The organism is Modestobacter sp. VKM Ac-2985 (genome assembly GCF_026967925.1).
Taxonomy (GTDB): Bacteria; Actinomycetota; Actinomycetes; order Mycobacteriales; family Geodermatophilaceae; genus Modestobacter.
In genome coordinates this window covers 1,499,678-1,613,022 of the sequence record NZ_JAPVBI010000001.1, presented here as the reverse complement: position 1 = coordinate 1,613,022, position 113,345 = coordinate 1,499,678, and the positions used below count along the sequence as shown (strand labels likewise).

Genomic DNA, 113,345 nt, shown 5'->3' with positions numbered 1-113,345 from the left:
TTCGGCAACCAGGTGCTGCGGCAGACCCCCGGGGCCGGCGAGGTCGTCGACCTGGGCTCGTCGGTGACCATCCTGGTGACGTTCGGGTGAGCGACGTCCGGGTGACCTGCACGCCGTGACCTCCTCTCCTGCCGTGCTGCCCGCGATCGGGGCGCACATCCAGATCAAGGGCGGCCTGGCCACGGGCGGGCTCGCCTACACCGATGCCGTGGGCGCCCGCGCCGTCCAGGTGTTCGTCGGGAACCCGCGCGGCTGGCGGCCCAGCGCCGGTGACCCGGCGCAGGACGCCGCGTTCACCACCGGGTGCGCCGAGCGCGGGGTGCCCTCCTTCGTGCACACGCCGTTCCTGGTGAACGTCGGGTCCCCGAACGAGGCGACGGTCGAGCAGTCGATCGCGACGATCCGGCACAACCTCGCCCGGGCCACCCGGCTCGGGTGTGCCGGGGTCGTGGTGCACGCCGGTTCGGCGGTCGACGCCGACCGGTACGAGGCCGCACTGGCCCAGCTGCACGAGCGGCTGCTGCCGGTGCTCGACGAGCTCGGAGAGGGCGCGCCCCGCCTGCTGATCGAACCGACCGCCGGCGGCGGCAGGTCCCTGGCGGCCACCGTCGAGGACCTGGGCCCCTACCTGGCCGCCCTGGACCACCACCCCGCCGTCGGCGTCTGCTTCGACACCTGCCACGCCTGGGCCGCCGGGCACGACCTGGCCACCCCGGGCGGGATGGCGGCCACACTGGACGCGCTGGAGGCCACCGTGGGCCCGGGCCGGCTGGGGCTCGTGCACGCCAACGACTCGCTCGACGGCTGCGGCTCCACCCGCGACCGGCACACCACCATCGGGGCCGGCTCGATCGGTGCCGCGCCGTTCGCCGAACTGCTCACCCACCCGACGATGGCCGGGGTCCCGGTGGTCGTGGAGACCCCCAGCGCCGACGACGGCCACGCCAAGGACATCGCGCTGCTCTGCGCCCTGCGCGACGGCGCCCTCGTCCCCGGCTGACCCGCCGCTGCCACGACTCGCCGAGTGGCAGGAAACGCCGGACGCAACCGATTCCCACGGCCGGGCACCTTCCGCTGGTACGACCCAACGGTTTCACTCTCCGTGTCGCAGTCGCAGCTCATTGCGATGACCTGGACCGAGGAGAACCGCCGTGCACATCCGCAGGACCCTGGCCACCACCGCCGTGGCCGCCCTCACCCTCACCGGCGTCGGCCTCACCACCGGGACCGCCGCCGCCGCCCCGGGCGATGCGGCCACCTACATCGTCAGCCTCACCCCGGGTTCGGTGCCGGCCTCCGTCGCCGCCCTGGCCACCTCCCGGCTGGGCGGCCACGTCGAGCACGTCTACACCGCGGCGCTGGAGGGCTTCGCGGTCACGCTGCGCCCCGAGGTCGCCGCCCGGCTCGCCACGCTCCCCGGGGTCGCCGCCGTCGAGCGGGACGCCCCGGTGCAGGTCGAGGCCACCCAGTCCAGCGCCCCCTGGGGCCTGGACCGCACCGACCAGCGCGACCTGCCGCTCGGCGGGTCCTACAGCTGGGACGCCACCGGCGCAGGCGTCACCGCCTACGTCATCGACACCGGCATCCGGCTCGCCCACCGCGACTTCGGTGGCCGTGCGGTCTCCGGCTACGACGCGGTGGACGGCGGGCGGGCCGACGACTGCAACGGGCACGGCACGCACGTCGCGGGCACCGTCGGCGGCGCGCGGTACGGGGTGGCCAAGGGAGTGCGGCTGGTCGCCGTCCGGGTGCTGGACTGTGCCGGCAGCGGCACCACCGCCGGCGTCATCGCCGGGATCGACTGGGTCACCGCCCACCACCGGGCGGGCGCCCCGGCGGTGGCCAACATGAGCCTGGGCGGCGGCGCCAGCAGCGCGCTGGACCTGGCCGTGCAGCGGTCCGTCGCCGACGGGGTCAGCTACGCCGTCGCGGCCGGGAACGGTGACGCCGCCGGGGTCCCGCAGGACGCCTGCACCGGCTCGCCGTCCCGGGTGGACGCCGCCCTCACCGTCGGCGCCACCGACCGTTCCGACGCACCGGCGTCGTTCAGCAACCACGGCCCCTGTGTCGACCTGTTCGCCCCGGGCGTGGGCATCACCAGCGCGTGGCACACCTCGACCACGGCCACCCGCACGATCAGCGGGACGTCGATGGCCACCCCGCACGTGGCCGGCGTCGCCGCGCTCTACCTGCAGGGCGACCCCGCAGCCTCCCCGGCCACGGTGGCCGGCGCGATCACCGCGGCGGCCACCAAGGACCGGGTGTCCACGACGCGCACCGCGGACAACGACCTGCTCTTCAGCCCCTGGTGAGCCCGGCTGGGCCGGGTCGTCCGCTCGCACGGGCGACCCGGCCCGGCCGCTGAGGCGCTAGAGGACGAAGCTCAGCGCCCAGGAGATGACGAAGCCGACCACCCCGATCAGCGTCACCATCACCGTCCAGGTGCGCAGGGTCGTCTTCACGTCCATCTCCAGGAACCGGCCGACCAGCCAGAACCCGGAGTCGTTGACGTGCGAGAGCACGGTGGCGCCACAGGCGATCGCGATGACCACCAGCGCGGTGTCCAGCCGGGAGAGGTCGTTCTCCGCCGCCGCCGGGGCGATCAGCGCGGCGGTGGTCAGCAACGAGACCGTCGCCGAGCCCTGGGCGACCCGCAGGCAGGTCGCGATCACGAAGGCCGCGACGATCACCGGCAGGCCGATCGTCTCCAGGCTGTCGGCCAGCGCCGTGCCGATGCCGCTGGCGCGCAGCACTCCCCCGAACATGCCACCGGCGCCGGTGATCAGGATGATCGCCGCGACCGGACCGATCGAGGAGTTGAGCAGGTCCTCGGTCTCCGCGCGGGAGAACCGCTCGCGGCTGAGCACCGTGGCGGCGACCAGCAACGTGATCAGCAGCGCCACCGGCGTCTGGCCGAGCAGGGTCACCCAGTCCAGCCAGCCGGCCTCGCCGTCGACCGCCCCGGCCGTGACCAGGGTGTTGAAGCCGGTGTTGAGCAGGATCAGCACCAGCGGCAGGAGCAGCAGGGCCAGCACGGTGCTGAACTTCGGCGGCCCGGTCCGGGTGTCCGTCGACGTCGCCGTGCCGGCGGCCACGGTGGCGCCGCCACCCGTGCCCGCCGCCCCACCCCGGCCACCGCCGTCCGGGCCGCCCGCGTCGTCGACGTCGGTGTCGACCCGGGGGTCGTCGGCCTCGGACTTGCGACCGGCCAGGGTGGACGGGATCGGGACCATGATCCGACCACCGATCCACCGGCTGAACAGGTAGCAGGAGATGAACCAGGTGGGCAGGCCGATGACCAGGCCGACGACGACCAGGAGCCCGATGTCGGCGCCCAGGATGTCGCCGGCGCCGACCGGGCCCGGGTGCGGCGGCACGAAGGCGTGCATGACCGCGAAGGCACCCGCCGACGGCAGCGCGTAGAGCAGCACCGACCCACCGAACCGGCGGGCGACGCTGAAGATGAGCGGCAGGAAGACGACGAAGCCGGCGTCGAAGAAGATCGGGAAGCCGAACAGCAGCGACGCGACGCCCAGGGCCAGCGGCGCCCGCTTCTCCCCGAACCGGTTGACCATCGAGTCGGCCAGCACGGTGGCGCCGCCGGTGACCTCCAGCAGCTTGCCGATCATCGCGCCCAGCCCGACCAGCAGCGCGACGGCCGCCAGGGTCGAGCCGAACCCGGCCAACAGGGTGTCGATGACGTCCCCGATGGGGATCCCGGTCGCCAGCGCGGTCAGCAGGCTGACCAGCACCAGCGCCACGAAGGCGTGCACCTTGAACTTCATGATCAGGACGAGCAGCACGGCGACGGCACCCACGGCGATCAGCAACAGCGGTGTGGTGCCCAGGGCGGGTTCGACTTCTGGCACGGGGGACCTCTTCGAGTCGACGGCGACGCGGACTCGACCGCGGGCGCGGACGAGGGGACCACTGTGACAGCGGTGATCACCTGCGCGCGAGTGCTCGCCGGGTGTCGGACGGGTCCGGCTGCGGCATCATCGGCCCGGCGGCCGGCGGCGCCGCGATGCGGGGGGCGCGGGATGTCCCGAGCCGGGCGACGGCTGCGCCGGGCGGTGAACCCGATCTCCACCGGGTTCTCCGGGTGGTGGTGTCACAGCGCGCTGCGCCGTGCGGTCCTCCGCCGGCAGGGGCGCCGCTGACCCCGTCGCCGGCTCAGCCGGCGAGGTCGCCGATCACCTGGGTGAGCACCTTGGCGGCCCGCTCCACGCCGTCCCGGTCGACGTCCAGGTGGGTGACCAGCCGGACCCGCCGGGCGCTGACCTGACCGACCAGCACTCCCTGGGCCTTGGCCGCCTCGGCCACGGCCGGGGCCGGGACGTCGTCGACGACCACCATGTTCGTCTCCACCGTCGCCGGGTCGACGCCGAGGCGCTCGGCGAGCAGGCGGGCGTGCTCGTGGTCGATGGCCAGCCGGTCGAGGTGGTGGTCCAGCGCGTAGGAGGCAGCCGCGGCGAGGACCCCGACCTGGCGCATCCCGCCGCCGAGCCGCTTGCGCCACAGCCGGGCCGCGGCGATCCGCTCGGCGCTGGCGACCAGCACCGACCCGACCGGCGCGCCGAGCCCCTTGGACAGGCACACCGAGGCGGTGTCGGCCAGCCGCCCGTAGGTGGCCAGCGGGACGCCGGAGGCCACGGCCGCGTTGAAGACCCGGGCGCCGTCCAGGTGCACGTTGACCCCGGCGGTGCGGGACCAGGTGAAGAGACGCTCCAGCTCGGCGAGCGGCTGCACCAGCCCGCCGCCGCGGTTGTGGGTGTTCTCCACGGCGATCGCGGCGGTGGCGGTGAGGTGCCAGTCGCCGTGCGGGCGCACCTGGGCGATCAGCTGGTCGGCCGACAGCCGGCCGCCGTCGGAGACGACCGTCCGGGACGAGAGCCCGAACAGCGCCGCCGCGGCGCCCATCTCGTAGGTGAGGACGTGCGCGTCGGCGTCCCCGAGCACCTCCTGGCCGGGCTCGCAGACCAGCCGCAGCCCGATCTGGTTGCCCATCGTCCCGGACGGCACGAACAGCGCGGCCTCGTGGCCGAACAGCTCGGCGACCCGCGCCTCCAGCGCGTTGACCGTCGGGTCCTCGCGGTAGACGTCGTCGCCCACCTCCGCCTCGGCCATCGCCCGGCGCATCGCCGGGGTCGGCCGGGTCAGGGTGTCCGAGCGCAGGTCGACGACGTCCCCGCGGGTGGCCGGGCCGTCGGTGTCGATGCCGTACATCAGCTGCGCAGCATCTCGGTGACCAGGAACGCCAGTTCCAGCGACTGACCGGTGTTCAGGCGCGGGTCGCAGGCCGTCTCGTACCGGCTGTTCAGGTCGGCGTCGCTGATCTCCATGGCCCCGCCCAGGCACTCGGTGACGTCCTCACCGGTGAGCTCGACGTGGATGCCCCCGGGCCAGGTGCCCAGGCCGCGGTGCACGTCGAAGAAGCCCAGCACCTCGTCGACCACCCGGTCGAAGTGCCGGGTCTTGTACCCGCTGGGCGACTCGTGGGTGTTCCCGTGCATCGGGTCGCACTGCCACACCACCTGGTGGCCGCTGGCGGTGACCTTCTCCACGATCCCGGGCAGGACGTCGCGGATCTTGCCGTTGCCCATCCGGCTGATCAGCGTGAGCCGGCCGGGGACGCCGTCGGGGTCCAGCCGCTCCACCAGCTCGGTGGCCTGCTCCGGGGTGGTGCCCGGGCCGATCTTCACGCCGATCGGGTTGGCCAGCTTGGAGACGAACTCGATGTGCGCGCCGTCCATCTGCCGGGTGCGCTCCCCGACCCAGACGAAGTGCGCGCTCAGCGCGTACGGGCGGCCCTCGTACATCCGCGTCAGCGCGCGCTCGTAGTCCAGGATCAGCGCCTCGTGGCTGCTGTAGAGCTCCACCCCGCGCAGCGCGGCGTCGTCGATGCCGCAGGCCTTCATGAACGCCAGCGCCCGGTCGATCTCCTGGGCGACGACCTCGTAGCGCACCCCGGCCGGCGAGCTGGCGACGAAGTCCTTGTTCCAGTCGTGCACGGCGTGCAGGTCGGCCAGCCCGCCCCGGGCGTAGGCGCGGATCATGTTCATCGCGGCCGCGGAGTTGGCGTAGGCGCGCACCAGCCGGTTCGGGTCGGGGATCCGCTCCTCGAGCACCGGGTTCAGCGAGTTGACCATGTCGCCGCGGTAGGACGGCAGGCCCAGGGCGTCGATGTTGGAGCTGCGCGGCTTGGCGTACTGCCCGGCCACCCGGCCCACCTTGACCACCGGCACGCTCGCGCCGTAGGTGAGCACGACGGCCATCTGCAGCAGCGTGCGCGTGGTCGCCTGCAGGTGCGGCTCGGTGTTCAGGTCGAACGTCTCGGCGCAGTCGCCGCCCTGCAGCAGGAAGGCCTTGCCCTGGGCGACGTCGGCCAGCTGCTGGCGCAGGGTGTCGACCTCGGCCGGCGCCACGATCGGCGGCACGCTCGACAGCGTCGACAGCACGGCGTCCACGGCGGCCCGGTCGGGCCACTCCGGCTGCTGGGCGGCGGGCAGTCCCCGCCACCGGTCCAGGTCCGGCAGGAGCTCGGCGGGTTCAGGGAGGCTCACCCCCTGAGGGTACGGCGCACGACTCCCCCTCCGGGCATCCCGTCCGGCTGGTGGGACGCCCCTGCTGTCCCACCGGTACCGGAGATCGACTCGACTGCCGATGAGCTGCGCGAGGCGGGGATCTCTCCCGCCCGGGGAAGCGGGCCAGGGGAGCACGACGTGCGCAAGGACATCAGGACGAAGGTGGTGGCGCTGGCTGTGGCCAGCGTCACCGTGACCGCAGCGGCCATGCTCGGGGTGAGCGCCTGGCAGAGCGGCGAGTTCGCCGCGGACGCCGAGGCCGACGTCCGCGAGATGGTGCAGCACAGCATCGAGCAGACCGCCGACGGCGTGTACGACGTCGTCTCCAGCCAGGGCGACTCCACGGCCGCGGCCGTCGACGGCGACCTGCAGGTGGCCGGCTACGTGCTGGAGCAGGCCGGCGGGTTCGGGCTCGGCTCGGCCACCCGCAACACCGTCCCCTGGGACGCGAAGAACCAGGTGACCAGCGAGGTCGTCCCCGTCGCGCTTCCCCGCGTCGAGGTCGGCGGGACCTGGCTGGGCAAGAACGCCGAGGTCGCGGTGCCCACCCCGGTCGTGGACCAGGTGCAGGAGCTGGTCGGCGGTACGGCGACGGTCTTCCAGCGGATGAACCCGGCCGGGGACATGCTCCGGGTGGCGACGAACGTGGTCGGCGCGACCGGCACCCGGGCGATCGGCACCTACATCCCCGCGGTCGGCGCGGGCGGAGTGGCCAACCCCGTCGTCTCGGCGGTGCTCAGCGGACAGACCTACCGCGGGACGGCGTTCGTCGTCGACTCCTGGTACGTCACCGCCTACGAGCCGCTGCTCGACGAGTCCGGTGCGGTGATCGGCATGCTGTACGTCGGCGTGAAGCAGGAGAACCTGCCTGCCCTGCGGGAGAGCCTGCAGACCACCACCGCCGGGGAGAACGGCACGGTCTGGGCACTCGGTGGCACCGGCGACCGCGCCGGCACGGTGCTGATCAGCAAGGACGGCCAGTCCGAGGGCACCTCCCTGCTGGAGGCGCAGGACGCCGATGGCAAGCCCTGGATCCAGGAGGTGGTCACGGCCGCCGTCGGCCTGGCGCCGGGCGAGCAGGCGACGGTCCGGTACCGCGATGCCGAGACCGGGTCGCACACGGTGCAGGTCAGCTACTACGCGCCCTGGGACTGGGTGCTGGTGGTCGACGCGCAAGACAGCGACTTCGCCGCCGCGGTCGACCGGCTCGACGAGGGCCGCTCCGAGATGTTCAGCGCCCTGGTGGTCTGTGCCGTGCTGGTCGGGCTCGCCGGGCTGGCGCTCGCCTGGTGGCTGGGCCGACGGCTCACCGCGCCGCTGGACGCACTGCGGCAGCGGATGGCCGAGATCGCCGACGGCGAGGGTGACCTGACCCAGCGGGTCGACGACTCCGCCCAGGACGAGGTCGGGGAGCTCGCCGGCGCCTTCAACCGGTTCGTCGACAAGGTGGCCGGCACGATCCGCGACATCGGCTCCGCCGCCGGGTCGCTCGCGGTCTCCGCCTCGGGCGTGTCCCAGGTGGCCGACGGGCTGAGCGAGCGGGCCGGCCGCAGCCGGGACCAGGCCCGGCACGCCCACCAGGCGGCCAGGGACATCAGCGCGGGCGTGACGTCCGCGGCGGCCGGGGCGGAACAGATGGGCTCGGCGATCCGGGAGATCGCCCGCAGCGCGAGCGACGCCAGCCACGTCGGTCAGGGTGCGGTCGAGCTGGCCGCCAGCACCGAGATCGCGATCGCGGCGCTGGGCACCAGCTCGCGGGAGATCAGCGACGTGGTCAAGGTCATCTCCGCCGTCGCCGAGCAGACCAACCTGCTGGCGCTCAACGCCACCATCGAGGCGGCGCGGGCCGGGGAGGCGGGCAAGGGCTTCGCCGTCGTCGCCACCGAGGTCAAGGAGCTGGCCCAGGAGTCCTCGCGGGCCAGTGAGGAGATCCACCAGCGGGTGCAGTCGATCCAGGCCGACACCACGGCCGCGGTCGGCTCGATCAGCCAGATCGTCGCGGTCATCCGGGAGATGAACGACCACCAGACCACCATCGCCAGCGCCGTGGAGGAGCAGACCGCGGTCACCAACGAGCTCTCCCGCAGCGTCAACTCGGTGGCCGACGGGGCCAGCTCGGTGACCGACACGATGAACGACGTCACCACCGACGCCGACCGCACCGCCGCCGACGTCGACTCCGCCCGCACCGCTGCCCGGGAGCTGGACCAGCTCTCCGGGGAGCTGAACCGGTTGATCGGCGTCTTCACGGTCTGAGCCACGAGGGTCGTCGGCGGCGATCTGCCGCCGGCGGCCCTCAGCCCGCCGGGCCCCGTTCCCGGCGCAGGTCCGGTCCGGGATCGGCCGGTCCGCCGTCCTCCAGCCACTGCACCATGGCGGCCGGGTCCCGCTGGACGAGCTCGTCGAGGATGAGGCCACGGACCCGGACCAGGGCGGCCCGCTCCTGCGGGTCGGTCGTCGCCTGCAGTGGCGGGCCCGTGGCCCGCCACTCCCGGATGAGCGCCTCGGTGGGCAGCACGCCGACGAAGTCGCGCAACACCGCCACCCGCCGCGGGTCCGACACCGACAGCGGGGCGGAGTCCCAGTCGGCGATCCACATCCCGGCCACCGTCGCGGCCAGCAGGATCATCCCGATCACCAGCCACGCGCCGGACGGACCCAGCAGCGCGACACCACTCGCGAAGGGCACGCTCAGCGCCGCGGCGGCGAAGGCCCCCAGCACCGCCCGCCGCGCGCGCGGCTGCACCGGGAAGCCCGGGTTGACCAGGCCGGCGACGACGGCGGCGAAGGCGCCGACCAGCGGCGCCAGCAGCAGCATCCGAGGAACGGGGGTCACCACGGATCCGGGCAGGGCGATCCCCACGTACAGGACCGCGAGCAGCAGTCGCAGCGCCCGGGCGACCCGGGTCCAGGTGGCGTCGCTGTCTCCCGGGTGCGTGGACACGGCAGCCTCCTCGGGCTCCGGGCGAGGTCCGCTCAGGCCCTTGCCACCTGCTGACGATGGCCCGTACTCGGGGGGGTCGCACCGGCTGGACCGGGCACCGTCCTCCCACCCCTGGTTGCCGGTTCCCGGCAACCAGCCTCAGTCAGCGACCAGGCGGCGCCGGGGCCAGCCGAGCATCCGGGCCCCGGTCACGGCGACCAGCAGCGGCAGGTGGTCGGCCGGGTCGGTGGCGTCGTGCCCGGTGAGCGTGTGCACCCGTTCGATCCGGTAGCTGACCGCCCGCACGCTCAGGTGCAGGTCGCGTGCGGTGGCCGCGGTGTTCCCGCCGGTGGCGAAGTAGGCGGCCAGCGTGCGCACCAGGGGCTCGGCCCCGCCGCGGGCGCCGACCAGCGGGCCGAGCACCGTCTGCACGAGGTCGGCCATCGCCGCCTCGTCGCGCAGCAGCACCCGGTAGACGAGCAGGTCGCGGGCGTGGACGACGGGCTGCGGCAGGTCCAGCCGGGCCGCGAGGTCCAGCGCGTCGAGGGCCTCCCGGTACGAGTGCAGCACCCCCCGCGGTCCGGCGTGCGGACGCCCGACCCCCACCCGCCACGAGGCCTGGTGCGTCAGCCGCGCGACGGCCCGGCCGACCACCTCGGCCAGCTCCGGTGGGCCGAGCGCGCCGGCCGCACTGCCGTCGTCGGCCGGCGAGGAGAGCATGCACACCAGCCGCCCGTCCTTGGCGGCGACGAGCAGGCCCCGCCCGGCCGTGCGGGCCCGGACCGCCGCCTCGACCGCACCGGCCACGTGCATGCCCGAGTCGATCGGTCGGCCCGTCCCGGCCACGAGGACCACGTGGGTCGCGGTGAGCGACAGGCCGAACGGCTCGGCGCGCTCGACCAGCGACCCGACGTCGGACCCGCCGCTGAAGAGGTCGTCGACGAACTCCCGCCGGTGGGCCTCCTCCCGGCGCACCACCTCGTGCTGGGCGTCCAGGTAGCCGCTGGCCAGGGCGGCCAGCGCGGTGTCCGCGGCGCGCCAGACGGCCTCACCGATGCCGACCAGTTCCGTGGGCCGGACCGGCCGTGACCGCACCCGGCCCAGCAGCGCGGGCAGCTCGGGCCACAGCCGCCGGGACGCCGTCATGTACAGGTCGACCAGGGCCGGCAGCGGCACCCCGGCCCGCGCGGCCTCCCCGCCCAACCGACAGCAGGAGTCCTCCTCGGCGGCGCTGAGCCGGCGGCCGGTCCGCGCCACGGCCAGGACCGCCGGCAGGTAGCCGTCCAGCAGCCCCGCCGGCGCACCGTGCTCACCCGCGGCCGCGCGGGCGATCCGGGCCAGCGCCTCGTCCGCTGTCGCTGCTGCCTCCACCCGGACCAGTGTCGCGCCCCGAGCAGGTCAGCGGGCCGCCGCGCGACCTCCGGCCGCGGCGATGACCTGCCAGCGGGTCAGGTTGTACCGGGCGTCCACCAGCGCGTCGTGGGTGCCGGTCGGCTTGGGAGGCAGCGTGGGCCGGCCGGCGTCGTCCCAGCGCTGGCGCAGCTCGCGGGTGAACCGCGGGATCGGTCGCGGCAGCGCCGGCATCGCACCCCACAGCTGGGCGAGCGCGACGTGGTCGTAGGCGGCGAACCAGGCCCACAGCTCGATCTCCTCACCGGGGGCGGTGAGGAAGGACAGCAGGTCCTCCCGGATCCGCTCCCGGCTGCGCCACGCCTTGTCCGCCGGGGAGGGCAGCTGGTCCAGGACGTTGCGGCGCACCCACGGGATCGCCCGGTCCGGGTCGAACTCGGTGCTGACGGCGTAGAACTCACGGCCGGTCTCGTCGACCACGCCGATCGACACCAGGTCGATGGTGGTGCCGTCCTCGATGAACTCGGTGTCGTAGAAGTACCGCCGCACACTCACCCGCACACCGTAGGCGCCGGCCTGCGGTGCCTCCTCAGACCGGGGTGACCGGGGCAGCGTCCTGCCGCCCGTGGGTCACCACGGCGGCGCCCCGCCGGCGGACGTCCAACCAGGCCATGGCCGGCGTGGCGGCCATCCCGTGCACCACGACCGAGACGAGGACGACGAGGACCGTCACCCGCCACAGCTGCTCGGCGCCGGCGAACTCGGCCTGGCTCAGGCCGTAGGCGAGGTAGTAGAGCGACCCGATGCCGCGGACCCCGAAGAAGGAGATGACGCTGCGCTCCCGCGGACCGGTCCGCCCGCGGAGCAGCCCCAGCCAGCCCGCCAGCGGCCGCACCACGAGCACCAGCACGACAGCCAGTCCCACCTCGGCCACCGTCAGGTCGGCCAGCGCGCCCCGGGCCACGGCCCCGCCCAGCAGCACCAGGACGACGACGGTCAGCAGCCGTTCGAGCTGCTCGACGTAGGTGTGCAGCACCTGGTGGTGACCGTGCGCCCGCTCCGCGGCCCGGATCGTGCAGGCGCAGACGAACACGGCGATGAAGCCGTAGCCCTGCACGAGCTCGGCGACACCGTAGGCGAGGAAGACGATGGCGAGCGCGACGAACCCCTCGGCCCGTTCGACGAGCCCGGCCCGTTCCCGCCCGGCCGAGAAGAAGGTCGCGCGCAGGACCCACCCCACCCCGATGCCCACGGCGACACCTGCGGCGATGCGCCAGCCGACGTCGAGCAGGAGCCACTCCCCCAGCCAGTTCGACGGCGCCGCGCCGAGGGTCGCCATGGCGATCGCGGCGTAGGTGAACGGGAAGGCCAACCCGTCGTTGAGGCCTGCCTCGGACGTCAGCGCGAAGCGCGCCTCGTCCTCGCTGTCCGCCTCACCGGTCGGCTCACCCACCTGCACCTCGGTGGCGAGCACCGGGTCGGTGGGGGCCAGTGCAGCGGCGAGCAGCACCGCGGCCGCCGCCCCCAGCCCCAGCAGCCAGCCGCCGAGCAGCGCCGTGGCCACGACGGTCAGCGGCATGGTGATGCCGAGCAGCCGCCAGGTGGTGGACCAGCGCTTCCAGCCCAGCGGCCGGTCCAGGGCCAGCCCGGCGCCCAGCAGCGAGACGATCACGCAGGCCTCGGTGAGGTGGACGGCGATGGTCTCGTGAGCCATCGGGTCGGGAGTGGGCAGCCCGTCGACGGCGGCGAAGGCGGCGATCCCGATGGCCACCACCACCATCGGCAACGAGATCGGCAGCCCGCGGAGCAACCGCGGCAGCAGTGCGGTCAGCAGGGCGGCGGCGCCGGCGAGGGCGTAGGCCAGCCCGGTGGGGTCCATGCCCGGTCAGCGGGCGGTCGGGCGCGGCAGCGCCGAGGCGTGGGAGCAGGAGCACATCGGATCCCACTTCCCGGATCGCAGTGCGGCGACACCAGCGATCCGTCGAGCGGAGCTCACGCGCCGCACGTCGGCCGGAGCCCCCGGTCTGCAGCGAAGCCGACCTGTGACCTGGGGGCGCGTGCTCAGCCGGCCAGTGAGCTCAGCCGGCGAGTGAGCTCGGCAGCCGGTCGGCGGCCTCGTGCGGCGGGGGCTGCAGTCGGGACACGGCCTCGACGGCGGTGATGCCGGTGGTGTCCATCGACTTCTTCACCTTGGCGCCGTAGAGGTCGACGTACTCCTGGCCGGAGAGCTCCATGATCTCGTACATGATCTCGTCGGTGATCGAACGCTCGACGAAGCGGTCACCCGAGAGCCCGTCGTAGCGGGAGAAGTCCAGCGGCTCCCCGAACCGCACGACGACCCGCAGCAGGTGCTTGCTGAGCCGGCGACCCAGCTTGCCCGGCAGGGGCACCGAGCGCGGCTCGTAGACCATCGCCACCGGGACCACGGGCGCGCCGGTCTCCAGGGTCATCCGGGCGATGCCGGTCTTCCCCCGGAACAGCCGGCCGTCGGGCGACCGGGTGCCCTCCGGGTAGATCCCGAGCAGCTTGCCCCGGCTGAGGATGCGGATGCCGGTGCGGATCGCGTCCTCGGCCGCGGAGGCGTTGGTCCGGTCGATCGGCACCTGGCCGCTGCCGCCGAAGAACAGCCGCTGCGCGGCCCCCTTGGGCCCGGTGCCGGTGAAGTACTCGGCCTTGGCCAGGAAGGTGACCCGCCGGCGCAGGGACAGCGGCATGAAGATCCAGTCCGCCGCGGACAGGTGGTTGCTGGCGATGATCGCCGCACCGGTCGCCGGCACGTGCTCGCCGCCTTCGACGCGGGGCCGGAACACGAGCTTGACGATCGGCCCGACGGCCACGAACTTGAGGAACCAGTAGAACAACGCGCCTCCCTCAGCGACTGTCAGACTAAGGAGGCGCACAACAGCGCGACAATCCCAGCCGACGCCGCACGGCCACTCACCGCTCCGGAGGACCGATGCCGCAGGTCGCACCGCAGGCCGGGCCGCTGATGCCCGGCGCCGACCCCTTCGACCTGCCGGGCGGGCAGGTCGGGGTGCTGCTGTGCCACGGGTTCACCAGCACCCCGCAGAGCCTGCGCCTCTGGGGCGAGCACCTGGCGGCCGCCGGCTTCACCGTGCGCTGCCCGCTGCTGCCCGGCCACGGCACCCGCTGGCAGGACGCGAACGCCAGCACCGAGGAGGACTGGTACCAGGAGCTGTCCGCGGCACTGGACGACCTGCACGCCCGGTGCGGCTCGGTGGTGGTGGCCGGCCTGTCGATGGGTGGCGCCCTGGCGCTGCGCCTGGCCCAGCGGCGTCCGGACGACGTCGCCGCGCTGGTGCTGGTCAACCCCTCGCTGCTCACCGAACGACGCGATGCCCGGCTGCTGCCGCTGCTGGCCCGGCTCACCCCGGCCTGGGCGCCGGTCGCCGGCGACATCAAGAAGCCGGGGTCGGTCGAACTGGCCTACCCGCGGCTGCCCACCCGGGCCGCGCTGGCCCTCCGCCGGCTGTGGACCGCCGTCCGCGCCGACCTGGGCGCCGTGCGGGCGCCGCTGCTGGTGTTCCGCAGCGTCACCGACCACGTCGTGGAGCCCGCCTCGACCCGGGTGCTGCTGGCCGGCGTCGGCAGCACCGACACCACCGAGGTGCTGCTGCACGACAGCTGGCACGTGGCGACCCTGGACAACGACGCGACGATGCTCTTCGCCCGGTCCGTCGAGTGGGTCCGGGAGCGCGTGCCCGCCGCCCGGGAGCGCAGCTCGTGACGCTCCCCCGCGGTCCGGGCCGCGGCCGGGGCCGCCGGGACAACGGGCTGGACGCGACGCTGTGGCACCCGCTGCGCGACGTCGACCCGCGGGTGGGTGAGCACCTGCTCGACCTGCTGGCCGCGGCGGGGATAGCCGCCTACCTCGAGCCGGCCACCGACGTGCAGCCCTACACCCGCAGCGTCTCCTTCCCCAGCCCGCCCTCGGACCGGTTGTTCGTCGACCGCGCCCGGCGCACCGAGGCCGCCGCCGTCGTCGACCCGCACACCGACGAGCCGGCCGCACCCCGCCCGATGCCGCCCCGGGCGGACCGGGCCACCGACGAGGACGCCGAGTTCGCCCGGATCGTCGCCGCGTTCGAGGCCGAGCACGGCCGCAACGTCGTGGCCGCCGAACCACGCGACGACCCGCCCCCGCCGCCGGCCGAGCGGTCGGTGCTGGAGGCCTTCGACGACCACTACGAGCCGCCCCCGCCCCCGCCCCTGCCGGTGCTCGCGCCGGCCTCGCTGTACGCGCTGCTGCTCATCGTCCTCGGCGCCGTGCTCCTCGTCGCCCCGACCCGGGTCGGCCTGTCGCTGGACCTGGGCCTGGTGCTCGGGGTGGCCGCGGTGGTCGGCGGCGTCGGGGTGCTGGTGTCCCGGATGCGCGACCGGGACGACCGTGACGGGGACGACGGCGCGGTCGTCTGACGAAGGACCCCGCTGCCCCCCACGCCTCCTGAGCTCGCGGCGGGGTCCTGCCCGGGGCTGTCGCTAGCCTGCGGAGATGACCTCCTCGACGCACTCCGCCGTCGTCACCCTGACCGGTCACCTGATGGACACCGGGATCCTCGCCCGGGTGCTCGACGACGTCCTCGAGTACGGCGGTGACTACCGGATCGACCGCCTGGACCTGGGTCGTCAGCACCAGGACGAGTCCCGGGCGCTGGTCGAGGTCAGCGCGAGCGAGCCCGAGCTGCTGGACCGGATCCTGATGCGGGTGCAGGTGCACGGGGCCAACGCCGTCGACCCCGGGACGGCGACGACCCGGCCCGCCCCCTCCGACGGCGTCTTCCCGGAGGACTTCTACTCGACCACCAACCTGGAGACCCTGGTCCGGCTGGACCGGGACTGGGTGCGGGTGGAGCGTCCGGAGATGGACTGCGGCCTGGTCGTCACCGACGGACCGGTCGTACGGACCGTGCCGGTCAGCGACGTCCGGGCCGGGGACGCCGTGGTCTGCGGCGCCCACGGCGTGCGGGTGGAGCTGCCGCCACAGGCCCCCCGCGGCGACGAGGACGACTTCGGGTTCATGTCCTCCTCGGTCTCCAGCGAGAAGCCCCAGGCGCTCCTGGTCCGCCAGATCGCCGAGCGGATGCGGGAGGTCAAGGCCGCCGGGAAGCGGGTGCTGTGGGTCGGCGGCCCGGCCGTGGTCCACACCGGTGCCGCGCCGGCGATGGTCCGGCTGGTGCAGGCCGGCTACGTCGACGTGCTCTTCGCCGGCAACGCGCTCGCGACCCACGACATCGAGTCCTCGCTCTTCGGCACCTCGCTCGGGGTCGACCTCGCCAAGGGATCCGGCGTGCCGCACGGCCACGAGCACCACATCCGGGCGATCAACACCATCCGGGCAGCCGGGTCGATCGCCGCGGCGGTGGGGAACGGCGTCCTCACCGGTGGGGTCATGCACGCGATGGTGCAGGCCGACAAGCCGTTCGTGCTGGTCGGCTCGGTACGCGACGACGGCCCGCTGCCCGACGTCATCACCGACGTCATCGACGGTCAGCGGGCGATGCGCGCCGAGCTGCCCGACGTCGGCTTCGCGATCATGGTGGCCACCATGCTGCACTCGATCGCCACCGGGAACATCCTCCCGGCGTCCGTGCCGCTGGTCTGCGTGGACATCAACCCGGCGACGGTGACCAAGCTGGCCGACCGGGGCAGTGCCCAGGCGATGGGCATCGTCACCGACATCGGCCTCTTCCTGGAGCAGCTGGCCCGCGAGCTCGCCCCCGAGTGAGGCACCCGGCAGCGGGGCCCGCCGGCCCCGCTGCCGTCCTCGCCGTCAGACCTGCTGCTGGTCCTCGCCGTCGGCGACGGCGCGGCGGACCAGGTCGGCGGCGCCGACCATCCCGGCCTGCGCGCCCAGCTCGGCGGCCACCACCCGCGGCCCGGGCCGGAACCCGCGACCGGGCAGGGCCCGCTCCAGGCGCTCCCGGGCCGGCGCGAGCACCGTCTCGCCCAGCACGCTCACCCCGCCGCCGATCACCACCACGTCCGGGTCGAGGATCGCCGAGAGGTCGGCGATCCCCTGGCCCAGCCAGGTGCCGACCTCGCACAGCAGCTCGATCGCCAGCGGGTCGCCGTCGGCGGCGGCCTGCGCCACCACCTCGCCGGTGATCCGCGCGGCGTTGCCGTCCACCCGGTCGAGCAGGTCGGCCGCGGCCGCCGGGGAGTTGTCGGCCACCTCCCGCGCGGTGTGGCCCAGCGCGTTCCCACTGGCGTACTGCTCCCAGCACCCACGGTTGCCGCAGGCGCACAGCCGGCCGTCGGGCACCACGCGCATGTGACCCCACTCGCCGGCCACGCCGTGCGAGCCGCGCTGCAGCCGGCCGTCGACGACGATGCCGCCGCCGATCCCGGTGCCCAGGGTGATCATCAGCATCAGGCTGCTGCCGCGGGCCGCGCCGTAGCGGTACTCGGCCCAGGCCGCCGCGTCGGCGTCGTTGCCCACCCAGAGCGGGCGTTGCAGCCGGTCGGCGAGGTCCTTGCGCAGCGCCTGGTTGCGCCAGGCCAGGTGCGGGCTGAACAGCACGGTGTCCCCGGTGCGGTCGAACCAGCCGGCCGCGCCGACGCCCACGCCGACCAGCGGGTCGCCGTGCCGCTGCGCGAGCTCCTCGACCACCGCCGTGATCGCGTCCTCGGTGGCGGTGACCGACTTCCCGGGGGTGGCTCGGCGGGCGGTGTCCAGGATCGTGCCGTCGGGGGCGACGACACCGCCGGCGACCTTGGTGCCGCCGATGTCGATGCCCAGCGCAGGCAGCTGCGCGGCCCGGCCGGTCGCGGTCGGGCCGTGGCGCTGCAGGTCGGAGACGGTCACGCGACGTCGATCCGCTGGACGGGGGCAGGGGCCGGGTGGGTCACGGTCTCCTCGGGAGGGGCTGGTGCGTCCGCGGCGCGGACGTCGGGAGCGGGGGCCTCGGGCGCGGCAGCGCTGCCGTCCGGATCAGGGTGGGTCGTCTGGGCACGCAACGCGGTGGCTGCGCTGGCGAGCACGTCGGCGAGCGCCTCGACCAGGTCGGGACGGCGTCCGCGCAGCGCTGCCAGACCGGCGCAGACCGGGCACCAGCGGCAGTCCTCCGCCGACGGGGGCGCGGCCGCACCGTCGTCCTCGGGTCGGGCCGGGTCAGGCCGCGCGGCGGGCGTGCCGAGCAGACCGCCCAGCGCGTCGGTCAGCCGCGCGCCGGCCGCGTGCTCGGCGGCCAGCCCGGCAGCCAGCCGGCGGGCCTGCTCGACCCAGTCGGGGCCGGGCGCGGTCACGCCCCGCTCCCCTCGGCCGGCGCACCGGCCGCGGCACCGGCGGCCAGCAGCCCGGCCGGCCACTGCTCCGGGTCGGGGGCGAAGCGGACCTCCAGGACGGCGCGGGCCGTGCCGGGCTCGGTCAGCGACCCGCCGGAGACCGTGCACCGGCGCAGCAGGGCGTCCAGCGCGAGGGACCGGCGCGCCCCGGCGGCGGTGACCACCAGGTCGTCGGCCCAGCGGGTGAGCTCGACCTCGCCACGGCGGGCGAAGGGCAGCGGCACGTCCAACAGCCACTCGCCGTCCACCCGACGGGGCGCGGCCTGCGTCCGCGGCTGCGGTGCGGTCTCGGGCACTGCGGCGTCCAGCGCGAGCAGCTCGGCGACGGTGGCCGGCGCGGCGGCGGCCTCGGCCACCTCGTGCACCGGGTCCAGGAGCGCGCGCACCGAGCGCAGCGCCTGCTCCTGCACCGCGGCCCGCTGCTGCCACCACTCCCCCGGGCCGGCCGGGAGGAGCCGGGCGACCGTGGCCGAGGCGATCCGCTGACCGAGGACGCCCAGCGCGGTCGCCGTGTGCTGCAGGTGGTCGGCGGCCGCTGCCTCGGGGCGCAGCACCAGGTGGACGGCGGTGTGCGCCGGGTCGGCCAGCGGCACGGCGTCCAGCAGCTCCTCCGTCGCCGCGGCGCCGGCGAGCAGCCCCGCGGTGACGCCGGCGCGGCCCGGGGTGGCGGCCGCACGCACCGTGGCGAGCACCCGCAGCCGGGTCGGCGCGGCCTGCGCCACCCACCAGCGCAGCGCCCCCGGGAGGCCGAGCAACGCCGTCGCCGCCGCCGTCGGGCCGGGGTCCAGCACGACGACGTCGACGTCCCCGGAGCGGAGGTGCCCGGCCAGGGCGGTGAGGAGCGTGAACTCGGCGACGCCCGGCAGCGCGACGACCGAGGTCGCCGGTGGCACGGTGAGCAGGGGCAGCGCGCCGGACAGCTGGCCGACGTGCCGGGCCCACAGCTCCTCCAACGCCGGCTGCGGCGTGGCGACATCGACGGTCAGCCGGTCGGGGAGGTCGGCGATCCCGGCCGGCTGACCGGTGAGCAGCACGCACCGGGAGCCGGCCGCGGCGAGCCGGACGGCGGTGGCCGCGGCCACGGTGGAGCTGCCGGCGCCACCGGGGCCGGTGACGAGGAGGACCTGCACGGCGCGCATCAGCCCTCGACGCGCTTCTTGAGCTCCTTGAGCGCGGTGTCGAGGATGACCTTCTCGGCCTTGCGCTTGATCATCCCGAGCATCGGGATCGACAGGTCGATGGTGATCGAGTACGTGACGGTGGTGCGACCACCCGACTCGGCCAGGGAGTAGGAGCCGTCCTGCTGCTTCTGCATCTGGCCCTGCACCAGGGTCCAGTCGACGCGGCGGTCGTCGTCCCAGGTGTAGTCCAGGACGTAGTCGTCCTGGACCGCGCCGGCGTCGAGCACGAAGTGCACCCGGCGGGCCCGCCCGTCGGCCCCGGTCTCCAGCACCTGCACCTGCTTGGCTGCCGACACCCACGACGGGTAGGCCGGGAAGTCGGCGATCACGGCCATGACCTCGGCCGCTCGCGCGTCGATGACGATCGACTGGGTGGACTGGTCAGCCATGGGGCGGAGGGTAGTCGCTGCCCCCCTCCGACCTGGCCTCCTCCCGGGCCACCTGCCTCCTCCGGGGTCGCTCGGCTACTGCGCGGGGGCTGCGCGGACTAGATTGGGTGCCGGACCCTGGTCCGGAGCGGCGGGGCGACGGAGCCCCCGGCCGGCCAGGACAGAGAGGACGGCGTGCGCGAACTGAGCGTTCCCCCCACCGCCAGCGTGGGGCCCGATGACGCCCTGACGGACATGGTCGCCACCAACGCGGCCGAGCACCCCGACGAGGTCGGGCTGCGCCGCCAACAGGCCGGTCAGTGGGCCGACGTCACCTACGCGGAGTTCGCCGCCGAGGTCTCCGGTGTCGCCAAGGGGCTGATCGCCGGTGGCGTGCAGGCCGGCGACCGGGTCGGGCTGATGGCCCGGACCCGCTACGAGTGGACCGTCCTGGACTATGCGATCTGGACCGCCGGCGCCGTCGTCGTCCCGATGTACGAGACCTCCAGCGCCGACCAGGTCGCCTGGATCCTCGCCGACTCCGGCGCTCGGGCGATCGTGGTGGAGAGCGCCGAGCACGCCGCGACCGTCGAGTCCGTGCGCTCCGAGGCCCCCGAGCTGGGACCGGTGTGGGTGATCGACGACGGCGGGCTGGCCACCCTGACCGCGGCGGGCACCGACGTGCCCGACAGCGAGCTGACCGCCCGCCGGGCCACCCTCTCCGCCGACAGCCTGGCGACGCTGATCTACACCAGCGGCACCACCGGCAGGCCCAAGGGCTGCGAGCTCACCCACGCCAACTTCCTGTTCGAGATCCGCAACGGCATGACCCTGCTGAGCCGGTTCATGAACGCCGACGGGTCGCTGCTGCTGTTCATCCCGCTGGCCCACGTGTTGGCCCGGGTCCTGCAGGTGGGCGCGCTCAACACCCGCACGGTCATCGGGCACACCCCCGACATCAAGGACCTCGTCGGCGACCTCGGGCGGTTCCAGCCCACGTTCGTGCTGGCCGTGCCCCGGGTCTTCGAGAAGGTGTTCAACGGAGCCAAGGCCAAGGCCGAGGCCGACGGCAAGGGCAAGATCTTCGACAAGGCCGCCCAGGTGGCCGTCGACTGGTCGCGGGCGCAGGACACCGGCGGCCCGGGGCTGGCACTGCGGCTGCAGCACGCGCTGTTCGACCGGCTGGTCTACGGCAAGCTGCGGGCGGCCCTCGGCGGACGCTGCGCCGGCGCCATCTCCGGCGGCGCACCGCTGGGCGAGCGGCTCGGCCACTTCTTCCGGGGCATCGGGGTGACGATCTTCGAGGGCTACGGCCTGACCGAGACCACGGCGGCTGCCGCGGTCAACCACGACGCGGCGCTGCGCATCGGCACCGTCGGACGCCCGTTGCCCGGGGTCGACACGGCGATCGCCGACGACGGCGAGGTGCTGCTGCGCGGCGGGATCGTCATGCGCGGGTACTGGAAGAACGAGAAGGCCACCACGGAGGCCATCGACGCCGACGGCTGGTTCCACACCGGCGACCTCGGTGAGCTCGACGCCCAGGGCTTCCTCACGATCACCGGGCGGAAGAAGGAGATCCTGGTGACCGCGGGCGGCAAGAACGTCGCCCCCGCCGTGCTGGAGGACAGGCTGCGGGCGCACAAGCTGGTCAGCCAGTGCATCGTCGTGGGCGATCAGCGGCCCTTCATCGCCGCCCTGGTCACGCTGGACGCCGAGGCGCTGCCGACGTGGCTGAAGGCCCAGGGCAAGGACGCCGCGCTGACCTCCGAGCAGCTGCGCGACGACCCCGACCTGCTGGCCGAGCTGGACGCTGCGGTCGCCGAGGCGAACAAGGCCGTCTCGCAGGCCGAGGCGATCAAGAAGTTCCGGGTGCTCGGCGACGACTTCACCGAGGACAACGGCACCCTCACCCCGAGCCTGAAGCTCAAGCGGGCAGTCGTGATGAAGGAGTTCGGCGCCGAGGTCGAAGCCCTCTACGCCCGGTAGCACCTGACCGCCGGCATGTTCGGCCCCGCGCTCACGGCGCGGGGTCGAGCACGTCGGCGAAGGCGGACGCGATCGTCGTCCAGGACCACCGCTGCTCCACCCACGCCCGGCCGGCCGCGCCCATCGCCCGCGCACGTTCCGGGTCGGCCAGCAGGTCGGCCAGCACGTCCGCGACTGCCGCGGCTGACCGCGGGTCCACGACGTGCCCGGTCACGCCGTCCTGGACGGTCTCCGGTGCACCGCCCGAGGTGCCGGCGACGACCGGCCGGCCACAGGCGGCCGCCTCCAGGAACACCATGCCCAGCCCCTCGACGTCCAGCCCACCGCGACGGGTACGGCAGGGCATGGCGAACACGTCCCCGGCCGCGTAGTGCGCCGGCAGGTCCGCCGGCGCCACTCCCCCGGTCAGGACGACGGAGCCGGCCAGTCCCCGGGCGGCGATCGTGCGCCGCAACGCCGGTTCCAAGGGGCCGCCGCCCACCAGCAGCAGCTTCGCCCGGGGGTGCCGGGCCAGCACCTGTGGCCAGCCCTCGACCAGCACGTCCTGCCCCTTGCGGTGCACCAGCCGGGACACGCAGACGACGACGGGGTCGGCCCCGAGGCCGTACCGGGCGCGGACCGCCGCCCCGTCGGCTCCCGGGGTGAACCGGTCGACGTCGACCCCCGGCGAGAGCTGGACCAGCTGGGTGCGGTCCCCCAGCGCCGGGGCCAGCCGGCCGTGGGTGTACTGGCTGATGTAAGTCAGCACGTCCAGGCCGGCGGCGATGCGCTGCAGCAGCTGCCGGGCCGCGGGCAGCGCCACCCAGCCGGTCTCGTGGCCGTGCGTGGCCCCGACCAGCCGCTCGACCCCGGCACGGCGCAGCGCGGGCGCCAGCAACCCCAGTGGTGCCGCGGCACCGAAGAACGCCGTCCGGCACCCGTGCTCGCGGGCCAGCCGGGCGGCCGTCCGGGCGATGCTCGGCGTGGGCAGCAGCATGCCCGTGGGCGCACGCACCACCGGGTAGGGCAGCGCGGCGTCGTACGCGGCCGAGCCGGGGTGGTCCGAGGCCAGCACGACCAGCGACTCCGGCGGCCGGGTGTCCAGCAGGGCCTCGACGAAGGTCTGGATGCCACCCTGCCGGGGCGGGAAGTCGTTGGTGACGACCAGCGTGCGACCCCCGCTCACCGGTCGCGCACCGCCACCCAGTCGGCGGCGAAGGCGATCCGCTGCGGCACCGTGGGGTGCGACCCGAACGCCCACTGCCAGATCGCGGGCGGGTCGGGGTCGTTGAGGTTGGCACCGCCCAGCGCCTGCTGCACCGCCACGAAGGAGTCCGGGTCCCCGGTCAGGTCGAGCGCGTGCAGGTCCGCCCGCGCCTCGATGTGCCGGGAGACCAGGTTCTGCACCGGCGTCGACGCCAGGGTGCCGAGGGAGAGCAGGAGGAGCAGCAGCCCCACCACCGCCCCGTCCCCCGGCCCCTCGGCGCCGGCCCGGCGGAGCAGCGGCGTCGAGCCGAGCAGCCAGCCCAGCAGCGCGACCCCCGCCCCGGCGCCCAGCGCCCCGATCAGCGTGCCGGTCAGGACGTCGTCGTTGGCCACGTGCCCGAGCTCGTGGGCCGTGATCGAGACGACCTCCTCGTCGGGCCGCTGGTCCAGCAGCGTGTCGTAGACGACGATCCGACGGGTCGAGCCGAAGCCGGAGACGTAGGCGTTCAGCGCGGTCGTGCGCCGGCTGGCGTCGGCGACCAGCACGTCCTCGACCGGGGTGCCGCTGCGCTCGGCGAGTGCGATCAGCTCCGTGCGCAGCGGGCCGGCCGGCATGGACTCGAAGCGGTTGAAGGCCGGCTCGAACACCAGCGGGTACAGGAACGACCCGACGACGACCAGCGCTGCGGCTGCTGCGCCCGCCCACGCCCACCACGTGCGGGGGGCCCGCCGGGCCAGCGCGACGAGCGCCAGCAGACCCAGGGCGGTCAACCCGGCGGAGATGGCGAAGGACGTGGCGACGTCACGCGCCCACAGGTCCCATCCCCGCGTGGACAGGCCGTAGCGGCGCCGCACCACCTCGCCGTAGGCGGTCAGCGGCAGGGTCACCAGCCGGCCGACGAGCAGGATCGCGATCGAGCCGAGCAGCACCTGCCATGCCCAGCCACCGCCCAGCGGCCGGGCGACGGCCCGCGCGGTCGCCGCGCCGGCCCGGGTGAGCCCGAAGACCGCCGAGACGAGCAGGCTCAGCACCAGGGCGGTCAACGAGGCCGGCCGCAGCGCTGCGGCGAAGGACTCCGCCCGGGTCACCTGCTCCGGGTCGAATGCGGCGCCCGGATCGACCGGGGTGCGGCCCCCCGGCGGCACCGGGAGCACGTCCCACGGAGTGGCCACCACGATCACGGCGACCAGGGCGGCACCGAGCACCGCGGCCACGAGCAGGGCCGCACGCCGGGAGCCGGCGGCTCGTCCTCGACTCATCCGCGGGCTGTCGAACGAGGCGGGAGGTGCACGACGCCGAGCTTAGGCAGGCTCCCTGTGACCCGGCAGGAAGGCCGGGGCCACCGGATCAGCCGAGGATGCGGCGTGCCCCGGCGTACCCGGCCATGTCGACGCTGGTGACCTGCACCGGGACGCCGAAGGTGGCCGCGTGCACCATCTGGCCGTTTCCGATGTACATGCCCACGTGGCTGATCGGGCTGCGGAAGAAGACCAGGTCGCCCGGCTGCAGTTCGCCCCGGGACACCGCGGTCCCCATCGTGGCCTGCAGGCGGCTGGAGTGCGGCAGGGTCACCCCGGCCGCCGCGTAGGCGTACTGGGTCAGGCCGGAGCAGTCGAAGGCGTCCGGCCCGCCGGCGGCCCACACGTAGGGGTCACCGAGCTGCGCCATGGCGGTGTCCACGGCGACCTGGGCCGAGGAGCTGGTGGCCACCACCTCGGCCGGCGGCTCGAGCACGGGGCCGGCGTGCTCCTCGACCACCTCCTCCTGCTGGACCACGCTCAGCGCGTCGTACTGCGCCTGGTACTCGTCGACCCGGGAGGTCAGGTCCCGCTGGCGGGCGGTGACGTCCTGCAGCGTCTGCGCCGCGGCCGCGGCGGCGGCCTCGGCCTGCGACTGGGCCTGCGCGGCAGCGGTCGCCGCTGCGGTGACCTGGGCGAGGACCTCGTCCGTGTGCCCGGCGATGGCGTCCAGGGTGGTCACCTGGGCGAGGAACTCGTCCGCCGACCCACTGCTCATGAGGGCGTTGAAGCGGGACAGGTGCTCGCCGGTGAAGGCGCTCCGGGCGACTCGGCGCACCTGCTCGTCGAGGGCGGCCAGCTGGGCCTGCGCCTCGGCGACCGTCCCGCCCGCAGCGGCCGCGGCTGCCTGCTGCTGGACCAGCGTCTCCTGCGCCTCGTTGAACTGCTCGGTGACGACCTCGAGTTCGTGGGTCGCGTCGGCGACCAGCTGGGTGGCCTGCTCCGGGCTCGTCGCCTCGGTGACCTGACCACCCGGCGCGGCAGCGGCGTCACCCGGCAGGACCGCCAGGGTCAGGCTCGCGGCGACGACGGCCACGACCCCGATGCCCAGCCGACCGGCGAGACGCCCGCAGGGCGCGGGCACCGGGGTGTCGACGGCGGGGGCCGTCGAGGCGGGCAGGGCGCGGGACTGAGGACTCGCCACGGGCGGCAGGACTCCGTTTCTCGACTCGGACCGCCTACCGGGTCACCGGACGCATCCGGGCTCTCCAGGAGCCCCGGTCGCTGGCACGGTGTCCCGCTGCCCGAGAGCTCACCTCAGCGCTGCGGCGGCCCCCCGGTGCACCACCCCGGCGCGGGTCGGTGGTTCGGCGGCGTCCGACCGAGGTCACCCTCTGTGGCGACTTCGTCTCGCTCAGACATGACGACCGTAGGTCCGTGACCAGACCGAGACCTAGCCCTGTCAAACCCGGAATCGACCCCAGGACCTGCCAAATCACAAGACTGCGATTTGTCAGCTCACGTGGCGGTCGCCGCGGAACGACGCATCCTGATGACGCAACGGCGGAACCAGCCCGAACTCTGCCAAGGCGCGGACGGCCCGCCGTTCCACGTCGTCCCACTCGACGACCGGGCGCGCGACCTCGGCACCACGCTCACCGGGCCCGCTCTGGCCGTCGGCGGTCGCCTCCCCCGGTGCGGTCCCGGCCGCCAGCACGCTCTCGCCGGTCGGGGCCCCGGCCGAGACGCCCGGCCGGCGTCGCGTGAGCGGCACGACGGTGGGTGCACTCCCCCGCCAGTCCGGTGGGGCGCCCAGCAGGACGGTCACGACGCAGTCGTCGCAGCCCTGACCGCGGACGGTGCAGGTGTCGCAGTCGATGAGCACAGCGGCTCTCCTTGTCTCCTGTGATCCAGACACCGCGGACCGTAGGAGCGACCACCGACAGTTCTGCCCAGCTCCCGGCCGGCCAGCGGCCTGCACGGCTCCGGCCAGCGGCCTGCACGGCTCCGGCCAGCGGCCTGCACGGCGTGGCCTCCCGGGGACTGTCGGACCCCCGACCTAGCGTCCGCGGCGTGCCGTCCGTACCTGCCCCGCACCCAGCACCACCTCCGGTCCCGGTCCCACCGACCACTGCGGCGCCCGCCCCCTCACCGTGGCGACAGGTGGCGCTCCCCGGCCGGCACGGGGCGCCGGACGAGCCGCGCTTCCAGCAGTCGACGATCGACGACCTGGGCACCCCGCTGGCCGGGGTCACCTTCGTGGTCGTCGACCTGGAGACCACCGGGGGCTCGCCGAAGAACAGCGCGATCACCGAGATCGGGGCGGTCAAGGTCCGCGGCGGCCAGGTGCTCGGCGAGTTCCAGACCCTGGTCGACCCCGGTCACGAGATCCCGCCCTACATCAGCGTGCTGACCGGGATCACCTCGATGATGGTGGCCGCGGCCCCCCGGATCGACGCGGTGCTGCCGGCCTTCCTGGAGTTCGCCCGCGGCGCCGTCCTCGTGGCCCACAACGCCCCGTTCGACCTCGGGTTCCTGCGGGCGGCCTGCGAGGCGAGCGGAGTGCCCTGCCCGGTGTTCGCGTCGGTCGACACCGCCGTCCTGGCCCGCCGGTTGCTCAGCCGCGACGAGGTGCCCAACTGCAAGCTGGCCACGCTGGCGCCGTACTTCTCCACCTCCACCCAGCCCTGCCACCGGGCACTGGACGACGCCCGGGCGACCGTCGACGTCCTGCACGGGCTCTTCGAGCGCCTCGGCCCCCTGGGCATCACCTCGCTCGAGGAGCTGACCGGGCTGACCCGCCAGGTCGACCCGCGCCGTCGCCGCAAGCGTCACCTCGCCGAGCACGTCCCCTCCGGTCCCGGGGTGTACGTCTTCCGCGGCCCGCGCGACGAACCGCTGTACGTCGGCACCTCGGGCGACCTCCGCAGCCGGGTGCGCAGCTACTTCTCCGCCGGCGAGCAGCGCAGCCGGATGACCGAGATGATCACCCTCGCCGAGCGGATCGAGGCGCTGCCGTGCGCGCACGACCTGGAGGCCGCCGTCCGGGAGCTGCGGCTGATCGCTGAGCACAAGCCCCGGTACAACCGGCGGTCCCGCTTCCCCGAGCGCGCGCTCTGGGTCCGGTTGACCGATGAGCCGTTCCCCCGGCTGTCCGTGGTGCGCCGGGTGCGGCCGGGGGCCGGTTCGTTCCTCGGGCCCTTCCCCGACCGGCGGGCGGCCGAGGCCGCCGTCGCCGCCGTGCACGAGTCCGTGCCGCTGCGCCAGTGCACCTCCCGCCTGTCGCTGACGGTGCTGGGCAGCGCCTGCGCTCTGGCCGGGATGGGCCGGTGCGGGGCCCCCTGCACCGGCGACCAGTCCCGCGAGGAGTACTCCGCGGTCGCCGCGGTGTTCCGTGCGGCCGTCCAGTCCGATCCGCGCGACCTGGTCGCCCCGTTGCTCCACCGGGTCGAGCAGCTGGCCGGGGAAGGCCGGTACGAGGAGGCGGCCGTGCTGCGCGACCGGGTGGCCGTGCTGGTCCGGGCGGTCCGGCGGCGACAGCGCCTGGAGTCGCTGGCCACCGTGGCCGAGCTCGTCCTCGCCCGCCCCGACGGCAGCGGGGGCTGGCAGCTGGCGGTCGTCCGTCGTGGCCGACTGGTCGCGGCCGGCGTCGCCGAGCATGGGCGGTCCGTCCGCGGCCACCTGGCCGACCTGCGCGCCACCGCCGAGACCCCGACCGGGCCGGACGACGAGCTGGCCGCCACCGTCGACGAGGCCGAACTGGTGCTGCGCTGGATGGAGAGACCCGGCACCCGCCTGGTCGACCTCACCGGCACCCTGGCCAGCCGCACCCCGGGCACAGGTGACTACAGCGGCTTCCTCGCCCAGGTGGACGCCGGCCTCGCCGAGCGAGACCCCTTCGCCGACACCCGGTCGCTCAGCACCCGCAGCCAGCCGGACCGGGTCACCGCAGGTGCCCCGGCGGCCGGTCGGCGCACCGCCGGACGGCGCGGCCGGGTCGCGACCGGGCTAACATCCCGGACGTGATCACCGCCATCGTGATGATCGATGCCGCCACCGACTCGATCGGCGAGGTGGCCGAGGCGGTCGCCGCGCTGCCTGGGGTCAGCGAGGTCTACTCCGTCGCTGGCGACGTCGACCTGGTCGCGCTCGTCCGCGTGCACGAGTTCGAGGAGATCGCCCAGGTCATCGCCGGGCGGATCAACAAGGTTCCCGGCGTCGTCGACACCGCCACCCACATCGCCTTCCGCGCCTACTCGCGCCACGACCTCGAGGCCGCGTTCTCGATCGGCTTCGAGTCGACGGACCAGTAGCTCACCCCGGGCGTCGGGCGCTCTCGTCCCGCGTCCACCCGGGTGTGTCCCGGGGCCGGGGGAACGACCTGGTCGTCACTCCCGTGCGGCGCGGCTGACCCGCACCCAGTCCGCGAGCTTCGCGGCCGCCCTGCCGTCGTCGATGGCGGCCGCGGCATGCTCCAGCCCCGCCCCCAGTGCGTCGTGCAGCCGTGACCCACGGGTGTCGAACGCGGCGAGCGCGCCGGCCGCGTTGAGCACCACCGCGTCGCGGACCGGTCCCGGTTCGCCGGCCACCAGCCGACGCACCACCTCGGCGTTGACCTCCGGACCCCCTCCGCGCAGCGCCCCCGGCGCGGACACCGGGATGCCCAGGGCCGTCGGGTCCAGCCGCTCGGAGACCACCTCGCCGTCGCGCACCACCCACACCGCGGAGGTCGTGCTGGTGGTGAGCTCGTCCAGCCCGTCGTCCCCGCGGAACACCAGCGCCCGGCCCCCCCGGTCCGCGAGCACCTGGGCGAGGACCGGGGCCATCCGGGTGTCCGCACAACCGATGGCGGCCGCGACCGGACGGGCCGGGTTCGTCAGCGGGCCCAGGAAGTTGAAGACCGTGCCGATCCCCAGCTCCCGCCGCGGCGCGGCGGCGTGCCGCATCCCGGGGTGGAAGACAGGCGCGAAGAAGAAGCCGATCCCCGCTTCGAGCACGCACTGGGCCACTGCCGGGGCGGGCAGGTCGATGACCACCCCGAGCGCCTCGAGGACGTCGGCGGTGCCCGAGGCCGAGGACGCAGCCCGGTTGCCGTGCTTGGCCACGGGGACGCCGGCCGCTGCGGTGACGATCGCGGCCATCGTGGAGATGTTCACCGTCTGCGCGCCATCGCCTCCGGTGCCGACGATGTCGACGCACTCCATCGGCAGCTGCACCGGGGTGGCCTGTTCCAGCATCGTGGCGGCGAGCCCGGAGACCTCCTCCGGCGACTCCCCCTTGGCCCGGAGCGCGACGACGAACCCGGCGACCTGGGCCGGCGTCGCCTCCCCCGTCATGATCTGGCGCATCGCCCAACGCGTGTCCTCGGCCGCGAGGTGCTCGCCGCGGGTCAGCCGGGTGAGCAGGCCGGGCCAGGTCGGGCTGGCTGACGTCATCGGGTCAGCGTCGGACGGCCGGGCGCTGCGCTGCCCGGTCCCGCAGCAGTCCGGCGACGACCTGAGGCGCGGTCAACGGGTCGACCGGATAGGCCAACGTGGCGTCGGCCATCGACCAGTGGGCCAGCCAGCGGTCCGCCTGCCGAGCGATGAGCACCACGAGGTGCGGGCAGTCGGCGATCTCGTGCTTCAGCTGGCGGCTGATCCCCATGCCACCGGTCGGCTGCGCCTCACCGTCCAGCACGCAGAGGTCGACGCCACCGCGGTCGACGGCCGCCACCACCTCGTCGGCGGTCGCGCACTCCAGGTACCTGAGCGGCCCCACGTCGGCGGCCGGCGCCGTGCCCAGGGCCGTCCGGACGGCGGTGCGGACCTCGGCCCGCTGGCTGAAGACCAGCACGGTGGCCGGTGTGGAGTCGAGGCTCACCCTCGCGAGCCTAGTGCCCGGAGGGAGAGGGGCGGGAGGGCGGCGTGCCGGGCCTCTCGCAGGTGGCCGCACCGAGCGCGCCACGCCCACCGACCCCGCGTCGTGGGATGGCTGTCCCGATGCCATGATGGGCCGGTGACAACGGCCCCCGTGGCGAGCAGCACCTTCGACACCTCGCGGGTGCACTCCCTGACCCGACCGAACATGGTCAGCGTCGGCACGATCGTCTGGCTCGCCAGTGAGCTGATGTTCTTCGCCGGCCTGTTCGCCATGTACTTCACTGCCCGCGCCCGAGCCGAGGACGGCTGGCCGCCGGAGCCCACCGAGCTGAACGTGCCGTACGCACTGGCCTTCACCCTGATCCTGGTCGCCTCGTCGGTGACCTGTCAGTACGGCGTCTTCGCTGCGGAGATCGGCAACGTCTACGGGCTGCGGCGCTGGTTCACCATCACGTTCGTGATGGGGCTGATCTTCGTGATCGGCCAGATGTTCGAGTACCGCACCCTGGTCGTCGACCACGGCACGACCATCTCGTCCTCGTCCTACGGGTCGGTGTTCTACCTGACGACGGGCTTCCACGCCCTGCACGTGATCGGCGGCCTCATCGCCTTCGTCTTCGTGCTCATCCGGTCCACGATGGGCCGTTTCACACCCGCCCAGGCGACCTCGGCGATCGTTGTGTCGTACTACTGGCACTTCGTCGACGTCGTGTGGGTGGGCCTCTTCATCACGATCTACCTGATCAAGTAGGGAACCGGGTGTCCACCACGAACGCCTCGTCCGAAGCCCCCCTCGAGGGCGGCCCCCGCAGGTTGCTGCGCCGCCGGCCGCCCGCTGGCACGCCGGCCGCTGCCGCCCGTGACCGGCACCGCTCCAAGCAGCGCCGCCGCCTGGCCAACGTGGCCGGGCTCATGGCCGCCTTGATCCTGACCGGGGTCGCCTACTCCGCCTTCGCCCCCGGGGCCATCGCCGCTGACGAGACGTCGGACTCGGAGTCCATCGCCGTCGAGGCCGGCCGTGAGCTCTACGTCCTCAGCTGCATCACCTGCCACGGCTCCAACCTGCAGGGGGTGGAGGACCGCGGCCCCTCGCTCATCGGCGTCGGCTCGGCCTCCGTCTACTTCCAGGTCTCCACCGGCCGCATGCCGCTGGTCCGCCAGGAGGCGCAGGCGCCCGAGCACCCCGTGGTGTTCACCGAGGCGGAGATCGCCCAGTTGATGGCCTACGTCCAGGCCAACGGTGGCGGCCCCAGCGTCCCCTCGGGCGACCTCCGCGACGGCGAGCTGGCCGAGGGCGGCGAGCTCTTCCGCCTGAACTGCGCCTCCTGCCACAACTTCGTCGGAGAGGGCGGCGCCCTGTCCTCCGGCAAGCGGGCACCCTCGCTCGACGGCCTGACCGACGAGCAGATCTACGCGGCGATGCTGACCGGCCCGGAGAACATGCCGGTCTTCGGTGACAACCAGCTGACACCGGAGGAGAAGCGCTCGGTCATCGACTACGTGCAGACGATCCAGGACCAGGCCGACCCCGGTGGCGCCGCGATCGGCCGCGCCGGTCCGGTGGCCGAGGGCCTGGTCCTCTGGGTCGCCGGTGTCGGCGCCCTGCTGTTCGGGATCTTCTGGATGGGGACGAAGGCGTGACCACGACGGACAAGAACCCCGGTTCGGCCGGCGGGAGCGCAGCGACCGGCCCCAGCCACGGCGGTCCGGACGACGAGCACACGCCCGCCCAGCTCGCCGCGATGGACCGCACCGAGCTGGACCGGCTGGGTGCCCGCTACGACGGTGTCGAGGTGCTCCACGTCGAGCCCGCCCCGGCCCCGGGTTCGGCACTGGAGAAGCAGGCCACCCGCCAGGTGACCATGTGGTTCGCACTCGCCGGCGTCTTCGCCGTGGCCTTCCTGGTCGTCTACGCCGGCTCCGGGTGGTTCCTCCCCGACTGGGAGTGGGAGGTCGGCGCCGCTCCGTGGAGCGCGCTGTTCACCCCGCTCCTCGGTCTGGCGATGGGCCTGTCGCTGCTGTGCATCGGCATCGGCCTGGTGCAGTACGTCAAGAAGCTGCTGCCCCACGAGACCGCGGTCCAGGACAAGCACGACGGTTCACACTTCGACCGGGTCACCACCGGCGCCACCCTCATGAGCGGCCTGGACAAGTCCGGCCTCCCCCGCCGCAAGCTGCTCCTGGGCACCATCGGTGGCATGGGGGTCGCGTTCGGGGCCATGCTCATCGCCCCGCTCGGTGGCCTGATCAAGAACCCGAACACCGGCAACCCGCTCGGCACCACGTCGTGGGCCGAGGGCGTCCGCCTGCTGCGCGACGACGGCACCCCGATCCGCCCCGGTGACCAGCAGCCCGGCTCGTTGGAGACCGTCTTCCCGGCCGTCGCGGGGGGCAACTTCCAGTCAGACGCGGCGACCATGCTGATCCGGCTCCGGCCGGAGCAGCAGCTCAGCGACGAGCCGCGGGAGGGTCAGGCCGACTTCTCCTACGGCGACTACGTCGCGTACTCCAAGATCTGCACGCACGCCGGGTGCCCGGTCGGGCTCTACGAGCAGGAGACCGGCCGCATCCTCTGTCCGTGTCACCAGTCGCAGTTCCAGGTGACCCAGGGCGCGCGACCGGTCTTCGGGCCGGCGACCCGCGCACTCCCCCAGCTGCCCATCACGGTCGACGACGAGGGCTACTTCGTGGCACGGAGCGACTACATTGAGGCAGTCGGCCCCACCTACTGGAACCGGGAACGGATCTGATGGCCACCACCACGGCGGCGCCTGGTGCGCCGACGACCAAGATCGGTCAAGCTGCACTCGAGGTCGATGATCGTCTGATCGTCGCCGGTCCGCTGCGTCGGACCCTGAACAAGGTCTTCCCCGACCACTGGTCCTTCCTGCTCGGGGAGATCGCGCTCTACTCCTTCATGATCCTGCTGGTGTCGGGCACCTACCTGACGTTCTTCTACGACGCCAGCATGGAGGAGGTCGTCTACGAGGGCGTCTACGCACCCCTGCGGGGCGTGGAGATGTCGGCGGCCTACGAGTCGACTCTCGGGCTCTCCTTCGACGTCCGCGGCGGGCTGCTGATCCGGCAGATCCACCACTGGGCCGCTCTGCTGTTCGTGGCCTCGATCGTGATCCACCTGATCCGCATCTTCTTCACCGGTGCGTTCCGCCGGCCGCGTGAGACCAACTGGCTGATCGGCGTCGTCCTGCTCGTCCTGGCGCTCCTCATGGGCGTCACCGGCTACTCCCTCCCCGACGACCTCCTGTCGGGAACGGGCCTGCGGATCATCAGCGCGATCATCCTGTCGCTCCCGGTCATCGGCACCTGGGCGCACTGGGCCGTCTTCAACGGTGACTACGTCGGCACGGAGATCATCGGGCGGTTCTACATCGCCCACGTGCTGATCATCCCGGCGATCCTGCTCGCGCTGATCGCCGCGCACCTGCTGATCCTGGTCAAGCAGAAGCACACGCAGTTCCCGGGTGCCGGCCGCACGGAGCACAACGTCGTCGGGAACCGGCTCTTCCCCACCTTCGCCGGCAAGGCGACGGCTCTCCTGTTCATCGTGTTCGGGTTGTGCGCCGCCCTGGGTGGCCTGGTCCAGATCAACCCGATCTGGCTGTGGGGTCCGTACAACCCGGCGCAGGTGTCGGCAGGTTCGCAGCCGGACTGGTACATCGGCTTCCTCGACGGCTCGACCCGGCTCTTCCCGGCCTGGGACATCAACCTGCCCGGCGACTACACGATCCCGGCGCTGTTCTGGCCGACCGTCGTCGGTGCCGGCCTGATGTTCGCCGTGCTGGCGTTCTATCCGTTCATCGAGCGGAAGCTGACCGGGGACACCGCGTCCCACCATCTCCTGCAGCGCCCGCGCGACGTCCCTGTGCGGACGGCGGTGGGTGCCATGGCGCTGACGTTCTACGTCATCCTGTGGATCTCCGGTGGCAACGACCTCATCGCGGACAAATTCGACATCAGCCTCAACGCGATGACGTGGTTCGGCCGGATCGGCTGCCTCGTTCTCCCGCCCTTCGCCTACTGGATGACCTACCGCCTGTGCCTGGGGCTCCAGCGGCACGACCGCGAGGTCCTCGAGCACGGCATCGAGACCGGGGTCATCCGGCGGCTGCCCAGCGGCGAGTTCATCGAGGTCCACCAGCCCCTGGGCCCGGTGGACGAGCACGGCCACGGTCAGCTGGCGTACGGCGGTGCCTCGGTGCCGAAGAAGATGAACCAGGTCGGCGGCGCACGCCGGGCGATCAAGGGCTTCTTCAAGCCGATCGAGGAGCCGGCCGAGGTGCAGCGGCAGGCCGAGCTGGACGCCCGCGGGCTGGAGGCGGAGCAGGCTGACCGCCAGTCCATCAGCTCGGGTCGCCCCTCCGAGGGCGGCCGTCCCTCCGAAGGCGGGCGGCCCCAGGCTCCGAGGGACTGACCCACAGCACCAGCCCGACAGCAGGCCCCGACGGACTCGTCCGTCGGGGCCTGCTGCATTCCCTGGTGGACCTCAGTGGCCGAGGCCGGCCCAGAGCCGGCCGAGCACACCACTGCCCGCGCCGTGAGCACTCCCCCATGGCGCAGGTGCCGGCCTCGCTCCCGACGATCATGGAGCTGGCGATCCGGCACGCCGGTCAGCAACGGCGCGTCCTCCCGCTGGGTCCATGATCGTCGGGAGCGCTCCACTCCCCGGGGACCAGGGCGCGGCACCTCGCCGGTCCGCTGGCCCCCCCCCCGGCCATCTGCAGCGGGTGGCGACGCCTCGCTCGCCGGGTCGAGTGCACCTCTGACTGCCCCGTGGCCCGGTCCATCGGCTACAAGGGCCTGGCCCGCTGCCCAGCCCGCCCCGGCCCCCACGCGGCCGCCCGCCACCCCCAGGTCCCGCTGGTGGGCGTGGGCGCTCAGCTCCGGTGCCGCGGCGGTCCACCCGCCGACCCCGCCGCCACCGAGGTCGTCCCGGGCGCCGGATCACGCACAGCTGGGTGCCCGGACCTCCCGTTCCCCGCCCCGGAGCTGGCTCCAGCCTCAGCGCTGCCCCGGGCCACTGCGGTCCTGCCAGGGGCACCGTGGCGAGCACACCGAACGGTCCGTCAGCCCGGGCGTCCTCTTCGTCGCGGACACGTCTCTGGCCGGGAGCTCAGCCACCCGTCCAGGACTGGATCAGGTGGCCGCCCCGTGGGTGCCGGTCGGCGATGCGACCTTCCGGTAGCGGGTCCGGAGAACCCATCGGCCCGGTACCGGGGTGACCGGGACCGGTGGCGTTCCGTGGCTGAGACGGGGCCACCGCACCCCAGCGACGTGTACAGGCACAGACGCCGAGCGGGGCCCCTTCCCGACTGGGAAGGGGCCCCGCTGAGTCGTCCGGTGCTGCTGGCGGTCAGCTGTGCGCGTTCTGCCCGACGTAGTACTCGAACAGCAGCCCACCGATGGTCACGAGGAGCGCGACCGCACCGATGAGAACCAGCCACGGGTACCAGAAGGCCAGCGCGAGGCCCATGATCCCGGCGGAGAACGCCAGCCCGAACGGCCAGTAGCTGGCCGGGCTGAAGAAGCCCAGCTCGCCGGCCCCGTCGGCGATCTCGGCGTCCTTGCGGTCCTCGGGGCGGTCATCGATGCGACGGCTCACGAACCAGAAGAAGCCACCGATCAGGGCGGTCAGGCCACCGGACAGCGCGAGCGCCGTCGTCCCGATGGGCTCCCGCGCCCAGAAGCCGTAGACCACGGCGGTCACGAGGCAGAACACCGTGATCAAGTTGAAGATGAGCGCTTCGACCTTCACGGCCGCTCCTCCAGGTGAGGCTGAGTGATCGGGTCAGTCATCCGAGGCCACCGCCTGCTCGCGCTGCGGCGCGAAGGGCTGCGTGGAGACCGCCGCACCGGGCTCGCCGATGAGCTCCAGGGCGTCGTAGGTCGACAGACCGTCCTCGCGCGCCCCCAGGTAGGTCTCGTACGCGTCCGGGGTGACCGACCGGAGCTCGAAGTTCATGAACGCGTGGTACGTCCCGCAGAGCTCGGCGCAGCGGCCGACGTAGGCACCTTCCTCGCGGACGGTGACCTCGAAGACGTTGTCCCGCCCGTTGTCCTGGCCCGGGATGATGTCCAGCTTGAAGAGGAACTCCGGCACCCAGAAGGAGTGGATGACGTCCGCGGAGGCGAGCTCGAAGCGGATCGTCTGGTCGGTGGGGACCACGAGGATCGGGATCTCCGTGCTGGTCCCGACGGTCGAGACCGCCTCACCCGCATCGGTCTCCGTCTCGGGGTAGACGAACTGCCAGTTCCACTTGAAGGCGTTGACCGCGATCGTGACGTCGGGGTCGTCGCTGACGTCACGGACCTCGTTCTGGGTGTTCACGGTGAAGAAGAAGAGCACCGCGATGATCAGGAACGGGATGATCGTGTAGACGACCTCGAGCGGGAGGTTGTAGGCGGTCTGCCGGGGCAGTTCGTCCCCGCGCTTCCGGTACCGGATCGTCGCGTAGGCGATGAGCACCCACACCCCGATGCCGACCACCAGGGCCGCGATCGTCGAACCGATCCACAGGTCGTGCATCGCCTCGGCCTGGTCGGTGATGCCCTCGGGCCATCCCCAACTGAGCCAACTGCCCGTGAGTTCGCACCCGCTGAGCGTCAGCGCTCCCAGGAGACCGAGCCCGGCGACCTTCGCCAGCTTGCTGCGTCGAGCCACTGCCCGCTGCCTCCTCATCCCCCGCGTGGCGACGCCACGCGGTCTCACCGGCGGGTGCTCCTCGGTTGCCCGACGGGCTCTGCCCACCCCGACCACAGTCTCGCCGAGACTAGCCGACCCCGCCTGTCGTCCCGGGGGCGGGAGGACCGTCCCGGCGGGTCGTCCGGAGCGGCTGGTCGGACGCGGTCTGCGTCGTCCACCCCGGCTCACGGCGAGGCCAGTGTCCACCAGCGCCGGGACGGCGGCGTGCTCCGGACCACGCCCTGGGCGACGGCTCGCCGCCGTCCCGGCGGTTACAGTCGCGGGCGTGTACCGACGCCTGCTCAGCCCCGGGTGGCTCTTCATGCACCTGGTCGTCGTCGCGCTCTTCGTGATGACTTTCTTCCTCGGCTACTGGCAGCTGACCAAGGCCGAGGCCGGTGGCGGTGCCGTCAACTGGAGCTACGCGCTCCAGTGGCCGCTGTACGGGTTCATGGGCCTGGGCTTCTACCTCAAGATGTGCAAGGACGAGCTGGCCCGGGACCCCGCGGACGACGAGCCCGGCTCCTCCCTGGTGCTCTACCAGCGGCCACGGATCGACACCACGGGCGATCCGGAGCTCGCTGCCTACAACGCCTACCTCGCCGAGCTGAACGAGAAGGCACTCCGGCCCGGGAGCAGCAGTGACCGCTGACCACACGGCCACCGCCTCGCGCCTGCCGCGCGCGTTGGCCCGCCGGGTCGGGCGCGACGTCCCGGCTGCGCTGCTCCGCTACCGGGTGATGGCCTGGGTCGTCGGCGTCCTGCTGGTGGCCCTCTTCCTGGTCGCCGTCCCGCTGAAGTACCTGGCCGGTGTCGACGGTCCCGTGACCGTCATCGGCACCGCACACGGCTGGCTCTACGCGATCTTCTTCGTGACCGCCTGCGACCTGGCGCTCCGCGCCCGGTGGACGTTCAAGGGCTCGGTGCTGATGCTGCTGGCCGGCACGGTCCCCGTCCTGTCGTTCTTCGCCGAGCGGATCGCGACCCGCAAGACCCGCGCCGGCGAGCGCGTCTGATCCCGGGGCCGTCGGCCCCGCCCCCTCCCCCTCACCTGGAGACCTCCCGCATGTGCGGCCTGCTGGCCTACCTGTCCACCGACGCCGAACGGGTCGACGAGCAGACGGTCTCCGGGGTGCAGCACGCCCTGCGGTGCCTGCGACACCGTGGCCCCGACGACCGGGAGGTCTGGTCGGACCGGCACGCGGTGCTCGGTTTCAACCGGCTGGCGTTCATCGACATCGAGGGCAGCCCCCAGCCCATGCCCTACGCCGAGGGCCGCTACCGGATCGTCTTCAACGGTGAGATCTACAACTACCTGGAGCTGCGCGAGGAGCTGAAGGCCGCCGGCGCCACCTTCGCCACCGAGGGCGACACCGAGGCGATCGTGGCCGGTTACCACCTGTGGGGCGAGGCCATCCTGCCTCGACTGCGGGGCATGTTCGCCTTCGTCATCTGGGACACCCGGACCGGGACGGCGTTCGGCGCCCGGGACGCCTTCGGCATCAAGCCGCTGTTCACCGCCCGACTGGCCGACGGCGGCCTGGCCTTCAGCTCGGAGAAGAAGGCCCTGCTGGAGATGCTCGGCGGCACCCCCGGCACCGGCGGTGTCGACCCGGCGTCCCTGCAGCACTACCTGACGCTGCAGTACGTGCCCGAGCCCGCCACCCTCCACCGGGGCATCCGGCGGATCGAGAGCGGCACCAGCTTCACCGTCACGGACGGCGAGCTGCAGACGAAGCGCTGGTTCCACCCGACGTTCGCGCCGAAGCCGGTCACCCCCGGGTCGGAGCAGGCCCTCTTCGACCGGATCGCCGAGGTGCTCGAGGACTCGGTGGCCAAGCACATGCGTGCCGACGTCACCGTGGGGTCGTTCCTCTCCAGCGGGATCGACTCCACCGCCGTCGCCGCCCTGGCGCACAAGTACAACCCCGACCTGGTCACCTTCACCGTCGGCTTCCAGCGGGAGGCCACCTCGGAGGTCGACATCGCCGCGGAGTCGGCGGCGATCCTGGGCGTGAAGCACGTCCCGGTGGAGGTCACCGCGCAGGAGTTCGCCGATGCGATCCCCACGGTCGTCTGGTACCTGGACGACCCGGTCGCCGACCCGGCGCTCGTGCCGCTGTACTTCGTGGCCCGCGAGGCTCGCAAGCACGTGAAGGTCGTGCTGTCCGGTGAGGGCGCCGACGAGCTGTTCGGCGGCTACACGATCTACCGCGAGCCCCTGAGCCTGGCCTGGGCGTCGAAGCTCCCGGCCGCCGGCCGGCGGGCACTGGGCGGGCTGTCCCGGCTGGTGCCCGAGGGCGTCCGGGGGCAGGACCTGCTGCGCCGGGCGTCGATCCCGCTCGAGGAGCGGTACTACGGCAACGCCCGCAACCTCAACGCCGACGAGCTCGCCCAGCTGCTGCCCGGCCGCGACCCCGACCTCTCGCACGTCACGGTCACCGAGGCCCTCTACCGGCAGACCCGCGAGGCCGGCTACGACGACGTGACGGCGATGCAGTACGTCGACCTCTTCACCTGGCTCCGCGGCGACATCCTGGTCAAGGCGGACAAGATGACCATGGCCAACTCCCTCGAGCTGCGGGTGCCGTTCCTGGACCCGGAGGTCTTCGCCCTGGCCAGCAGCCTGCCGCTGGAGATGCGGGTGCCGAGCCGGGGTGACGCCACCAAGTACGCACTGCGCCAGGCGATGCGGCAGATCGTCCCGCCGAAGATCATGAACCGGCGCAAGCTCGGCTTCCCGGTGCCGACGGCGGACTTCCTGGCCGGCCCGTTGCACGACTGGGCCCGCAGCATCGTGACCGACAGCCAGACCGACGAGTGGCTGGACCGCGACCACGTGCTCGGCCTGCTGGACCGGCTGCGCGAGGCCGAGGTGCCCAGCAAGCGGATCGCCCGGCAGGTCTGGGGTGTGCTGGTCTTCATGATCTGGCACGGGATCTTCGTCGAGGAACGGATCACCCCGGAGATCCCGGAGCCGGTCTACCCCGTCCGGCTCTGACCCGCCGCCGGGTGGTCGCCGTGGCCGGCAGCTCGCTGTCCGCCGACCACGGCTGCCCGGCCACGGACCGGTGACCCGAGGCAGCACTCCCCCGGACGCGACGAGGCCCGGCACCCCTCGCGGGGTGCCGGGCCTCGTGCGTTCGCCGCTAGCCGGCGATCAGTGGAACGAGTCGCCGCAGGCGCAGGAACCGCCCGCGTTCGGGTTGTCGATGGTGAAGCCCTGCTTCTCGATGGTGTCGACGAAGTCGATCGTCGCGCCACTGAGGTACGGGATGCTCATCCGGTCGACGATGACCTCGACGCCACCGAACTCGAAGGTCTGATCACCGTCGAGGAAGCGCTCGTCGAAGAACAGCTGGTACCGGAGACCCGAGCAACCTCCCGGCTGCACCGCGATCCGCAGCCGCAGGTCGTCGCGACCCTCCTGCTCCAGCAGCGTCTTCACCTTCAGGGCGGCGGGGTCGCTGAGGATGACGCCGGTGGCGCCGGGGGCCTGCGTGTCCTGCACGGTCATGTCGTGGTCCTCCCACACTCGAGGGTGTCCTGCTCGGCCCGCCACGGAGGACGGGCTCTCAGAACGGCCAACACCGCCGGGGCGGAGCTGCTTCCCACTGTACGGCGCGATCGGGGCACGGGCGGCCTGCGCACTGCCCACCGGAGGGACAACACCCGCCGGGACCCCCGTCGACGCGTCACGGGCACGTAGACTCCGCAGCCGTGAAGCTCCGCCTGCCCGGCCGCCGTCCCGCCTCCGACACGACGCCGGACGCCGCCGACACCATCACCCCGCACGGGTCGACGGCGCTCGGCACGACGGGCAAGGGCCGGCCGACCCCCCGGCGCAACCAGGCCCAGGGCCGTCGCACCGGCCCGGTGCCGCCGCCGCCGACCACGCGCAAGGAGGCGTACAAGCGGATGCGCGAGCAGCAGGCCGCCGGGCGGGGCACCACCCGTGCCGCTGCCGCCCGTGGCGACGACAGCGCCCTGCCCGCCCGGGACCGCGGCCCGGTGCGCCGGTTGGTCCGCGACGTCGTCGACGCCCGCCGCAACGCCGGCAGCTTCTTCCTGGCGGTGGCAGCCCTGGTGCTGATCGGCTACTTCATCCCCGTCCCGGCCGTACAGAGCTACACCGTGTTCGTCTGGTTCGCCTTCTTCCTGGTGATCATCGGGGACTCCTTCCTCCTCGGCCGCAAGATCAAGGCGAAGGTCACCGAGCGCTTCCCGAACACCGACCAGAAGATGCGCAGCCTGATCTGGTACGGCGTCAGTCGGGCGACGATGATCCGCCGCTGGCGCTTCCCCAAGCCGCAGGTCCCGCTGGGCGCCGACGTCTGAACGAAGGCCGCTGCTCACGGTTGCTGAGCCGCGCTAAGTAGTGTCCCGGCCGTGCACACACGACGCCTCGGCCGTTCCGGCCTGACCATCTCCGAGATCGCCTACGGCAACTGGCTCACCCACGGCAGCCAGGTCGAGGAGGACGCCGCCCACGCCTGCGTGCGGGCCGCCCTCGACGCGGGGATCACCACCTTCGACACCGCCGACGTCTACGCCGGCACGAAGGCCGAGTCGGTCCTCGGCCGGGCGCTGGCCGGCCAGCGCCGTGAGGGCCTGGAGATCTTCACGAAGGTCTACTGGCCCACCGGCCCGGGGGCCAACGACCGCGGACTGTCCCGCAAGCACGTCATCGAGAGCTGCAACGCTTCGCTGAAGCGGCTGCAGACCGACTACGTCGACCTGTACCAGGCCCACCGGTACGACTCCTCGGTGCCGCTGGAGGAGACGATGACCGCCTTCGCCGACCTGGTGCGCCAGGGCAAGGTCCTCTACCTCGGCGTGTCGGAGTGGCGCGCCGAGGAGATCGCCGCCGCGGCCGAGCTCGCCCGGGAGCTCAAGGTGCAGCTGATCAGCAACCAGCCCCAGTACTCGATGCTGTGGCGGGTCATCGAGTCGGAGGTGGTGCCCACCAGCGAGCAGGAGGGCCTCTCCCAGATCGTCTGGTCGCCGCTGGCCCAGGGCGTGCTCACCGGCAAGTACCTGCCCGGTCAGCAGCCACCGGCAGACAGCCGCGGCGGGCACGCCACCGTGGGCGGGTCGATGAAGGACTACCTGACCGACGACGTGCTCACCCGCGTCCAGCAGCTGCGGCCCATCGCCGACGAGCTGGGCCTGTCGATGGCACAGCTGGCGGTGGCCTGGGTCCTGCAGAACACGAACGTGGCCGCGGCGATCATCGGCGCCAGCCGCCCCGAGCAGGTGCACGACAACGTCAAGGCCGCCGGCGTCCAGCTGCCGCCGGAGGTCATGACCCGCATCGACGAGGCCCTGGGCGACGTGGTGGTGCGCGACCCCGCCAAGACCTCCCGGGGCTGACGGAGCCCTCTCCCGAGCTCAGCACGGGGATCGGGACGAGGACACGGGGCGGACGTCGTTGCGGCGTCCGCCCCGGTTCAGCTGGCCGCCAGGCCCATCGGGCCGTACACCCGCTCCCCGTCCTCCTGCAGCGTCACCGTGGCGACCCCGCGCTCCAGCAGGTCGCGCCAGGCCTCCCCCAGCCAGGACTCGGCGTCGCCCTGGTTGTCGCACTCGGGCACCTCCACCCCGAGCGCGGCAGGGTCGATCGGTGCACCCGAGGGGTCTTCCAGCTGCCAGGTCCAGCTCATGGCGGCAGGCTAGCGACCCCGCGGCCCCGGGGCAGCCCCGGACAGAGCGGCTCCGGGCCAACTGCTCCGGTGCACGCATTGGCGATCTTGGTTTACGCGGTAAGCACCCGGGCATGGTGCAGGACACCACCCACGCCCGAGACCGCGGAGGACGAATGAGCCAGCTCACCATGGGCGCCGGCGCCAGCCGGGTGGAGACACCTCCGCCCGCACCCGAGAACGCATCCACCGGCCAGCTGATCGGTCAGCTGTCCGACCAGCTGACCACCCTGGTCCGGGACGAGATCCGCCTGGCCCAGGTCGAGGTCGGCGCCAAGGCGAAGAAGTTCGGCCTGGGGGCCGGTCTCTTCGGCGGCGCCGGGCTGCTCGGCTTCCTCGGACTCCAGGTGCTCGTCGCCGCCGCCGTCCTCGCCCTCGCCCTCGCCCTCCCGGGCTGGTTGGCCGCCGTCATCGTCGCCGTGGTGCTGTTCGCGGTCGCCGGCGTGCTGGCCCTGATCGGGAAGAAGGACGTCCAGCAGGCAGCGCCGCCGGTGCCGACCGAGGCCATCTCGAGCATCAAGACCGACGTCGCCACCGTGAAGGAGAGTGCGTCCCGATGACCGGACCCGACGACAGGACCTCGGGGGGCAAGCCCGACCCCGATGCGATCCGCGCCGACATCGAGCAGACCCGGGAGCAGCTCGGTCGCACGGTCGACGAGCTCAGCCACCGGCTCGACGTCCCGGCCCGGGCCCAGGAACGTGTGGACCAGGCCAAGAGCTCGGCGCTGGAGAGCGCCAACCGGACCAAGGACACCGCGGTCGAGACCTACCGGGAGAACCCGCCCGCCGTCATCGGTGGCGGCGTGGCCGCCCTCACCGCGCTCGTCGGGCTGCTCGCCTGGCGACGGAAGCGTCGGCAGACCGCAGCCGAGCGCGCGGCGGCCAAGGAGGCCGCCCGACGTCGGGCAGCCGCGCAGAAGGCCGCGAAGCGCGCCGGCAAGGAGCGTGCTGCCGCCCGCACGAAGGCGGCCAAGCGGGCCGAGGCCCGCCGGAAGGCTGCGGTCGCGAGCCTCAGCGCCCGCACCCGCAGCACCACCAAGCAGCTCTCCGCCGCGGAGCGGGCGGCCTCGAAGCAGCTGTCCGCCACGCAGCAGGCCGCTGCTGCCCGGCTGCGAGCCGGTGAGCGCGTCGCGGTGAAGCGGGTCTCGGCGACCCAGCGGGCTGCCGGCCGGCGGCTGCCGCGCCGTCGCTCCGGGTGGCGGCGGACGCTGGCACAGCTGACCCGCTGAGCCGCCGGTGGGGCCCGGACGCCGGGCCCCACCGTTCCACCTGCAGACCCGAGACGAGGGGATGGGACCGATGGTCGACGACGGGCGGCAGGGCAGCGCCGTGGAGAACATCCGCGCGCGGGTCCAGGAGAAGGCCGAGCGGCGGGCCGCACAGCGGGCCGCGGAGGCGCGTGTCGCCGGCAACGGCGAGGGCAGCGGCGCCTCGTCGTCGGCCGTCGTCCGCGGGGAGCGGCGCGAAGCGACCCGGCCGGCCCCGGAGGTCCCCGACTCCCAGGAGATGCCGGGCATCGACGCCGACCGCCCGACCGACATCCCGAAGCGCGGTTGGCTGCAGATCGTCAAGCGGTCCTGGGCGGAGAACAACGCCGACAACATGCCGATCATCGCCGGTGGGGTGGCCTTCTTCGCCTTCCTCTCGATCTTCCCGGCGCTGATCGCGACCATCTCCATCTACGGCCTCGTCGCCTCCCCCGAGCAGGTGGCCGCGCAGATCGAGTCGCTGTCCGACCAGCTCCCGGAGAGCGCCCAGGACATCCTCACCGAGCAGCTGACCGACATCACCAGCAACGCCGGCGGGGCACTCACCTTCGGGTTGATCGCCTCGGTGCTCGGCGCACTGTGGACGGCGTCCGGCGGCGTCAACAACCTGGTGAAGGCGGTGAACATCGCCTACGACGAGGTCGAGACCCGCAACTTCCTCAAGCTGCGCGCACTGTCCCTGGCCCTCACCCTGGGCGCGATCGTGTTCGTGCTGTTCACCTTCGCGCTCATCGCCGTGGTCCCGGTCGTGCTGGACGTCCTCCCGCTGGGCGGTGTCGGCACGGTGCTCGCCCAGGTCCTGCGCTGGGTGCTGCTGCTGGCGGTGGTGATCGGTTCGCTGGCCGTCCTCTACCGGGCCGCCCCGGACCGGGATGCGCCGAAGATCCGCTGGGTGAGCCTGGGCTCCCTGGTGGTGACCGTCATCTGGGCGGTCGTCAGCGTCGCGTTCAGCTTCTACGTCAACAACTTCGGCTCCTACAACGAGACCTACGGCGCCATCGCCGGCGTCATCGTGCTGATGCTGTGGCTGTACCTGACCTGCTACCTGGTGCTGCTGGGCGCGGAGATCAACGCCGAGACCGAGCACCAGACCGCGCGGGACACCACCCAGGGCGACCCGGAGCCGATGGGCAAGCGGGACGCCGTGGTCGCCGACGAGGTGCCCGACCCGCCCGTGCCGGCCACGTGACGGGCCGGGCGGCGCCTCAGCGGACGTGCGAGGGCACGAAGGGCGGACGGCGCACGACGACCGCCTGAGGCCGCCCCCGCACGTCGACGGCGACCTCTGCCCCCTCGGCGACACCGGCGGCCCGGTCCAGCAGCGCCAACGCGATCCCGGTTCGCAGGGTCGGGGAGAACGTGCCGCTGGTGACCTCCCCGATCCGCGAGCCGTCGGCACCGAGCACGAGCATCCCGGGCCGCGGGATGCCCCGACCGGGCGCCTGCAGACCCCACAGCTGACGGGCCGGGCCGGCCGCCTTCTCCGCCAGCAGCGCCTCGCGCCCCCAGAAGGCGCTCTTGCCCCAGCCCACGGCCCAGCCCGACCGCGCCTGGTTGGGGGTGATGTCCCGCGACAGCTCGTGGCCGTGCAGCGGGTAGCCCATCTCGGTGCGCAAGGTGTCCCGGGCGCCGAGACCGCACGGCCGGATCTGCTCGGGCGCACCGGCGGCCAGCAGCGCATCCCAGAGCTGGGCGGCCCGGCCGGCGGCGACGAGCAGCTCGTAGCCGTGCTCGCCGGTGTAGCCGGTGCGGCAGACCGTGACCTCGTCCCCGCCGGAGCCGGGCGTCTCCGCGAAGGACATGTAGGACAGCCCGCCGGGCAGGCCGACCGCCGCCAGCACCTCGGGTGAACGCGGACCCTGCAGCGCCAGGACAGCGACGTCGGTGTGCCGGTCGGTGACGGTGACCCCCGCCGGCGCCTCGGCCGAGAGCCGGGCCAGCACGTCGGCGGCGTTGGCGGCGTTCGGCACGAGCAGGACGTCGTCCGCGCCGTGCAGGTAGGCGATCAGGTCGTCGACCACTCCGCCGGCCTGCGGCTCACCGTCGGGGAGGCAGCACAGCGTGTACTGGGCCTGCCCGGGCCCGATCTTCCCCAGGTCGTTGGTCAGGCAGGCGTTCACGAACTCGGCGGCCCCCGGGCCACGCACCGTGCCGGTGCCCAGGTGCGAGACGTCGAAGAGCCCGACCCCCTCCCGGACGGCGGTGTGCTCGGCCAGCACGCCACCACCGGCGTACTCGATCGGCATGGACCAGCCACCGAAGTCGGCGAACTTCGCGCCGGCGGCGACGTGGCGATCGTGCAGCGGGGAGGTCAGGGGGCTCACCGTCAGCACGCTAGTGGTCGGAGACCTGCCGGTCGTACGCCGTCCTCACCACCTCCTTACGATCGTCGGGTGCCGCCTACCATCTCCGCCACCGACCGCCCGCTCGAGAAGCTGACCGCCGACGCCGTCGTCGTCGGGGTCGGCAAGGGACCCGCCGGCCTGGTGTCCACGCCCGGTGCCGACGCGGTCGACCGGCTCCTCGGTGGCCGGCTCCTCGCCGCGCTGGCCGATCTCGGCGCCCGGGGAGCCGAGGACGAGGTCACCAAGCTGCCCACCTTCGGCCAGGGTCCCTTCCCGGTCGTGGCCGTGGCCGGGCTGGGCGCCCCGCAGGCCGACGGCTCGTACCCGGCCGAGGCGGTCCGCCGGGCCGCCGGTGCCGCCAGTCGCGCGCTGACCGGCCGCAGCTCACTGGTCAGCCTGCTCGCCGCCGTGGGCGGGGCGCCGGACGCCGAGCGGCTGCACGCCGTGGGCGAGGGGTCGCTGCTGGGGGCGTACGAGTTCACCGCCTACAAGTCCGACCTCCCGGCGGACCGCCCCGCCCCGCCGTCCTCGGTGGAGCTCGTCGTCCCCGACGCCGGCGCCGCCAAGGCACCGCTGGCCCGCGTGCGCGCGGTCGCCACCGCCGTGGCCCTGGTCCGTGACCTGGTCAACAGCCCGCCCAACGACCTGTACCCGGCGGAGCTCGCCGCCCGGGGTGCCGCCGCGGGCAAGAAGGCCGGGCTGTCGGTCGAGGTGCTCGACGAGAAGGCCCTGGCCGCTGGCGGGTACGGCGGCATCCTCGCCGTCGGCGGCGGCTCCAGCCGCGGGCCGCGGCTGCTGCGCCTGGAGTACAAGGGCAAGAAGGCCAGGACGAGCGTGGCCCTGGTCGGCAAGGGCATCACCTTCGACTCCGGCGGCATCTCGATCAAGCCCGCCGCGAAGATGGAGGACATGAAGAGCGACATGGCCGGTGCCGCGGCCGTGATCGCCACCATCTGCCTGGTCGCCGAGCTCGGTCTCCCGGTCGACGTGACCGCCACCGTGCCGATCGCCGAGAACATGCCCAGCGGCACGGCCTACCGCCCGGCCGACGTGGTGACGTTCCGCAACGGCAAGAAGGCGGAGATCACGAACACCGACGCCGAGGGCCGGGTCGTGCTCGCCGACGCCATCTGCCGGGCCGTCGAGGACTCCCCCGCCCACCTGTTGGAGACCTCGACGCTGACCGGCGCGCAGCTGGTCGCCCTGGGCACCCGCACCGCCGGCGTGATGGGCAGCGACGACCTGCGGGACGCCGTCGTCGCGGCCAGCCGGCGCAGCGGGGAGCCGATGTGGGCGATGCCGCTGCCGCCGGAGCTGCGCCGCGGGCTGGACTCCCCGATCGCGGACATGGTCAACGCGAACGCCGACCGGATGGGCGGGATGCTCGTGGGCGGGCACTTCCTGTCCGAGTTCGTGCCGGCCGGCCTGCCCTGGGCGCACATCGACGTGGCCGGTCCGGCCTACAACACCGGGGCGCCCTGGGGCTACACGCCCAAGGGCGGCACCGGTGTCCCGGTCCGCACCCTGCTGGCCACGATCGAGGGCCTGATCGCAGCCCAGTGAGCCGATGGCCCCCTGCCCCTCAACGGGGTGGGGGGCCGTCCGCTAGAGCTTGTCGGCCGCCTTCTGGCGGGCGCTCCAGTCGCGCATCCGCTGCGGGTAGCCGGTGATCTGCGCGTCGTAGACCGGGACGGCGAGGTCCCGGGACAGCTTGCGAGCGGTCTCCGGGCCGTCGATCCGCCGACGTGTCCACTCCCCGTCGGCGGCGACCAGCAGGATCGTCGTCTCGGTCACCGTCGTGCGCGGCTCGACGTACCCCTCGACACCCCGCCGGGTGGCGACGAACTGCTCCAGGTGGCTCAGGTCCGCCGACCCCGAGGCGCGGTCGAGCGTGCCGCGCCGGCCACGGCCCTTCCCGGCGGCCCCGCTGCTCCCGCGGCGGCCACGCAGCCGGTCGATCAGCCCCATCGCACTGCTCCAGTCCTCGCCGGTCGCGGGCTGCTCCGCGACGCACTCGAGCAGTGCAACGGAGCATCCGAACGCGTCGTTCCCGGGAGTGGCAGGATGGGCACGCGCAGGATCGCCGTGCCCGGAGGACTCCGGGCCACCCAGCACTGAGGAGCAGCCGTGAGCGCACCGACCACCCCCGCTGACCTGGTCATCCTCGGTGGTGGCTCGGGTGGCTACGCCGCCGCACTGCGCGCGGCGGAGCTGGGCATGTCCGTCGTCCTGATCGAGCGCGACAAGGTCGGTGGCACCTGCCTGCACCGCGGCTGCATCCCGACCAAGGCCCTGCTGCACACCGCCGAGGTCGCCGACAACGCCCGCGAGGGCGAGCAGTTCGGCGTCAAGTCGACCCTGTCGGGCATCGACATGGACGGGGTGAACGCCTACAAGGACGGCGTCATCTCCAAGAACCACAAGGGCCTGCAGGGCCTGATCAAGAGCCGCGGGATCAACTACGTCACCGGCGAAGGCAAGCTCGTCTCCCCCACCGCCGTCCAGGTGGGCGACCAGACGTTCGAGGGCAAGCACGTCCTGCTCGCCACCGGCTCCTACGCCCGCTCGCTGCCGGGCATCGAGATCGACGGCACCAAGGTCATCACCAGCGACCACGCGCTGAAGCTCGACCGGGTGCCGGCCTCGGCGATCGTCCTCGGTGGCGGGGTCATCGGCTGCGAGTTCGCCAGCGCGTGGAAGTCCTTCGGCGTCGACGTGACCATCGTCGAGGGCCTGCCCCACCTGGTCCCGCTGGAGGACGAGTCGTCCTCCAAGCTGCTGGAGCGTGCGTTCCGCCGGCGCAAGATCGACTTCTCCCTGGGCAGTCGGGTCGCCAGCGTGCAGACCACCGCCGACGGCGTGAAGGTCGCCCTGGAGAACGGCAAAGAGTACGAGGCCGAGCTGGTGCTCGTCGCCGTCGGCCGCGGCCCGGTCAGCCAGGGCCTGGGCTACGAGGAGGCCGGTGTCGCCATGGACCGCGGCTACGTCCTCGTCGACGAGTACTGCCAGACCAACGTGCCGACCATCTCCGCCGTCGGCGACCTGATCCCGACCCTGCAGCTGGCGCACGTCGGCTTCGGGGAGGGGATCCTCGTGGCCGAGCGCCTCGCCGGGCTGCCGGTCGTGCCGATCGACTACGCGGGCGTCCCGCGGGTCACCTACTCCGAGCCCGAGGTCGCCTCCGTCGGTCTGACCGAGGCCCAGGCCAAGGAGAAGCACGGCGAGATCGAGGTCGCCACCTACGACCTGGCCGGCAACGGCCGGGCCGCGATCCTGAAGACGGCCGGTGCGGTCAAGCTGATCCGCGTCGCCGGCAACGGTCCGGTGGTCGGCGTGCACATGGTCGGCAGCCGGGTCGGCGACATGATCGCCGAGGCCCAGTTGGTCTACAACTGGGAGGCCCTGCCGGAAGAGGTCGCCCAGCTGATCCACCCGCACCCGACGCTGAGCGAGGCCCTCGGCGAGGCGGCGCTGGTCCTGGCCGGCAAGCCGCTGCACGCGCACAACTGACCCACCACCTGCTCAGCACGACCCCACGCAGCACCACCCGCTCAGCACGACCCCACGACTTGAGGAGACCCGCCTTCGATGCCGACGTCCGTCACCATGCCCGCCCTGGGCGAGAGCGTCACCGAGGGCACGGTCACCCGCTGGCTGAAGCAGGAGGGTGAGCAGGTCGAGGTCGACGAGCCCCTCCTCGAGGTCTCCACCGACAAGGTCGACACCGAGATCCCCTCCCCCGTGGCGGGTGTGCTCACCAAGATCGTCGTGGCCGAGGACGAGACCGTGGAGGTCGGCGCCGAGCTGGCGGTGATCGGCGGCGAGGACGGCGGCGACGCCGGCGCCCCGGCAGCGGACGCCCCGGCCCAGGAGGCACCGGCCGAGGACACGGCCGCTGCCGAACAGCCGGCCCAGGACGAGCCGGCCGAGGAGGCCCCGGCCGAGCAGCCGGCCCCCGCGGCCGCAGAGCAGGACGGCGACCCGGGTGGTTCCGACGGCGAGGGCACCTCGGTGACCATGCCGGCGCTGGGCGAGAGCGTCACCGAGGGCACGGTCACCCGCTGGCTGAAGCAGGAGGGTGACCAGGTCGAGGTCGACGAGCCCCTCCTCGAGGTCTCCACCGACAAGGTCGACACCGAGATCCCCTCCCCCGTGGCGGGCGTGCTCACCAAGATCGTCGTGGCCGAGGACGAGACCGTGGAGGTCGGCGCCGAGCTGGCCGTCATCGGTGGCTCCGGTGGCGGCTCCGCGAAGGCCGAGTCCGCACCGAAGGCGGAGCCCGCCGCCGAGGAGAAGCCGGCTCCGAAGGAAGAGCCGAAGGAGGAGGCGGCGCCGAAGGCGAGCCAGCCGACGCCCGTCGAGGCCAACACCGACACCGGCCAGCCCGGCGCCGACTACGGCTCCAGCGGCAGCATGCCGACCGAGTCGCCCACCGACCAGCCGTCGCCCGCCGAGGCCGTCGCCCCGACCTCCCGGCCCGCCGCGGCACCCGCGCCCGACGGTGGCGGCGCCTACGTCACCCCGCTGGTGCGTCGGCTGGCCGCGGAGCACGGCGTCGACCTCGGGTCGGTGACCGGCACCGGTGTCGGTGGCCGGATCCGCAAGCAGGACGTGGTCGCCGCCGCCGAGCAGTCCAAGGAGGAGCCGGCCGCCGCGCCGGCTGCCGCCTCCTCCGGTGGGGCGCGCACCCCCTCGCCGGCCGCGACCCCGGACTCCTCGCTGCGCGGGAACACGGAGAAGCTCTCCCGGCTGCGCACCGTCATCGCCAAGCGGATGGTCGAGTCGCTGCAGATCAGCGCGCAGCTCACCACCGTCGTCGAGGCGGACGTCACCCGGATCGCGAACCTGCGCAACCAGGTGAAGAACGACTTCGCCGCCCGCGAGGGTGTGAAGCTGTCGTTCCTCCCCTTCTTCGCCAAGGCAGCGGTCGAGGCCCTCAAGGCGCACCCCGTGGTCAACTCCTCGGTCGACCTCGAGGCGGGGACGGTCACCTACCACGACGCCGAGAACCTGGGCGTCGCCGTGGACACCGAGCGTGGCCTGCTGGTGCCGGTCATCCGCGGTGCGGGCGACCTCAACGTGCCCGGCATCGCCCGGAAGATCGCCGACCTGGCCGAGCGGACCCGCACCAACAAGATCACCCCGGACGAGCTCGGTGGCGGCACGTTCACGCTGACCAACACCGGCAGCCGGGGCGCGCTGTTCGACACCCCGATCATCAACCAGCCCCAGGTCGCCATCCTGGGCGTCGGTTCCGTGGTGAAGCGCCCCGTGGTCGTCCAGGACCCGGAGCTCGGCGAGGTGATCGCGGTCCGTTCGATGGTCTACCTGGCGTTGAGCTACGACCACCGGATCGTCGACGGCGCCGACGCCGCCCGCTTCCTCACCACCGTGAAGGAGCGGCTCGAGGGTGGGCAGTTCCAGGGCGACCTGGGCATCTCCTGATCCACCGATGAAGGGCCCCGGCTTCGGCCGGGGCCCTTCGTCGTCCGCCTGACGCAGGCCCGTGCACTGGTCCGAAGGAGCACTCCATGAAGGTGGCGGTCACCGGGTCCTCCGGGCTGATCGGATCAGCGCTCGTGCCCGCGCTGGTGGCCGACGGGCACGAGGTGCTGCGCCTCGTGCGGCGCACCCCGCGCACCGCCGACGAACACCGCTGGGAACCAGCGCACCACGGCATGCCCGACGGGCTGCTGACCGACGTGGACGCCGTGGTCAACCTGGCCGGTGTCGGGGTCGGTGACCGGCGCTGGACGGAGAAGCACAAGAAGCAGGTGCTGGCCAGCCGGGTCCACAGCACAGCCACGGTGAGCCAGGCCCTCGTCGATGCGGTCGCCGCTGACCCCGACCGGGAGCGGGTGCTGTTGTCGGCCTCCGCTGTCGGCTGGTACGGCGACACCGGCGAGCGGGTGGTCGACGAGACCGCGCCGGCCGGCGACGACTTCCTGGCCCAGGTCTGCGTCACCTGGGAGGGGACGACCGCCCCGGCGGCCGCCGCCGGGGTGCGGGTGGCGACCCTGCGCACCGGGCTCGTCCTCGGCCCCGGCGGGTTGCTCGGCCGGCTGCTCCCGCTGTTCCGCCTGGGGCTGGGCGGCAAGCTGGCCTCGGGCCAGCAGTACATGCCCTGGATCAGCCTGCAGGACGAGGTCGACGCGATCCGGTTCCTGCTCACCGCCCCGGTGTCCGGTCCGGTGAACCTCACCGCCCCCAGCCCGGCCACCAACGCGGAGTTCACCGCCGCGCTCGCCGAGGTCGTGCACCGGCCTGCGGTCTTCACCGTCCCGGGCTTCGCCCTGCGGTTGGCCCTCGGTGAGTTCGCCGACGTGGGGGTCCTGGCCGGCCAGCGCGCCGTGCCGGAGGTCCTGCGGTCCGCTGGCTTCCAGTTCACCCACGAGGACCTCCAGGCGGCACTGCGCGCCGCCGTCGCCGCGCGCTGAGGTCACCCGCCCAGCAGGGCGTCGGCGATCCGCCAGCCGTCCGCCGTGCGCTCCAGGACGAGCCGGACCGGCGCCTCACCCCGGGCAGGGACCTCGGCCACAACCACGGGCTCGGCCGCGCCGGCTCGCACGACCCGGTAGGCCGGCAGCGCGTCGACCAGCCGCACCTCCACCCGGGTGGGCCCCTGGGCCGTCACCTCGACCAGGCGGACCAGCCGGGGCGCGAAGCCGTCCAGCCGCTGACCGGCCCCGACCAGTTGCACCACCTGGTCGGTGTCACGAGCCAGCAGCGCGCTGCCGGACGCGTGCACCTCCGCCAGCACCGTCGGATCGGCCTCGCTGAACGCGGTGCTGCGCCGGTCGTAGAGCTCGGTGAGCACGGCGGCCCACTCGCCGTCCTCGATCGGAGCTGCTGACCGGTCGGCCGGCGATGCCGCGCCGTCACCCGCGCGCTCGTCCGGGGAGGTCGGTGTCGGGGACGCGGGGAGGACGGTGACCGCTCCGGCTCGGTCTGCGGCCGGCACCGGGTCGGCGCTCGACCCACCCCAGCTCGCCCCCAGCCAGGTCACACCGGCCAGCGCGGCCGCGATGGCGACGAGCACCAGACCGGCTGTCGCCGCGCGCCGCACCACTCCCGTGACCAGCGGCCCCACCCCCCGGTCGCTGTCCCCTCGAGAGGCGGTGACCCGGTCACCGAACCGCCCTCGCAGCTGCGCCCACCGACCGTCGGGAACCGGCACGGCATGCGCGGCCCGGGGGCGGCGGCCCGGCACCTGGTGCGTCAGCTCGGTCCGTGGGCCCCGCCCGGTGAGCCCGAGTTCGCCATCGGGCACGTCGGGCACCGGGAGGCGGACCGGCTCCGGCCGGCAGGAGTGGCGGAGGTCGAGGGCGAACGCCGCGGCGGACCCCCGCAGATGCGGCTCGGCCGACAGCCCGCGGAGGACCACGCGGACCAGCTCCTCGGGTGCCTCGGGGGCCAGGAGCGTGAGGTCGGGCAGGTCGCCGCCGGCCGCGACGGCGAGCGTGCCCGCCGGGTCTGCGGCATTCCAGGGGGCGACCCCGGTGAGTGCGTGGAAGGCCGCCGCGGCGACGCCGAAGACGTCCGACGCCGGACCGGGCGCACCGCCGCGGGCCACCACCGGGTCGACGTACGCCGGGGTGACCTCGGCCCGTGCGGTGTCCCCCACCAGCCGGGCGGTGCCCAGGTCGGTGAGCACCGGGCGTCCCTCGGCCGTGAAGACGACGTTGCCCGGCGACAGGTCGCCGTGCACGACCCCCCGCTCGTGGGCGTGGGCCAGCGCGGCCGCCACCGGGGCCACCGTCGTGACCACCTCGCCCGGCCGCAACCGTCCCCGCCGGGCGAGCAGGGCTGCGAGGCTGCCGCCGGCGAGCAGGTCGAGCACCAACGCCACCTGGGCCGGGCCGTCACGCACCTCCCGGCGGACGACGTGGTGCAGCCGCACCAGGTGCGGGTGGTCGAGCTCGCCGAGCAGCCCCGCCTCGCGCTCCTGCCGTTCCGGGTCGCCCCGCACCAGCACCTTGATCGCCACCGGCGGGCCTCCCGACCGCGGCCGGGCTCGCCACACCTGCCCGGAACCGCCCCGGCCCAGGAGCTCTTCGAGCACGAAGCCGGGCACGACGGGAGCCGCGGACGGGGCGGGCTGCGCAGGCATGCCGGGACCGTAGGGCCGACGGGTGAGCTCCCGCTGGGTCCGTCCACAGGCCGCGATGCAGTCCACAGATCCGCCGCCGGGCGGGGCGGGCCGGCCCGGGACCGCCTAGGTTCGGGCCATGTCGCTGCCAGCCCGTGCCGAGGTCGTCGTGGTCGGTGCTGGCCTGGCCGGGCTGAGTGCGGCCACCCGGCTGGCCGCGGCCGGCCGCGACGTCCACCTGGTCGACGCCGCCCGGCACCCGGGCGGCCGGCTGTCGACCTCCCGGGTCGACGGGTTCCTGGTCGATCGCGGGTTCCAGGTGCTCAACACCGGCTACCCACGGGCCGCCGACCTCGACCTGCCGGCGCTCGACCTGGGCTGGTTCTGGACGGGCGCGGTGGTCCGGGTCGACGGGCGCGCCCACCGGGTGGTCGACCCCCGCCAGCACCCAGGCACCGTCGTGGACACCCTCCGGGCGCCCCTGGGCGGGCCGGTCCGGGCGGCCGCGCTCGCCGCCTTCTCCGCCCGGGCCGGCTACGCACCGGTGTCCCGGTTGCTCGCGGCCCGGGAACGCACGGCCGAGGAGGCCCTCCGTGCCGCTGGGGTCGGCGAGCAGGCCCTCGAGGTGTTCTTGCGCCCCTTCCTGGCCGGCGTCCTGCTGGAGGACCGCCTGGAGACCTCCAGCCGCTACCTGGACCTGGTCTGGCGCAGCTTCGTCCGGGGCCTGGTCGGCCTCCCCGCCGGTGGGATGCAGTCGATCGGCGAGCAGCTCGCCGCCCGGCTCCCCGCCGACCGGGTGCACCTCGGCGTCCGCGTGACGCGCGTGGAGGAAGGTGCGGTCCACACGGACGTCGGCGCCACGAGCGCCGACGTCGTCGTGGTGGCGACCGACCCCGACACCGCCGCAGTCCTGCTCCCCGGGGTCGAGGCGTCGGCGCCCCGGCAGGTGATCACGCACCTGCACGTGCTGCCGGAGTCGCCCTGGTCGGCGCCGCTGATCGTGCTCGGCCGACCCCGTGGTCAGCTGGTGAACAGCGCGGTGGTCTCGGACGCGCAGCCGGCGTACAGCCCTGACGGCCGGGCGTTGGTCGCCAGCTCGACCCTGGCGGTGACCCGGGAGCCCGACGTCCGCGAGGAGGTGGCGCGCCTGCACGGTGTCGCCACCACCGACCTGGAGCACCTCACCACCGTCACGGTGACCGGGGCGCAGCCGGCGGCGACTCCTCCGCTGCAGCACCGCCGCCCGGTCGACCTGGGCGGTGGGCTGTTCGTCTGCGGAGACCACCGCGACACCCCGTCCATCCAGGGCGCGATGGCCAGCGGCGCCCGAACCGCACGGGCCGTGCTCCAGCACCTCCGTGCTCCGGCCCCGGTGACCACGACCGACCCGACCACCACCGACCCCGCGGCCGGTTGAGCACGGATCGGCGGTGGGGCACACGCGTGACGGTGCACGGCATACGCTCGGCGGCATGAGCGAGCTGGTGGTCGTACGAGCAGGTCTGGTGCCCTACGAGCAGGCCTGGGCGCAGCAGCGCGAGCTGCACGAGCAGCGCGTCGCCGGCACCGGCCCGGACACCCTGCTGCTGCTGGAGCACCCGCCCGTCTACACCGCGGGCAAGCGGACGGAGCCGCATGAGCGGCCCTTCGACGGCACCCCGGTGATCGACGTGGACCGCGGCGGCAAGATCACCTGGCACGGCCCCGGCCAGCTGGTCGGGTACCCGATCGTCGCGCTGCCCGACCCGGTCGACGTGGTCGCCCACGTACGCCGGCTGGAGCGCGCCCTGATGGAGGTCTGCGGCACCTTCGGTCTGGCCACCGAGCAGGTCGAGGGTCGCAGCGGCGTGTGGGTCCGGGCCGACGAGCGCGGCCCGGACCGGAAGATCGCCGCCATCGGCGTCCGCGTCGCCCGGGGCGTGACGATGCACGGTTTCGCGCTGAACTGCGACCCGGACATGGCCGCCTTCACCAACATGGTGCCGTGCGGGATCCCCGACGCCGGGGCGACCTCGCTGAGCGTCGAGCTCGGCCGCGACGTCACCGTCGCCCAGGTCATCGACACGGTCGAGACCGCGATGCGCCGCGCGCTCACCCGCACCCCCGTCGCGTGAGCCGACTCCCCACCAGCCGCTACGTCAGCCTCACCACCTTCCGGCGCACCGGCGAGCCGGTGGCGACCCCGGTCTGGGCAGCACCCGACGGCGATGCGCTCGTGGTCTGGACGCGGGCGGACTCGGGCAAGGTGAAGCGGCTCCGACACACGAGTCGGGTCACCGTCGCCCCGTGTGACATGCGCGGTCGGCTCGAGGGCCCGGCCGTCGACGCTGTCGCCGAGTTCCTCGACCGAGCCGAGTGGTCCCGTGCGCGGGGTGCCCTCGCCCGGCGCTACGGCTGGCAGTGGCGGATCACCTACGGCACCTCCCGCATCGCGGCGCGGGTCACGCACCGCGGACGGGAACGTCAGACGATGATCCGCATCACCCCCGCCACCTGAGGCCCCTCGGCCCCGTGCCGGTCCCCCTGCACCACTGGCTGTCCTCCCGCACCAGCGTTGATGCGGGAGGACAGTGTTCGATCAGGTCACCTGATCACTGCTGAGCGGGAGGCGGCGGTGATCAGCCCAGGACGAAGTTGACCAGCCGGCCCGGCACCGCGACCACCCGGCGCACGGTCGCGCCCTCGAGGTAGCCGGCGATCCGCTCGTCCGCCCGGGCCGCCGCCTCCAGCGCCGCGGCGTCCGCGTCGGCCGGGACGGCCACCTGTGCCCGCACCTTGCCGTTGACCTGCACGGCGACCTCCACCGTGTCGTCGACCAGCCACTGCGGATCCGCCACCGGGAACGACGCCCAGGCCACGGAGCCGGTGTGCCCCAGCCGGGACCACAGCTCCTCGGCCAGGTGCGGGGCCAGTGGCGCGACCAGCAACACGAGGGCCTCGGCGACCGAGCGGGGCACCGGCGTCCCGGGCGGGCAGGCCGAGGTCAGGTGGTTGGTCAGCTCGGTGATCCGGGCGATGGCGATGTTGAACCGCAGCGTCGTCATGCCGTCGCGCACGGCCTCGATCGCCCGGTGCAGGGCGCGCGAGGTGTCGTCGTCCGGCTCGACGTCGGCGGCGCGCGCCGCCCCGGACTCCTCGTCGACGACGACCCGCCATACCCGCTGCAGCAGCCGCTGCGACCCGACCGCGGCCTTGGTCTCCCAGGGCCGGGACTGGTCCAGCGGCCCGGTCGACATCTCGTAGACCCGGAAGGTGTCCGCACCGAACATGGCGATCATCTCGTCCGGCGTGACCACGTTCTTCAGGCTCTTGCCCATCTTCCCGTACTCCCGGGTCACCAGCTCGCCGTGGTACCGGAACTGGCCGCCCTCCTCGACCACCTCGGCTGCGGGCACGTGGAAGCCGCGGGCATCGGTGTAGGCGAAGGCGGAGATGTAGCCCTGGTTGACCAGCCGGCGGAACGGCTCCTCGCTGGACACGTGGCCCAGGTCGAAGAGCACCTTGTGCCAGAACCGGGCGTACAGCAGGTGCAGCACCGCGTGCTCGACACCACCGACGTACAGGTCGACGCCGCCGACGTCACCGGGCTCCCGCGGGCCCATCCAGTAGGCCTCCAGCTCCGGGTCGACGAACCGCTCGTCGTCACCCGGGTCCAGGTACCGCAGGTGGTACCAGCACGAACCGGCCCAGTTGGGCATCGTGTTCGTCTCGCGCCGGTAGCGCCGCGGCCCGTCGCCCAGGTCCAGCTCCACCGTCGTCCACTCGGTGGCCCGGGACAGCGGCGGCTCGGGCTGGGAGTCGGCGTCGTCGTCGGCGAACGTGGTGGGCGAGTAGTCGTCGACGTCGGGCAGCAGCACCGGCAGCATCGACTCCGGGACGGCGATCGGCAGGTCGGCGTCCTCGCCGTCGGTCGCATAGACGACCGGGAACGGCTCGCCCCAGTAGCGCTGCCGGCTGAACAGCCAGTCCCGCAGCTTGTAGGTGGTCGTGGCCTCGCCGGCGCCGGTGGCGACCAGCCACTCGGTGACCTTGGCGATCGCGGCGGCCTTGTCCAGCCCGTCCAGGGACAGCTGCTCGTTCGAGCTGTTGATCATCGGCCCGGTGCCGGTGTACGCGCCGCCGTCGAAGTCGGCCGGCGGCTGCACGGTGCGGACGACGGGCAGCCCGAACTCACTCGCGAAGTCCCAGTCGCGGGCGTCCTCACCCGGCACCGCCATGATCGCTCCGGTGCCGTAGCCGGTCAGCACGTAGTCGGCGATGAAGACCGGCAGGTCGGCTCCGGTCAGCGGGTTGCGCGCGGTGACGCCCAGCCAGACCCCGGTCTTCTCCCGGCCCTCGGCCTGCCGGTCCAGCTCCGAGCGGCGGGACGCCTGCCGCTGGTAGGCGGCGACCGCTTCGGCCGGGGTGTCCGCACCCGCGGCCCAGCGCGGGTCAGTGCCCTCGGGCCACCGGTCGGCGGTCAGTTCGCCGACCAGCGGGTGCTCGGGGGCCAGCACCAGGTAGGTGGCGCCGAACAGGGTGTCCGGCCGGGTGGTGAAGACCTCGACGGTCTCGCCCGACACGGGGAACCGCACCCGGGCACCGGTCGAGCGGCCGATCCAGTTGCGCTGCATCTGCTTCAACGAGTCCGACCAGTCCAGCCGGTCCAGGTCGGTCAGCAGCCGCTCGGCGTAGGAGGTGATCCGCATCATCCACTGGGTCAGCGGACGACGGAACACCGGGAAGTTGCCCCGCTCGGACCGCCCGTCCGGGGTGACCTCCTCGTTGGACAGCACCGTGCCCAGCCCGGGGCACCAGTTCACCGGCGCCTGGTGCAGGTACGCCAGCCGGTGGGCGTCCACGACCCGGCGGCGCTCGACGTCGGACAGCTGCACCCAGGTGCGGCCCTCCGGCAGGGTGCCCTCGGCGGGCTCGCGGGTGCCGGCGTCCAGCTCGGTGACCAGCTCGCTGATCGGACGGGCCCGGTCCGTCTCCGGGTCGAACCACGCCTCGAAGATCTGCCGGAAGATCCACTGGGTCCACTTGTAGTAGCCCGGGTCGATCGTGGCGAAGGTGCGGCGGGGATCGTGGTCGACGCCCAGCCGGCGCAGCTGGGCGCTGATCGCGGCGATGTTCGCCTCGGTCGTGACGCGGGGGTGCTGCCCGGTCTGCACGGCGAACTGCTCGGCCGGCAGGCCGAAGGCGTCGTAGCCCATCGGGTGCAGCACGTTGTGGCCGTCCATCCGCAGGAAGCGGCTGGTGACGTCGGTGCCCAGGTAGCCCAGCGGGTGCCCGACGTGCAGCCCGGCACCCGAGGGGTACGGGAACATGTCCATCAGGAAGGCCTTGGGCCGGTCGGCCACCCGGTCGAAGCCCTCGCTCAGCCGGCCGACCGGGTTGGGCGTGTGGAACGTGCCCTCAGCCTCCCACCGGTCCTGCCAGGCGAGCTCGATCTCGTTCGCCAGCGCCGGGGTGTATCGGTGCGGCGGCACTCCGTCGGCGGTGGGCTCGGTGTGCTGGCTGGCCGTCTGGCTCATCGTCGGTGCTCCCACGGGAAGGATCTGGCGGCGGACAGAAAAAGACCCCTCACACAGGAGGGGTCGCCGTGCTGGTCTGGATCAGGTCAGATCAGCACGGCTGGGGAAGCAGGAGTCCGCCGGTCACGCAGCCGATCCTAGCGCGCCGCCACGGCCCCCCACCTCGACGGCGGGGTCCTCCACGCCGTAGCCTGCAGTGGCTCGACTGCGGACGGGCGAGGAGATCCAGCGGGGACGGCCCCGGCGGGACGACCGCTGCCCGCACGCACCGGGACGTCGAGGTCCACCGGGACTCAGCAGCGCCGCTCGGCACGCGGCAGCGCGACCGGAGGACCAGCCCCGGTGCCGGCCGGGTGCACCGCCGCCCCGAATCGGTGCAGTGGCGCACCCGGACGCACCACAGCACCGCAACAGGACGCACCGCACTGCCCCGCTGGCGCCAGCAGAGGCCGCACCCGTGGCCGGTCGGTCACCGCGCACACGCACCGGTCGAGCCGGACCGACGGAAGAGGAGTGAGTGCATGACAGAACGCCCAGGCCCGCAGCGGGCCACGAGGTGCACCCGATGCCGGGTGACCGCACCCTCCTCCGTCCGGAGCCGACGACGGTGAAGGTCGTCTTCAACAGCTTCGGCGGCCGGTACAACGACAACCCGCGGGCGATCTACGAGGCCCTCCTGGCGCGCGGCACCGAGATGGACGCCGTCTGGCTGGCCCGCCCCGAGCTGCGCGGCGACTTCCCGGCCGGGGTGCACACCGAGGAGCACTGGGGCCCCGGCGCCCGAGCGGCCCTGGAGTCCGCCGACGTCATCGTCTCCAACGACGGCCTGTCCCGGGAGTGGGACAAGCAGCCGACGACGACCTACCTGCAGACCTGGCACGGCACGCCGCTCAAGCGGCTGCACCGGGACGCGGTCTGGGCGCCGGAAGGCCGCCTGGAGATGGTGATGCGGGACATCGCCCGCTGGGACCACCTGCTCTCCCCCAACGCGGCGAGCACGCCGCACCTGCGCAGCGCGTTCGGTTTCGACGGGCCGGTGCACGAGACCGGCTACCCGCGCAACGACGTGCTCAGCGCACCGGACCGGGACCGCCGCCGCGCCCGGGTGCGGGAGTCCCTCGGGATCGCCGAGCACGTGACGGCGGTGCTCTACGCGCCGACCTGGCGGGACGACCTGGTGCTCAGCGACGACGGTCCGGCGCACTCGTTCCCGGTCGACCTGGGCGACCTGGCGCGTGGCCTCGGCCCGGATCACGTGCTGCTGGTCCGACTGCACGCGATGGTGTCCGACCAGCTCGTGGTCCAGGGCCCGGCGCCGCTCGTGGACGTGTCCCGGTACCCCGACATCAGCGAGCTCTACCTGGCCGCCGACGTCCTGGTCACCGACTACTCCTCGACGATGTTCGACTTCGCCGTCACCGGGAAGCCGATCGTGCACTTCACCTACGACCTGGAGCACTACCGCGACGACCTGCGGGGCTTCTACTTCGACCTCGCCGAGATCGCCCCGGGCCCGCTGCTGACCACCAGCGACGAGGTGCTGGCGGCCATCGCCCGGCTCGGCGACCGCCCATGGGAGCCCTCGGCGCGGTACAACCGGTTCCGGGAGCGCTTCTGCTCCCTGGAGGACGGTTCGGCCACCGAGCGGGTGCTCCAGCTGTTCTTCCCCCCGGACGGCCACCCCGGCCGGCCGGGCGCCACCCCCGTGCCCACGAACGACGAACCGAGGAGATGAGCATGCGCACTGCTGACCCGATCCTGACCGGGGGCCGCGATCAGCGGTCGCGTTCCCTGGTCTCCGTCCCCGCCGCCGACCCGGTCATCACCGCCCCCCAGGTGGTCGTGCTCGCCGCTGGCATGGGCACCCGGCTGGGCCGCAAGCTGCCCAAGCCGCTGACGCCGTTGATGGACGGCCGCAGCATCATGCAGCAGCAGCTGGACGGCATCCGCGCCGTCTTCGGCGACGCCGCCCCGATCACCGCGGTGGTGGGCTACCGGGCCAAGGCCGTCATGCGCGCGCAGCCGGACCTGCTGTTCGCGTTCAACCCCGACTTCGCCGTGACCAACACGTCGCAGAGCCTGCTGCGCGCCCTGCGCAGCTCGCAGGCCGGCGGCGTGCTCTGGCTGAACGGTGACGTGGTGTTCGACCCGGCCGTGCTCGACCACGCCGCGCCCCTGGTGCAGGCGGACCAGAGCTTCGTCTGCGTGGACACCTCCACGGTGGCCGACGAGGAGGTCAAGTACGCCCTCGACGGCGACGGGTTCATCCGCGAGCTGTCCAAGACCGTGGTCGGTGGTCTCGGTGAGGCGGTCGGGATCAACTACGTGTCCGGTGCGGACAAGCCGGCGCTGATCGAGCAGCTGGCGGCCTGCGAGGCCTCCGACTACTTCGAGCGCGGCATGGAGCTGGCGATCCAGCGGTCGGGCGTGCGCTTCCAGCCGCTGGACATCTCCCGGTTCTCCGCCGTGGAGATCGACTTCGACGACGACCTGCAGCGGGCGAACACCTGGCTGGGCTCCCGGGCGGCGCTGGAGCCGTTCGCCTCCGAGCTGGGCTGAGGCCCCGGCGTCCCGCCCGTCCTCGTGGACGGGCGGGCGCCGCTGTGCTCCTCAGCTGCCGCTGTGCTGCTCAGCTGCCGCTGTGCTCACGCCAGCTGAGGGGCGACCTCGGCCGCCACCAGGTCCAGGTGGTCGAGGTCGGTCAGGTCCAGGACCTGCAGGTACACCCGGCTCGCCCCGGCCTCGGCGTACCGGCCGAGGGTGTCCACGGCCTCGGCCGGCGTGCCGGCGACCCCGTGGGCCCGGAGTTCCGCCACGTCCCGGCCGATGGCGGCGGCGCGGCGGGCCAGCTCCGACTCGTCCCGGCCGACGCAGAGCACCAGGGCGGAGCTGTGGACCAGCTCGCCGGGGTCACGGCCGACCTCCGCGCAGGCGTCCCGGACGCCGGCGAACAGCCGGACGTTGTCCTCGACGGAGGCGAAGGGCACGTTGAACTCGGCCGCGTACCTCGCCGCCAGCCGCGGGGTGCGCTTCTTGCCGCTGCCACCGACCAGGATCGGGACGCCGCCGGGCTGCACCGGCTTGGGCAGCGCCGGGGAGCCGGACAGCTGGTAGTGCTCGCCGGTGAAGTCGAAGGTCTCCCCCACCGGGGTGCCCCAGAGGCCGCTGATGACGGCGAGCTGCTCCTCGTAGCGGTCGAACCGCTCCCCCACCTCGGGGAAAGGGATGCCGTAGGCGCTGTGTTCGGCGGCGAACCAGCCCGAGCCGATGCCCAGCTCCACCCGCCCGCCGCTCATCTGGTCGACCTGGGCCACCGAGATGGCCAGCGGCCCGGGCAGCCGGAACGTCGCCGCCGTCATCAGGGTGCCGAGCCGGATCCGGGAGGTCTCCCGGGCGAGACCGGCCAGGGTGACCCAGGCGTCGGTCGGGCCCGGCAGCCCGTCCCCGCCCATGGTCAGGTAGTGGTCGGACCGGAAGAAGGCGTCGAAGCCGGTCTCCTCGGTGCGCCGGGCCACCGCGAGCAGGTCGTCGTAGGTGGCGCCCATCTGGGGTTCGGTGAAGATCCGTAGCTGCACCAGATGGAAGGTAGTCAGCGCAGCTGTCCGCTGCTGGCCACCCAGCACCCCCGCCTGCCGGGCGGATTCGGGTCCGCCACCGGACCGGGTGAGGGTTCAGGGTGTGCCCGGCGGCGGCAACGGGCAGGATGATCGCCGAAGCGATCAACTCGGAGGTGCTGGAGTGTTCCGCAAGAAGAGCTCGACAGAGGTCATCGGGACCGAGTTGCAAGAGGGGTTCGCCCACATCGGCGCGGCGGTCACCGAGGCCCGTCGGGCGACGGCGGAGCAGCTCGCCCCGCAGGTGGCAGCCGCGACCAAGGCCGCGCAGAGCGCCTACGCCGCGGACGTGGCCCCGCGGGTCGGGGCAGCCGTGGCCGCCCTCGCGCCCCAGCTGGACGCGGCCCGGGAGGTGCTCGTCCCGCGGCTGGAGGCGGCGCAGAAGAGCCTCGCGCCGCACATCGACGCGGCACAGAAGGCCTATGAGAAGGACCTGGTGCCCCGTCTCGACGCGGCGACCCGGGCCGCTCGGGCGAACCTCGAGGTCGCGGTGGCCAGCGCGGTCCCCCGGCTCGAGGCCGCCCGCGAGGCCAGCGGCCCGGCCTTCGAGGCCGCCGCCAAGTCGGCGCGGGCCAACCTGGAGTCGGCGATCGCCGCCGCGGCACCGCGGATCGAGGCGGCTCGCGGCGCAGCCGGCCCCGCGCTGGACAACGCCCGGGCCGGCCTGGCCAGCGGCGTCGAGGCGGCACGGGCCCAGCTGGACGCCCGTGGGGCCGACCTCGCCGCCGGTGCCGCGACCCTCGGTGCGGCCACCGCGAAGCAGGGCGACAAGGTGCGCCAGGACGCCACGGCTGCCGCCGAGGCCGCCCGCGCCCAGGCCGCGCTGCGGGTCGCGGCGGTGCGCGCCGCGACCGAGAGCAACCGCAAGGCCGCCGGCAAGAAGGCCGACAAGCTGGGCAAGAAGGCCGACAAGCTGTCCAAGAAGGCGGCCAAGCGGCGCGCCGAGCTGGAGAAGGCCGCCGGCCGGGCCAGCAAGGAGGCCAGCAAGCGGACCGCGAAGACCGTCACGTCGGTCAAGCGGCGCGTCGGTGTCGAGCCCACCCCCCGGCGCTGGCCGTGGGTGGTCGGCGTCCTCGCCGTCCTGGCTGCGGTCGCCGTGGTGCTGCGCAAGACGATGAAGTCGACCGACCCCTGGACCCCGGCGCCGACCGGCGATGGTCCCGTGCCCAGCTACCGAGAGGACCCCGTGCCCACCTCCCCGAGCACCCCCGCAGGCGGAACCGAGAGCCCCGAGGCCCAGGGCAAGACCGTCTCCACGGCCGAGAACGCCGTCGGGGACGCGACCCCGCCCGACAGCGACCTCGGCGCGCAGACCGCGCAGCCCGCGTCCGGTCCTGGCGAGTCCAGCAACCAGGAGCGGCCGGACACCGCCACCGGCACGAAGGACGCCGGCGACGCCCCGTCGAAGACGGCGGGCCCGGCCGACACCCCGTCCAGCCTGGGCAAGATGCCCAGCGAGGACTGATCTCCCGCACCACCCCGTCTCGAGGGCCCAGCCGATCCGGCTGGGCCCTCGAGCCGTCTCCGGGCCCGGGAGCCGTGGCCGGCACCGGAGTACCGTGCTGGACATGAGCCTGGGCATGGAGGAGGCAGCCACGACTGCAGGGCCGGAGGCCCCGGCGACGTCCTCGCCGATCGAACCGGCCGGCCGCAAGCTGCTGCGCCTGGAGGTCCGCAACAGCCAGACGCCGATCGAGCGCAAGCCCGAGTGGATCAAGACCAAGCTCAAGACCGGCCCGGAGTACACCGAGCTGAAGTCGCTGGTCAAGCGCGAGGGCCTGCACACGGTGTGCGAGGAGGCCGGCTGCCCCAACATCTACGAGTGCTGGGAGGACCGCGAGGCCACCTTCCTCATCGGCGGTGACCAGTGCACCCGGCGCTGCGACTTCTGCCAGATCGACACCGGCAAGCCCGCGGACTTCGACGCCGACGAGCCCCGCCGGGTCGCCGAGAGCGTGGCCACCATGGGCCTGCGCTACGCCACGATCACCGGCGTCGCCCGCGACGACCTCCCCGACGGCGGAGCGTGGCTGTACGCCGAGACGGTGCGCCAGATCCACCAGCAGATCCCCGGCTGCGGTGTCGAGCTGCTCATCCCCGACTTCAACGCCGAGCCCGACCAGCTGGCCGAGGTGTTCTCCTCCCGGCCGGAGGTGCTGGCGCACAACGTGGAGACGGTGCCCCGCATCTTCAAGCGGATCCGCCCGGGCTTCCGTTTCGAGCGCTCGCTGTCGGTGATCACCGCAGCCCGCGACGCCGGCCTGGTCACCAAGTCCAACCTGATCCTGGGCATGGGCGAGGAGCCGCACGAGGTCGTGGAGACCATGCAGGCGCTGCACGACGCCGGCTGTGACCTGCTCACGATCACCCAGTACCTGCGGCCCAGCGTCCGGCACCACCCCGTCGTCCGGTGGGTCAAGCCCGACGAGTTCGTCGGCTTCGCCGCCGAGGCGGAGCGGATCGGCTTCCCCGGCGTCCTGGCCGGACCGCTGGTGCGCAGCTCCTACCGCGCCGGCCGGCTGTACCAGCAGGCCGCCGAGGCCCGCGGGCTCACCGTCACCCGCTGAGTTCGTCGTCCGGCTCACGACAGGGGCCCCGCCGCGAGCCCGCGCGTGGCGGGAGGTGACCGGTCCTCGGACTATCCTGGGCCGCATGGCACGCAGCAGGTCCACCGACACCTCCGCCCCCGCCGGCGCCGCAGGCCGCGGGCCGGCCGGCGCACCGCCCGGGCGCGGCACCAAGGGCTCGACCGCGGTCGGCGCTCCTGCCGCGACGGGCAAGGGCCGTCGGGGCAGGAAGCCCAAGCTGGGCAAGGACGGGCAGCCGAAGGTCTCGCGGCTGGCCAAGCTGAAGCGGCAGGCCGGGATGATCCGGCAGGCCTATTCGATGACGTACAAGAACGACCCGAAGCTGCCCTGGATCATGCTCATCGTCTTCGTGGCGGTGGCCGGCGTGGTGGAGCTGGTCGGCATCCTGCTCAGCTCGCCGTTCCTCTTCCTCCCGTTCGCGATCCTGCTCGGCCTGCTCGGGGCGATGATCGTCTTCGGCCGCCGGGCGCAGGGGTCGGCCTACCGGCAGGTCGAGGGCCGGCCGGGTGCCGCGTCCTGGGTGCTCGAGGGCATGCGCGGGGACTGGCGGGTGAGCTCCGGCGTCGCCGGCAACCGTGAGCTGGACTCCGTCCACCGGGTGCTCGGCCGGCCGGGCATCGTGCTGGTCGGTGAGGGCGACCCGCAGCGGGTCCGCAGCCTGATCGCCGCCGAGAAGCGCCGGATCGCCAAGGTCGTCGGCGACACCCCGATCTACGACGTGACCGTCGGCGACGGGGAGGGTCAGGTGCCGCTGAAGAAGCTCAGCGCCCACGTGATGAAGCTGCCGCGCAACCTGGACGGCGGCGAGGTCAACGCCCTCGGCAAGCGGATGTCGGCGCTCGGTGGCCCGCGCCCGCCGGTGCCGGGCGGGCCGCTCCCCGGCGGCCGCCAGATGTCGGTCAGCCAGCGGCAGGTCCGCCGCCGCTGAGCAGCACACCACGTACCGCAGAACGCCCCCGAGCCGGTCGGCTCGGGGGCGTTCTCACGTCTCGGGTGGGTGCCGGGCCGCGCAGCCGGCGGTGCAGCGAGCGCGGTCAGCGATCGCGGATGACGGCGGTACCGGTCCACCGGTCGTGCAGGCCCCGGCCGTCGACGTCGACGACCAGCGCCGGGACCAGCAAGATGAGCAGCCCGGTGCGCACCACCGCCCGCCAGAGCGGGAGTCGCCGCTCCGGCTCCCGGTGGGCCAGCCGCAGGCCGAGCAGCCGCATGCCCGGGGTCTGGCCGGCCAGCACCAGGAAGACCACGGTGATCAGCGCGAAGGCCAGCAGGCTCCAGTTGCGCGGCAGCTGCGGTGCGGTGAACAGGCCGGCGACCAGCGCCGCGGCCAGCGCGTCGACGACGAAGGCGACCACCCGCTGCCCGAAGGACGCCAGCGAGCCGAGGCCGGTGCCGGGCAGCCCCAGTGCGGCGCCCCGGGGGCGCTCCTGAGAGGGTTGAGCGTCGTCGCCGGCCACTCCACCAGCGTAGTGAAAGGACCTCCTGCCTCTCGTCACTCGCACGCTCGCAGCGGGTCACGGCAGGAGTCCGACGCGACACGCCAGGAGTGGTGTTACCGCGACGAAACACAAGAGACACCCCGGAGCAACCCCGCGCTCGTAACTTGCGGGTGGCTTTCCGTCCACTCCCGGAGGATCGATGTTCAACAGTCCCGAAGAGGTCACCGCTTACATCCGCGACAACGACGTGAAGTTCGTCGACGTCCGGTTCTGCGACCTCCCTGGCGTCATGCAGCACTTCACCATCCCCGCGGAGACCTTCGGGCCTGACACCTTCGCCGACGGCCTGGGCTTCGACGGCTCGTCCATCCGCGGGTTCCAGGCGATCAACGAGTCCGACATGCTGCTGCTGCCCGACGCGAGCAGCGCCTTCGTCGACCCGTTCCGCATCCACAAGACGCTGAACATCAACTTCTTCATCCACGACCCGATCACGCGCGAGGCCTACAGTCGCGACCCGCGCAACGTGGCGAAGAAGGCCGAGGCCTACCTGGCGGCCAGCGGCATCGCCGACACCGCGTACTTCGGCCCCGAGGCCGAGTTCTACGTCTTCGACTCGGTACGCCACGGCACCTCGATCAACGAGGGCTTCTACCACGTCGACGCGGTCGAGGGCTCCTGGAACACCGGGTCGCTCACCGGCGAGAACGGCGGCCCGAACCTGGGCTACAAGACCCGGCCCAAGGGCGGGTACTTCCCGGTCGAGCCCTACGACCACCAGAGCGACCTGCGCTCCACGATGATGGTCAACCTCGCCAACGCCGGGCTCGAGCTCGAGCGTGGTCACCACGAGGTCGGCACCGGCGGCCAGGCGGAGATCAACTACAAGTTCGACACGCTGCTGCGCTCGGCCGACAGCCTGATGCTCTTCAAGTACATCGTGAAGAACACCGCCTGGGCAGCCGGCAAGTCGGCCACCTTCATGCCGAAGCCGCTGTTCGGCGACAACGGCTCGGGCATGCACTGCCACCAGAGCCTCTGGAAGGACGGCGAGCCGCTCTTCCACGCCGAGACCGGTTACGCGGGGCTGTCCGACATGGCCCGGCACTACATCGGTGGCCTGCTGGCCCACGCCCCGTCGCTGCTGGCCTTCACCAACCCGACGGTCAACAGCTACCACCGGTTGGTGCCCGGCTACGAGGCGCCGATCAACCTGGTCTACTCCGCGCGCAACCGGTCGGCGTGCACGCGCATCCCGATCTCCGGGGACAGCCCGAAGGCCAAGCGCATCGAGTTCCGGGTGCCCGACCCGTCGGCCAACCCCTACCTCGCCTTCTCGGCGATGCTGATGGCCGGCCTCGACGGCGTCAAGAACAAGATCGAGCCCCCGGCACCGATCGACAAGGACCTCTACGAGCTGCCGCCCGAGGAGGCCCTCGGCATCGAGAAGGTGCCGGCGTCGCTGGACGCGGTGCTCGACCGGCTCGAGGTCGACCACGACTACCTGCTCGACGGTGGCGTGTTCACCTCCGACCTGATCGAGACCTGGATCGAGTACAAGCGGGAGAACGAGATCGACCCGATCCGGCTCCGCCCGCACCCGCACGAGTTCGCGATGTACTACGACATCTGATCGACGGGGCCGTCACCGGCCCTGACATGCACGACAGCGCAGCCCCCGCCGGTCTCCCGGCGGGGGCTGCGCTGTTCGTGGGCTGCTCGAGACGCTCACCCGGCCGGCGCGGGCACCGCCGGGTCCTCCGCGGTCCGGGCGCGCGGGACCTGTACCGACGGTGCGGCGACCGCGGCACCGGGGTGCTCGGGACGCCCGAAGTGCCAGCCCTGCCCGAGGTCCACCGCGAGGCCGCGGAGCGCCGCCGCCTCGGCAGCGGTCTCGATGCCCTCGGCCACGACGCTCGCCCCGCAGCCGTGCCCGAACTCGACCAGGGAGCCGACCAGCCGGGTGAGCACCGGGTCGGCGTCGATGCCGGAGACGATGCTGCGGTCCAGCTTGATCACGTCCGGTGCGGTGATGACGATGTGCCGCAGCGAGGAGAACCCAGCACCGACGTCGTCGATGGCCAGGCGCATCCCACGAGCCCGGAACGGGCTCAGCACGGCGGCCAGGGCGGCGTAGTCGGCCACCTGGTCGTGCTCGGAGAGCTCGAGCAGCACCCGGTCCAGCGGCAGGGTCTCCATCAGTGCTGCGAACCCCGGCTCCAGCAGCGTCGCCGGGGAGATGTTCATGGCGACGTACCCCTGGACGACGCCCAGGTGGTCCGCCGCCCGGCGCAGCGCCAGCAGTTCCAGCTCGTGCCCCAGCCCCACGCTGTGCGCCTCCTCGAAGCACACGTCCGGCGGCTTGCCCCACGATGCGGGGAACCGGCTGAGCGCCTCGGACCCGACCCGCAGCCCGGTGGCCAGGTCGACGATGGGCTGCAGGAGGACGACCGGCCCCCCGCTGGAGAGCACCGGCTCCAGTCGGCCCAGCAACTCGGTCCGCCACTCCCGCTCGCGCACCGAGGGCTCGATGAGCACGGCGGCTGCCGAGGCGAGCACGGTCATCAACGACTGGTCCCGCCTGGTCAGCCCTTGTCCGTGGTGAGACCGGCGGCGCAGAAGGTGCCGTAGAGCTCGCCGTCGCTGAGCACGACGGGCACGGAGACGAAGCTGCGGATCCTCGGCAGCCGGGCGGCCGGCAACGCCATCGCCACCGGGTGCTGCCGGACGTCGGGGATCACCGCCGGCAGCTCGCCGTCCAGGATCGCCTGGCAGAAGGTCGTCTCCTGGCGCTGCTGGTTGCCCTCCTGGAACAGGAAGGGCACCGAGGACTCGACGACCTCCAGGTGCTGGGTCGTCCCGTCCAGCCGGCTGAGGAAGGCCACGGAGAGCTGCAGCGACTCCTTCGCGGTCCGGAGCAGCTCGGCGACCTTCTGGTCGGCTTCCGACCGTCTCTTCTTCACGTGCACTCCTCGTGGCCTGTGCCCGTCTCATCGGCCGCGGTCGCCCCGAGCTCAAGCACCTCACCCGAAGGGGTCAGATCGGGCATCGACGGGCACTGGAGCCCGCATGGACCTCCCGATCGGAGAGACCCGGCTCATCCCGGTCGGCGACAGCCCGGTGAACGTCTGGACGGCCGGTGACGACGGTCCCACCGTCCTGCTCGTCCACGGCATCCCGACCAACCACCGGCTCTGGTGGGACGTCGTCCCGGTCGTGGCGCAGCGCGCCCGGGTGCTGGCCGTGGACATGGCCGGCTACGGCGACTCCCCCGCTCCCGACGGGCAGCCGGTGGACCTCGCCGCCCAGGCCGCCCGGTTGCTCGGCCTGCTCGACGCCCTCGACCTGGACCGGGTGATCGTGGTGGGACACGACCTCGGTGGCGGTGTCGCGCAGATCCTCGCCACGACGGCGAGCACACGCATCGCCGGCCTGGGCGTCGTCGACGGCGTCTGCTACGACGCGTGGCCGGTGCCGCTGGTGCGGGCGATGAAGGCCGGCTGGCCACTGGTCCGGCAGCTGCCCCCCGCAGCCCTGGGGACGGCGCTGCGGCCGGCGCTGCGCACGCTGTTCGCCCACCAGGAGCGCGCGACGCCCTTCCTGGACCGGTTCGTCGAGCCCTGGGAGCGGCCGGACGGACCCCGGCTGCTGAGCCGGCACCTCCGCTCCCTGGACTCCGTCTACACCCAGACGGTCGCCCCGTTCCTGCCGCGCCTCACCGTCCCGGCCGAGGTCGTCTGGGGCCGGCAGGACCACCAGATGAAGCCGGAACACGGCCAGCGGCTGGCGGACGATCTGCCCGGTGCCCGGCTCACCTGGGTCGACGACGCCAGCCACTTCGTCCCGGGGGATCGCCCCGACGTGGTGGCGGAGGCGGTGCTGCGGCTGGTCGACCGCGCCTGACCCGGCACGGAGAACGGCCCGCCTCCTCGCGGAGACGGGCCGTCACCCGCACGCCGGTCAGCCCGCTCTGCAGATCAGCCCTGGTTGCCGGCCGAGATGTCCAGGGTGTGCACCATGTGGTCCAGGACCCGGACGTTCCGGTCGTAGTCGAATCCCGACAGCCCCACGGTGTTCACCACCAGCGTGGCGGCGCCGTCCGGACCACCGGCACCCAGGTCGATCAGGTAGGTGGTGATCGGGGTGCCCTCCGGCCACAGGCCCTCACCGGTCGAGGTGCGCTGGACCCGGACGCCCTGCCGCCCGTCGACGATGGTGCCGCTGCGGCTCTCCTCCGCGCCCTCCTGCGGCGCGCTGACCCGGGCGTACGGGACCGGCTCCACCGAGGCGGAGATCGGCGCCGTCCGGACGTCGGTCCCCTCGGTCAGGGTGAACGGTTCGGGAGCGAACCGGGAGCAGGGCGGCAGCACGTCACCGGCGTTGGTCGACCAGGACCCGGGGTAGCTGATCGCGAAGCCGTCCGGGTGCTCGCACCGGTTGCCGAGGTCGACCGGCGACAGCCCGTCCTGGGCCAGCACGTCGACGACGATGCGCTGCGGCGAGGAGAGCCGGGACACCGCGAACGGCCGCTCCGCGTCGAGCCCGGCGAAGAACGTGTACTGGCCCTCGAAGAGGGTGTCCTCCACCAGTGCCTGCAGGACCGATGCCCCGGGCACCTGCTGCTGATCGGGGCCGTCCCAGGGCTGCACGCCCTCCGGGGCGTCGGCGGGGAGTGCGATGTTGGTCAGGGTGATGCCCAGGGTGGCGTCCCCCGGCACGTCGATGGGCGCACCGGAGCCCTGTGCCCGCGGGTCGTCGGTGTACCCGATCCGCCAGCCGGCCGCCCCCTCACCGGCGACCTCGAAGACCATCCGGTCGAAGCCGGGGTGGGCCCCCAGCCGGACGTCGGTGACCGCCACCGGTTCCCCGGCCCCGGAGACCACGGAGTCCGCGACGTCCCCGGCCCCGATCGGCTCGATCGACTCCGCCGGGTCCTGGTACAGGTCCACGACCAGCCGGGTCGGGTCCTCCAGCACCGCGACGCCGAAGGGCACGCGCTGCTCCAGCCCGATCGTCCAGGCCAGCTGGCCCTCGAAGTCGCCGGTCTCGACCACCTCGGTGACGACGGCGCCGTCGGACGGGGCGACCCGGTCCGGACCGGTGTAGGTCTCCCGCGGCTCGGAGCCGGACAGGTCCACGCCGCTGGCGGGCGCGACCCGCACCTCGAGGAACGCCTGACCGGGCACCGCGACCTCGGCGCCGGAGCCGTCCTCGGTGATCGGGGGCTCGACGTAGGACACCCGGTACCCGGGTATCGCGTCGCCGGCGAACTCGAGGACGACGCGGTCGAAGCCGTCGTGCCCAGCGGTCCGCACGCCGGTCAGGTACGCCGTCGGCCCGGTCACGTCAGGGAAGCCGCCCGCCTGCACCGGGTCGGTGCCCGGCGTGCCCACGGGTTGGAGCCCGGTCGGCGGTGCCTGGTCCCCGGCGGACGGCACCGGGGTGGGTGGTGCGGGCGGCGGTGCGGTGGTGGCACCGCCCACCAGCCCGCTGGCCGCCAGCAGTGCAGCCGAGGAGAGAGCGAGGAAGGTGTTCATGAGACAGACCCCGATTCGATCGTGGTTGTGTCGTTCATGTCCTGTGGCCCTTGCCACTCCACATGGCCGCAAACGTGGATCGGGGACGTTCTCCGGGGCGGCCGGACGGGCCGCGCACGACCGAGTTGTCCCCCGGCTCAACTGCCGCCGTGACCTGCCGATGTCCATGACGAGCTGGGCCGACCGCTGCTGGGGTCCGGGCAGCTCCGCACGCCGCCGCGATGCTCGCGGCCGGCGCCGAGCTGCGATGGAGGACACGGATGAGGCGGCGCACCAGCACCCCGGTCACGAACGGGATCGACGTGGGGCACATGCCCCGCGACGTCGAGGCCGTGGAGGCCGTGATCGCCCGCCTCGACCAGGGCGTCACCGACGAACCCCAGGCACACCGGGTGATCGTCGAGACGCTCGTCCACGAGCTCGACATCGCCTACGGCGCGGTCTGGCTGGTCGCGGACGGCGGCGTCTTCCACCTGACGCACGAGTCCGGCCCGCTGGCGCCGACCATCGCTGCGAGCTTCGGCGGCCAGGCGCTGCAGATGACCGCCTCCGACGGCTACGGCGGGGAGGCGATCCGTACCAAGCGGGCGCTGGTGACGGATGGGAGCAGCGACCCGCGGAGGTGTCTGCGCTGGGCGGCTGCGCTCGCCGCGGGCGCCACGGCCGGGTGCATCCTGCCGTTGGTCGAGAACGGCCGGGTCGTCGCGCTCTACGAGTACTACAACGCCGGTGAACTGCCCTTCTTCGGTGCCCGCCAGGGCAAGTGGGACTCCCTGGGCCGGCTGCTCAGCCACGCCCGCAGGGCCGCGCTGGGCAAGGCGGAGCTGCAGGAGACGCTCGACGACCGGGTCGCGGTCACCACCGTGGTCACCGAGCTGAGCGCCGCCCGCGACCAGCAGTCCGCCCTGCGGATCGCGCTGGACACCGTGCGCGAGGCGTTCGGCTGGGCCTACGGCTCCTACTGGGCACTGGACGAGAGCGCGAACGTGCTGCGCTTCCAGCAGGAGTCCGGTTCGGCCGGGGAGGAGTTCCGCAAGGTCACCCTCACCGCCAGCTTCGCCGAGGGGGTCGGCCTCTCGGGACGCACCTGGCGGTCCCGGGACCTCTTCTTCGTCCGCGACATCGGTGAGATGACCGACTGCGTCCGCGCGCCTGCGGCCCAGCGCGCCGGGGTCAAGTCCGGCGTGTGCTTCCCGCTGCTGGTCGGTGGCCGGGTCGTCGGCACGATGGACTTCTTCGTCACCTCGACGATCGAGCTGTCGGAGTCCCGCCGCTCGGCGTTGCGGAACGTGCAGCAGCTGGTGTCGCAGCGACTGGACGTGCTGCGCCGCACGGAGGAGTCCGCGGACAACGCCCGCGAGCTGCTGGACACCGTCTCCCGGCTCCGCGAGGCCGCCGACGACGCCGGCCGGGTGGCGGAGAGCGCGGTCAGCCAGGCGTCCACGATGACCACCGAGGTCGAGGCGCTGGACGAGGCCTCGGCTGCCGTCGGCGAGGTGATCCGGATCATCTCCGGCATCGCCGACCAGACCAACCTGCTGGCGCTGAACGCCACCATCGAGGCGGCCCGCGCCGGCGAGCTGGGCAAGGGCTTCGCGGTCGTGGCCAGCGAGGTCAAGGACCTGGCCCGGGAGACCGCCAACGCGACGCAGAAGGTGTCCGACCAGATCGCCGGGATCCAGGCCAGCAGCAAGGCGGTGGCCGACGGCATCCACACCACCGGGGAGATCATCGGTCAGCTGGACGCCGTCCAGGCGCGGATCGGCGAGGTGCTGGAGGAGCAGGCCCGGATGGCCTCCGCCTTCGACCGGAACATCTGACCTCGCAGCACGCCGGGTCCCGCCCACGGACGTGCGGCCCGGCAGCAGGTGGTGCACCACCGATCGGCCGGTGCAGGTTCCGGACGGCGACCGGCTGGGCATGACCGGACCCATGCGCCTTCCCAAGCCACGGGGCCCCGTCAGTGCCGCGCTGTGCGCGGACCTCGCCGCCGGGGCGACTCTCAGCACCCGCACGCTGGCCGCCGCCGAGGGGCTGGCCGCCTCGGCGGCCGACCCGCTGACCGACGAGGACCTCCAGCTCACCCTGGCCATCTGCTACGAGCTGCACTACCGCGGTTTCGACGACGTGGACGACGCCTGGGAGTGGGACCCGGAGCTGCTGCGCCTGCGCGCTCTGCTCGAGCAGCGGCACCTGGCTGCGTTGCGAGCCCTGGTCACGCCGGTGGAGGTCACCGACGCGCCGGTGGACCAGCAGCTCAGCGCGGTGATCGCGGCCGACGACGGGCCCTCGCTGTCGAGGTACCTGGCCAAGCACGGCACCCGCGAGCAGTGGCAGGAGTACCTCACGCTGCGCTCGGTGTACCACCTGAAGGAGGGCGACCCGCACACCTGGGCCATCCCGCGGATCAGCGGGCGGGCCAAGGCGGCGATGGTCGAGATCCAGGCCGACGAGTACGGCGGCGGGTCGGCCGAGCGGATGCACAGCCAGCTGTTCGCCGGGATGATGGCCGACCTGGGCCTGGACACCGGCTACGGCGCACTCTGGGACGACGCCCCCGCGGTGGCCTTCACCTCGGTCAACACCATGTCGCTGTTCGGGCTGCACCGCCGGTTCCGGGGCGCGTGCCTGGGACACCTGGCGGCAGTGGAGATGACCTCATCGGAGCCCAGCCGCCGCTACTCCTCCGGGCTGCGGCGCCTGGGGTACGGCGAGGCGACCAGCGTCTTCTACGACGAGCACGTGGAGGCCGACGCGGTGCACGAGCAGATCGCCTCGGTCGACATGTGCGGGTCGCTGGTGGCCGAGGACCCGTCGCTGGCCGCCGACGTCCTGTTCGGTGCGCAGTGCTCGCTGGCGCTGGACGGTCTCACCGCCGAGCACCTGCTGGGCGCCTGGGAGGCCGGCCGCTCCGGCCTGCGCCGGGAGCAGCCGGTCGCCGCCCAGGTCTGACGGCGACCGGCTGCCCGCCGGTCAGCGGAGGCCGAAGACCGACAGGGAGCCGTCGTCCTCGTTGCTGGTGACGAACAGCCCGCGGGACGGGATGGCCAGCAGCCCCTCGGGCGCCTCGCCGACGGGCAGCACCTGCAGCAGCTCCGGCTCGGCGTCCCGGTCGGTGTCGTAGACGAGGACGGCGTCCCCGCGCTCGGAGGCGATGAAGGTGTAGTCGACGCCGCGCATCCGGGCGACCTCGGCGCCCTCGAACTCCGCGCCCTTGTCGTCGCTGCGCCCGTCCGGGTAGGCGCCGGCGGCCGCGAGCGCCCGCTCGGCGGAGCCACCGCTGCTGTACAGCACCGTGCCGGCCTGGTCGAACACCGTCCAGCCGCGGCCGCCGGCCGGCTCCTCGGCCAGGTCGCCCTCGTCGGCGGTGACCAGGTTGCCGCGCAGCGTCCACTGCACCGTGTCCGGCTCCCGCGGGGCGACCAGCAGGTCGTCGAAGGCGATGACGTCGTCGTCGACCGTGTCGGCGTCGGTACGGGTCACCGTGCCGGCGGAGAAGGAGCTGACCACCGTGCGGCGGGCCAGGTCGACCAGTGCGATCGCGTTGTTCTCCTGCAGGGTGACCGCGGCGATGTCCCGGCCGTCGACGTCGACGAACTCGGGCTCCGGGTCGTCGGCGAAGACCGCGCCCGGCAGCCCGGTCAGCTCCACCCGGCCGACCGTCCACGCGCTCACCGGGCCGCGCAGGTCCACGACCGAGAGGAAGCCGGCGGGCAGCTGCGGCAGGCCGCCCTCCACGGCGCCCACCTCGATGTCCTCGTCGCGCTGGTTCTCGATCGCGATCGCGGCGAAGACGCCGCTGGGGCCGATGTCGATGGAGTCGGGCTGACCACCCAGGTCGATGGTCCGCACGATCGCGCGCCGGGGCAGGTCGATGACCGCCAGGTGGCCCGAGGGCCGGGCCAGGTCGGTGGTGGTGTCGACCGCGACCAGGGCGTACCGGGCGCTGGAGGTGACGGTGACCGAGGTCGGCGAGCCGCCCACGTCGATGGCCCCCCGGTCCCGCGGCGCACTCGGGTCGGTGAGGTCGACCAGCCCCACCCGGCCGAGCTCGGAGTCGGTGTAGACGACCGTCCGCCCGTCCGGGGTGGCCGAGATGATCTCGGCGACGTCCCCTGCCACGGGGAAGGTCGACAGCGGCGTGAAGGTGCGTGCCGGTGCGGCCGCGGCCGGGCCGGCGGCTGCCAGCAGGGCGAGCGCGCTGAGCGAGAGGACAGCGGTGACGGGACGGAGCGGACGACGGAGCACGGGCCACCTCAGGAGTTCGGGTCAGGGTCGCCGCCGACCCTGGTCCGCCCGCACGGCCAGCAGGTGGCCCACCGGCGAACACGCGGTGGACCGGGGCCGACGTCCGCTCAGGTCGGCGGCCGGTGCCCGTCGTCGGACTCGCGACCGGGCTCCTGGAACAGCCGGGCCGCCGGCCGGGGACGGGACGGGGCGCTGCCGGAGTGGAACCCGGCGCGCTTGTGGGTGCCGTCGCAGAACGGCTTGATCCCGGACTTCCCGCAGCGACACAACGCCACCGTCTTGCGGCCCGGGTCGATCTCCTGGCCGTCGGTGTCGACCAGCTGGAAGTTCCCGCGCACGATCAGCGGACCGTCCCGGTAGGGGGTTATGGTCGCCGTCGGCTCGTCGGCCGGGGGCTCGTCGCGCACCCGGGCGTCGGTCACGTCGGCGGGGTCGTCGGGCACGGCGGCCGGGCTCTGGTCGGTGGGCACCGCTCGATGGTGCCCGGGACCGGCCGTGCCCAACCGACCGCCCGCCCGCCACCTCGCCGAGGCCGCCTCAGCCCTCGTCGGTGTGGCCGTAGAAGACGCGCTCCACGACCGTGCGCGCGTGCCGGGTGACCCGCCGGTACTCGTCGAGGAACTGCCCGGCGTCGGTCTCCGGCCCGTAGCCGCACGCCCGGGCCACCCCGCTCAGCTCCAGCCCCTGCCGGGGCAGCTGGTCACCCGGCCGACCGCGGACCAGGAAGACGGCGTTGCGCGCCCGGCTGGCCAGCTCCCACGCCGACCGCAGCGCGTCCCGCTGCTCGGCGTCCAGCAGGCCGGCCTCCCCCAGCGCCTCCAGGGCCGGCACCGTGCCGGTGACCCGCAGCGCCGGGTGCGTCGCGGCGTGCTGCAGCTGGAGCAGCTGCGCGGTCCACTCGACGTCGGCCAGTCCGCCTCGGCCGAGCTTGGTGTGCGTGGCCGGGTCGGCGCCACGGGGCAGCCGCTCGCTGTCCACCCGGGCCTTGATCCGGCGGATCTCGGCCACCTGCTCGGGCGACAGCCCCTCGGCCGGGTACCGCAGCGGGTCGATCAGGGCGATGAACTCCCGGCCGAGCGCCGCGTCGCCGGCCACCGGCTCGGCGCGCAGCAGCGCCTGCACCTCCCAGGTGGAGACCCAGCGCTCGTAGTACTCGGCGAACGCGCTCAGGCTCCGCGACATCGCCCCCTGACGGCCCTCGGGACGCAGGTTGGCGTCGACCTCGAAGGCCGGGTCGGGCGCGGGTTCGCTCAGCAGCCGGCGCAGCGCGTGCGCGATGGCGGTGGCCGCCGACGTGGCCCGGCCCTCGTCCGCCCCCGGGCGCAGGCGGTGCACGAACAGCACGTCGGCGTCCGAGCCGTAGCCCAGTTCGGCACCTCCCAGCCGGCCCATGCCGATCACGGCGACGTCGACCGGGACGTCCTCGACCGCCAGCCCGGTCTCGACGGCCCAGCTGCGCACCGCGGCGTCCAGCCCGGCGCGCAGCGTGGCCACCGCGACGTCGTACAGCGCCTGGCCGACCCGGAGCACCTCCAGCCGGCCGAGCAGGTCGGCGCAGGCGATCCGCAGCAGCTCCTGGCGGCGCAGTGACCGGAGCACCTGCACGCCGGCGCTCGGGCTGTCGGCTCGGGCCACCGCCTGCCGCCATGCCGAGGTGAGCGTCTCGGCGCTGCGGGGCTCCAGCTGGGCGTCGTCGGCCAGGATGCGCATCGCCTCCGGCGTGCGGGTCAGCAGGCCGGCGACGTACTGGCTCGAGCCCAGCAGCACGGCCAGCCGCTCGGCGGCCTGGCCCTCGTCCCGCAGCAGCCGCAGGAACCACTGGTCGTTGCCCAGCGCCTCGCTGACCTTGCGGTAGGCCAGCAGCCCGGCGTCGGGGTCGGCGCAGGAGGCGAAGGTCTGCAGCAGCACCGGGAGCAGGTAGCGCTGCATGGACGCCGACCGGCTCAGCCCACCGGTGAGCACGGTCAGGTGCCGGAGCGCACCATCGGGGTCGGCGAAGCCCAGGGCCCGCAGCCACTCCCCCGCCGCCTTCGGCCCCAGCTGCAGCTGCTCGCCCGGCACCCGGGCGACCGAGGACAGCAGCGGCCGGTAGAAGAGCTTCTCGTGCAGCCGGCGGACCACCCGGTTGTGCAGTGCCAGCTCCGCCTGCAGGACGGCGACCGAGTCGCCGCGGTCGTCGGGCTTGTAGCCCAGCGAGCGGGCCAGCCAGCGCAGCTGGTCGCCGGCCACCGGCAGCAGGTGGGTGCGCCGCAGCCGCAGCAGCTGCAGCCGGTGCTCGACGGTGCGCAGGAAGCGGTAGGAGGCGATGAGCGTGGCGGCGTCCTCGCGCCCGATGTACCCACCGGCGCCCAGGACGGTCAGCGCCGGGATCGTGCCGCCGGCGCGCAGGGACACGTCGGCCCGACCGTGCACCAGTTGCAGCAGCTGGACGCTGAACTCGACGTCCCGGAGGCCACCGCGACCGAGCTTGAGCTGCCGCTCGGCCTGGGCGGCCGGGATGTTCTGCTCCACCCGGCGGCGCATGGCCTGGATCTCCGCGACGAAGCCGGGCCGGTCGCCGGCCTTCCAGACCAGCGGCCAGATCTCGTCCACGTACTCCCGGCCCAGCGCCGGGTCACCGGCCACCGGCCGCATCTTCAGCAGCGCCTGGAACTCCCAGGTGCTGGCCCACTGGTCGTAGTACGCGCGGTGCCCGGCCACGGTGCGCACCAGGGGTCCGGCCTTGCCCTCCGGGCGCAGCGCCGCGTCCACCTCCCAGGCGGCCTGCCCGCAGATCCGCATCAGTGCCCCGGCCACCCGGGCGGCGCTGGCGACGGCCGCGGCGTCGTCCTCCCCCTCGACGGGCTCGGCGACGAAGACCACGTCGACGTCGCTGACGTAGTTCAGCTCCCGGCCACCGCACTTGCCCAGCGCGATGACGGCCAGCCGGCACGGGGTGGCGTCGGCCGGCTGCTCCGCGAGGGCGAGGGCCAGACCGGCGGTGAGCACGGCACCGGCGAGGTCGGACAGCTCGGCGGCCACCTCGTCGGCGGGCAGCCCGTCGCCGAGGTCACGGCCGGCCAGCGAGAGGACGGCCCGCAGGTAGGCGTGCCGGAGGTCGCGGACCCGGGCGGGGTCGGCGTCGGGTGCCGCGGTGCCCAGCCGGACGCCCCACGGCGGGTCGTGCGGGTCGGCCCCGACGGCGAACAGCAGCTGCTGCTCGAGCTCGTGCGGGCCGGGGCGGGCGGTGCGGTCCGCGGTGTCCAGCACCACCCAGTCGGTCGGGTGGGCGGCCAGGTGGTCGGCGAGGCCGGCGGAGGCCCCCAGCACCGCCAGCAGCCGGGAGCGCACCGTCGCCGAGCCGCGCAGCCGGGCCAGCAGCGCGGCTGCGAGCTCCCCGTCGGCGTCGGCGGCGTCCAGCGCCTCGACCAGCCGGGCCAGCGAGCGGACGGCGAGGTCCGGGTCGCCGGCGCGGGCCAGCGCCGAGACCACCGGCGCGGCCTCGGGGTCGGCCGGCTCGTTCCGCTCCAGGTCCCACAGCCCCAGCGCCGGGGAGGCCAGCAGCCGGGCCACCCGGGCGCCGTCGTCGAAGCCGAAGCGCACCAGCCGGACGACGGCCCGGCGGGGCACCTCGTCGTCGAGCTGCGGAGCGGCCACCGTCAACCCCTGGTGGTGGCGCGGGCGCGCACCAGGTCGGCGAACCGGGCCGCGAAGGGCGCCCAGACCTCGGCGAGGTCCGGGTGCACGGCGCTCGCGCGGGCGCAGATCGTCTCGACGTCCAGGCCACTGCTGGCCACGCCCACCGCATCGCCCTCGGCCCACCGCCGCACCAGGTCCGGGTCGGTCTCGATGTGGAACTGGAGGCCGTACACGTGGTCGCCGACCCGGTAGGCCTGGTTCGCGTACCGCGGGTTGCTCGCCAGCAGGGTCGCGCCGGCCGGCAGCCGGTCGATCTCGTCGTGGTGCCACTGGAGCACGTCCGGCGACAGCGGCAGCGGGCCGAACAGCGGGTCGGCGTCGGCGAGGTCCCGCTTGGCCACCAGCGTCGCCCCCACCTCCGGTCCGTCGGCACCCACCCGGGTGCTGCCGCCACCGACCTGGGCCAGCAGCTGGGCGCCCAGGCAGATCGCCAGGGTCGGCACGTCGGCCGCGACCGCCTGGGCCAGCAGGTGCCGCACGCCGACCAGCTCAGGTGAGACCTCATCGGCATCCAGCGACGACTGCGGGCCGCCCATCACCAGCAGCCCGTCGAACCCGGTCAGGTCCGCCGGCAGCGGCTCACCGGCGGACAGCCGCCGCTCGTCGAGCTCCAGCCCGGCCTCGCGCAACCACTCCCCCAGCCGGGTCGGCGGGTCGGTGTCGGAGGGGACGACGACGAGCAGACGGGCCATGGGAGGAAGGCTAGTTCCCCGTGCCGGCACCACCGAAATGGCCATTTCGGTGGCGCCGGGCGCGTTACAGGCCGGGGAGGTAGCGCTTCAGCTCGAAGGGGGTGACGTTCTGCCGGTAGGAGTTGAACTCCTCCCACTTGTTGCGCAGGAAGAAGTCGAAGACGTGCTCCCCGAGGGTCTCCGCGACCAGTTCGCTGCCCTGCATGGCGGTGAGCGCCTCGCCCAAGGAGACCGGCAGGTCCTCGTACCCGGCCGCCCGCCGCTCGGTGTCGGTCAGCGACCAGACGTCGTCCTCGGCCTCGGGCGGCAGCTCGTAGCCCTTCTCGATGCCGCGCAGCCCGGCGGCCAGCAGCACCGCGAAGGTGAGGTAGGGGTTGCACGCGGAGTCGGGCGAACGCACTTCGACCCGGGCGGAGTTGCCCTTGTTCGGCTTGTAGGAGGGCAGTCGCACCAGCGCCGACCGGTTGGCCCGGCCCCAGGTCGCCGCCGTGGGCGCCTCGGTGCCGGCCAGCAGCCGCCGGTAGGAGTTCACCGTCTGGTTGGTGACCGCGGTCATCTCCCGGGCGTGGGTGAGCAGCCCGGCGATGAACTGCTTGCCGGTGGTCGACAGCCGCATCGGGTCGGCCGGGTCGTGGAAGGCGTTGCGGTCGCCCTCGAACAGCGACAGGTGGGTGTGCATCGCCGAGCCGGCCAGCTCGGTGAAGGGCTTGGGCATGAACGTGGCGTGCACGCCCTGGGCCAGCGCCACCTCCCGGACGACGTGCCGCAGCGTCATGATGTTGTCGGCCATCGACAGCGCGTCGGCGTACCGCAGGTCGATCTCCTGCTGACCGGGGGCGACCTCGTGGTGGCTGAACTCCACCGAGATGCCCATCGCCTCCAGCGCGAAGACCGCCTCCCGGCGGAAGTCGTGCGCCACGTTGTGCGTGGAGAGGTCGAAGTAGCCGCCGACGTCGGCGGGTTCCGGTGCGCTGCCGTCGCTGGGCAGGTCCTTGAGGAGGAAGAACTCGATCTCGGGGTGGGTGTAGAAGGTGAAGCCCATGTCGGCCGCCTTGCTCAGCGCCCGCCGCAGCACGTGCCGCGGGTCGGCCCAGGCGGGTGAGCCGTCGGGCAGCGTGATGTCGCAGAACATCCGCGCGGTCTCGCTGGCCTGCCCACGCGAGCCCGGCATGACCTGGAAGGTGCCCGGGTCGGGCTTGGCCAGCATGTCGGACTCGTAGACCCGGGCGAAGCCCTCGATCGCCGAGCCGTCGAAGCCGATGCCCTCCGCGAACGCGGCCTCGATCTCGGCCGGCGCCACCGCGACGGCCTTCAGGTAGCCGGAGACGTCGGTGAACCACAGCCGCACGAAGCGGATGTCGCGCTCCTCCAGGGTGCGCAGGACGAACTCCTGCTGGCGGTCCATGCTCGGCATGCTCCACTCCAGTCGTGACATCGGTGTTACGTGGCCCCCAGCCTGCCCCCTGAGGGTGGCCGGGCGGAACAGGCGCCCCGGACCGGTCGTACTCCGTCGTGCATGTGGCGGGGACCACACCCACCCGAGGAGTCCCCACCTGGGCGACCGGGCGGGGTGGCGACCACACTCACGGGTGTGAGCGATCAGCAGCGGACGGCGGAGTCGGTGCGACAGCTGCGGGTGGCCCTCGCCCAGGTGGACACCCGGGTCGGCGACCTCGCGGGCAACGCCGAGCTGGTCGTCGACTGGACCCGGCGGGCCGCCGGCCGGGACGCCCACCTGGTCGTGTTCCCGGAGATGACGCTGACCGGCTACCCGGCCGAGGACCTGGTGCTCCGGGAGTCCTTCGCCCGGGCCAGCGAGCAGACGCTGGTCGAGCTGGCGGGGACGCTGGCCGAGCAGGGCCTGGGCGGCACCGCCGTCGTCGTCGGCTACCTGGCGCACACGGAGGGGGCCGGCCCCGCCCCGGTGGACGAGATCCCCACCGATGCGGACGACGCCCCCGGCGACGCCAACCCCCGCCGAGGGGCCCCGCGCAACGCCGCGGCCCTGCTGCACGGCGGGGAGGTCGTGGCCCGCTACCACAAGCGCCACCTGCCCAACTACGGCGTCTTCGACGAGGCCCGCTACTTCGTGCCCGGCACCGAGCTCCCGGTCGTCCGGCTGCACGGGGTCGACGTCGCGCTCACGATCTGCGAGGACCTCTGGGTCGAGGGCGGCCCGTGCGGGGTGGCCGGGCAGGCCGGGGTCGACCTCGTCGTCTCCCCCAACGCCTCGCCCTACGAGCGCGCCAAGGACGACCTGCGGCTGCCGCTGGTGCAGCGCCGCGCCGCAGAGGCGAACGCCCCGATCGTCTACTGCAACCAGGTGGGCGGCCAGGACGAGCTGGTCTTCGACGGCGACTCGCTCGCCGTCTCCGCCGCCGGTGAGCTGCTGGCCCGCGCCCCGCAGTTCGTCGAGCACCTGCTCACCGTCGACCTGACGGTGGACCCGGCAGCCGTGCCCGAGCGGCGGGCGGGCCGGATCGGCCCGATGACCGTCACCCGGCACCTGGTCTCCGAGGAGCCGGTGCCGGCCTACCCGGCACAGCCCGCGTCGGTGGCCGAGCCGCTGAGCGACTGCGAGGAGGTCTGGCGGGCGCTGGTGCTGGGGCTGCGCGACTTCATCGACAAGAACGGCATGCCCTCGGTGGTGCTCGGCATGTCCGGCGGCATCGACTCGGCCCTGGTGGCCGCGCTGGCCGTCGACGCGCTCGGTGCCGACCGGGTGGTCGGGGTCGGGTTGCCGTCGAAGTGGTCCAGCGAGCACTCCCTGGCCGACGCCGCGGACTCGGCGCAGCGGCTGGGCATGCACTACTCCGTCGTCCCGATCGCCCCGGTGGTGACGGCGCTCGAGGCGGCGGTGGAGCTGTCCGGGGTGGCCGCGGAGAACCTGCAGGCGCGGGTGCGCGGCACGCTGCTGATGGGGCTGTCCAACCAGCACGGCCACCTGCTGCTGGCCACCAGCAACAAGAGCGAGGTCGCCGTCGGCTACTCGACGCTCTACGGCGACGCAGCCGGCGGGTTCGCCCCGATCAAGGACGTGCCCAAGACCCTCGTCTGGGACCTCGCCCGCTGGCGCAACGCACACGCCCGGGACCGCGGTGAGGTGGAGCCGATCCCGCAGAACTCGATCGACAAGCCGCCGTCGGCCGAGCTCGCCCCCGGGCAGCAGGACAGCGACTCACTCCCCTCTTACGAGGAGCTGGACGCCGTCATCGCCGACTACGTCGACCGTGACCTGGGCCTGGCCCAGCTGCTCGAGCGCGGCCACGACCCGGAGGTGGTGGCGCGGGTGCTGCGGCTGGTCGACCTGGCCGAGTTCAAGCGCCGCCAGTCCGCGCCGGGCACCAAGATCTCGCTGAAGGCCTTCGGTCGGGACCGCCGGCTGCCGATCACCAACCGCTGGCGGGAGAGCCTGCCCAGCGTCCGCGAAGGAGCGGCCCAGTGACCGAGTCCCCTCTCTACGGCGGCACCTCCACCGCCCGGGTGCGCGTGCACCACCTGCAGCAGGCCAAGGACCGTGGCGAGAAGTGGGCGATGCTCACCGCCTACGACACCTACGCCGCAGCGGTGTTCGAGGAGGCCGGCATCCCGGTGCTGCTGGTCGGTGACTCCGCGGGCAACGTCGTCCTCGGGCACAGCTCCACCGTGCCGGTGACGGTCGAGGACCTGCTGCTGATGACCCGGGCGGTCACCCGCTCCACGAAGCGCTCGCTGATCGTCGCCGACCTGCCGTTCGGCAGCTACGAGTCCGGTCCGCAGCAGGCCTTCGACACCGCGGTGCGGATGATGAAGGAGGGCGGCGCCCAGGCAGTGAAGCTGGAGGGCGGCGTCCGGGTGGCACCGCAGATCCGGCTGCTGACCGAGGCCGGCATCCCGGTGATGGCGCACATCGGCTTCACCCCGCAGAGCGAGCACGCCCTGGGTGGCTACCGGGTGCAGGGCCGCGGCGCCGGTGCCGAGCAGCTGCTGGCCGACGCGCACGCCGTGCAGGACGCCGGCGCGTTCGCCGTGGTGATGGAGATGGTGCCCGCCGAGATCGCCGGCCAGGTCACCAAGGAGCTGACCATCCCGACGATCGGGATCGGCGCCGGGCCGGACTGCGACGCCCAGGTGCTCGTCTGGCCGGACATGGCCGGGATGACGTCGGGGCGGGTACCGAAGTTCGTGAAGAAGTACGCCGACCTGCGCGGCGAGCTCCTCCGCGCCGCCCAGGAGTACGCCACCGAGGTCCGCCAGGGCGCGTTCCCCGGACCGGAGCACTCGTTCGACTGACTGCACTCCTGACTGGCAGGAGAGGTGGTCGGCGGCCCGAGGTCGTCGTCGGCCCGCTCGCCGGGGCCGACGAGGGGTCAGCCCTCCATCGGAGGCGCCTCGCGCCCGGTGGCCCCGTCGACGACCGTGCGGTCACCCAGCGCCTCATCGAGGGTCACGGTCACCGTGTCCTGGCACGCGTCGCCCGGGTCGCGCTTCGTCGAGATGACGGTGACGGTCACGGCGTCCTCGGCGTGGACCACCTCGAACTCCGGGTCGCCGTTGCAGGTGTCCAGCCACAGGTGCAGCACGTCGTCGGCGGCAGACCACCCGACGATCGGCCGCGGCCCGCGCCCCTCGTCCGATGAGCACGCGGTCAGCAGGGCGACCGATGCCAGCGCGCCCACGACGCGTCGAACCGATCTCATCGGGCCTCCTCACCAGCCGCGCTGGGAACCGGCTCCCAGCCTCGGCCAGGGTTCCACGCCGCCTGGTGGTCGATGGCGGCTACCGGGACCCGCTGCTGGCCGAGCTCCTCCGCCACAGGAGCGTCGGTGATGTGCAGCGAGGGTGCGTTCCCAGCCGGGAACGCACCCTCGCTGCACATCACCCTCGGCCGTGCGGGGACCTGCCTCAGACGTCGGTGATGCGGACGCCGGCGTGGGCCTTGTAGCGGCGGTTGACCGAGACCAGGTTGATCGTGAGCGCCTCGACCTGGCGGGCGTTGCGCAGCCGGCCGGCGTAGACCCCGCGCATGCCGGGCAGCCGCCCGGCGAGGGCCTGCACCAGGTCGGTGGCCTCCCGGACGTCGCCGACCACCATGACGTCGCCCTCCAGCGTCGGCTGGGAGAGGTCCTCCAGCGTGACCGCCGAGAGGTGGTGGAAGGCGCCGACGACGGAGCTGTCCGGCAGCAGCGCGGCGGCCTGCTGGCACACGCTGCCCTCGGCCACGTCCAGCACGTAGGCCCCGAGCTCGTCCCAGCCCATCGGGACGACGCAGTCGACGACGACCTTGCCGGCCAGCGGGGTCGCCAGCTCGGCGAGGGTGTCGGCGTGACCGGCGTACGGGACCGCGACGATCACCAGGTCCGCCGCCCCCGCGACGTCGGCGTTGGACCCACCGCGGACCGACACCCCGACGCCGCCGGCGGCCGCATCGGCCCGGGTGGCCACCTCACCGGCGACCTCCTCGGCGCGTTCGGCGTCCCGGGAACCCAGCAGCACGCGCTGCCCGGCTGCGGCCAACCGCACCGCCAGACCCCGGCCCTGCGGCCCGGTGCCTCCGAGCACGCCGACCACGAGGTCCTCCATCGCGCGTCCGTCCGTCACGGCTCCTCCTGTCGTCCGGGCGCCCTCACGGACGCACCTGCCGACGATCATGCCCCGAGCGGCCGTGGACGGCCGAGCGGGTCGGCTACTCCCGCCCCTCCTCCCAGGCGCGGTCGGCGGCGTCGGCTGCCTCGTTCCGCTCGGCGACCTTCTCCAGGGCGTCCTGGGCCTCCGCGCGGGTGTCGTACGGACCCAGGCGGTGCCGCTCGGCACAGCCGTCCCGCGTCTCGACGGCGTGGTGCTTCAAGCAGTAGAACCACGGTCCCTCCGCCATCGCCAGCTCCTCTCGTGGTCATCCGGCCGGTGGTGTCCGACTGGGGTGCCCAGCCTCGCACCCGACGGTCGTCCCCGCCGCCGACCGACGGTTGCCTCCGACAACAGAACGGGTTCCGGAAATGGCACGCTCCAGCCGGTTCTGCTGAGCGCGCTCCTGCGGCATGCTGCTGCCCATGGCGGGGGCCCACACGCCCGGTACGCGCTGCGGCGGGGAGTCCACCCACCCGGCGCGCGATCCCCTGCGCGCGGGACGGGGCCCGGAGAACGGCCTGGTCGCCTGGGCCCTGGCGGCGTTGCTCGGGGTGCTCACGGTCCTGGGCTCGATCAACCTGTTCGTCGACGGCGCCGTGCGGGACGGCGCCGGCCGTCCCGTCTACGCCGTCACGCTGGCCGCCTGCCTGCTGATCGCCGCCGCGCTCGGGGTGCGTCGACGGGCCAGCGCGGCGGTGACCGTCGCCCTCGTGCTGTTCGGGGACCTGGTCTACGTGGTGCTCGCCTGGGCGACCGGCGACCCGCTGCGCTACGCCCCTCCCCTGATGCTGCTGTTCACCTGTCTCGTCGCCGCCTGGTTCCTGCGCGCCCGGGCGCTGGCGGTGCACATGGTCGCCGTCGTCGTGGCCTGCTGGACGGCCCTGGCCGACAGCTATCCGGGCACCGCGGCGCTCGTCGTCGCCGTGGCCGCCAGCGCCGGGTTGCTCAACGCCGCCACGGTCGGGGTCTTCGTGCTGCGCCGACGGGTGGAGCGGCTGCTGGCGGCGACCCAGGCGCTCTCCTCGACCGACCCGCTGACCGGCCTGGCGAACCGGCGGTCCCTGGTCGAGCAGGCACCGCGGATCTGGCGGCAGGCCCGGCGCGACGGCCAGCGGGTGGCGGCCCTGGTGCTGGACCTGGACCACTTCAAGCGGCTCAACGACACCTACGGCCACGCGGTCGGGGACGCCGTGCTCCGCTCGGTGTCCCGTGCACTGGCCGCCAGCGTGCGCCCCGCCGACGTGCTGGCGCGCACCGGCGGTGAGGAGCTCGTCGTCCTCGGGCTGGTGTCCGACCCCGACGAGGCCTGGCGGCTGGCCCAGCGGCTCCGGCTGGCCGTCGTGGACAGCGGACGCGCGCAGCAGCGGGAGGTGACCGCCTCGATCGGGGTCGCGCTGGCCGGGCCGGTCGACGGCGAGGACCCCACCGACGCGCTGTGGCGGCTGGTCGACCGGGCCGACGCGGCCATGTACGAGGCCAAGCAGGCCGGACGGGACCGGGTGGTCGTGGCCGGCGGCACGCTCGTGCCCCAGGTGACCGGCGGCTCGCGGCGGAGTCCGGCCGGCGGCACGACGGCCTGACCCGGACGCGGCACCGGCGACGTCCCCGGGCGGTGCGGACGGCGGTCTGCTTTCCTGCCTGCATGACCGCGACCGCCGAACGGGTGGCCCCCGACCCCACCCGCACCGTGCCGCTGCCCCTGCGCGAGCAGGCCGACGTCCAGGACCGCTGGCTGACCCAGCGCCTGCTCGACGTGCTGCCCGGGCTGATGGACCGGGCGGGGATCGACCTGTGGGTGGTCATCGGCCGCGAGTACAACGAGGACCCGGTGCTGCCGACCCTGCTGCCGGCGACCTGGCTGTCGGCCCGCCGGCGGACGATCCTGCTGTTCCACCGCAGCGACGACGGCGTCACGGCCGCGGCGGTCTCCCGGTACCCGGTCGGTCAGTTCCTCGGCTCCTGGGACGCCGACGAGCAGCCGGGGCTGACGGCGGAGGAGTCGCAGTGGGCCGCCGTCCGCCGCTTCGTCGACCAGGCCGCGCCGCGCACCATCGGGGTCGACGTCTCGGCCACCTTCGCCCACGCCGACGGCCTGGCGCACACCGAGCACGACCTGCTGGTGCGGGCGCTCGGCCCGCACGCGGAGAAGCTGGTGTCGGCCGAGGAGCTCGCCGTCGGCTGGCTGGAGACCCGGCTGCCGGAGGAGATCGCCGCACTGCACGCGCTGAACCGACTGGCCCACGAGGTCATCGCCGAGGCGTTCTCGCCGGCCGTGATCACCGTGGGCGAGACGACGGCGCTCGACGTCGCCTGGTGGATCCGGCAGCGCTTCGCCGACCTGGGGGTGGACGCCTGGTTCCAGCCGACGGTGGGGCTGCAGCGGGCCGGCAGCCCGCTCACCGACGAGCGCGGCACGGTGCTGCCCGGCGTCGCCTACGACGCGGTCATCGAGCCCGGCGACCTGGTGCACTGCGACGTCGGCCTCTCCAGCCTGGGCCTGATGACCGACACCCAGCGCAACGGCTACGTGCTCCGCCCCGGGGAGGACACCGCCCCGGCCGGGCTGGTCGCCGCACTGGCCGTCGGCAACCGCATGCAGGACCTCACGACCGCGGCGCTGCAGCCGGGCCGGACCGGGGACGAGGTGCTCGCCGCTGCCCGCTCCGCGGCGGCCGCGGCGGGCATCGACGGCGACGTCTACTCCCACCCGGTCGGGGTGCACGGGCACGGGGCCGGCCCGGCGATCGGGATGTGGGACCAGCAGGACGGCGTCCCCGGCGCCGGCTCGGCACCGGTGCACCCGGACACCGTCTACGCCCTCGAGCTCTGCGTGCGGGTGCCGGTCGCGGAGTGGGGCGGTCAGCTGGTGCGGATGGCCCTGGAGCAGGGCATCGCGCTCACTGCTGCCGGGGTGGAGTACCTGGACCAGCGCCAGACGGCGCTGATCCTGATCCCGTCGGCCTGAGCTCGCCGGCCGGCTGCCCGCCCAGGTCCGCGCGCAGCCGGCGGACCTCGTCGGTCAGGTCGGCCAGCTGCGCGCGCAGTGCGGCCTCGTCGGCGTCGTCCTTGGCCTGCGCGGCATCGGCGACCCGGCCGACGAACCAGGAGGCGACCGCCGCCGTCACGACGCCGAGCAGGGCGATGCCACCGACCATCAGCAGGGCCGCCACCACCCGCCCCTCCGAGGTGACCGGGTACTCGTCGCCGTAGCCCACGGTGGTGATCGTGGTCAGCCCCCACCAGACCGCGTCGCCGTAGCTGGTGATGACCGCGTCGGGGGCGTCCCGTTCCGCGTCGTAGACGGCCAGCGAGGCCATGAAGACGACGAGGGCCGAGATCGAGGTGACGTAGTAGGCGACCCGGCCGTGCAGCGAGACGGTGAGCCTGCGGTCGAGCACCCGGGCGACCCGGACGAGGCTGATGATCCGCAGCGGGCGGAGCAGCGGCAGCAGCACGGCCAGGCCGTCGACCCAGTTTCGCCGGACGAAGTGCCACCGGCGTTCGGCCAGCACCAGCCGCACCACGTAGTCGACCAGGAACACCGGCCAGACCGCGACGGTCACCACCAGCAGAGCCGTCCGCGCCCACCCGGGGACGTCCGGTTGCAGCACCCGCCAGGCGTAGGCGACGACGAACAGCACCGCGATGACGATCAGCGGCCACTGGCTGGCCCGCTCGTAGCGGGCCCTGATGTCCTCCCTCTGCACCCGGTCAGTCTCGCCGGGTCACTTCTCGCGCGCCTCGGCGGTCTTCTGGTCGTTGGCCTTCTGGATGGCGTCGACCAGTTCACCCTTGTCCATCGTCGACCGGCCCTCCACGTCCAGCTCCTTGGCGACGTCGTAGAGGTGGGACTTGGAGGCGTTCGCGTCCACGCCGCCCTTGGTCTCCCGGTCGGTGTCCCGGCCGCCCTCGGCCTGGGGGTCACTCGGCCCCTTGTGGTCCTTCGGCTCCCAGTGGTCGCCCACCTTCTCGTGCGTGTGCTTCACCGCGCTCCAGGCCACCTGGTTGGCCCGCTGCTCGTCGTCGTAGGACTCGGCGGCGGAGTCGTGCGCCTTGGCGAAGGTCCGCTGCGCCTTCTCGTCCGAGCGCTGCAGGGTGCTGGGGATCTCGCTCTGCTTCGCGTCGCCGCTCTTCGTGGTCTTCGGCACGGCCGTTCTCCTCGGTCGTCGGGACGGTTGACGCCGAACGGCTACCCGGCGGGGAGCCCGGCCAGTCACCGGGCTCCCCACCGGGTTCAGACGGTCCCGGCCGTCACCGGATGCCCAGCCAGCGGGCCTTGGCGAGGGTCACGGCGAGCGCCCAGTAGGCGGGCTTGCGGGTGTAGTCCTCGAACATCACGTTGGCCGCCCCGGTGCCCTCGAAGAAGACCGGCACCCAGGAGTACTTGTCGTTGAAGCCCCAGATGGTGAAGGAGTTGCAGTCCTCGACGCCGAGGCAGGCCTCCAGCGCCCAGCGGTACCAGTCGGCCTGCTGGGCCAGCTGCTCACTCGTGGGCCGACCGCTCTCCCCGATCGGCATGCGGACGTCGAGCTCGGTGATCGCGGTCTCCAGCCCGAGGTCGTCGAAGCGCTGCAGGTTCTGCTCCAGGGTCGACGGGAACGGGTACTCGAAGCTCAGGTGCGCCTGGGTGGCGAACCCGTGCAGCGGCACGCCCTGGGCGAGGAGCTCCTGGGACAGGGCGTAGTAGGCGTCGCTCTTCGGCCCGATGTCGTCGACCGCGTAGTCGTTGAGGAACAGCTCCGCCGTCGGGTCGGCCTCGTGCGCCCAGCGGAAGGCGTCGGCGATGATGCCGGGCCCCAGCTCGCTGATCCAGATGTTCTCCGGCCGGAGGGTCGGGTTCGCCCCGTCGGTGAAGATCTCGTTGGCGACGTCCCACTGCTGGATCTTGCCCGCGTAGCGGCCGACCACGGTCTGGATGTGGTCCTTGAGGATCGCGCGCAGTTCCTCGGGGGTGAACTCGCCCTCCTGCAGCCACGCCGGGTTCTGGCTGTGCCACAGCAGGGTGTGGCCGCGCACCTCCTGCCCGTGCTCCTGGGCGAACTCGACGATCGCGTCCATGGGCGCGAAGTCGTACTCCCCCTGCTCCGGGTGGATGAACTCCCACTTCATCTGGTTCTCCGGCGACAGGGAGCTGAACTCGCGGGCCAGCGCCTCGCGGTACTCCTCGTCGTAGGTGAACGGGTCGGGGTAGTCCTGCTCGAGGTGGTGCCCGCCCCCGGCGACGGCGGTGCCGATCTCCAGGTCGGCCGGCGCCACGTCGCGCAGGCCGTACCGGTCGAGGGCCTTGTGGACGCGCTGCTCGACTGCCTTGTGGACGCGCTGCTCCGCGGCCTGGTCAGGAGCTCGACCACGTTCCCCGGCGGCCGCCGGGGCGAGGGTGGCGCCGAGGAGGACGGGCAGCATGCCCACCCCCACCGCGTACCGGACGAACGTTCGGGACAGGGACTGCTGGGACCGCATGGCGCAACCTCTCGTCGGCGTCATTGCCATACCGGGAACTTCCGGAACTGCTGCGCGCACGTTACGAACGAACAGGTGCCGTGACAACCGCTCCTCGGCGTGTCCCGGTCGGCTCCGGTGGGCGCGCCGCAGCGCCGTAGGGTGAGTCCTCCGACGACGAGGAGGGGCACGTGTCCGAGACCCGCACGGTCACCATCGCGGCCATCGCGGCCGAGGCGGGGGTGTCGGTGCCGACGGTCTCACGCGTGCTCAACGGCCGGTCCGACGTCGCGCCCCACACCCGGGAGCGGGTCGAGCGGCTGCTGCGCGACCACGGCTACCGGCGTCGCGGGGGCCGGCCCACCAGCGCTGCCCGGCTGATCGACCTCGTCTTCAACGACCTCGACAGCCCCTGGGCGGTGGAGATCATCCGCGGCGTCGAGGACGCCGCCCACGCCGAGGGCGTGGGCACCGTCGTCACCGCGATCCACCGGCGGGCCAGCGACACCCGCTCGTGGCTGGACAACCTCGCCGGCCGCAACAGCGACGGCGCGATCCTGGTGACCAGCGACGTCGACCCGGCGCTGCACGCGGAGCTGCGCCGGCTGCACGTCCCGGCCGTGGTGATCGACCCGGCCGGGGTCCCCGAACTGGACGTGCCCACCATCGGCGCCACCAACTGGGCCGGCGGGCTGACCGCCACCGAGCACCTGATCGGGCTGGGCCACCGGCGGATCGGCGTCGTGACCGGCACGCCCACCCTGCTGTGCAGCCGCGCCCGCCAGGACGGGCACCGGGCCGCACTGGAGGCCGCCGGCCTGCGGCTCGACCCCGACCTGCTGGTCGTCGGCGACTTCAGCCACGAGGCCGGCTTCCGCGCGGCCACGGCGCTGCTGCGGCTGCCCGAGCCGCCGACCGCCATCGTGGCCGCCAACGACCAGATGGCCTTCGGGGTCTTCGAGGCCGTCCGCCGCGCCGAGCTGCGGGTGCCCGAGGACGTCAGCGTGGTCGGCTTCGACGACCTGCCGGGCGCCCAGTGGTCCTCACCGCCGCTGACCACCGTGCACCAGCCGCTGTCGGAGATGGGGTCGCTCGCGGCCCGCACCGTGCTGCGGCTGGTGCGGGGCGAGCACTTGGAGACCCCGCGGCTGGAGCTGTCGACCCGGCTCGTCGTCCGGGAGAGCACGGCCCCGCCGCGCAGCCGCTGAGCCGCCGGGTCAGTCCGCGGTGTCGGCGGACCGGCGGTGCCCGCCCTGGGCGTCGTCGGGGTCGGCGTGCACCGTGCGCTCCTCGGACTCGGCGAGGATGACGGCGGCCTGGACCTTGGGGTCCAGGCCCTCGTTGGTGGGGTCGGTGTCGCCCTCGACCGACTGCTCCTCGGGCAGCAGGTGCGCCCGGGTCTCGACGTTCTTCTCGGTGACGTTGGCGATCGCCTCGGGGGACGGGTCCTTCATGGAGGGCATGGGGCTGCCCTACCCACGTCCCCCGAGGCGATGCCTCACGATCGGAAGCGCTGCGGTGCGGTCTGGGCTCCGGGGATCAGCTGGCGGTGGATGCGTCGGTGTAGCGCAGGACGGCGGCCACCGGGATGTCACCGGGCATCGCCGTCCGCGGGACCACGACGACCGCCGCGTCGCTGCCCACGGCGGCGCGCAGCAGGGCCTGGTCGGCCGGGACGCGCTCGGCGTCGGAGACCCCGAGTGCGGTCATGTCCGACTCGTCCACCCCGATCTGCAACGGGTCGGCACCGACGAGGAGCTGCTCGTCGTCGACCTGGTCGGCGAGGACCAGGGTCTCGACCTGGGCCTTGCGCAGCGCCTCGACGACCAGCGCGGTGCCGGTGACGGCCAGTCCGTGTGCGGAGGCCGCCTGGACCTGCTCGACCGCCTGCGCCTGCCCGTGCGCCTCGTGCTCGGCGACGAGCTCCAGCGCCCGGAGCTCGACCGGCCCCCGGTCGGCCCCGGCGGCCCGGCCGCCCTCCTCCATCGAGACCAGGACGTCGCCGACCTCCTTGCTGGCCTTGTCGGCGAGCAGCTGACGGGCCCGGACGTCACCGGCGACGAGCACGAACCGGGCGCCGCTCTGCAGGACCAGCTGGTGGAGGTGGTCGGCCACCTGGCCGACGTTCTCCTCCCACTGGTTCTCCGCGGTGTGCATGTAGGTGTTGTGGGCCCAGCCGCCGACCTTGACCTTGCGCATGTGGAAGGTGTCGCCCTCGATGGTCTCCTCGTCCGTGGGGCGGCCGGGGACGGTGGCCACGGAGACGTCGGCGCCCACGCGGTCGGCGACGACCACCACGTGCGGCACCCGCCCGGCGAGCTGGCGCAGCACCGGCAGCAGGTCCGGGTAGGGCGACCAGCGGGCGACCGGGTCGCGCGGTACGTCGGCCAGCGCCTCGTCGAGGACGACCGAGCCGTCGGCGGCGACGACCAGGGCGCGGCCGCGCAGGGTGGCGATGTCACCACCCTCGTTGGCCTGCAGCAGCTGGCTGCGCACCGACTCGACCACCCCCTCGGGTGCGCCGCCGGCCGCCAGCTCCTCGCAGATCGCGCGGACCCGCAGCTCCACCTCGGCGTCGGCGTTCTCGGTGGTGTGGGTGACGTCAGCGCAGACCGTGGCGTACGGGCCGGGTGCGCTGAACACCTGTTCCAGGAAGGTCACGTCCATGGGACGGGGGCTCCTTCGATGTGGTCGGCGTGTACGGACGGGGCCGGGTCTGGGCCCCGATCCGTGCGTCGTCGCGGCCTACCCACCGGTCCGGCCGTCTCACACCCGGTGTGTCAGCCCGCGCCGCCTGGGTAGCAGAAGGACCCTCCTGCCCCCACCACTCGCCGGCTCGCGGCGGGACCCTGCAGGAGGGCCGAGGAGCACAACAGGAAGGAGCCGGGATGTCCGAGCGCGACAGCCTCCCGTTGCCCGACTACGACCACCTCCCCGTGGGGAGCCTGACCTCACGCATCCGCACCCTGGACGTCGACGGCCTGCAGACCGTGCTGGCCTACGAGAAGTCGCACGCCAACCGCGTGCAGGTCGTCTCCGCGATGAACCACCGGCTCAGCGAGCTGCAGTCCGGCGCCCAGCCCTCCGGCGGCGCACCGGACGGCACGCAGCCGGAGGCGGCCCCGGCACCGTCCGGTGGCTCGCCGGTCTCCGAGGCGACCACCGGCCCGACGATCAACCCGCCCTCGCAGGGCGTCCCGACGAACCCGGCCCAGCCCCGCCCCACCGGCTGAGCCGTGCCGTCCCGGGGCCGGCTGGACCGGCCTCGGGACCGTCAGTCCCGGTGGACCGGGACGGCCGGGCCGAGCAGCCGCTCGATGATGCGGCGATCCCCCGGCCAGGCGTCCAGCAGCACCTCTCGGGGGACGCGGCGGGCGGCGTAGCGCAGGGCCAGCGCGACGACCACGACGTCGTCCAAGGGCCCGATCACCGGCAGGAACTCCGGGATCAGGTCGATCGGTGAGAGCACCCACAGCCCGGCGAGCAGGAGCACCACCTTGGCCCGCCGCGGGACTGCGGGGTGCCCGCGCAGCCGGCGGACGGCGGTGGCACACGCAGGGATGAACCGGGCGAGCTCACGGGCGGCGCCCGGCGGCAGCGTCCGGGCCAGCACGATCAGCAGGGCCCAACTGAGCAGCAGCCCGGCCACGGCCACCCCGAGTCCGCGTGCCCAACCGTCCACGCCGTCATCCTGGCCCCACCCGTCACCGACGGTCCGGCGGGCCTGCTCCCGACGGGTGAACTCGCGGCGTCGGCCTCCACCCCACGCCCCGCGGAGCCGATCACCCCCGCATGTCCGCCGTCCCCCGCCCGCGACTCCTCCCGGGAGCCCCGCGCTGGGCCCTGGTCGTCGTGATGGCCGCGGCAGCTTCGGTGGCGGTCGGTCTGGCCGACCCCGGCGCGCCCTCCCTGGCGAGCGCAGTCATCTCCCTGGGCGGTTCGGTCGCCCTGTGCGTCGGTGTCGGTGCGGCACTGAACTGGCGCGCCCACCGGATCGGGCCCGAACGGGAGCTGTGGACCCGGCTGGGGCTGGCGGCCATGGTCACCGCCCTCGGGTTCGCAGCGTCCCGGGTGCTCGAGCTGTTCGACGTCCCTGCAGCGGTTGCCGCCCTGCCCGCCGGCTGGGCTCCCGTGCTGTCCTTCCCTCTCGCCTACGCCGGTCTGGTCCGCTGGAACCGGTACCGGACCAACCTCGCCGACCCGAACGACGTGCTCAACGGCCTGGCCGCCGTGCTCGCGGTGGTCGCACTGCTGGACGTCGTCCTGGACCGCGCCGACAGCCCGGTGAGCGCGCTGCCGTGGTGGCAGCTGCAGCCGCTGCTGGCCCAGCACGCCGCGCTGTTCGTGCTCGCCGGGACCGCGCTGTCCATGGTCTTCCTGGGGGCGATGGGCCGGGACCCACGGACCTGGCTGGTGCTCGCGGCGTTCATCGTGCCGCTGTCCGGCGTGGCCATGACGACCGCCGGCAGCTCGGCCACCGGGTGGCCTGCCCTGGCGCCCGTGGGCGGTCTGCTGTGTCTGGTCCTGGCGGCGCTCCGGCACCCGGCCCCCTCGGAGCCGCAGCCGACCGACCCGACCGCCTCCACCGTCGGGGCGTTCGTCGTGATCGCCGCCTCCACCGCGATCCTGGTGACCGGTGCCGTCAGCCACTCCACCGCCCTCGCCACCTGGTGCGCTGCGGCGGCCGCCACCGGTTCCAGCATCCGGCTGCTGGTCAACGTCCGGGAGCTGTCCCAGCTGGAGGTGAGCCGCCGCGAGGCACTGACCGACGACCTCACCGGGCTGGCGAACCGCCGGGCGGTGCTCCGCCGGGTCGAGGAGCTGTGCGGAGACGGTGAGCCGGTGGCGCTGGCCCTGCTGGACCTGGACAAGTTCAAGGAGGTCAACGACGGTCTCGGCCACGCGGCCGGTGACGACCTGCTCCGGCTGGTGGCCGACCGGCTGCGGTCGGCCCTGGGCATCGGCGAGCTGCTCGGCCGCCTGGGTGGCGACGAGTTCGCCGTCGTCGCCCGGGCCGACGGTCCCCGGTCCCCCGCCGACCGGGCCCTGCTGCTCGGCACCCAGCTGGACGCCCGGTTCGCCGAGCCCTTCGAGGTGGGCGGGCTGACCCTGCACGTGGCGGTGAGCATCGGGGTCACCCACCGTGACGCCGGCTCCTCCGCCGGGGACGCCGGGAACGTCACCCGGGCATCGCTGCTGCGACAGGCCGACGCCGCCATGTACGACGCCAAGCGCTCCGACGTCAGCGTGGTCGTCTACGACCGGACCCGGCACATCGACAGCAGCGGGCGGCTGGCCCTGGTCGAGGAGCTGCGCCGGGCGCTGGTCACCGGGGAGCTGGTGCTGCACCACCAGCCGCAGGTCGACATCGCCACCCGGCGGGTCGTCGGTGTGGAGGCGCTGCTGCGCTGGGCCCACCCGGTGCGCGGCCTGCTGGGACCGGCGGAGTTCCTCCCGCTGGCGGAGGTGCACGGGTTGATGGGCGCGATCACCGACGAGGTGCTCACCCAGGCGGTCGCCCAGGCCGCCCGCTGGCGGCAGCAGGGCCGCGACCTGCGGGTCTCGGTGAACCTGTCGGCGAGCAACCTGCTCGACACCCGGCTGCCGCAACGGGTCGCGGACCTGCTCCGCCGCCACGACCTGCCCCCCTCGGCACTGGTCCTCGAGGTGACCGAGACGGTGCTGCTCAGCGATCCCGACCGCAGCCTGGCCGTCGTCGGCGCGCTCGCCGACCTGGGCACGACGGTGAGCATCGACGACTTCGGCACCGGCTACGCCTCGCTGACCTACCTGCACCAGCTGCCGGTCGCCGAGCTGAAGCTCGACCGCTCGTTCACCGCCGACCTGCTCACCGACGCCCGGGCCGCCGCCATCGTCTCCAGCACCATCGCCCTGGCCCACGACCTCGGGCTGCGGGTGGTCGCCGAGGGCGTCGAGGACCCTGCGACGCTGCTGCACCTGCGCGCACTGGACTGCGACGAGAGCCAGGGCTTCCTGCACTCCCCGCCGCTGCCGGCTGCCGAGCTGGAGGAGTGGCTGACCGTCCACGAGCGGCAGCGGGCCGACGTCCGGGCCTGAGTCCCGCCGATGACGTGGTGCCTGCGGGACCGGAGACGCCTCGTGTGCCCCTCGGGACGGCGGTGAGACGACACGGTGCCGCAACGTGCGGAGAACCGCTGGACGGTCTGCCTACCGTCCGTCCATGCGCGAGAAGCGACTCCCCCCGGTCCCCCAGCCCACCGCCCGGCTGCAGCAGCTGACGCTCATCGCCGCCGCCCGGGTGAGCGCCTGCCGGACGGCGTCCAGCCAGCAGATCACCGACATCGTGCGGGTCACGGTGGACGACGAGGTCGACACCACCACGTTCCGGGCGATCGTCGCCGAGGTCGGCGGCGACGCGCTGCGCTGACCATCGGGCGGACGCCGGGCGGCCAGGTGCCGCCTGGGGCCACGAGCCGGTTTACAGGCCTGAGACGACGGGCAGGAGCCGGACGATCCCGGCTCTCGTAGTGGGGTCCCCGCCGCATCCAGTAACCGGTGCCCAGGCAGGGGTCCGCTGCGCGTGGGTGCGCCCACGGCTGTGGCGCGAGGAGGACCATGACGACGACCGCACCCGGCGATGCCGTGCTCGCCGCTCTCCCGGAGGCCCCCGCGTCGACGTTGGAGACGATCGGCACGCCCGTCCTGTGGGCGGCGACCATCGGCGCCGTCCTGGCCCTGCTGGTGCTCGACTTCGTGGTCACCCGCCGGCCGCACGCGGTGTCCATGCGCGAGGCGGTGGGCTGGTCGGTCTTCTACGTCGCGCTGCCGCTGGCCTTCGCCGTCTTCATCTGGCTCCAGTACGGCTCCCAGACCGGGTTGGAGTACCTGACCGGCTACCTGGTCGAGAAGTCGCTCTCGGTGGACAACCTGTTCGTCTTCATGCTGCTGCTGTCGGCGTTCGCCGTGCCGGTCGAGCTCCAGCAGCGGGTCCTGCTCTACGGCATCGTGGGTGCCCTGGTGCTGCGCGGGATCTTCATCGCGCTGGGGGCGGCGGCCCTGCAGAACCTCAGCTGGGCCTTCCTGCTGTTCGGGGCGATCCTGCTGCTGACCGCGGTCAAGGTGCTGCGCGACCAGCGGTCCGGGCACGGCAACGAGCTCGACATCTCCTCGATGCGGTCGGTCAGGCTGCTCCGGCGGCTGATGCCGGTGACCGAGACCTACCACGGGCCCCAGCTGTTCATCCGGGAAGCGGGCAAGCGGACGGCGACCCCCTTCGCGCTGGTGGTCGTCGCCGTCCTGGCCACCGACGTCGTCTTCGCCGTCGACTCGGTGCCGGCCGTCTACGGCATCACCGGCGACCCGTTCCTGGTGTTCGCCACCAACGCCTTCGCCCTGCTCGGGCTGCGGGCGCTCTACTTCGTCCTGCAGGGCGCGCTCAGCAAGCTGGTGCACCTGGGGTACGGCCTGGCCGCCATCCTCGGCTTCATCGGCGTCAAGCTGGTCCTGCACTGGGCGCACGGGGTCTGGCCGGAGACGCCGGAGATCCCGACCCTGGCGTCCCTCGGGGTCATCGTGGGGATCCTGGCGCTGGTGACCGCGACCAGCCTCTACGCGACCCGGGACGACAGGCGCGGGGAGGAGCACCCGGAACACCAGACCGGCCACGTGAGCCACCCCGGTGGGCAGCCGCGGGCCCAGCGGACGGACGATGCCGCCGACGCCTCCCGGGAGGGAGGCGGCGGCTGAGGGGGCGACGGACGAGTCGGCCTGTACGCCGGGTTCTGTCCCCGGGCGCCTCGCGGCGTCCCGATGAGCGGCCATCCATCTAGGCCTGCCGTTGCCGACAGGCTCGAGCGGTCCACCCGCAGGCTCGGGCGGGCAGCCCTCGAATGCCTGCGCAGGACGGCGGCGGACCGCCGTCCCTTTTCGACCTTGCTCCGGGTGGGGTTTACCGAGCCACACCGGTCACCCGGTGTGCGGTGGTCTCTTACACCGCCGTTTCACCCTTACCAGTGCGAGCACTGGCGGTCTGTTCTCTGTGGCACTGTCCCGCGGGTCACCCCGGGTCGCTGTTGGCGACCACCCTGCCCTGTGGAGCCCGGACGTTCCTCGGCGGCAGGGTCTCCCCCACCGACGCGACCGCCCAGCCGACTCGTCCGTCGTGCCGGCAGCCTACCCCGGCCGCCCTCGGGCGGGGCTCAGCCCCAGTAGAGCCGGAAGCCGACCTGCCGGCCGCCGTCCTCGGTCAGGGTCGCCATGTCGACCTGCCGGCGGGCCTGCTCCTCGACCGGGTCGTCGGACAGCGCCTCGAGGTAGCGACGGTGCTCGACGAGGGAGGCGACGGCGGTCTTGACACCGGCGCTGACGTCGACCACGTGCGGCGGCGGGTACCCGACCGCGTGCACGGCGACGTACTGCACGCCCGACCACGGCGTCTCGGCCAGGTCCGGGAAGATCCACTCGTTGCCCGCGTCGGCGACGGCGTCCAGCAGCGACCGGGTGAGCGCGCGGTGGTCCGCGGAGTTCAGCGCGCCGGGGGTGACCTCCGGCGGGGTCCAGGTGTCCCCGCCGTGCATGACCACGACCAGGTCGGGCCGGTGCCGACGCAGGGCCCCGGCGAGGTCGCGGCGAAGCTGCAGGTCGGCGACGAGCACGCCGTCGGAGTGGTCGAGGAACTCCACCTCCGAGACGCCGACGACGGCGGCGGACCGGCGCTCCTCCTCCTCGCGCAGCGGACCGGCCTCGGCCGGGGACAGCCCGGCGATGCCGGCCTCCCCGCGGGTGGCCAGCAGGTAGTGCACCTCCTTGCCCGCCGCCGTCCACACCGCGACCGCGGCCGCGGGGCCGTACTCGATGTCGTCAGGGTGCGCGGCGACGACGAGCGCACGCTGCCAGTCGTCGGGGAACGGGGCGGGAGCGGAGGCCATCCCCGGAGTCTGCCCGCTCAGCGCGCCGGCTCCGGCTCCGGCTCCGGCGCCGGCTCCGGCGTCCGCGGCCCGCCCGGGTTCGGCGCCGCGGCCCGCACCAGCCACAGCACCAGCAGCCCGCCCACGATGCCGGCGCCACCACTCACCCAGAAGACCTCCCGCAGCCCGCTGGCATAGGCGCTGCCCAGCAGCTCGGCGAGCCCGGCGCGGTCCGCGGCGGGCGCGGAGCCGACGAGCTGACCGGCCTGGCCGGCGGTCAGCGCGGAGGCGGTACCCGCGGGGTCGGCTGCGCCGGCGTCCCGGAGCACGCCGGCCGCCTGCGCGGTGAAGACGCTGCCGAGCACCGCCACGCCGAGGGCGAACCCGAGCTGCCGGGCGGTGTTCACCGCACCCGAGGCCATCCCGCTGCGCTCACGCGGCACCGTGGCCAGGGCCGAGGACGCCAGCGACGGGTTGGCCACCCCGACCCCGATGCCCAGCACGGCCAGCCCGGGGACGAGCACCCGCCACGAGGAGTCCGCCTGCACCGACGCCATCAGCAGCGCGGCGACACCGATGACGATGATCCCGCCGCCGACCACGAACCGCGGGGGCAGCGTCTGGAGCCACCGCCCGGCGACGGCGGCGACGACGAAGCTGATCGCCGAGAGCGGGATGAACACCAGCCCGGCCTGCAGCGGCGAGAGCCCGAGCACCGACTGCAGCCACAGCGAGATGTAGAGGCTGTTGGCGAAGGCGGCGGCGTTCAGCAGCAGCGCGCCGAGCATGATCCCGGTGAAGGACCGGTTGGCGAACAGCCGGACGTCGAGCATCGGGGCCCGGCGACCGAGCTCGACGCGCACCCAGGCGGCCAGCACGAGGACACCGGCGGCCAGCGGCCCCCAGGCGACCGGGGCGCTCCAGCCGTCGGCGGCGGCCCGCACGAGGCCGAAGACGATCCCCGAGGCGCCCAGGGTGAACAGCACGATGCCCGGGACGTCGGGCCGTGGCGCACCCGGCTGGCGTGACTCCTGGACCGCCATGAGGGTCAGCACGACACCGAACACGCTGATCGGCAGGTTGACGAAGAAGATCCACCGCCAGTCCAGCTCGGTCAGCAGACCGCCGAGGATGGGGCCCAGGGCCGCGGCCGCCCCGACGACGGCCCCCCAGATCCCGAAGGCGGTCCCGCGGTCGCGCCCCTCGTAGCTGGTGTTGATCAGCGCGATGGTGGTGGCCAGCATGGCCGCCGCCCCGATGCCCTGCACCGCCCGCGCCCCGATCAGCAGCTCAGCACTGGGGGCCAGGCCGCAGGCCAGCGACGCTGCGGCGAAGAGCGCCAGCCCGATCAGGTAGAGCCGGCGCCGCCCGTAGAGGTCGGCGAGCGACCCGGCGCCCAGCACCAGGGCCGCCAGCGCGAGGGCGTAGACGTCGACGACCCACTGCAGCTGGCCGAAGCTGGTGTCCAGGTCGGTGGCCATGTCGGGCAGTGCGACGTTCACGATCGTGACGTCGATGAGGAGCATGAACGTGCCGGTGCAGATCGCGACCAGCGGCAGCCACTTGCGCATGCTCACACTGTGCAACGGATCCACGACGAAGCTCGCCTCGGCCGGCCGCTGCTGACGGGATCCTCCATCTCAGCGGCCGTGGTGCAGGATGGCGACCGTGCTCGACGCCCTGGACCGCCAGATCGTGCACGCCATGCAGGTCGACGGCCGGGCTCCCTTCAGCCGCATCAGCGCCGCCCTGGGCGTCTCGGAGCAGACCGTGGCCCGCCGGTGGCGGCGGCTGCGCGCCGACGGCGTGGTGCGGGTGCTCGGGCTGACCACCCCGGAGGCCACCGAGCCCAGCTGGCACATCCGGATGCGGGTGCAGCCGGCCGCCGCGGGCGCCGTCGCCGAGGCCCTGGCCCGCCGTCCCGACGTCTCGTGGGTGAGCCTGACCGCCGGCGGCGCGGAGATCACCTGCTCGACGCGGCCCCGCACCGCCCGCCAGCGCGACGCCCTGCTGCTGGACCGGCTGCCGCGCACCGTCCAGGTCATCGACCTGGCCGCCTTCTCGGTGCTCCACTCCTACGTCGGCGGCGCCTACGAGTGGACCGACTTCGACGACCCGCTCAGCGCCGAGCAGATCGCCGCGCTGGGCCCCGACTCGGCCCGGGCCGACCCCACCCCCGTGGTGCTCGACCCGGAGGACGAGCTGCTGCTGGCCGCGCTGGCCACCGACGGCCGGCTCAGCTGGGCCGAGCTCGCCGGGGTCACCGGCTGGTCGGAGAGCCGGGTGGCCCGGCGGGTGGAGGCGCTGCGTTCGGCCGGTGCCCTCTACTTCGACCTGGAGATCGCCACGGAGCTGCTCGGGCACCCGGTGAGCGCGCTGCTCTGGCTCGGCGTCGCCCCGAAGGACATCGCCCACGTCGGTGAGTCCCTGGCCCGCGCACCGGAGACCGGCTTCACCGCCGTCGTCACCGGCCCGGCCAACCTGATGGTCGCGGTGACCTGCCGGGACACCGCCCACCTGTACCGCTTCCTCACCGACCGGGTCGGCGCCCTGCCGGTGCGCACGCTGGAGACCTCGACGGTGCTGCGCCGGGTCAAGCAGGCCGGCAGCCTGATGGACGGCCCGCGGCTCACCGACCCCGAGCCACCCCCGGTCCGCGGCCGCTGATCAGCGGCCGCGGGCGACCCGCAGGGCGGCGCCGAGCATCGGCGCCTGGAGCGGGATCCGCGCCACCGCGACGGCCAGCTTGCCCGGCTGGTGCCGGAACGCCCGCAGCGTCTGCGCGTGCGCGGGCAGGACGCCGACCAGCACGGCCACCGCGGCCCAGCCCCCGATCCGGCGGGTCCGCGGGACGGCGAGCAGGGCAGCCGTGGCCAGCTCCGCCACCCCGCTGCCGGTCACCCACGGCCGCGCCGGCCCCAGCTCCGGGGGGATCATCCAGTCGTAGGTCTGCGGGCGCACCAGGTGCACCGCGCCCGACCCGGCCATGCCGGCGGCCATCACCAGTGCGCGCACGTGGTCCCTCATGAGCCGGACAGTAGGCTCCGCGCCCGTGTCCGCTGTCGACCTGCTCATCGCCGCAGGGGTCGCCCTCCTGGCCGGCGGCATCAACTCGATCGCCGGCGGCGGGTCGCTGATCCTCTTCCCCGTGCTGGTCGCCCTGGGGCTGGGGACGGTGGCGGCCAACGTGACCAACTCGGTCGCCCAGTGGCCGGGCTACATCGGCGGGGTGCTCGGCTTCCGCAAGGAGTACAGCGGTCAGCGGAGCCGGATGATCCGGTTCTCGGTGGTCGCGGTGCTCGGCGGCACGGTGGGGTCGGTGCTGCTGCTGACGACGCCGACCGAGGCCTTCGACACCGTCGTCCCCGTGCTCGTCTTCCTCGCCAGCACGCTGCTGGCCTTCCAGACGATGATCACCAAGCGGCTCAAGAAGCAGCCGGAGGGCGTCGTCCACGTCGACCCGGTGTGGCTGTACGTGGCGCTGTTCCTGGCCACCGTCTACGGCGGCTACTTCGGCGGCGCGCTGGGCGTCATCCTGGTCGGCGTCCTGGGGTTGGGCCTGGGTCGGCTCAAGCTGGCCAACGCGATGAAGAGCGCGATCTCGCTGGTCACCGCCTCGGTGACGGTCGTCGTCTTCGGCATCTGGGGCCCGGTGGAGTGGGCCTACGTCGCCGTCTGCGCGCCGGCTGCCCTGCTCGGCGGGTTCCTCGGCGCGAAGGTGGCGACCCGCATCCCGACCACGCCGCTGCGCGTGCTCATCGTGGCGTTCGGCATCGGGGTGTCGATCTACCTCTTCCTCCGCACCTGAGTTCCGCTACTCCCCACCGCGGCCGGGCTCGCCGATCGCGATCATCGCCTCGACCGCCCGCCGGGCGCGGGCCGCGGTGTCCGGGTCGACGTCGATCGCGCCCTCGCCGGTGCGCAGCGTGTGCAGCAGCTTCGCTGGGGTGATCATCTTCATGTAGCGGCAGGCGGCCCGGGCGTTCATCGGGATGAACTCGGTCGTCGAGTTCAGCGACCGCAGCTGGTGCAGGATGCCGATCTCGGTGGCCACCAGCACCTGTCCCGCGGTGCTGGCCGCGGCGGCGGTGGCCATGCCCCCGGTCGACAGCACCCGGGTGCGGTCGGCCGGCAGGTCACCGTGGCTGACCAGGTCCAGCACCGAGGTGGTGCACCCGCACTCGGGGTGGACCAGGATCTCCGCGTCGGGGTGGGCGGCGATCTGCGACCGGACGTCGGCCGGGCTGATCCCGGCGTGCACGTGGCACTCCCCCGCCCAGATCGAGATGTTCTCCCGGCCGGTGACCCGCTTGACGTGGGCGCCGAGGAACTGGTCCGGGAGGAAGAGGATCTCCTGGTCGGCGGGGATCGACCGCACGACGTCGGCGGCGTTGGACGACGTGCAGCAGATGTCGGTCTCGGCCTTCACCGCGGCGGTGGTGTTGACGTAGCTGACCACGACGGCGCCGGGGTGCTCGGCCTTCCACTCCCGCAGCTGCTCGGCGGTGATGCTGTCGGCCAGCGAGCAGCCGGCGGCGAGGTCGGGCAGCAGGACGGTCTTGTCCGGCGACAGGATCTTCGCCGTCTCGGCCATGAAGTGGACGCCGCAGAAGACGATCTCGCGAGCTTCGGTCTCGGCGGCGACCCGGGAGAGGTACAGCGAGTCGCCGGTGAAGTGGGCGACGTCCTGGATCTCGGGGACCTGGTAGTTGTGCGCCAGGACGACGGCGCCGCGCTCGTCGGCCAGCCGGCGCACCTCGGCCGCCCACGTCTCGTACTCGGCGGCGGACATGGTGCGGTCATCGGCGGCGACGGTCGCGGTCACAGCGCTCCTCAGGAAGCCGGGTTGAAGTACCAGTGAGTGCAACGCCGGGGGCCACCGGCGGCTTCCCGGGCGGTCGACCCAGGTGCCGGTCAGCCCAGGTGTGAGGTGTCGTTGACCAGCCGCACCGAGGTGCGGCCGTCCGACGACCAGGTGACCGTCGACAGCGACGCGGCCTCCAGGAACACCCGGTGCACGATCTCGTCCCCGACGCCGAGCCCCGCGGCCAGCAGGAGCTTGATCGGGGTCACGTGGCTGACCAGCAGCACCGTCTTCCCGGCGTGCCGGTCCAGGATGCGCACCCGGGCCCGGGCCACCCGGGTGGAGACGTCGGCGATGGACTCCCCACCCGGCGGGCGGACGTCGGTGGCACCCGACCAGCGCCGGAACGCCAGCGGGCTCTTCGCCTGGGCCTCGGCCGCGGTAAGACCCTCCCACGCGCCGAAGTCCAGCTCGCGCAGGTCGGTGTCGACCTCGACCGGGACGCCGAGCACCTCCGCGGCCGCCTCGGCGGTCTGCCGGGTGCGCTGCAGCGGGGAGCTGACGATCACGTCGATGCCCCGCCCGGCCAGGTGCCGGGCGGCGGCTGCGGCGTCCGCGCGCCCGAGCTCGGACAGCGGCAGGTCGCTGCTGCCACTGAACCGACGCTCCGGCGTGTGCTCGGTGCGCCCGTGCCGCAGCAGGTGGGTCACAGTGACGACGACGGGTGCGGGCTCGGCGGCCGGCTGGGTGTCGTCCTCGACCACCACCGGCTCGGTGGCCAGGTCGCGGCGCACCGGCCTGCCGTCCATCGCGCTGTTGGCCAGTGCGTCGGCGGCGCTGTTCTGCGCCCGGGGGATCCAGGTGTAGCGCACCGAGCCGAGCTGTCGGGCGATGTCCCGGGCCTGCACCGCGAGCTTCTTCATGTCCGGGTGCTTGATCTGCCAGCGGCCCGACATCTGCTCCACGACCAGCTTGGAGTCCATCCGGACCTCGACGCTCGAGCTCGGGTCGAGGTCGAGGACGGCCTGCAGCCCGGCGACCAGACCGCCGTACTCGGCGACGTTGTTGGTGGCCCGCCCGACGGACTCGGCCCGCTCGGCGAGCAGCCGGCCGGTCTCCGCGTCCTTCACCAGCGCGCCGTACCCGGCCGGTCCCGGGTTGCCCCGCGACCCGCCGTCCGCCTCGACGATGAGTCGGCGGCTCACAGCCCGGACTCGGCGGTGCGGACCAGGACCCGGTTGCAGTTCTCGCAGCGGAGCACCGTGTGCGGGTCGGCGTTGCGGTAGGAGGCCAGCTCGGTGCCGTAGAACTCGATCCGGCAGCCCTGGCAGCGACGGGCCTTGAGCTCGGCGGCGCCGGTGCTGCCGGTCTGCGCGGCGACCCGGTCGTAGACCTTCAGCAGGTCGGCGGGGACGGTGCCGGCGATCTCGTCGCGCTTGTCCTGGTGCTGCTGGGTGGCCTCGGCGATCTGCGCCAGTGCCTCGTCCCGCCGCTGCTCGGCCTGCTCCTGGTCGGCCTGCGCCCCGGCCAGCCCGCCCTGCGCCGTGGCGAGGGCGGAGTCGGCGGTCTCGCGGCGCTCCATCAGCTCGAGCACCTGGTCCTCCAGGTCGCCCTGACGCCGACGCAGCGACTCCAGCTCGTGCTGGAGGCTGGTGATCTCCTTGGGGGTGGCCCCGCCGGAGTCGATCCGCGACTGGTCGCGGGCGGCGCGCTGCCGGACGGTGTCGACGTCGGCCTCCAACCGCTTCTGCTCGCGGTCGAGGTCACGCACCTCGGTCTCGGCCCGGACGACGTCGTCGAGGAGGGCCCGCTGCGCCTCCTGGGCGGCATCGACGGCGGCGAGTTCGGGAAGGGTGCGCTTGCGGTGGGCGAGTTGCGCGAGGGCGACGTCCTCCGCAGCGAGAGCCAGCAGCTTCTGCTGGTCGAAGTGGTCAGCCTGCACGGGCTCAACCTACCCGCGCCGCGGGGGCCGCCGGACCACCCGGCCCGGCCCGCTCGGCGGCAGCCCGACCTGGTGCGTCAGCGGCGGGGAGGGCTGTCGACGCGGAACGTCCACGGGTCGGTGCGCCGGCCGGACACGGTGACCCGGACCTGCCCACCCAGGTCCCGGTGCAGCAGGTCGGCGGCGACCGGCAGCCACGGCCACTCCGACGCGTAGTGCGCCACGTCGCAGAGAGCCGGTCCGGGGACCTCGGCCGCGTCGACCGCCGGGTGGTGCTTGACGTCGCTGGTCAGGAAGACGTCGGCGCCGGCGTCGGTGGCCGCGGCCAGCAGGGAGCCGCCGCTGCCGCCGCAGACGGCGACGGTGCGCACGGGCCGGCCGGGGTCCCCGACGACCCGCACGCCCCCGGGTGTGGTGGGAAGCGCGGCGGCCACCTGCTCGGCGAACCGCTGCAGGCTGGTCGCCTCCCGGAGCACCCCGACCCGGCCGAGCCCGGCCCCGGGGGTGGCCGCCGGCTCCAGCGGCACCGCGCCCACCAGCCCCACGGCCGCGGCCAGCGCGTCGTTGACGCCGTGGCCGGCGGCCCGGTCGGCGTTGGTGTGCGCGACGAACAGCCCGATGCCGGCGCGGACCAGCCGGTGCACCAGGCGGCCCTTCGGGTCGTTGGCGGGCACGCCGTGCACCGGGGTGAGCAGCAGCGGGTGGTGGGTGACCACCAGGTCGGCGCCCAGCTCGATCGCCTCGTCCACCACGGCGGACGTCGGGTCGACGGCGAACAGCACCGAGCGGACCACCTCGGCGGGGTCGCCGCACACCAGCCCGACGGCGTCCCACGGCTCGGCGAGCGCCGGGTCGTACCGGGCCTCCAGCGCGGCGGTCACCGCACCCAGGGGGCGGCCGGAGCCGCTCCGCTCCCCCACCGCCGGACCACTCATCGCCCACCTCGCACCGCGGCTGCCACGGGAGGGGACTGTAGGGCAGCGCCCTCCCCGGCCACCGCCGTCACCGGAGGCGGACCGGACCGGCCCCGATCGGGGTGCGCAGCAGCAGGTAGGGGTACCGGCGCTGGTCGACGCCGCCGGCGTAGCGGGCCTGCCGGTGCAGCTGGTTGGCGGTGACGTAGAGGTGGCCGTCGGCGGCCACCGACATGGTGTCCGGCCACAGCAGCCGGGGGTCGTGCACGACGGTCTCGATCGTGCCGTCGGGGCGGCGGCGCAGGATCGCGTTCTGCTCCCCCGCGGTCGCGTAGAGGTTGCCGGCGTCGTCGGTCTCCAGGCCGTCCCCGGCGCTGCCCTTGTCGCCCTCGTCGACGACGGTCGCCGCCACCGCGTCGTCGTCCAGGCTGCGGTCGACCAGCGCATCGGTGGCCACGCTGTACCAGTGCCGGGCGGCCAGCGGGCAGTACCAGAGCCGCGCGCCGTCGGCGGAGATCGCGATCCCGTCCGAGCCCATCGCCACCGGCTGCGGCTCGGCGTCGGGCTCGGGCTGCTCCAGGAACGGCCGGCCCTCCACCATGAGCAGCAGCTCCGGCGGCACCTGCGCCTGGGTGGAGGGGTGGTCGCGCAGCCGGCGCCAGGAGTCACCGCTGGCCAGGTCGACCACGATGATCGCGTTCTCGCCGGAGTCGGCGGAGTCGGTGATGTAGGCGACCCCCGCCTCGCCCCGGCGCAGGTCGAACCGGACGTCGTTGAGGTACGTCGTCTCCAGGGCGGTCTCCCGCGGGAGGACGATCGTCTGCACGACGGTGTCGGTGCCCAGGTCGATGCAGACCAGCTTCGGGCCACCGATCTGGGTGGGCTGGAAGAGCGGGGAGCCGGTGTCGAGCACCCAGAGCCGGTCGGCCGGGTCGACGACGATGCTCTGCACGCTGACGAAGGCACCTCGGTCGTCGTCGCCGGAGGGTGAGTTCCACGCCTCGTCGGGGAAGGCGACGACCTCGCCGTCCCGGATCTCGGCGACCGTGGCGCGCACGTCGTCGCCCCACTTCGGGAAGTTCACGAAGACCCGGCCGGTGTGCGACACCGAGACCCCGGTCGGCATCGGCCCCTCGGTGAAGGCGTGCACCACCTCCAGCTCACCGGAGGTGCGATCGGTCTGCAGGTCGGCGGCGCTCGGTGTCATGGACCCGTTGTGCCCCGCCCACCGTCGGCTGCAACCTCAGGCGGTCGGCCGGACCATGACGACCCGCGGCCCGTGCCGGTCCAGCCCGAGCTCGGTCTCCCGGCGGCGCAGCGCCTGCAGCCCGGGGGTCAGCTCGGAGGTCACCACCCAGCCCTGCCGGGCGTAGAACGGGGCGTTCCACGCGACGTCGGCGTAGGTGAGCAGCGTGACCCGGTCGGCTCCGTGGCGCCGGGCCGTGTCCAGGGTGGCGTCCAGCAGCGCGGTGCCGATGCCGCGCCGACCGTGCGCCGGGTGCACCGACAGCTGCTCGAGGTGGACGGCGCCGTCCACCAGCTCCAGGACGGCGAACCCGGCGACCGGGCGGCCGGCGACCAGCACCCGCCAGGCGCGGGCGCGTTCCGCGGCGGACGCCGGCGCCGGGAGGCCGGTGATGCCCAGCGGCCAGAAGAGCTCGTCGGCCGCGGCCTCCACCGCCGCCAGCTCGGCCAGGTCCGCGTCGTCGGCGTCCCGCACCTGCCCACGGGCCGACATGTCGACACCCTGACACGTCGCGCAACCGACTTCTCGCCCGCGGCTGCACCGCTCGTCGCCTCGCCGAGTGCGCAGAACTGGTCGCTGACACGCGCCGACGCGCCGGGGCGGGCGGCACGAACTGTTCACTCGCGACGGGGCGCTCCTCCTGGTGAGGACCAGCTGCACCTGTCAGCGTCGACCGCATGAGCGTTCCCACCGGGGAAGACGTCAGGACCCCGCAACCGCCCCCGCCGGTGCACGGCCGCCGGGTCGCGCTGCTCGCCGCGATCGCCGTGCTGGCGGTGGCCCCGTACCTGGCCGGCGTCCTCGTGCCCTACTACGTCAACGACCTCGATGCCGTGCCGCTGGCCGAGGTGGCCGGTGGAGCACACGACCCGAAGGACCTCTGGCCGCACGGCACCGCCGGTGGCCTCGTCCAGCTGGCCGGCCTCCTCTCCCTCAGCCTGACCCCGATCGGCCTGGTGGCCGTGCTGGTCGCCGCCCTGAACGGCCTCTTCCGTCGGCGGCCCACCCCGGTGCTGGCCGTCGGCCTGGGCCTGGTGACGCTCGGCTGCCTCGCCGGGCTGGCGTTCTTCCTCTCGCCGCTGGGCGGTGCGCTGATCAGCTGGCGACTGGACTGAGGACGGCGCTCAGTCCATCAGTGGGTCGGCGTCCTCGTCGGCGGTGTAGGCCGCCCACAGCGCCGCGTAGGCACCACCGGCGGCCAGCAGCTCCGCGTGCGGCCCGACCTCGACGACCCGCCCGCCGTCCAGCACCGCCACCCGGTCGGCGCGGGCCGCGGTGGTGAGCCGGTGCGCCACCACGAGCGTCGTCCGCCGCCGGGCGACGACGTCGGCCGCCCGGGTGACGGTCGCCTCGGTGGCCAGGTCCAGCGACGCGGTCGCCTCGTCCAGCAGCAGGACGTCGGGGTCGACCAGCTGCGCGCGGGCCAGCGCCAGCAGCTGCCGTTGCCCGGCGGACAGCGACCGCCCGCGCTCCCCCACCCGCGTCCGGTAGCCCTGCGGCAGCCCGGTGACCATGGCGTGCGCCCCCACCGCACGGGCGGCGGCCTCCACCTCGGCGTCCGAGGCGTCGGGCCGGCCGTAGGCGATCGCGTCGCGCACCGTGCCGGCGAACAGGAACGCCTCCTGCGGGACGACGCCCAGCCGCGCCCGGTACTGCAGCAGGTCCAGCGAGCGCAGGTCGGCGCCGTCCACGCAGACTGCCCCGGACGTCGGGTCGTAGAAGCGGGCGACCAGCTTCACCACCGTGGACTTGCCCGCCCCGGTCTCGCCCACCAGCGCCAGGGTCTCCCCCGGCGCCACGGTCAGCGAGACGTCGCGCAGCGCGGGAGCGGGTGCACCGCGGTAGCTGAACGTGACGTCGACCAGCCGCACCTCCCCGCGCAGCCGGCCCACCGGTGCGGGGTCGGTCGCGGCCGGGGTGGAGGTCGGCGTCCGCAGCAGGCCGCGCAGTCGCCGCAGCCCCACGGAAGCCTGCTGGTAGCTGTCGAACACCTGCGAGAGCTGCTGCACCGGGGAGAAGAAGGTGTTCACGTACAGCACGAAGGCCAGCAGCACGCCGGCGGTGATGTCGCCGTCGGCCAGCCGGGCGGCCCCCACCGCCAGCACCGCCGCGGCGGCCACCTCGGAGAGGAACTCCACGAACGGGAAGTAGGTGGCGATGTACCGCTGGGCCCGCAGCCGCACGTCGCGGTAGGCCTGCGCGTACCCGTGGAAGACGGCGGTCGAGTGCTCGCCCCGGTCGAAGGCCTGGGTCACCCGGATGCCGGCGACGTCCTCCTGCAGCCGGGCGTTGACCGCGCTGACCCGCTCCCGGGCCTCCGTGTAGGCCGGCACCGACCGGGACCGGAACCACACGGTGGTCACCACGAGCACCGGCAGCGACGCGACGAGCACCAGGGCCAGCACGACGTCGTAGAGGAAGACCACGACCAGCACCCCGATCAGGGTGAGCACGCTGATCACCGCCGTGGTCAGCCCGGTCTGCAGGAACGCCGACAGCGCGTCGACGTCGGTGGTCATCCGGGTCATGATCCGGCCGCCGAGCTCGCGCTCGTAGTAGTCCAGCCCGAGCCGCTGGAGCTGGGCGAAGGTCTTCACCCGCAGCGTGTAGAGCAGCCGTTCACCGGTGCGCCCGGTGAGCCACGCGGCCCCGCGGGCGACCACCAGGCCGACGGCGACCACGGCCAGCGCGATGCCGGCGACCCCCAGCAGCAGGGACGTCGACCCGGCCGTGATCCCCCGGTCGACGCCGGTGCGCACCAGCGCCGGGATCGCCAGCTGGGCCGCGGTGTCCAGCGCGACCAGCACCAGCGCGCCCGCCAGCGGCCACCGGAACGGCCGGATCAGCCGCCACAGCGAGAACTCCCGGTCCCCGGCGCGGGCGCGCTCGGCCGGCACGTCCGGGTCGTCGACCGTCGGGGGCAGCCGGTCGACCAGCTGCCGCAGCGCCGGAGTGGGCGCCGCGGCCGCCATCGCCGAGCCCCGGCCGCCGATGGAGGGGGTCGCGGGCTGTGCGGCGCCGTCGTCCTCGGCGACCGGCTCGGGCTCCGGCCAGGCGGCCGGGGTGACCGTGCCGGCCGGTGGCGTGTCGTCGACCTCCGGC

Annotated in this window: 105 protein-coding genes and 1 other RNA gene (2 of these 106 running past the window's edge); 50 read left to right on the top strand and 56 right to left on the bottom strand. The window is 73.7% G+C overall.

The annotated features are described in order from the left end of the window. From O2V61_RS07695 to O2V61_RS07685, 3 genes are all read left to right on the top strand, one after another. On the top strand, positions 1-90 hold the final stretch of the coding sequence (locus O2V61_RS07695) for a Stk1 family PASTA domain-containing Ser/Thr kinase (RefSeq protein WP_269182710.1). 1,929 nt of this gene lie to the left of the window's left edge; only the last 90 of its 2,019 coding nucleotides appear in the window; its start codon lies off the left edge, out of view; it ends in the stop codon at positions 88-90. Between the two features lie 25 nt (positions 91-115). After that, the gene (locus tag O2V61_RS07690; RefSeq protein ID WP_269182709.1) at positions 116-1,000 is read left to right on the top strand and encodes a deoxyribonuclease IV; all 885 of its coding nucleotides are present in this window, start codon (positions 116-118) and stop codon (positions 998-1,000) included. A gap of 151 nt (positions 1,001-1,151) precedes the next feature. Then, positions 1,152-2,312, top strand: a complete 1,161-nt coding sequence (locus O2V61_RS07685) for a S8 family peptidase (protein WP_269182708.1) — start codon at positions 1,152-1,154, stop codon at positions 2,310-2,312. 57 nt (positions 2,313-2,369) lie between these two features. On the opposite strand, the gene O2V61_RS07680 is transcribed toward O2V61_RS07685, so the two are convergent. The 3 genes from O2V61_RS07680 to O2V61_RS07670 all read right to left on the bottom strand — a co-directional run bounded on the left by O2V61_RS07680 (position 2,370) and on the right by O2V61_RS07670 (position 6,563). After that, the gene (locus O2V61_RS07680) at positions 2,370-3,869 is read right to left on the bottom strand and encodes a GntP family permease (RefSeq protein WP_269182707.1); all 1,500 of its coding nucleotides are present in this window, start codon (positions 3,867-3,869) and stop codon (positions 2,370-2,372) included. Positions 3,870-4,173: 304 nt separating this feature from the next. After that, positions 4,174-5,226 carry a threonine aldolase family protein gene (locus tag O2V61_RS07675; protein WP_269182706.1) on the bottom strand — a complete coding sequence of 351 codons (1,053 nt, stop codon included), beginning with the start codon at positions 5,224-5,226 and terminating at the stop codon, positions 4,174-4,176. Beyond that, entirely contained in the window at positions 5,226-6,563 is a 1,338-nt protein-coding gene (locus O2V61_RS07670) for a class II 3-deoxy-7-phosphoheptulonate synthase (RefSeq protein ID WP_269182705.1), read from the bottom strand. The genes O2V61_RS07675 and O2V61_RS07670 overlap by 1 nt, the downstream gene beginning before the upstream one ends. Before the next feature lie 159 nt (positions 6,564-6,722). Between O2V61_RS07670 and O2V61_RS07665 the strand changes: the two genes are divergently transcribed. Continuing rightward, a complete protein-coding gene (locus O2V61_RS07665; protein ID WP_269182704.1) occupies positions 6,723-8,840 on the top strand; it encodes a methyl-accepting chemotaxis protein in 2,118 nt (705 codons plus the stop codon). Between the two features lie 40 nt (positions 8,841-8,880). Here O2V61_RS07665 and O2V61_RS07660 read toward each other — a convergent pair whose 3' ends face one another. The 5 genes from O2V61_RS07660 to O2V61_RS07640 form a co-directional block, all read right to left on the bottom strand. Continuing rightward, positions 8,881-9,528, bottom strand: a complete 648-nt coding sequence (locus tag O2V61_RS07660; protein WP_269182703.1) for a hypothetical protein — start codon at positions 9,526-9,528, stop codon at positions 8,881-8,883. A gap of 138 nt (positions 9,529-9,666) precedes the next feature. Then, positions 9,667-10,878, bottom strand: coding sequence for a PucR family transcriptional regulator (locus tag O2V61_RS07655; RefSeq protein WP_269182702.1), 1,212 nt, complete (start codon positions 10,876-10,878; stop codon positions 9,667-9,669). Positions 10,879-10,905: 27 nt separating this feature from the next. Further along, complete coding sequence (locus tag O2V61_RS07650; RefSeq protein WP_269182701.1) at positions 10,906-11,412, bottom strand: polyadenylate-specific 3'-exoribonuclease AS; 507 nt, start codon at positions 11,410-11,412, stop codon at positions 10,906-10,908. A gap of 34 nt (positions 11,413-11,446) precedes the next feature. Then, the gene (locus O2V61_RS07645) at positions 11,447-12,736 is read right to left on the bottom strand and encodes a cation:proton antiporter domain-containing protein (protein ID WP_269182700.1); all 1,290 of its coding nucleotides are present in this window, start codon (positions 12,734-12,736) and stop codon (positions 11,447-11,449) included. A gap of 199 nt (positions 12,737-12,935) precedes the next feature. After that, entirely contained in the window at positions 12,936-13,718 is a 783-nt protein-coding gene (locus tag O2V61_RS07640) for a lysophospholipid acyltransferase family protein (protein WP_269182699.1), read from the bottom strand. A gap of 95 nt (positions 13,719-13,813) precedes the next feature. On the opposite strand from O2V61_RS07640, the gene O2V61_RS07635 reads away from it, so the two are divergent. The 3 genes from O2V61_RS07635 to O2V61_RS07625 all read left to right on the top strand — a co-directional run bounded on the left by O2V61_RS07635 (position 13,814) and on the right by O2V61_RS07625 (position 16,603). Then, positions 13,814-14,605 (top strand): alpha/beta hydrolase, encoded by a 792-nt coding sequence (locus O2V61_RS07635; protein ID WP_269182698.1) that lies wholly within the window; start codon positions 13,814-13,816, stop codon positions 14,603-14,605. After that, positions 14,602-15,294, top strand: a complete 693-nt coding sequence (locus tag O2V61_RS07630) for a hypothetical protein (RefSeq protein WP_269182697.1) — start codon at positions 14,602-14,604, stop codon at positions 15,292-15,294. The genes O2V61_RS07635 and O2V61_RS07630 overlap by 4 nt, the downstream gene beginning before the upstream one ends. 76 nt (positions 15,295-15,370) lie before the next feature. Continuing rightward, the gene (locus O2V61_RS07625) at positions 15,371-16,603 is read left to right on the top strand and encodes an ornithine cyclodeaminase (protein ID WP_269182696.1); all 1,233 of its coding nucleotides are present in this window, start codon (positions 15,371-15,373) and stop codon (positions 16,601-16,603) included. A gap of 45 nt (positions 16,604-16,648) precedes the next feature. Here the strand turns inward: O2V61_RS07625 and O2V61_RS07620 are convergent, their stop codons facing one another. Genes O2V61_RS07620 through O2V61_RS07605 form a run of 4 tightly spaced genes read right to left on the bottom strand, consistent with a single transcriptional unit; the run spans position 16,649 to position 19,732 of the window. Beyond that, positions 16,649-17,683, bottom strand: coding sequence for an ROK family glucokinase (locus O2V61_RS07620; protein ID WP_269182695.1), 1,035 nt, complete (start codon positions 17,681-17,683; stop codon positions 16,649-16,651). Continuing rightward, positions 17,680-18,123, bottom strand: a complete 444-nt coding sequence (locus O2V61_RS07615) for a hypothetical protein (protein ID WP_269182694.1) — start codon at positions 18,121-18,123, stop codon at positions 17,680-17,682. Before O2V61_RS07615 ends, O2V61_RS07620 begins: the two co-directional genes overlap by 4 nt. Further along, positions 18,120-19,301: an ArsA family ATPase gene (locus tag O2V61_RS07610; RefSeq protein WP_269182693.1), complete on the bottom strand. Its 1,182-nt coding sequence runs from the start codon at positions 19,299-19,301 to the stop codon at positions 18,120-18,122. The genes O2V61_RS07615 and O2V61_RS07610 overlap by 4 nt, the downstream gene beginning before the upstream one ends. Next, positions 19,301-19,732, bottom strand: coding sequence for an SRPBCC family protein (locus O2V61_RS07605; RefSeq protein WP_269182692.1), 432 nt, complete (start codon positions 19,730-19,732; stop codon positions 19,301-19,303). Before O2V61_RS07605 ends, O2V61_RS07610 begins: the two co-directional genes overlap by 1 nt. A gap of 174 nt (positions 19,733-19,906) precedes the next feature. Here O2V61_RS07605 and O2V61_RS07600 point away from each other — a divergent pair, with 174 nt between their 5' ends. Next, the gene (locus tag O2V61_RS07600; RefSeq protein WP_269182691.1) at positions 19,907-21,700 is read left to right on the top strand and encodes an AMP-dependent synthetase/ligase; all 1,794 of its coding nucleotides are present in this window, start codon (positions 19,907-19,909) and stop codon (positions 21,698-21,700) included. A gap of 31 nt (positions 21,701-21,731) precedes the next feature. Here O2V61_RS07600 and O2V61_RS07595 read toward each other — a convergent pair whose 3' ends face one another. From O2V61_RS07595 to O2V61_RS07580, 4 genes are all read right to left on the bottom strand, one after another. Continuing rightward, the gene (locus O2V61_RS07595) at positions 21,732-22,865 is read right to left on the bottom strand and encodes a glycosyltransferase family 4 protein (protein WP_269182690.1); all 1,134 of its coding nucleotides are present in this window, start codon (positions 22,863-22,865) and stop codon (positions 21,732-21,734) included. Then, positions 22,862-24,145: a M48 family metalloprotease gene (locus O2V61_RS07590; protein ID WP_269182689.1), complete on the bottom strand. Its 1,284-nt coding sequence runs from the start codon at positions 24,143-24,145 to the stop codon at positions 22,862-22,864. Before O2V61_RS07590 ends, O2V61_RS07595 begins: the two co-directional genes overlap by 4 nt. Positions 24,146-24,233: 88 nt before the next feature. Continuing rightward, positions 24,234-25,328, bottom strand: coding sequence for a C40 family peptidase (locus O2V61_RS07585; protein WP_269182688.1), 1,095 nt, complete (start codon positions 25,326-25,328; stop codon positions 24,234-24,236). 309 nt (positions 25,329-25,637) lie between these two features. Beyond that, positions 25,638-26,009, bottom strand: a complete 372-nt coding sequence (locus tag O2V61_RS07580; RefSeq protein ID WP_331254207.1) for a hypothetical protein — start codon at positions 26,007-26,009, stop codon at positions 25,638-25,640. Between the two features lie 278 nt (positions 26,010-26,287). On the opposite strand from O2V61_RS07580, the gene O2V61_RS07575 reads away from it, so the two are divergent. After that, the gene (locus tag O2V61_RS07575; RefSeq protein ID WP_269182687.1) at positions 26,288-28,150 is read left to right on the top strand and encodes a DEDD exonuclease domain-containing protein; all 1,863 of its coding nucleotides are present in this window, start codon (positions 26,288-26,290) and stop codon (positions 28,148-28,150) included. Further along, positions 28,147-28,437: an Lrp/AsnC family transcriptional regulator gene (locus tag O2V61_RS07570; RefSeq protein ID WP_269157032.1), complete on the top strand. Its 291-nt coding sequence runs from the start codon at positions 28,147-28,149 to the stop codon at positions 28,435-28,437. Before O2V61_RS07575 ends, O2V61_RS07570 begins: the two co-directional genes overlap by 4 nt. A gap of 75 nt (positions 28,438-28,512) precedes the next feature. Here O2V61_RS07570 and trpD read toward each other — a convergent pair whose 3' ends face one another. Together trpD and O2V61_RS07560 are read right to left on the bottom strand one after the other, a co-directional pair. Continuing rightward, entirely contained in the window at positions 28,513-29,559 is a 1,047-nt protein-coding gene (trpD, locus tag O2V61_RS07565; protein WP_269182686.1) for an anthranilate phosphoribosyltransferase, read from the bottom strand. Positions 29,560-29,563: 4 nt separating this feature from the next. Further along, on the bottom strand, positions 29,564-29,986 hold the full coding sequence (locus tag O2V61_RS07560; RefSeq protein ID WP_269182685.1) for a hypothetical protein: 423 nt from the start codon (positions 29,984-29,986) through the stop codon (positions 29,564-29,566). A 135-nt stretch (positions 29,987-30,121) separates the two neighbouring features. On the opposite strand from O2V61_RS07560, the gene ctaE reads away from it, so the two are divergent. The 4 genes from ctaE to qcrB are packed head-to-tail and all read left to right on the top strand — an operon-like array spanning position 30,122 to position 34,417. Then, positions 30,122-30,736, top strand: a complete 615-nt coding sequence (gene ctaE, locus O2V61_RS07555; protein WP_331254206.1) for an aa3-type cytochrome oxidase subunit III — start codon at positions 30,122-30,124, stop codon at positions 30,734-30,736. An 8-nt stretch (positions 30,737-30,744) separates the two neighbouring features. After that, on the top strand, positions 30,745-31,626 hold the full coding sequence (gene qcrC / locus O2V61_RS07550; protein ID WP_269182684.1) for a cytochrome bc1 complex diheme cytochrome c subunit: 882 nt from the start codon (positions 30,745-30,747) through the stop codon (positions 31,624-31,626). After that, complete coding sequence (gene qcrA / locus O2V61_RS07545; protein WP_269182683.1) at positions 31,623-32,735, top strand: cytochrome bc1 complex Rieske iron-sulfur subunit; 1,113 nt, start codon at positions 31,623-31,625, stop codon at positions 32,733-32,735. The genes qcrC and qcrA overlap by 4 nt, the downstream gene beginning before the upstream one ends. Then, a complete protein-coding gene (gene qcrB, locus O2V61_RS07540; RefSeq protein WP_269182682.1) occupies positions 32,735-34,417 on the top strand; it encodes a cytochrome bc1 complex cytochrome b subunit in 1,683 nt (560 codons plus the stop codon). The genes qcrA and qcrB overlap by 1 nt, the downstream gene beginning before the upstream one ends. 939 nt (positions 34,418-35,356) lie before the next feature. Here the strand turns inward: qcrB and O2V61_RS07535 are convergent. Then, positions 35,357-35,758 carry a cytochrome c oxidase subunit 4 gene (locus O2V61_RS07535; RefSeq protein WP_269182681.1) on the bottom strand — a complete coding sequence of 134 codons (402 nt, stop codon included), beginning with the start codon at positions 35,756-35,758 and terminating at the stop codon, positions 35,357-35,359. Between the two features lie 33 nt (positions 35,759-35,791). Further along, the gene (gene ctaC / locus O2V61_RS07530) at positions 35,792-36,664 is read right to left on the bottom strand and encodes an aa3-type cytochrome oxidase subunit II (RefSeq protein ID WP_269182680.1); all 873 of its coding nucleotides are present in this window, start codon (positions 36,662-36,664) and stop codon (positions 35,792-35,794) included. Between the two features lie 307 nt (positions 36,665-36,971). Here ctaC and O2V61_RS07525 point away from each other — a divergent pair, with 307 nt between their 5' ends. Genes O2V61_RS07525 through asnB form a run of 3 tightly spaced genes read left to right on the top strand, consistent with a single transcriptional unit; the run spans position 36,972 to position 39,686 of the window. Then, positions 36,972-37,337 carry a metalloprotease gene (locus tag O2V61_RS07525; protein ID WP_269157040.1) on the top strand — a complete coding sequence of 122 codons (366 nt, stop codon included), beginning with the start codon at positions 36,972-36,974 and terminating at the stop codon, positions 37,335-37,337. After that, positions 37,327-37,701, top strand: coding sequence for a DUF3817 domain-containing protein (locus tag O2V61_RS07520; RefSeq protein WP_269182679.1), 375 nt, complete (start codon positions 37,327-37,329; stop codon positions 37,699-37,701). Before O2V61_RS07525 ends, O2V61_RS07520 begins: the two co-directional genes overlap by 11 nt. Positions 37,702-37,751: 50 nt before the next feature. Beyond that, a complete protein-coding gene (asnB, locus tag O2V61_RS07515) occupies positions 37,752-39,686 on the top strand; it encodes an asparagine synthase (glutamine-hydrolyzing) (protein WP_269182678.1) in 1,935 nt (644 codons plus the stop codon). Positions 39,687-39,845: 159 nt separating this feature from the next. On the opposite strand, the gene O2V61_RS07510 is transcribed toward asnB, so the two are convergent. Next, positions 39,846-40,202: a HesB/IscA family protein gene (locus O2V61_RS07510; protein WP_036334939.1), complete on the bottom strand. Its 357-nt coding sequence runs from the start codon at positions 40,200-40,202 to the stop codon at positions 39,846-39,848. Positions 40,203-40,405: 203 nt separating this feature from the next. Here O2V61_RS07510 and O2V61_RS07505 point away from each other — a divergent pair, with 203 nt between their 5' ends. Then, the gene (locus O2V61_RS07505; protein WP_269182677.1) at positions 40,406-41,023 is read left to right on the top strand and encodes a DUF3043 domain-containing protein; all 618 of its coding nucleotides are present in this window, start codon (positions 40,406-40,408) and stop codon (positions 41,021-41,023) included. 51 nt (positions 41,024-41,074) lie between these two features. Beyond that, entirely contained in the window at positions 41,075-42,058 is a 984-nt protein-coding gene (locus tag O2V61_RS07500) for an aldo/keto reductase family protein (protein ID WP_269182676.1), read from the top strand. Between the two features lie 77 nt (positions 42,059-42,135). On the opposite strand, the gene O2V61_RS07495 is transcribed toward O2V61_RS07500, so the two are convergent. Next, positions 42,136-42,348, bottom strand: a complete 213-nt coding sequence (locus O2V61_RS07495) for a hypothetical protein (protein WP_269157046.1) — start codon at positions 42,346-42,348, stop codon at positions 42,136-42,138. Positions 42,349-42,503: 155 nt separating this feature from the next. Between O2V61_RS07495 and O2V61_RS07490 the strand changes: the two genes are divergently transcribed. The 3 genes from O2V61_RS07490 to O2V61_RS07480 all read left to right on the top strand — a co-directional run bounded on the left by O2V61_RS07490 (position 42,504) and on the right by O2V61_RS07480 (position 44,846). Next, positions 42,504-42,947, top strand: coding sequence for a phage holin family protein (locus O2V61_RS07490; protein WP_269182675.1), 444 nt, complete (start codon positions 42,504-42,506; stop codon positions 42,945-42,947). Further along, a complete protein-coding gene (locus tag O2V61_RS07485) occupies positions 42,944-43,618 on the top strand; it encodes a DUF3618 domain-containing protein (RefSeq protein WP_269182674.1) in 675 nt (224 codons plus the stop codon). Before O2V61_RS07490 ends, O2V61_RS07485 begins: the two co-directional genes overlap by 4 nt. Before the next feature lie 70 nt (positions 43,619-43,688). Beyond that, the gene (locus O2V61_RS07480; protein ID WP_269182673.1) at positions 43,689-44,846 is read left to right on the top strand and encodes a YihY/virulence factor BrkB family protein; all 1,158 of its coding nucleotides are present in this window, start codon (positions 43,689-43,691) and stop codon (positions 44,844-44,846) included. A gap of 16 nt (positions 44,847-44,862) precedes the next feature. Here the strand turns inward: O2V61_RS07480 and gcvT are convergent, their stop codons facing one another. Further along, the gene (gcvT, locus tag O2V61_RS07475) at positions 44,863-45,981 is read right to left on the bottom strand and encodes a glycine cleavage system aminomethyltransferase GcvT (RefSeq protein WP_269182672.1); all 1,119 of its coding nucleotides are present in this window, start codon (positions 45,979-45,981) and stop codon (positions 44,863-44,865) included. Positions 45,982-46,050: 69 nt separating this feature from the next. Here gcvT and O2V61_RS07470 point away from each other — a divergent pair, with 69 nt between their 5' ends. Then, positions 46,051-47,565: a leucyl aminopeptidase gene (locus O2V61_RS07470; protein WP_269182671.1), complete on the top strand. Its 1,515-nt coding sequence runs from the start codon at positions 46,051-46,053 to the stop codon at positions 47,563-47,565. Positions 47,566-47,607: 42 nt separating this feature from the next. On the opposite strand, the gene O2V61_RS07465 is transcribed toward O2V61_RS07470, so the two are convergent. Further along, positions 47,608-47,970 (bottom strand): oxidoreductase, encoded by a 363-nt coding sequence (locus O2V61_RS07465; protein WP_269182670.1) that lies wholly within the window; start codon positions 47,968-47,970, stop codon positions 47,608-47,610. 159 nt (positions 47,971-48,129) lie between these two features. On the opposite strand from O2V61_RS07465, the gene lpdA reads away from it, so the two are divergent. The 3 genes from lpdA to O2V61_RS07450 all read left to right on the top strand — a co-directional run bounded on the left by lpdA (position 48,130) and on the right by O2V61_RS07450 (position 52,439). After that, on the top strand, positions 48,130-49,512 hold the full coding sequence (gene lpdA, locus O2V61_RS07460) for a dihydrolipoyl dehydrogenase (protein ID WP_269182669.1): 1,383 nt from the start codon (positions 48,130-48,132) through the stop codon (positions 49,510-49,512). Positions 49,513-49,590: 78 nt separating this feature from the next. After that, positions 49,591-51,447 carry a 2-oxoglutarate dehydrogenase, E2 component, dihydrolipoamide succinyltransferase gene (sucB, locus tag O2V61_RS07455; RefSeq protein WP_269182668.1) on the top strand — a complete coding sequence of 619 codons (1,857 nt, stop codon included), beginning with the start codon at positions 49,591-49,593 and terminating at the stop codon, positions 51,445-51,447. 86 nt (positions 51,448-51,533) lie between these two features. Next, positions 51,534-52,439, top strand: a complete 906-nt coding sequence (locus tag O2V61_RS07450) for a TIGR01777 family oxidoreductase (RefSeq protein ID WP_269182667.1) — start codon at positions 51,534-51,536, stop codon at positions 52,437-52,439. A 2-nt stretch (positions 52,440-52,441) separates the two neighbouring features. On the opposite strand, the gene O2V61_RS07445 is transcribed toward O2V61_RS07450, so the two are convergent. Beyond that, a complete protein-coding gene (locus tag O2V61_RS07445; protein WP_269182666.1) occupies positions 52,442-54,112 on the bottom strand; it encodes a serine/threonine-protein kinase in 1,671 nt (556 codons plus the stop codon). Positions 54,113-54,230: 118 nt separating this feature from the next. Here O2V61_RS07445 and O2V61_RS07440 point away from each other — a divergent pair, with 118 nt between their 5' ends. Genes O2V61_RS07440 through O2V61_RS07430 form a run of 3 tightly spaced genes read left to right on the top strand, consistent with a single transcriptional unit; the run spans position 54,231 to position 56,588 of the window. Further along, positions 54,231-55,508, top strand: a complete 1,278-nt coding sequence (locus O2V61_RS07440) for an NAD(P)/FAD-dependent oxidoreductase (protein WP_269182665.1) — start codon at positions 54,231-54,233, stop codon at positions 55,506-55,508. A 55-nt stretch (positions 55,509-55,563) separates the two neighbouring features. After that, entirely contained in the window at positions 55,564-56,205 is a 642-nt protein-coding gene (gene lipB, locus O2V61_RS07435; RefSeq protein WP_269182664.1) for a lipoyl(octanoyl) transferase LipB, read from the top strand. Next, positions 56,202-56,588, top strand: coding sequence for a PPOX class F420-dependent oxidoreductase (locus tag O2V61_RS07430; protein WP_269182663.1), 387 nt, complete (start codon positions 56,202-56,204; stop codon positions 56,586-56,588). Before lipB ends, O2V61_RS07430 begins: the two co-directional genes overlap by 4 nt. 121 nt (positions 56,589-56,709) lie before the next feature. On the opposite strand, the gene leuS is transcribed toward O2V61_RS07430, so the two are convergent. Next, positions 56,710-59,607 (bottom strand): leucine--tRNA ligase, encoded by a 2,898-nt coding sequence (gene leuS, locus O2V61_RS07425; RefSeq protein ID WP_269182662.1) that lies wholly within the window; start codon positions 59,605-59,607, stop codon positions 56,710-56,712. Positions 59,608-60,172: 565 nt separating this feature from the next. Here leuS and O2V61_RS07420 point away from each other — a divergent pair. Both O2V61_RS07420 and O2V61_RS07415 read left to right on the top strand, forming a co-directional pair. After that, entirely contained in the window at positions 60,173-61,342 is a 1,170-nt protein-coding gene (locus tag O2V61_RS07420) for a CDP-glycerol glycerophosphotransferase family protein (RefSeq protein ID WP_269182661.1), read from the top strand. A gap of 2 nt (positions 61,343-61,344) precedes the next feature. Next, the gene (locus O2V61_RS07415) at positions 61,345-62,166 is read left to right on the top strand and encodes a phosphocholine cytidylyltransferase family protein (protein WP_269182660.1); all 822 of its coding nucleotides are present in this window, start codon (positions 61,345-61,347) and stop codon (positions 62,164-62,166) included. A gap of 86 nt (positions 62,167-62,252) precedes the next feature. On the opposite strand, the gene O2V61_RS07410 is transcribed toward O2V61_RS07415, so the two are convergent. Further along, a complete protein-coding gene (locus tag O2V61_RS07410) occupies positions 62,253-63,182 on the bottom strand; it encodes an LLM class F420-dependent oxidoreductase (RefSeq protein ID WP_269182659.1) in 930 nt (309 codons plus the stop codon). Positions 63,183-63,345: 163 nt separating this feature from the next. Here O2V61_RS07410 and O2V61_RS07405 point away from each other — a divergent pair, with 163 nt between their 5' ends. The 3 genes from O2V61_RS07405 (at position 63,346) to O2V61_RS07395 (ending at position 66,737) form a co-directional block, all read left to right on the top strand. Further along, positions 63,346-64,686, top strand: a complete 1,341-nt coding sequence (locus O2V61_RS07405) for a hypothetical protein (RefSeq protein WP_269182658.1) — start codon at positions 63,346-63,348, stop codon at positions 64,684-64,686. A 103-nt stretch (positions 64,687-64,789) separates the two neighbouring features. Next, positions 64,790-65,788 carry a lipoyl synthase gene (gene lipA, locus O2V61_RS07400; protein ID WP_269182657.1) on the top strand — a complete coding sequence of 333 codons (999 nt, stop codon included), beginning with the start codon at positions 64,790-64,792 and terminating at the stop codon, positions 65,786-65,788. A gap of 85 nt (positions 65,789-65,873) precedes the next feature. Next, a complete protein-coding gene (locus tag O2V61_RS07395) occupies positions 65,874-66,737 on the top strand; it encodes a DUF4191 domain-containing protein (RefSeq protein WP_269182656.1) in 864 nt (287 codons plus the stop codon). A 106-nt stretch (positions 66,738-66,843) separates the two neighbouring features. On the opposite strand, the gene O2V61_RS07390 is transcribed toward O2V61_RS07395, so the two are convergent. Continuing rightward, a complete protein-coding gene (locus O2V61_RS07390; RefSeq protein WP_269182655.1) occupies positions 66,844-67,266 on the bottom strand; it encodes an RDD family protein in 423 nt (140 codons plus the stop codon). A gap of 181 nt (positions 67,267-67,447) precedes the next feature. Here O2V61_RS07390 and glnA (O2V61_RS07385) point away from each other — a divergent pair, with 181 nt between their 5' ends. Continuing rightward, positions 67,448-68,881: a type I glutamate--ammonia ligase gene (gene glnA / locus O2V61_RS07385; RefSeq protein WP_269182654.1), complete on the top strand. Its 1,434-nt coding sequence runs from the start codon at positions 67,448-67,450 to the stop codon at positions 68,879-68,881. Between the two features lie 95 nt (positions 68,882-68,976). Here glnA (O2V61_RS07385) and O2V61_RS07380 read toward each other — a convergent pair whose 3' ends face one another. Both O2V61_RS07380 and O2V61_RS07375 read right to left on the bottom strand, forming a co-directional pair. Beyond that, positions 68,977-69,813 (bottom strand): EAL domain-containing protein, encoded by an 837-nt coding sequence (locus tag O2V61_RS07380; protein ID WP_269182653.1) that lies wholly within the window; start codon positions 69,811-69,813, stop codon positions 68,977-68,979. 20 nt (positions 69,814-69,833) lie between these two features. After that, the gene (locus O2V61_RS07375) at positions 69,834-70,211 is read right to left on the bottom strand and encodes a GAF domain-containing protein (RefSeq protein WP_269182652.1); all 378 of its coding nucleotides are present in this window, start codon (positions 70,209-70,211) and stop codon (positions 69,834-69,836) included. A 106-nt stretch (positions 70,212-70,317) separates the two neighbouring features. On the opposite strand from O2V61_RS07375, the gene O2V61_RS07370 reads away from it, so the two are divergent. Further along, a complete protein-coding gene (locus O2V61_RS07370) occupies positions 70,318-71,151 on the top strand; it encodes an alpha/beta fold hydrolase (RefSeq protein WP_269182651.1) in 834 nt (277 codons plus the stop codon). Between the two features lie 74 nt (positions 71,152-71,225). Here the strand turns inward: O2V61_RS07370 and O2V61_RS07365 are convergent, their stop codons facing one another. Further along, on the bottom strand, positions 71,226-72,785 hold the full coding sequence (locus O2V61_RS07365) for an AMIN-like domain-containing (lipo)protein (RefSeq protein WP_269182650.1): 1,560 nt from the start codon (positions 72,783-72,785) through the stop codon (positions 71,226-71,228). Between the two features lie 260 nt (positions 72,786-73,045). On the opposite strand from O2V61_RS07365, the gene O2V61_RS07360 reads away from it, so the two are divergent. Both O2V61_RS07360 and O2V61_RS07355 read left to right on the top strand, forming a co-directional pair. Then, positions 73,046-74,605 (top strand): methyl-accepting chemotaxis protein, encoded by a 1,560-nt coding sequence (locus O2V61_RS07360; RefSeq protein WP_269182649.1) that lies wholly within the window; start codon positions 73,046-73,048, stop codon positions 74,603-74,605. 112 nt (positions 74,606-74,717) lie between these two features. Continuing rightward, positions 74,718-75,737: an iron-containing redox enzyme family protein gene (locus O2V61_RS07355; protein WP_269182648.1), complete on the top strand. Its 1,020-nt coding sequence runs from the start codon at positions 74,718-74,720 to the stop codon at positions 75,735-75,737. A 21-nt stretch (positions 75,738-75,758) separates the two neighbouring features. Here the strand turns inward: O2V61_RS07355 and O2V61_RS07350 are convergent, their stop codons facing one another. From O2V61_RS07350 to glnA (O2V61_RS07330), 5 genes are all read right to left on the bottom strand, one after another. After that, complete coding sequence (locus tag O2V61_RS07350; protein WP_269182647.1) at positions 75,759-77,033, bottom strand: hypothetical protein; 1,275 nt, start codon at positions 77,031-77,033, stop codon at positions 75,759-75,761. A gap of 107 nt (positions 77,034-77,140) precedes the next feature. Then, complete coding sequence (locus O2V61_RS07345; RefSeq protein ID WP_269182646.1) at positions 77,141-77,503, bottom strand: CDGSH iron-sulfur domain-containing protein; 363 nt, start codon at positions 77,501-77,503, stop codon at positions 77,141-77,143. Between the two features lie 67 nt (positions 77,504-77,570). After that, on the bottom strand, positions 77,571-80,669 hold the full coding sequence (locus tag O2V61_RS07340) for a bifunctional [glutamine synthetase] adenylyltransferase/[glutamine synthetase]-adenylyl-L-tyrosine phosphorylase (RefSeq protein WP_269182645.1): 3,099 nt from the start codon (positions 80,667-80,669) through the stop codon (positions 77,571-77,573). Positions 80,670-80,671: 2 nt separating this feature from the next. Continuing rightward, complete coding sequence (locus O2V61_RS07335) at positions 80,672-81,403, bottom strand: type 1 glutamine amidotransferase (protein ID WP_269182644.1); 732 nt, start codon at positions 81,401-81,403, stop codon at positions 80,672-80,674. A 64-nt stretch (positions 81,404-81,467) separates the two neighbouring features. Next, positions 81,468-82,808 (bottom strand): type I glutamate--ammonia ligase, encoded by a 1,341-nt coding sequence (gene glnA, locus O2V61_RS07330; protein ID WP_269182643.1) that lies wholly within the window; start codon positions 82,806-82,808, stop codon positions 81,468-81,470. A 186-nt stretch (positions 82,809-82,994) separates the two neighbouring features. Between glnA (O2V61_RS07330) and O2V61_RS07325 the strand changes: the two genes are divergently transcribed. Beyond that, positions 82,995-84,848, top strand: a complete 1,854-nt coding sequence (locus tag O2V61_RS07325; protein ID WP_269182642.1) for an NAD+ synthase — start codon at positions 82,995-82,997, stop codon at positions 84,846-84,848. After that, positions 84,845-85,675: a 3-methyl-2-oxobutanoate hydroxymethyltransferase gene (gene panB / locus O2V61_RS07320; protein WP_269182641.1), complete on the top strand. Its 831-nt coding sequence runs from the start codon at positions 84,845-84,847 to the stop codon at positions 85,673-85,675. Before O2V61_RS07325 ends, panB begins: the two co-directional genes overlap by 4 nt. A gap of 77 nt (positions 85,676-85,752) precedes the next feature. Here panB and O2V61_RS07315 read toward each other — a convergent pair whose 3' ends face one another. From O2V61_RS07315 to O2V61_RS07305, 3 genes are all read right to left on the bottom strand, one after another. Then, a complete protein-coding gene (locus O2V61_RS07315; protein WP_269182640.1) occupies positions 85,753-86,082 on the bottom strand; it encodes a hypothetical protein in 330 nt (109 codons plus the stop codon). Positions 86,083-86,287: 205 nt separating this feature from the next. Next, the gene (npdG, locus tag O2V61_RS07310; RefSeq protein WP_166757704.1) at positions 86,288-86,983 is read right to left on the bottom strand and encodes an NADPH-dependent F420 reductase; all 696 of its coding nucleotides are present in this window, start codon (positions 86,981-86,983) and stop codon (positions 86,288-86,290) included. Positions 86,984-87,068: 85 nt separating this feature from the next. Further along, complete coding sequence (locus O2V61_RS07305) at positions 87,069-87,257, bottom strand: hypothetical protein (RefSeq protein ID WP_269182639.1); 189 nt, start codon at positions 87,255-87,257, stop codon at positions 87,069-87,071. Positions 87,258-87,432: 175 nt separating this feature from the next. On the opposite strand from O2V61_RS07305, the gene O2V61_RS07300 reads away from it, so the two are divergent. Continuing rightward, positions 87,433-88,590, top strand: a complete 1,158-nt coding sequence (locus O2V61_RS07300) for a GGDEF domain-containing protein (protein ID WP_269182638.1) — start codon at positions 87,433-87,435, stop codon at positions 88,588-88,590. Positions 88,591-88,652: 62 nt separating this feature from the next. Further along, positions 88,653-89,975, top strand: coding sequence for a M24 family metallopeptidase (locus O2V61_RS07295; protein WP_269182637.1), 1,323 nt, complete (start codon positions 88,653-88,655; stop codon positions 89,973-89,975). Here O2V61_RS07295 and O2V61_RS07290 read toward each other — a convergent pair. The 3 genes from O2V61_RS07290 to O2V61_RS07280 form a co-directional block, all read right to left on the bottom strand. Then, positions 89,908-90,717, bottom strand: a complete 810-nt coding sequence (locus O2V61_RS07290; RefSeq protein ID WP_269182636.1) for a potassium channel family protein — start codon at positions 90,715-90,717, stop codon at positions 89,908-89,910. The genes O2V61_RS07295 and O2V61_RS07290 overlap by 68 nt on opposite strands. An 18-nt stretch (positions 90,718-90,735) precedes the next feature. Continuing rightward, the gene (locus O2V61_RS07285) at positions 90,736-91,158 is read right to left on the bottom strand and encodes a ChaB family protein (protein WP_269182635.1); all 423 of its coding nucleotides are present in this window, start codon (positions 91,156-91,158) and stop codon (positions 90,736-90,738) included. A gap of 103 nt (positions 91,159-91,261) precedes the next feature. After that, complete coding sequence (locus O2V61_RS07280; RefSeq protein ID WP_269182634.1) at positions 91,262-92,470, bottom strand: endo-1,4-beta-xylanase; 1,209 nt, start codon at positions 92,468-92,470, stop codon at positions 91,262-91,264. A 170-nt stretch (positions 92,471-92,640) separates the two neighbouring features. On the opposite strand from O2V61_RS07280, the gene O2V61_RS07275 reads away from it, so the two are divergent. Beyond that, positions 92,641-93,657, top strand: a complete 1,017-nt coding sequence (locus tag O2V61_RS07275) for a LacI family DNA-binding transcriptional regulator (RefSeq protein WP_269182633.1) — start codon at positions 92,641-92,643, stop codon at positions 93,655-93,657. Between the two features lie 9 nt (positions 93,658-93,666). Here O2V61_RS07275 and O2V61_RS07270 read toward each other — a convergent pair whose 3' ends face one another. Then, positions 93,667-93,903: a hypothetical protein gene (locus tag O2V61_RS07270; protein ID WP_269182632.1), complete on the bottom strand. Its 237-nt coding sequence runs from the start codon at positions 93,901-93,903 to the stop codon at positions 93,667-93,669. A gap of 85 nt (positions 93,904-93,988) precedes the next feature. Beyond that, a complete protein-coding gene (locus O2V61_RS07265) occupies positions 93,989-95,116 on the bottom strand; it encodes a baeRF2 domain-containing protein (RefSeq protein ID WP_269182631.1) in 1,128 nt (375 codons plus the stop codon). 221 nt (positions 95,117-95,337) lie between these two features. On the opposite strand from O2V61_RS07265, the gene O2V61_RS07260 reads away from it, so the two are divergent. Then, positions 95,338-95,682 (top strand): hypothetical protein, encoded by a 345-nt coding sequence (locus O2V61_RS07260; protein ID WP_269182630.1) that lies wholly within the window; start codon positions 95,338-95,340, stop codon positions 95,680-95,682. 41 nt (positions 95,683-95,723) lie between these two features. On the opposite strand, the gene O2V61_RS07255 is transcribed toward O2V61_RS07260, so the two are convergent. Further along, positions 95,724-96,131: a YkvA family protein gene (locus O2V61_RS07255; protein ID WP_269182629.1), complete on the bottom strand. Its 408-nt coding sequence runs from the start codon at positions 96,129-96,131 to the stop codon at positions 95,724-95,726. 110 nt (positions 96,132-96,241) lie between these two features. Here O2V61_RS07255 and O2V61_RS07250 point away from each other — a divergent pair, with 110 nt between their 5' ends. From O2V61_RS07250 to O2V61_RS07240, 3 genes are all read left to right on the top strand, one after another. Further along, positions 96,242-98,527 carry a putative bifunctional diguanylate cyclase/phosphodiesterase gene (locus tag O2V61_RS07250; RefSeq protein ID WP_269182628.1) on the top strand — a complete coding sequence of 762 codons (2,286 nt, stop codon included), beginning with the start codon at positions 96,242-96,244 and terminating at the stop codon, positions 98,525-98,527. Between the two features lie 124 nt (positions 98,528-98,651). Beyond that, on the top strand, positions 98,652-98,858 hold the full coding sequence (locus tag O2V61_RS07245) for a hypothetical protein (protein ID WP_269182627.1): 207 nt from the start codon (positions 98,652-98,654) through the stop codon (positions 98,856-98,858). Between the two features lie 188 nt (positions 98,859-99,046). Next, a complete protein-coding gene (locus O2V61_RS07240; RefSeq protein WP_269182626.1) occupies positions 99,047-100,177 on the top strand; it encodes a TerC family protein in 1,131 nt (376 codons plus the stop codon). 8 nt (positions 100,178-100,185) lie between these two features. On the opposite strand, the gene rnpB is transcribed toward O2V61_RS07240, so the two are convergent. The 3 genes from rnpB to O2V61_RS07225 all read right to left on the bottom strand — a co-directional run bounded on the left by rnpB (position 100,186) and on the right by O2V61_RS07225 (position 102,908). Next, positions 100,186-100,586, bottom strand: an RNA gene (gene rnpB / locus O2V61_RS07235) — RNase P RNA component class A. Positions 100,587-100,629: 43 nt separating this feature from the next. Beyond that, entirely contained in the window at positions 100,630-101,358 is a 729-nt protein-coding gene (locus O2V61_RS07230) for a PIG-L deacetylase family protein (protein ID WP_269182625.1), read from the bottom strand. A gap of 17 nt (positions 101,359-101,375) precedes the next feature. Then, positions 101,376-102,908, bottom strand: a complete 1,533-nt coding sequence (locus O2V61_RS07225) for an MFS transporter (RefSeq protein ID WP_269182624.1) — start codon at positions 102,906-102,908, stop codon at positions 101,376-101,378. Positions 102,909-102,996: 88 nt separating this feature from the next. Here O2V61_RS07225 and O2V61_RS07220 point away from each other — a divergent pair, with 88 nt between their 5' ends. Further along, positions 102,997-104,004 carry an Lrp/AsnC family transcriptional regulator gene (locus O2V61_RS07220; RefSeq protein ID WP_269182623.1) on the top strand — a complete coding sequence of 336 codons (1,008 nt, stop codon included), beginning with the start codon at positions 102,997-102,999 and terminating at the stop codon, positions 104,002-104,004. Here O2V61_RS07220 and O2V61_RS07215 read toward each other — a convergent pair whose 3' ends face one another. After that, a complete protein-coding gene (locus tag O2V61_RS07215) occupies positions 104,005-104,364 on the bottom strand; it encodes a DoxX family protein (RefSeq protein ID WP_269182622.1) in 360 nt (119 codons plus the stop codon). It abuts the gene before it with no gap. A gap of 25 nt (positions 104,365-104,389) precedes the next feature. Here O2V61_RS07215 and O2V61_RS07210 point away from each other — a divergent pair, with 25 nt between their 5' ends. Next, entirely contained in the window at positions 104,390-105,145 is a 756-nt protein-coding gene (locus O2V61_RS07210; RefSeq protein WP_269182621.1) for a sulfite exporter TauE/SafE family protein, read from the top strand. A 6-nt stretch (positions 105,146-105,151) separates the two neighbouring features. Here O2V61_RS07210 and nadA read toward each other — a convergent pair whose 3' ends face one another. From nadA to O2V61_RS07180, 6 genes are all read right to left on the bottom strand, one after another. After that, positions 105,152-106,162, bottom strand: coding sequence for a quinolinate synthase NadA (nadA, locus tag O2V61_RS07205; RefSeq protein ID WP_269182620.1), 1,011 nt, complete (start codon positions 106,160-106,162; stop codon positions 105,152-105,154). Between the two features lie 89 nt (positions 106,163-106,251). Next, positions 106,252-107,346, bottom strand: a complete 1,095-nt coding sequence (locus O2V61_RS07200) for a bifunctional RNase H/acid phosphatase (protein ID WP_269182619.1) — start codon at positions 107,344-107,346, stop codon at positions 106,252-106,254. Beyond that, positions 107,343-108,083 carry a zinc ribbon domain-containing protein gene (locus O2V61_RS07195; RefSeq protein ID WP_269182618.1) on the bottom strand — a complete coding sequence of 247 codons (741 nt, stop codon included), beginning with the start codon at positions 108,081-108,083 and terminating at the stop codon, positions 107,343-107,345. The genes O2V61_RS07200 and O2V61_RS07195 overlap by 4 nt, the downstream gene beginning before the upstream one ends. Positions 108,084-108,160: 77 nt before the next feature. After that, positions 108,161-109,018: a Nif3-like dinuclear metal center hexameric protein gene (locus O2V61_RS07190; protein WP_269182617.1), complete on the bottom strand. Its 858-nt coding sequence runs from the start codon at positions 109,016-109,018 to the stop codon at positions 108,161-108,163. Between the two features lie 67 nt (positions 109,019-109,085). Next, complete coding sequence (locus O2V61_RS07185) at positions 109,086-110,204, bottom strand: L-dopachrome tautomerase-related protein (protein WP_269182616.1); 1,119 nt, start codon at positions 110,202-110,204, stop codon at positions 109,086-109,088. Positions 110,205-110,240: 36 nt separating this feature from the next. Beyond that, positions 110,241-110,735: a GNAT family N-acetyltransferase gene (locus tag O2V61_RS07180; RefSeq protein ID WP_269182615.1), complete on the bottom strand. Its 495-nt coding sequence runs from the start codon at positions 110,733-110,735 to the stop codon at positions 110,241-110,243. A 185-nt stretch (positions 110,736-110,920) separates the two neighbouring features. Here O2V61_RS07180 and O2V61_RS07175 point away from each other — a divergent pair, with 185 nt between their 5' ends. Further along, positions 110,921-111,358 (top strand): hypothetical protein, encoded by a 438-nt coding sequence (locus O2V61_RS07175; RefSeq protein ID WP_269182614.1) that lies wholly within the window; start codon positions 110,921-110,923, stop codon positions 111,356-111,358. A 9-nt stretch (positions 111,359-111,367) separates the two neighbouring features. Here O2V61_RS07175 and O2V61_RS07170 read toward each other — a convergent pair whose 3' ends face one another. Further along, a protein-coding gene (locus tag O2V61_RS07170) for an ABC transporter ATP-binding protein (RefSeq protein ID WP_269182613.1) crosses the window boundary here: on the bottom strand, positions 111,368-113,345 show its 3' portion. It continues 1,784 nt past the right edge of the window; 1,978 of the gene's 3,762 nt are visible here — the last part of the coding sequence; its start codon lies beyond the right edge, outside the window — the gene reads right to left on this strand; it ends in the stop codon at positions 111,368-111,370.

Excerpts from the sequence above, each read along its gene's own strand:
- O2V61_RS07675 (WP_269182706.1), bottom strand. The coding sequence starts at position 5,226 with ATGTACGGCATCGACACCGACGGCCCGGCCACCCGCGGGGACGTCGTC.
- O2V61_RS07645 (WP_269182700.1), bottom strand. The coding sequence starts at position 12,736 with ATGGACCCCACCGGGCTGGCCTACGCCCTCGCCGGCGCCGCCGCCCTG.
- O2V61_RS07635 (WP_269182698.1), top strand. The coding sequence starts at position 13,814 with ATGCCGCAGGTCGCACCGCAGGCCGGGCCGCTGATGCCCGGCGCCGAC.
- O2V61_RS07625 (WP_269182696.1), top strand. The coding sequence starts at position 15,371 with ATGACCTCCTCGACGCACTCCGCCGTCGTCACCCTGACCGGTCACCTG.
- O2V61_RS07610 (WP_269182693.1), bottom strand. The coding sequence starts at position 19,301 with ATGCGCGCCGTGCAGGTCCTCCTCGTCACCGGCCCCGGTGGCGCCGGC.
- O2V61_RS07605 (WP_269182692.1), bottom strand. The coding sequence starts at position 19,732 with ATGGCTGACCAGTCCACCCAGTCGATCGTCATCGACGCGCGAGCGGCC.
- O2V61_RS07590 (WP_269182689.1), bottom strand. The coding sequence starts at position 24,145 with ATGAGTCGAGGACGAGCCGCCGGCTCCCGGCGTGCGGCCCTGCTCGTG.
- trpD (WP_269182686.1), bottom strand. The coding sequence starts at position 29,559 with ATGACGTCAGCCAGCCCGACCTGGCCCGGCCTGCTCACCCGGCTGACC.
- qcrB (WP_269182682.1), top strand. The coding sequence starts at position 32,735 with ATGGCCACCACCACGGCGGCGCCTGGTGCGCCGACGACCAAGATCGGT.
- asnB (WP_269182678.1), top strand. The coding sequence starts at position 37,752 with ATGTGCGGCCTGCTGGCCTACCTGTCCACCGACGCCGAACGGGTCGAC.
- O2V61_RS07510 (WP_036334939.1), bottom strand. The coding sequence starts at position 40,202 with ATGACCGTGCAGGACACGCAGGCCCCCGGCGCCACCGGCGTCATCCTC.
- O2V61_RS07495 (WP_269157046.1), bottom strand. The coding sequence starts at position 42,348 with ATGAGCTGGACCTGGCAGCTGGAAGACCCCTCGGGTGCACCGATCGAC.
- O2V61_RS07490 (WP_269182675.1), top strand. The coding sequence starts at position 42,504 with ATGAGCCAGCTCACCATGGGCGCCGGCGCCAGCCGGGTGGAGACACCT.
- O2V61_RS07485 (WP_269182674.1), top strand. The coding sequence starts at position 42,944 with ATGACCGGACCCGACGACAGGACCTCGGGGGGCAAGCCCGACCCCGAT.
- O2V61_RS07480 (WP_269182673.1), top strand. The coding sequence starts at position 43,689 with ATGGTCGACGACGGGCGGCAGGGCAGCGCCGTGGAGAACATCCGCGCG.
- O2V61_RS07465 (WP_269182670.1), bottom strand. The coding sequence starts at position 47,970 with ATGGGGCTGATCGACCGGCTGCGTGGCCGCCGCGGGAGCAGCGGGGCC.
- sucB (WP_269182668.1), top strand. The coding sequence starts at position 49,591 with ATGCCGACGTCCGTCACCATGCCCGCCCTGGGCGAGAGCGTCACCGAG.
- O2V61_RS07450 (WP_269182667.1), top strand. The coding sequence starts at position 51,534 with ATGAAGGTGGCGGTCACCGGGTCCTCCGGGCTGATCGGATCAGCGCTC.
- O2V61_RS07445 (WP_269182666.1), bottom strand. The coding sequence starts at position 54,112 with ATGCCTGCGCAGCCCGCCCCGTCCGCGGCTCCCGTCGTGCCCGGCTTC.
- O2V61_RS07440 (WP_269182665.1), top strand. The coding sequence starts at position 54,231 with ATGTCGCTGCCAGCCCGTGCCGAGGTCGTCGTGGTCGGTGCTGGCCTG.
- lipB (WP_269182664.1), top strand. The coding sequence starts at position 55,564 with ATGAGCGAGCTGGTGGTCGTACGAGCAGGTCTGGTGCCCTACGAGCAG.
- leuS (WP_269182662.1), bottom strand. The coding sequence starts at position 59,607 with ATGAGCCAGACGGCCAGCCAGCACACCGAGCCCACCGCCGACGGAGTG.
- O2V61_RS07420 (WP_269182661.1), top strand. The coding sequence starts at position 60,173 with ATGCCGGGTGACCGCACCCTCCTCCGTCCGGAGCCGACGACGGTGAAG.
- O2V61_RS07415 (WP_269182660.1), top strand. The coding sequence starts at position 61,345 with ATGCGCACTGCTGACCCGATCCTGACCGGGGGCCGCGATCAGCGGTCG.
- lipA (WP_269182657.1), top strand. The coding sequence starts at position 64,790 with ATGAGCCTGGGCATGGAGGAGGCAGCCACGACTGCAGGGCCGGAGGCC.
- O2V61_RS07395 (WP_269182656.1), top strand. The coding sequence starts at position 65,874 with ATGGCACGCAGCAGGTCCACCGACACCTCCGCCCCCGCCGGCGCCGCA.
- glnA (WP_269182654.1), top strand. The coding sequence starts at position 67,448 with ATGTTCAACAGTCCCGAAGAGGTCACCGCTTACATCCGCGACAACGAC.
- O2V61_RS07380 (WP_269182653.1), bottom strand. The coding sequence starts at position 69,813 with ATGACCGTGCTCGCCTCGGCAGCCGCCGTGCTCATCGAGCCCTCGGTG.
- O2V61_RS07370 (WP_269182651.1), top strand. The coding sequence starts at position 70,318 with ATGGACCTCCCGATCGGAGAGACCCGGCTCATCCCGGTCGGCGACAGC.
- O2V61_RS07365 (WP_269182650.1), bottom strand. The coding sequence starts at position 72,785 with ATGAACACCTTCCTCGCTCTCTCCTCGGCTGCACTGCTGGCGGCCAGC.
- O2V61_RS07360 (WP_269182649.1), top strand. The coding sequence starts at position 73,046 with ATGAGGCGGCGCACCAGCACCCCGGTCACGAACGGGATCGACGTGGGG.
- O2V61_RS07355 (WP_269182648.1), top strand. The coding sequence starts at position 74,718 with ATGCGCCTTCCCAAGCCACGGGGCCCCGTCAGTGCCGCGCTGTGCGCG.
- O2V61_RS07335 (WP_269182644.1), bottom strand. The coding sequence starts at position 81,403 with ATGGCCCGTCTGCTCGTCGTCGTCCCCTCCGACACCGACCCGCCGACC.
- glnA (WP_269182643.1), bottom strand. The coding sequence starts at position 82,808 with ATGGACCGCCAGCAGGAGTTCGTCCTGCGCACCCTGGAGGAGCGCGAC.
- O2V61_RS07315 (WP_269182640.1), bottom strand. The coding sequence starts at position 86,082 with ATGAGATCGGTTCGACGCGTCGTGGGCGCGCTGGCATCGGTCGCCCTG.
- O2V61_RS07305 (WP_269182639.1), bottom strand. The coding sequence starts at position 87,257 with ATGGCGGAGGGACCGTGGTTCTACTGCTTGAAGCACCACGCCGTCGAG.
- O2V61_RS07300 (WP_269182638.1), top strand. The coding sequence starts at position 87,433 with ATGGCGGGGGCCCACACGCCCGGTACGCGCTGCGGCGGGGAGTCCACC.
- O2V61_RS07295 (WP_269182637.1), top strand. The coding sequence starts at position 88,653 with ATGACCGCGACCGCCGAACGGGTGGCCCCCGACCCCACCCGCACCGTG.
- O2V61_RS07280 (WP_269182634.1), bottom strand. The coding sequence starts at position 92,470 with ATGCGGTCCCAGCAGTCCCTGTCCCGAACGTTCGTCCGGTACGCGGTG.
- O2V61_RS07270 (WP_269182632.1), bottom strand. The coding sequence starts at position 93,903 with ATGAAGGACCCGTCCCCCGAGGCGATCGCCAACGTCACCGAGAAGAAC.
- O2V61_RS07265 (WP_269182631.1), bottom strand. The coding sequence starts at position 95,116 with ATGGACGTGACCTTCCTGGAACAGGTGTTCAGCGCACCCGGCCCGTAC.
- O2V61_RS07260 (WP_269182630.1), top strand. The coding sequence starts at position 95,338 with ATGTCCGAGCGCGACAGCCTCCCGTTGCCCGACTACGACCACCTCCCC.
- O2V61_RS07250 (WP_269182628.1), top strand. The coding sequence starts at position 96,242 with ATGTCCGCCGTCCCCCGCCCGCGACTCCTCCCGGGAGCCCCGCGCTGG.
- O2V61_RS07245 (WP_269182627.1), top strand. The coding sequence starts at position 98,652 with ATGCGCGAGAAGCGACTCCCCCCGGTCCCCCAGCCCACCGCCCGGCTG.
- O2V61_RS07240 (WP_269182626.1), top strand. The coding sequence starts at position 99,047 with ATGACGACGACCGCACCCGGCGATGCCGTGCTCGCCGCTCTCCCGGAG.
- O2V61_RS07230 (WP_269182625.1), bottom strand. The coding sequence starts at position 101,358 with ATGGCCTCCGCTCCCGCCCCGTTCCCCGACGACTGGCAGCGTGCGCTC.
- O2V61_RS07225 (WP_269182624.1), bottom strand. The coding sequence starts at position 102,908 with ATGCGCAAGTGGCTGCCGCTGGTCGCGATCTGCACCGGCACGTTCATG.
- O2V61_RS07220 (WP_269182623.1), top strand. The coding sequence starts at position 102,997 with ATGGCGACCGTGCTCGACGCCCTGGACCGCCAGATCGTGCACGCCATG.
- O2V61_RS07215 (WP_269182622.1), bottom strand. The coding sequence starts at position 104,364 with ATGAGGGACCACGTGCGCGCACTGGTGATGGCCGCCGGCATGGCCGGG.
- O2V61_RS07190 (WP_269182617.1), bottom strand. The coding sequence starts at position 109,018 with ATGAGTGGTCCGGCGGTGGGGGAGCGGAGCGGCTCCGGCCGCCCCCTG.
- O2V61_RS07185 (WP_269182616.1), bottom strand. The coding sequence starts at position 110,204 with ATGACACCGAGCGCCGCCGACCTGCAGACCGATCGCACCTCCGGTGAG.
- O2V61_RS07180 (WP_269182615.1), bottom strand. The coding sequence starts at position 110,735 with ATGTCGGCCCGTGGGCAGGTGCGGGACGCCGACGACGCGGACCTGGCC.
- O2V61_RS07175 (WP_269182614.1), top strand. The coding sequence starts at position 110,921 with ATGAGCGTTCCCACCGGGGAAGACGTCAGGACCCCGCAACCGCCCCCG.